Source organism: Klebsiella sp. LY (assembly GCF_004010915.1).
GTDB lineage: Bacteria > Pseudomonadota > Gammaproteobacteria > Enterobacterales > Enterobacteriaceae > Klebsiella > Klebsiella quasipneumoniae.
This window is the reverse complement of sequence record NZ_CP022444.1, coordinates 677,023-790,103: the sequence shown is the minus strand read 5'-3', so window position 1 is coordinate 790,103 and position 113,081 is coordinate 677,023. Positions and strand designations below refer to the sequence as shown.

The window sequence follows — 113,081 nt, the reverse complement described above, 5'->3', positions numbered from 1 at the left end:
CACCACGCGGGCGACGCCGGCTTCAAGCAGAGCCGCGACATCCGCCTCGGTCCGCACGCCGCCGCCGACCTGCACCGGGACGTCAACGCCGGCGACCAGTGATTTCAGCAGCGGGATCTGGCGCTTCGCCGGATCCTTCGCCCCGGTCAGGTCGACCAGGTGCAGGACTTCCGCTCCCTGAGCGGCATAGGACTGCAGGCGCGGCAGCGGATCGCTGCCATAGTCGCGCTGCTGGCCATAATCGCCCTGGTGGAGACGAACGACGGTGCCGTCGATTAAATCTAAAGCAGGAATAATCATCACATCTCCAGGAAGTTTTTCAGCAGCTGCGCCCCGGCGCTCCCGGAGCGCTCCGGATGGAACTGCACGCCAAAGAAGTTATCTTTCTGCACCGCGGCGGTGAACGCCTCGCCGTAATTGCACTGGGCGATGGTGTACGGGTTGACCGGCATGGCGTAGCTGTGCACGAAGTAGAAGTAAGCCCCTTCTTCAATGCCGCGGAACAGACGATCGCCCGCTTTGGCATACACCCGGTTCCAGCCCATGTGCGGCAGCGGAAGGCCGTGGTCGGTCATCTTCGGCACCTCTTCCTCGATAATGCCCAGCAGATCGACGCCGTTGTTCTCTTCACTGCGCTTGCCGAGCAGCTGCATACCCAGGCAAATCCCCAGCACCGGCTGGGTACAGGCTTTGATCAGGTCGATCAGTTCGCGGTCGCGCAGCTGGTCCATCGCCGCCTGGGCGGTGCCGACGCCGGGAAGAAACAGTTTATCGGCACGCAATACCACCTCCGGGTCGCGGCTGACCACCGGCTCATAGCCGTGGCGGCCAATCGCCGATTTCACCGAATTGAGGTTGGCGCACCCGGTATCAAGGATCACCACATTCATTACAGCACCCCTTTGGAAGACGGCAGGGCATCGCCCTGGACGCGGATCGCCTGGCGCAGCGTACGGCCAAAGGCTTTGAACAGGCTCTCCACGCGGTGGTGATCGTTCTTGCCCTTGGTTTTCAGGTGCAGCGTCACCGCCATGGTGTAAGAGAGCGAGCGGAAGAAGTGTTCCACCATCTCGGTGCTCAGATCGCCGACGCGCTGATAGGTGAAGTCCGCCTTATACTCCAGGTGCGGACGGCCGGAGATATCCAGCGCGCAGCGGGCGAGACACTCGTCCATCGGCAGCACGAAGCCGAAGCGGTTGATGCCGCGCTTGTCGCCAAGCGCCAGCTTCAGGGCTTCGCCGAGGGCCAGGCCGGTATCTTCCACCGTGTGGTGATCGTCGATGTACAGATCGCCGCCGACGTTGACCTCCATGCGGAAGCCGCCATGGGTGGCGATTTGGTCGAGCATATGGTCAAAAAAGCCGACGCCGGTGTGGATCTTGCTGCCGCCTTCGCGGTCCAGCCACACTTTCACATCCACCTGGGTCTCTTTGGTGATGCGCTCGACGTGGGCATAGCGGTCACGGCGGGTCAGTTGCTCGCAGATGGTCGGCCAGTTCAGCGTCTCGCGGTCATAGCGCAGACCGATAATCCCCATGTTATCCGCCAGCTCAAGGTCGGTGGCCCTGTCGCCAATCACATAGCTGTGGGCTTTATCCAGTACGCCCTCTTCCAGCCACGGCAGCACCAGCTGGGTTTTCGGCTTGCGGCAGGCGCAGTTGTCGCCCGGGAAGTGCGGACAAATCAGCACTTCTTCAAAGTTAACGCCCTGCGAGGCGAAGATCTGCATCATCAGGTTGTGCGGGCCATCAAACGCCTCCTGCGGCAGGCTGTCGGTGCCCAGACCATCCTGGTTGGTGATCATCACCAGCTTATAGCCTTCCTGCTGCAGCTTCAGCAGCGCCGGGATCACCTGCGGCTCAAACGCCAGCTTGTCGAAACGGTCCACCTGGAAATCCACCGGCGGTTCGGAAATCAGGGTGCCGTCACGGTCAATAAAGAGATACTTCTGGGTCATACATTCTCCGCAGTCAAGGCGTCAATCACGCGCTGGCTCTCGGCACGGGTACCGATAGTGATACGCAAACAGCCGCTCAATGAAGGTTGTTTATTCTGGTCACGTAAGATAATGCCCTGATCCCACAAAGATTTAAACACTGCACTGGAGGCGGTTATCCGCGCCAGGACGTAGTTGGTTTCGGAATCGAAGACCTGCTCCACGCAGGCAATGCCGCGCAGCTGTTCCACCAGGTAGCGGCGCTCGTCGAGGATCTGCGCCACGCGCTGACGCATCGCGGCGATCCCCTCCGGGCTCAGGGCCTGGGCGGCGATATCGGCCACCGGCGTGGAGAGCGGGTACGGGGCGATCACTTTCAGCAGCACGTTAATCACCTCGGCATTGGCGAGGGTGAAGCCGCAGCGCAGGCCGGCGAGGGCGAAGGCTTTGGACAGCGTGCGCAGCACCACCAGGTGCGGATAGTCGCTGAGCCAGCCGGCCAGCGTCGCCTGCGGGCAGAATTCAATATAGGCTTCGTCGGCCACCACGATAGCTTTGCCGCGGGTCATCTCCAGCAGGTCGCGCATCGACTGCGGGTCGATAATTTGCCCGGTCGGGTTGTTCGGGCTGCAGACGAAGACCACCTTCACCCCGTCCAGCTGCGCCTCGATGCCCGGCAGGTCGAGCTGCCAGTCGGCCAGCGTCGGCACGGTGCGGCACTCGACGCCGATGGTCTCGGCGCTGACGCTGTACATGCCGTAGGTCGGCGGGCAGTAGAGCACGGCGTCTTCGCCTGGCTCGCAGAAGGCGCGGATCAGCAGCTCAATGCCTTCGTCGGCGCCGCGGCTGACCAGCACCTGCTCCGGTTTAACCTCGGCGTAGCGGGCGTAGCTCTCAATCACCGCCTTCGGCTGCGGCTCCGGATAGCGGTTCAGCGTCTGCTCGGTCAGCTGGAAGGCCACGGCGGTGGGGAATTCGTTAGCGTTCAGCCAGACGTCGCCTTTCCCGCCCAGGCGGCGAGCGGATTGATACGGGGTCAGCGCGCGAACGTTGGCGCGGGCTAAATCTTCAATGCTCATGCTTGCTCCTTCAGGGCGGCAACGCGCAGCGTTACGGCGTTTTTGTGGGCGTCAAGGCGTTCGGCGGCGGCCAGGATCTCAATCGTTGAGGCGAGGGCGGCAAAGCCGTCGCGCGACAGCTCCTGCACGGTCATCCGTTTCTGGAAGTCGGCCAGGCCGAGGCTCGAACAGGTGGCGGTATAGCCATAGGTCGGCAGGACGTGGTTGGTGCCCGAGGCATAGTCGCCCGCGGATTCCGGCGACCAGTCGCCAAGGAAAACCGAGCCGGCGCTGGTGATGCTGTCCACCAGCTCACGGGCCTGGCGGGTCTGAATGATCAGGTGCTCCGGACCGTACTGGTTGGAGATGGCCACGCACTGCGCCAGGTCGCGGGCCACGATGATCCGGCTGGCGGAGAGCGCCACGCGGGCGGTTTCGGCGCGCGGCAGGGCGGCCAGCTGGCGCTCCACGGCCTCGGCGACGCGGTTGCCCATCCCGGCGTCCGGGGTCAGGAGGATCACCTGCGAGTCCGGGCCGTGTTCCGCCTGCGACAGCAGGTCGGAGGCGACAAAGTCCGGATTGGCGCCGCTGTCGGCGATCACCAGCACTTCCGACGGGCCGGCCGGCATGTCGATGGCCGCGCCGTCCAGACGCTGGCTGACCTGGCGTTTGGCCTCCGTGACGTAAGCGTTACCCGGGCCAAAGATTTTATCCACCTTCGGCACCGACTCGGTTCCGAGGGCGAGGGCGGCGATGGCCTGCGCGCCGCCGACGTTAAAGATGGTTTTCACGCCGCACAGCTGCGCGGCGTAGAGGATCTCATCGGCGATCGGCGGCGGCGAGCAGAGCACCACCTGCTGACAGCCGGCGATGCGCGCCGGCGTCGCCAGCATCAGCACCGTGGAGAACAGCGGCGCCGAGCCGCCCGGAATATACAGCCCGGCGGAGGCGATAGGGCGGGTCACTTGCTGGCAGCGCACCCCCGGCAGCGTTTCGACATCCACCGCCTGCAGCTTTTGCGCGTTGTGGAAGGTCTCGATGTTTTGCACCGCCACCGCCATCGCCTGCTTCAGCTCGTCGCTGAGGCGCTCGCCGGCGGCGGCGATCTCCGCCTCGCTCACCTGCAGCGCGGCGACGGTGGTTTTATCAAACTTCGCGCTGTATTCGCGCAGCGCCGCATCGCCGTTGGCTTTGACGTTATCGAGGATCTCCGCCACCGTTTTACTGATGCTGTCGGAGGCGGAAATCGCCGGGCGCGTTAAGAGTTGTCGCTGTTGGTCAGCGCTACAGCCGTTCCAGTCGATGATTGTGTTGAAGCTCATGATTGTTTTCCCCTGTGTGTCCCGTGACCGGCTGGCCGATTACTCCATCATTTTCTCAATCGGCAGCACCAGAATGGAGCTGGCGCCCAGCGCCTTCAGTTTTTCCATGGTCTCCCAGAACAGGGTTTCGCTGCTGACCATGTGCATCGCCACGCGCTGCTTGTCGCCTGCCAGCGGCAGAATGGTCGGACGCTCGGCGCCCGGCAGCAGGGCAACCACTTCCTCAAGGCGTTCGGTCGGGGCGTGCATCATGATGTATTTCGACTCGCGGGCCTGGATCACCCCCTGAATACGGGTCAGCAGGCGGTCAATCAGCTGCTGTTTGGCGTCGGCCATTTCGCCGTCGCGCTGGATCAGGCAGGCTTTGGAGCGGTAGATCACTTCCACTTCGCGCAGGCCGTTGGCTTCCAGGGTGGCGCCGGTGGAGACGAGGTCGCAAATGGCGTCGGCGAGGCCGGCGCGCGGCGCCACTTCCACGGAGCCGTTCAGCAGACAGGATTTAAAGGAGATACCTTTTTGATCGAGGTAGCGCTTCAGCAGGTGCGGGTAAGAGGTGGCGATACGTTTGCCGTCCAGCGCCGCCGGGCCGTTCCAGGCTTCATCCACCGGGGTCGCCAGCGACAGGCGGCAGCCGCCGAAGTCCAGACGACGCAGGGTGAAGTAGCGCGGGTCTTCGCCCTGGGCGCGGCGGCTGAGCAGCTCTTCTTCCAGCACGTTTTCGCCGATAATGCCGAGGTCGACAACACCGTCCATCACCAGGCCCGGGATATCGTCATCACGCACGCGCAGAATGTCGATTGGCATATTTTCCGCCAGCGCAATCAGACGCTGGGTGTGCAAATTGACTTTAATGCCGCAGCGGCTGAGTAATTCGCGTGAATCTTCGCTTAAACGGCCTGATTTCTGAATAGCTATGCGTAAACGGGTGTTGTCTAACATTGTTCTTTTCCTCTGAATACCTGTCTGAATCTGTCCGAATTTGGTCCAAAAAAAAGCCCCCGGAAGTGAATCTTCCGGGGGCTCTCTGCGCGTTCATGCACCACTGGAAGATCCAAATGTCTTCCAGCACACATCGCCTGAAAGACTAGTCAGGATGATGGTGATGATGGTGGTGTTTAAATTGAACGCGGTTCATAAAATTCTCTGTGAATGACTATGCATTTGATGTCCTTTAACCTAAACCACTTCCGCCGCAGAAAGCAAGGGCTTTTTTCTATCATTAATTCATTTCACATTGAGCGAAGAAATTGTCAGTTGCCGCTGGCTGGCGTAGCCTGTAATCAGCACAGCGAAAGAGTCAGGAGCCTGGGATGAAAAAGGTCGCGATAGTCGGTTTGGGATGGCTGGGGATGCCGCTGGCGCTGTCGTTGACGGCGCGAGGCTGGCAGGTCACCGGCAGTAAAACCACGCAGGATGGCGTGGAGGCGGCGCGGATGTGCGGGATCGACAGCTATCCGCTGCGCCTGGAGCCGCAGCTGGTCTGTGATACCGAGGACCTCGACGCGCTGATGAACGTCGATGCGCTGGTGATCACGCTGCCGGCCCGGCGGACCGGCGCGGGGGAAGGGTTTTATCTGCAGGCGGTGCAGGAGATCGTCGATACCGCGCTGGCGTACCATATTCCGCGGATCGTCTTCACCAGCTCCACCTCGGTGTATGGCAACGTCAACGGCACGGTGAAAGAGAACTCCCCGCGCCTGCCGGAGACCGCCAGCGGGCAGGTGCTCAAGGAGCTGGAAGACTGGCTGCACAACCTGCCGGGGACGTCGGTGGATATTCTGCGCCTGGCCGGGCTGGTGGGGCCGTCCCGTCATCCGGGACGTTTTTTCGCCGGCAAGTCGGCGCCGGATGGCCAGCATGTGGTCAATCTGGTGCATTTGCAGGATGTGGTGGCCGCCATCGAACTGCTGCTGCAGGCTCCGAAGGGCGGGCACATCTATAATCTATGTGCGCCCCGCCATCCGGCACGCGGCCTCTTTTATCCGCAGATGGCCCGCGAGCTGGGGCTGCCGCCGCCGGTGTTCAGTGACAGCCCGGACGGCGGCCAGGGCAAGATTGTGGATGGCAATCGAATCTGCAATGAGCTGGGATTTGAGTACCAGTACCCCGATCCGCTGGTGATGCCGATGGAGTGATTCGCCAGCGGTGATTCGCATACCGTAAGGGGGTAGCGATGAAACCACTGCTGGATGTCCTCGTGATCCTCGACGCACTGGAAAAAGAGGGGAGCTTTGCCGCGGCGTCGGCAAGGCTCTTTAAAACGCCCTCGGCGCTGAGCTACACCATTCACCGGCTGGAAAGCGATCTCAATATTCAGCTGCTCGACCGCAGCGGTCACCGCGCGCGCTTTACCCCCACCGGACAGATGCTGCTGGAGAAAGGACGGGAAGTGCTGCATATTGCCCGCGAACTGGAGATCCGGGCGGTTAAGCTGCAGCAGGGGTGGGAGCATACCCTCCGCCTGGCGGTGGACAGCACCTTTCCCGTGGCGCAACTCTCGCCGCTGATTGCCGCATTTTATCAACAGCAGCCGCTGACCCGGCTGCACTTCACGCTGAACCCCTCGCTGCTGGACTGGCGGCCGCTGACTGAAGGGCAGGCCGATCTCCTGCTGGGGGCGCTCGGCGAGCCGCCGCCGCTGAGCGGCTATGATTATCTTCCCCTTGGCGAGCTGGATCTGGAGCTGGTGGTCTCCCCGCAGCATCCTCTGGCGGAGCGTCGCGCCCCGTTGAGCTGGCGAACTCTGCGCCGTTACCGCGCGGTCGCCACCGGCGAGGGCGGGGCGCTGCTCGGCGATCAGGAGACCCTGACGGTATGTGACGTTACGGCGCAGCTGGCGCTGCTGCGCATGGGACTGGGGTGGGGCTGCCTGCCGCGTTACCAGGTGCAGGGGCTGCTGGAGAGCGGCGAACTGGTCAGCTTGACCGTGCGCGGGCAGTCGCCTCGTCAGCACGCGTGGATCGGCTGGAATGACGCTACCTGCGGTTTGGCTGGCAAATGGTGGCGGGAAACGCTATTAGCAAATAGTGCTATTTTTACAATTTATCATATGGAAACCGTATAGATATTAGCACGTTAAAAAATATGCTTACGCAATGAACTTCATAACATCTTGTCAACGCCGTTGAATTTGTTGCAAAATATGCGGCCTGAAAACCAGAGACTAGCCGACGCTTTTTTTTAAAGTGTCGGTTATTTTTTTGGTCGAAAGACACATCATTCAATACCAAGAGGCCGGGCTTCGTACCGGATAGATATTTACTAAAAACCGACAGTCGTTGTCGCTGAGGAATAGAAAGAAATGGGGCAATTTTTTGCTTACGCGCTGGCGTTCACCGTAAAAGGGGATAACTATGTCGCATAACGCTACTCCAAATACCTCTCGCGTGGAATTACGTAAAACACTTACGCTAGTTCCGGTTGTAATGATGGGCCTGGCCTATATGCAGCCGATGACGCTGTTCGATACGTTTGGTATCGTCTCTGGTATGACCGACGGTCACGTGCCGACGGCCTACGCCTTTGCGTTAATCGCTATCCTGTTTACTGCGCTGAGCTACGGCAAGCTGGTACGTCGTTACCCATCCGCCGGCTCGGCGTATACCTATGCACAGAAATCCATCAGCCCGACCGTTGGCTTTATGGTGGGTTGGTCCTCGCTGCTCGACTACCTGTTCGCGCCGATGATCAACATTCTGCTGGCGAAAATCTATTTTGAAGCGCTGGTGCCTTCGATTCCGTCGTGGGTGTTTGTTATCGCGCTGGTCGCCTTTATGACCGCCTTTAACTTGCGCAGCATTAAATCCGTGGCCAACTTCAACACCGTGATCGTGGTGCTGCAGGTGGTGCTGATTGCCGTCATTCTCGGCATGGTGATTTATGGCGTGTTTGAAGGCGAAGGCGCCGGTACGCTGGCCAGCAGCCGTCCGTTCTGGTCCGGTGACGCGCACGTGATCCCGATGATTACCGGGGCGACGATCCTGTGCTTCTCGTTTACCGGCTTCGACGGCATCAGCAACCTGTCTGAAGAGACCAAAGATGCAGAGCGCGTCATTCCGCGCGCGATCTTCCTGACCGCGCTGATCGGCGGCCTGATCTTCATCTTTGCCACCTACTTCCTGCAGCTGTACTTCCCGGATATCTCGCGCTTTAAAGATCCGGATGCGTCACAGCCGGAAATTATGCTCTACGTGGCAGGTAAAGCCTTCCAGGTGGGCGCGCTGATCTTCTCCACCATCACCGTACTGGCTTCCGGTATGGCGGCGCACGCTGGCGTGGCGCGTCTGATGTACGTGATGGGTCGTGACGGCGTATTCCCGAAAAGCTTCTTCGGCTACGTCCACCCGACCTGGCGCACCCCGGCGATGAACATCATCCTGGTCGGCGCTATTGCCCTGTTGGCGATTAACTTTGACCTGGTGATGGCGACGGCGCTGATTAACTTTGGTGCGCTGGTGGCGTTTACCTTCGTTAACCTGTCGGTAATTTCGCAGTTCTGGATCCGTGAGAAACGCAACAAGACGCTGAAAGACCACTTCCAGTATCTGTTCCTGCCGATGTGCGGCGCCCTGACCGTCGGCGCGCTGTGGGTCAACCTGGAAGAGAGCTCGATGATTCTGGGCCTGATCTGGGCCGGTATCGGTCTGGTCTATCTGGCCTGCGTGACCAAAAGCTTCCGCAACCCGGTGCCGCAGTACGAAGACGTGGCGTAAGGCGTAGCGTGATGTGAATGAGAAAAGCCGGAGGGAAACCTCCGGCTTTTTTTTCGTCTGTGCTAGTTCGATACCGGGACCTGTTTTTTTGCCCGGCGGCGCTGCGCTTGCCGGGTCTGGGGGATATAAGCTGACGGCAGGTCTTTGCAGGACGGGTCAGGCGCAGTGGCTACCCGGCGTAAATACTTATCCCTCCCGCACCATCACGTTCAGCAGCGTATCCAGCAGGCCGGGAAAACGGGCGTCCAGATCTTCCCGGCGCAGCGAAATCATATTCTCCCGTCCCTGAGGCCGCTGCCAGATCACACCGCTGTCGCGCAGGACGCGCCAGTGGTGGGTCATGGTGGACTTGGCCACCTCTTCCTGACGCAGCGCGTTGCAGCTCTGCTCGCTGCCGTCGGCCAGCGTGCGGATGATCTCCAGTCGCAGCGGGTTGCCGAGCGCGGAAAGGACATTTTCCAGGCGAATTTGTTCTCGTTCGGGGTGATTGGCGATCATAATAATCCTGTGTCGGCGGTGGCGCGGCGCAGCTCATATCGGCGGCCGGCGGCTACTATACCCAAACTCCTGATCTGATGCCACGCGCGCCGCCGCAACCTGACCAATCATAATAATAGTCAAAATAGTTCGAATATACTCGTACAATTGTACTATCATAGGCGGCAGTTAAATGAACTGCGGATCATTCCGACCGCAGACTGACAGTCAAAACGACTAAGGACGCATCATGCCCCGACCCATCCCCCTCGAACGTTATCGCAACATCGGTATCTCCGCGCATATCGATGCCGGTAAAACCACCACTACCGAGCGCATCCTGTTTTACACCGGGATGAGCCATAAGCTGGGTGAAGTACACGATGGCGCGGCAACCACCGACTGGATGGCCCAGGAGCAGGAGCGCGGGATCACCATTACCTCGGCGGCGGTGAGCTGCTTCTGGCCGGGTATGGACCGCAGCTTCGAGCCGCACCGGATCAATATCATCGACACCCCGGGGCACGTGGATTTCACCATTGAGGTGGAACGTTCCATGCGCGTGCTCGACGGCGCGGTGATGGTGTATGACTCCGTCGGCGGAGTGCAGCCCCAGTCGGAGACCGTCTGGCGCCAGGCGAATAAATACCATGTCCCCCGGCTGGCCTTTGTCAACAAGATGGACCGCCCCGGGGCGGATTTCTTCCGCGTGGTGCAGATGATGATCGACCGCCTGAAGGCCAACCCGGTGCCGATTGTCATCCCCATTGGCGCCGAAGAGCATTTTACCGGCGTCGTCGACCTGGTGAAAATGCGTGCCATCCTGTGGGATGACGCCACTCAGGGCATGACCTTCAGCTACGGGCCGGTCCCTGACGATCTGCTGGCGACTGCCCGCGAGTGGCGGGAGAAAATGGTCTCGGCGGCGGCGGAGGCCAGCGACGCGCTGATGGATAAATACCTCGAAACCGGCGAGCTGGACGAGGCGGAGATCGTCGCCGGTCTGCGCCAGCGCACGGTGAAGGGCGAAATCCAGGCGGTGCTCTGCGGGAGCGCCTTTAAAAACAAAGGCGTGCAGCGCATGCTCGACGCGGTGGTGGAGCTGATGCCGTCGCCGTTGGATATTCCGGCGATACAGGGCGTGGATGAGAAAGGCCAGCCGGCGGAACGCCATCCGAGCGACGATGAGCCGCTGTCGGCGCTGGCGTTCAAACTGATGACCGACCCCTACGTCGGCCAGCTGACCTTTATCCGCGTCTACTCCGGGACGCTGAAGAAAGGCGATGCGGTGTGGAACCCGGTGAAGGGCAAGAAAGAGCGCATCGGACGTATCGTGCTGATGCAGGCCAACGATCGCCACGAAGTTGACGAACTGCACGCCGGGGATATCGCGGCCTGCGTTGGACTGAAGGATGTCACTACCGGCGATACGCTGTGCGATCCGGATGCGATCATTACCCTCGAACGGATGGAGTTTCCGGAGCCGGTGATTTCGCTGGCGATTGAGCCGAAGACCAAAGCGGACCAGGAGAAAATGGGCATCGCGCTGCAGCGGCTGGCGGCGGAAGATCCGTCGTTCCGTCTGCATACCGATGAAGAGTCCGGCCAGACGATTATCTCCGGCATGGGCGAGCTGCATCTGGAGATCATTGTCGACCGGATGAAGCGCGAGTTTGGCGTCGAGGCCAACATTGGTCGTCCGCAGGTCACCTACCGCGAAACCCTGCGCCAGAAAGTGACGGACGTGGAAGGCAAGTTTGTGCGCCAGTCCGGCGGTAAAGGGCAGTACGGGCACGTCGTGCTGACCCTGGAGCCGCTGGAGCCGGGCAGCGGATTCGTCTTCGAGGACGCCACCAAAGGCGGGGTAGTGCCGCGCGAGTACATCCCTTCCGTGGAGAAAGGGCTGCGCGAAGCGATGGGCACCGGCGTGCTGGCGGGCTATCCGGTGGTTGACGTGAAAGCGACCCTGACCTTCGGGTCGTACCACGACGTGGACTCCTCGGAAATGGCGTTCCGCATGGCGGCGATCTTCGGCTTCCGGGAAGGGGCGCGCAAAGCGGACCCGGTGATCCTTGAGCCGGTGATGCACGTGGAGGTGGAGACGCCGGAAGAGTACGCCGGGAATATCATGGGCGATCTCTCTTCCCGTCGCGGGATGGTGCAGGGGATGGAAGAGCGCTTCGGCAGCCAGATCATCCGCGCCGATGTGCCGCTGGCGGAGATGTTTGGTTATTCCACCACGCTGCGCTCGATGTCTCAGGGACGAGCAACCTACAGCATGGAGTTCCACCACTACGCGGAAGCGCCGCGCAACGTAGCGGATGAAATCATCGCCAGCCGTGCGAAAAGTTAAGCCAGTCATCCCGGGTAGCGGCTAGCGCCTTACCCGGGCTACTCTGGTACCAGCGTCCAGGCCCGGTAAGGCGAAGCCGCCACCGGGCAAAAAGGTAAGCACGAACTGGGGAGGCAATGCCCGGCGGCGCTGCGCTTGCGCGGGCCTACGGTCAGGCGTCCTCCCCGGTCATCGTTTGTAGCCCGGGTAAGGCGTTAGCCGCAACCCGGGCATGTCCGCCAATCAGACAATATCCTGTGCGTACTGCCACAGCGCCTTCAGCTGCGCCAGCTTCTCTTTATCATCCGCATACTGCTGATACAGCATCTGCAGCTCATCGGCATAGGCCTGCAAAAACTCAGGCGTAAATACCTGACGACGGTGTTCTAACCAGCGCTGCTGCTCATGTTCATCGAGCGTGCCGGGGAAGTTGCGCGCCCGGTAGTTAAACAGCAGGCGTTCGATGCGCTTGTCGGCGAAGGTGATATCCAGCGCCGGCAGATTGCGCGGTTCGGTTTCCAGCACGATTTTCATCGCCGCGCGGTCGGCATCGCTAAAGAACCCATTGTAAAGCTGGGCATCGACGTTTTCGGACGGCACGAACGGCTCGGCTTCGGCATAGACCGCCACCACTTTCTCCCGCACCTGCGGATTCGCCCGCAGCAGCTGGGCATTCTCCAGACAGCGTTGAATGGAGATCCCCAGCCGGTCGGCATCCTGCGGGCGCAGGGTATTGGCCTGGGCCAGCACCGGACATTTGTTCAAATGCACCAGCTTAATCGGCGCCGCCGGAAGATCGCCAAGCTCGGCGCGCGGGGTGTAAAGCCGCTCGCGCAGGGCGTCGGCATCCAGTTCCAGCAGCGGCGCCATATCCCCCGCCAGATCGACCATGATCACCGCATTGCGGTTTTCCGGATGCCAGGCCAGGGGCGCCACCAGGCTGGTGTTGCCGCGCGCGGCGCCGAACATGCCGGAGACATGCACCAGCGGCTTCATCTGCGGCACGTCGATGAGCGTCGCCAGCTTGCGCTTATTGCGGTGGCTGTAGAGATAGTCAAACAGCCGCGGCTGCCGGTTTTTCACCAGCTTCGCCATGGCGATGGTGGCGTAAACGTCGGCCATCGCGTCATGGGCGTTCTGGTGTTCAATACCGTTGGCGACGGTCAGATGTTCAAGCCGGAAGCTCGGCAGACCCTCGTCATTCTCCGGCCAGACGATCCCTTCCGGACGCAGGGCATAGCAGGCGCGCATCACGTCGAGCAGATCCCAGCGCGAGTTATCGTGCTGCCAGCTCCAGGCATAAGGGTCATAGAAGTTGCGATAGAAGATATTCCGCGTCACTTCGTCGTCAAAGCGCACGTTGTTATAACCGACGATGCAGGTCTGCGGCACCGTGAACAGATCGTGGATGCGGCGGGCAAACGCGGCCTCGTTATCCCCTTTGGCCAGCGCTTCCTGCGGGGTGATCCCGGTGATCATCACCGCCTGCGGCTGCGGCAGATAATCGTCAGCGGGCTTGCAGTAAAACACCTCGGGCTCGCCGAGCACGTTTAACTCCGCGTCGGTGCGGATGGCGGCGAACTGCGCCGGCCGGTCAAGGGAAGGGCTGGTGCCGAAGGTTTCATAATCGTGGAATAAAAATCCGGGCTGGTTGACGCTATCTTGCATAGTCTGTTCATTATCCGTGGTGGCGTGCGACCGGTATGGTAAACGATTTGCCCGGTCATCAGAAGGGTAACGGCAAGCAACTTCCTCTGCTGTGTCATATTTTCTTGCAATTAAACCCTGATATGAAACGCGAAGTTCCGTAAAAAGGACGGCGGATCTGTAAATCTAGAGGATATGCCGTTGAAAGGCCGTTTGTTTATTGCTGTATCTTTGCTCGCTTCGAGCGTTTCCTGCGCATTTGCCGTCGACTTACCTGCTACGGTCGCGCCGCCTTCCATTCAGGCTGGCTCCTGGGTGCTGATGGATTACACCACCGGTCAGGTGCTGACCGCGGGTAACGAACATCAGCAGCGTAATCCTGCCAGCCTGACCAAACTGATGACCGGCTACGTGGTCGATCGTGCCATCGACAGCCATCGTATCACCTTTGACGATATCGTCACCGTGGGTAAAGACGCCTGGGCGAAGGGCAACCCGGTGTTCGACGGGTCATCCCTGATGTTCTTAAAGCCAGGGGACCGCGTCAGCGTCCGCGACCTCAGCCGTGGGCTGATTGTCGACTCCGGCAACGACGCCTGCGTCGCGCTGGCCGACTATGTCGCCGGCGGCCAGCCGCAGTTTGTCGCCCTGATGAATCAGTATGTCGAAAAACTGCATCTGCAGGACACCCATTTCGAAACCGTCCACGGCCTTGATGCCCCGGGCCAGCACAGTTCGGCCTATGACCTGGCGGTGCTGTCGCGGGCGATTATCCATGGCGAGCCTGACGTCTACCACATGTACAGCCAGAAAAGCCTGACGTGGAACGGCATTACTCAGCAAAACCGTAACGGTCTGCTGTGGGATAAAACCATGAACGTCGATGGCCTGAAAACCGGCCACACATCGGGCGCCGGGTTCAACCTGATCGCCTCGGCGGTGGATGGCCAGCGCCGGCTGATCGCCGTGGTGATGGGGGCCGACAGCCCGAAAGGCCGCGAGCAGCAGGCCGCTAAACTGCTGCACTGGGGGCAGCAGAACTTCGACACCGTGCAGGTGCTGCAGAAAGGGCAGAAGATCGGCACTGAGCGCATCTGGTACGGCGATAAAGAGCAGATTAAGCTCGGCACCGATCAAGATTTCTGGTTAGCGCTGCCGAAGGCGGAAGTATCGCGGATTAAGGCGAAATACGTGCTGGATAAAAAGGATCTGGAGGCGCCGATCGCCGCCAATCAGCGGGTCGGCGAGATTTCGCTGTATGACGGCGACAAGGTCGTGGGCCACTATCCGCTGGTCACCCTCGAAAGCATTAATAAAGGCGGGGTGTTCTCGCGAATGAGCGATTACCTGCACCACGAGCTGTAACCATGATAACCGCCTCTTTGCAGGCGGTTTTTTTTCGCCTGCCGCCCGGCAGACGCGGCGACAAAATCGCCGTTTTTTTCATCAGCCGCAATGGCGACTCTGTGAATTCGCGCACATACTGAGGGGGGGATCTCCTGCTAGATTAACTGTACATTTATACAGTAATATGTTCACGAAGGAGGCAAGATGAACTACAGCGTCACCACCCTCGGCAAGAAAACCATTGCCGGTTTCCATCTGGTCGGGCCCTGGGATCAAACCGTCAAGCAGGGGTTTGAGCAACTGATGATGTGGGTTGAGAACCATCAGGTGCCCGCCCGCGAGTGGCTTGCCGTCTACTACGATAACCCGGAGGACGTGCCAGCGGAAAAACTACGCTGCGCCACCGTGGTCGCCGTTGACGAGGATTACGTCATTCCCGCCAACAGCGAAGGGGTGATACTGGCGGCGATTGCCGGCGGGGATTACGCCTGCGCCCGCGCGCGAGTGGTGGATTACGATTTTGCTACCCCGTGGATGCAGTTTTTCGACAGTCTGCTGCAGAGCACAACGCATCGCGTGGCCCCCAGGCCCTGTTTTGAGATCTATCTTAACGACGGCAACCACGACGGCTACTGGGATATCGACATGTATGTCCCCGTTGAGCGCGTCGCGTCGTAGCGGTTTACCCCTGTTCCGGACAAGGATTTTTACATTCCCGGCATGCTCCGGGCGAAAAAGCAGTTACAATTGGCCTTTTCGTTTTGCCGGAGAGGGTTGTGCGCGCTGATAAATCACTCAAGCCATTTGAGATCCGCTTGTATCGCCATTATCGGGTGGTGCATGGTGTGCGGATTGCGCTGGCCTTTGTGCTCACCTTTTTGCTGGTGCGGCTGCTGAACGTGCCCGAGGGGACCTGGCCTCTCATCACCCTGGTGGTGGTGATGGGGCCGATCTCCTTCTGGGGCAACGTCGTGCCGCGGGCGTTTCAGCGCATCGGCGGCACGATCCTCGGCTCGGCGCTGGGGCTGGTGGCGCTGAAGCTTGAGCTTATCTCCCTGCCGCTGATGGTCCTCTGGTGCGCGGCGGCAATGTTCCTCTGCGGCTGGCTGGCGCTGGGCAAGAAACCCTATCAGGCGCTGCTGATCGGCATTACCCTGTCGGTGGTGGTCGGGGCGCCGCCCGGCGATATGCATACCGCGCTGTGGCGAAGCGGCGACGTGATCTTCGGCTCGCTGCTGGCAATGTTGTTTACCGGTATCTGGCCGCAGCGGGCGTTTATCCACTGGCGTATCCAGATGGCCAGCTACGTCACCAACTTCAACCGCCTCTACCAGGCCGGCTTCTCGCCAAATCTGGTGGATCGGCCGCGGCTGGAAAAACATCTTCAGCAGGCGCTCAACGACGTCGTCAAAATGCGCGGGCTGATCACTCCCGCCAGCAAAGAGACGCATATCCAGAAGGCGATCTTCGAGGCTATCCAGACCGTCAGCCGCAACCTCGTGTGCATGCTGGAGCTGCAGATCAACGCCTGGTGGGCAACCCGTCCGGGTCACTTCGTGATGCTCAATGCGCACACCCTACGCGAGACGCAGCAGATGACCCAGCAGACGCTGTTGGCCATCGCCCACGCGCTGTACGAAGGAAACCCTCAGCCTGTGCGCGCCAACAATGAAAAGCTGAATGAGATTGTCCTCGAACTGCGCCAGCTGATGAAAGAGCAGGGGGACGACAGCCTGGCGGAAACCCCGATCCATGGCTATGTTTGGCTCTCTATTGAACTGGCACGCCAGCTGGAGCTGCTGTCGCATCTGATCTGCCGCGCATTGCGCAAATAAGCACCAGATGCGCCGGGTAACTGCATGGGTTGTTTCGATTCAGCAGCGTTTAGGGTTATGATAAACGCAAAGGAAAAAACATTGTCATCAGCGACTGCTAGCAGTTATGTTAGCCCTATAACGCAGTCGCTTTACGAATCCGAATCTCAATTATTAGGGGTGTAAAAATGGAAACAACTAAGCCTTCTTTCCAGGACGTACTGGAGTTTGTTCGTCTGTACCGTCGTAAGAACAAACTGCAGCGTGAAATTCAGGACGTTGAGAAAAAGATCCGTGATAACCAGAAGCGCGTTCTGCTGCTGGACAACCTCAGCGACTACATCAAGCCGGGCATGAGCGTGGAAGCCATCCAGGGCATCATCGCCAGCATGAAGAGCGATTACGAAGACCGCGTTGATGACTACATCATCAAGAATGCCGAGCTGTCCAAAGAGCGTCGCGACATCTCCAAAAAACTGAAAGTGATGGGCGAAGCTAAAGTCGAAGGCTAATCCCTGCTGTCCGGCGGCGGTCAGCGTCGCCGGACTGTTCAGCACTACCATCTCCTCAACGCATATTTCTGCGAAAACTTTGTCCCGGCAACTGCCTCTCCTCACCGACTCTTTGCTATACTGCCCCGCGAAAACGTATTGATATCGGAAAGGTTTCTCTCATCCTGGCCGGGCATCTGACGCAGCGGCGTCAGGGCGATATCTCAACACCTCTCACCTCTCCGACGATCGATTCGCCAGAAGACAAACTCAGGTGCTGACCGGGCGCGACAGAACTCTTCCGCTGCTTTCGCCGACAGGAGTCAACCCCACGTGATTAAGTCATTCTTTGCTGCACTCTCGTTTATCAGCCGTCTGCCGGTCCCGGCGCGGTTATCCCAGGGCCTGGAGATCGAACAGTACCAGCGCAGTATCGTTACCTTCCCGCTGGTCGGTTTACTGCTCGGCGCCATCGCCGGCGCGGTGGTGTACCTCCTGCAGCCATGGTGCGGCGTCCCGCTGGCGGCGCTGTTCGGCGCGCTGGCGCTGGCGCTGCTCACCGGCGGATTTCATCTTGACGGGCTGGCCGATACCTGCGACGGCATCTTCTCCGCCCGCACCCGCGATCGGATGCTGGAGATCATGCGCGACAGCCGGCTGGGGACCCACGGCGGTCTGGCGCTGATTTTTGTGCTGGTGGCCAAGGTGCTGGTGGTCGGCGAACTGCTGCTGCGCGATGTCAACCCCATCGCGGCGCTGGCGGCGGCCTGCGCCGTCGGTCGCGGGATGGCGGTACTGCTGATGTATCGCCATCGCTATGCGCGGGAAAAAGGGTTGGGCAATCTGTTTATTGGCAAGATTAGCCTGCAGCAGACGCTAACGACGTTGGCGATAGCGATCGCGCTGGCCACCGCCCTGCTGGGGCTGCAGGGGCTGCGCGCCGCGCTGATCGCCCTGGTGCTGATCGGGGGCCTGGGGTGGGCGCTGAAGCGCACCCTCGGCGGGCAGACCGGGGATACCCTCGGAGCGGCGATCGAGCTGGGCGAATTATTCTTTTTACTGGCGCTACTGTAAGGCCTGGCATCCACGGTGAGGAACAGAATGGACACACTTTCGGCGTTACTGGCTGCCATTCCGCAGCCCGATGTGGCGGGCATGGCGCGCGCGCAGCAGCATATTGACGGCCTGTTAAAGCCGCCCGGCAGCCTTGGCCGTCTGGAGAGCCTGGCGGTGCAGCTGGCCGGTCTGCCGGGGCTGCAGGGGCAGCTGGCGCTGAGCGATAAAGCCATCGTGGTCATGTGCGCCGACCACGGCGTCTGGCATGAAGGCGTGACCCCTTCGCCGCAGGCGGTGACGGCCATTCATGCCGGCAATATGGTACGGGGCAACACCGGGGTTTGCGTGCTGGCGGCGCAGGCTGGGGTGAGAGTGGAGGTGGTGGATGTCGGCATCGACGCCGAGCCGCTGCCGGGCCTGATCAACCTCAAGGTGGCCCGCGGTAGCGGGAATATCGCCCGGACGGCGGCGATGAGCCGTCAGCAGGCGGAGACGGTGCTGCTTGCCAGCATGCGTTTCACCCGCCAGCTCGCCGCCGACGGAGTGAAAGTCTTTGGCGTGGGAGAGCTGGGTATGGCCAATACCACCCCGGCGGCAGCGACGATCAGCGTCCTGACCGGCAGCGACCCCGACGCGGTGGTGGGCTGCGGGGCCAATCTGCCGCTGGCGCAGCGGGGCCATAAGGTGGCGGTGGTGCGCCAGGCGATCGCTTATAACCAGCCGAACCCGGCGGACGGGCTGGACGTGCTGGCGAAGGTGGGCGGTTTTGATCTGGTGGGCATGAGCGGGGTGATCCTCGGGGCGGCTTCCTGCGGTCTGCCGGTGGTGCTGGATGGTTTCCTCTCCTACGCTTCGGCTCTGGCGGCCTGCCGCATGGCCCCGGCGGCGCATCCGTATCTTATCCCTTCGCACCTGTCGGCGGAGAAAGGGGCGCGGATCGCCCTCGACGCGCTGGGTCTGCGCCCGTATCTCGATATGGACATGCGCCTGGGTGAGGGCAGCGGCGCTGCGCTGGCCATGCACTTGCTGGATGCCGCCAGCGCGATGTACCACCAGATGGGGACCCTGGCGCAGAGCAACATTGTGCTGCCCGATAGCGCGCCAACGTCCTGATGATAAAGCGCATCGTTTCGACGATGCGCCGGGTTTACAGCGCCTGCTGCCAGACCGCCTGCGGTAGCAGGTAAACCTGCGCCGGGGCGCGCATACCGTCGCTGACAATATGGCCGATACCGCTGGCCATCACCGCCAGGGTGACGTCAAAGGCGTTCAGGCTGTCGCCGAAGCCGGCGGTCAGGTTGAGCATCGAGCCATTGGCCATCAGGTAGACGGTTTTGTCAGCCATGCGGTAGGCGTTGATATACGGCATCACCTCTTCCTGAGGATACTGGCGCAGGTATTCGCCGTCGATCTCTTCCGCCACGTGGCCGACGTTAAGGATAAACACTCCCGCTTTCGCCCGGTCCAGCGCCTGGCGATTAACCACGTTTTTACCGCCTGTCGCCGTGGCGACCACGTCCGCCGAGGCGATAGCCTCCTGGAGATCGACCACGTGCCAGCCGTCATAGGCCGCCTGCAGTCGACGGGCAGGATCGATCTCCGCCACCATCACCTGGCCGCCAAAAGCTTTTGCCGCCGCCGCGACGCCCTGGCCAACCAGGCCGTAGCCGATGACCAGCACTTTTTTCTCATGCAGGGTGAGATGAGTGGTCTGGAAGAAGGTATGCCAGGCGGTGAGTCCGACCATATGGCGGTTATGCAGCCCCTCTTTGACCGGCAGATCGTCCCAGTTAAAGATCGGATAGCCGGGCTGAATATCCCCCAGCCGATTGACGCCGGAGCCGGTGGCTTCCAGACCCGCCACGATGTTGCCGAACTCGCCGCGCTGGTGGAGGAGGGTGGTGATATCGGCTCCCATTTCGCACAGGTGAGTCGGCTGCCAGGCGATCGCTTTTTCCCATGACTGTTGCCAGTCGGCATCGCTCATATTGCGCCAGGCGCAGGCCTCGGCGCCACGCTCCACCAGCCAGGCCACCACGTCGTCCTGCACGGTGGTGGGGTTACAGGTGGTTAAAAAGACCTGAGCGCCCTTGTCGAGGATCCCCTGCACCAGCGGGATCATTTTCATGTCGAGGTGCATACAGCAGGCCAGGCGGACGCCGCTGAGGTCGGGCAGGGCGGCGACCTGGCGCAGGGTACGCGGCATATTCTGGCTGGCCCATGCCACTTCTTTCGCTAAAGAGATTTTATTATTCACTGGGTTATGACCTTCAGTTCGCAAAGGGGTATCCCCCTGACAGAAAAGGGATTCTATCAGTCCGGGCGAGAATTCACAGCCCTGTGCCGCCTGGAAATCGCCGCCCGTGCAATCCCCTGCGAAATACAGGGTTGTTAATGAAAGGTTAAAAAAAGAAAATAAAATATAAGTTATTCCTATGATCTGAGCGATAAAGCGATGTTGAGTGTCATTCCCGCGGGCCTGTTTTCACGGCTGCGGATTTTCCTTGGGCGGTTGAAGCCGCATGCGCTGCCGGTGGCTCGACGGCATATTGTGCTGGGCTCCATCGGCGCCGGCACCGGCCTGGCGGTGACCAGCATGTTCAGCCACTGGCTGCTGGGCGAAGTTAACCTGTGGTTTATTGCCCCCATGGGCGCCTCGGCGGTACTCCTGTTTGGCGTGCCGAGCAGTCCGCTGGCGCAGCCGTGGTCGATTGTCGGCGGCAATGTGCTGTCGGCGCTGATCGGCGTCACGGTGGGTATGCTGGTGCCCGACCCGGCGCTGGCCTGCGGGCTGGCGGCGGCGCTGGCCATCGCCGGAATGTATTTTCTGCGCTGCCTGCATCCTCCCGGCGGCGCGGTGGCCCTGACGGCGATCCTCGGCGGCGCCGGGGTGCACAGCGAAGGCTATCACTTTGTGCTGACGCCGGTGCTGCTCAACTCCCTGATGCTGGCGCTGCTGGCCATCGTGTTTAACAATCTGGTTGGCCGCCGCTACCCCCATCCGCTGGCGGCAGAGGAGGTCAAATCCCGGACGGTGCCGCTGGGCATTTCGGTTACCCGGGAAGATATTCACGCCGCGCTGCTGGAAGGACAGTTCCTCGATATTGACGAAGACGATGTCCAGGAACTGCTGGAAAATATCGAACAGCAGGCGCGCCAGCGCATCGCGGCGGCTGGCCGCCGCTGACAGCGCTCTCCCGGCCGCGGGTTAAAGATCGCCGGTAAGATACTGGGCGACCCCGCGGCCAAAGCTCCAGTCGCCTTTCTGGTTGCTGATAATCGACACCATCAGATCATCGCCGCTCAGGCCGCAGTGCTCCGCCAGCTCCTGCTGCAATATGGCGAAGAAGCGCTGCTTCTGCGCGTCGCTGCGCGGGCTGGTATAGACCCGCACCACCACCAGATCCCGCGTGCGGGTCAGTCCGAGGGCGGTATCTTCAATCACCATATGGTGGACTTTGTTTTCGTGAACAATCTGGTAGCGGTCGCGTTCCGGTACCTCGAAGGCGCGCAGCACGGCGCGATGAGCGGCATCCAGCAGGGTTCTGATCTCCTGTTCCGTACGGCCTTCTATCAGGTCAAATGTCAGTAATGGCATGCAGGTGTTCCTTATCGTTAGGCAATAATCGCGGTCTGATAAAGATGCTAGCCGATGCCGTCGCGGGCAAAAACCGCTATAGTTGAATACATTGTTTTTACTGGTGAACAATCAACATGAGCGAGAGTCGTCCGGAGAGTTACTGGGCCCATCTCTACTGGCTGACGGTGCTGGAAGAGCAGAAAAGCTATACCCGGGCCGCGGAAAAGCTGGGGATCAGCAAGTCGGCCATCAGCCAGAAAATCAGCGAGCTGGAGCGGGTGACCGGTAAAACACTGGTCCATCGCACCACCCGCAGCGTCAGCCTCAGCGACGACGGGCTGCGGCTGGTGGCGGAGCTCAATGAGCCGTTTGGCCAGCTGCGGGATATTTTCACCGGCGCTTGCGATGAGGGCGGGCCGTTGCGGGGGACGCTGCGCCTGACCGCGCCGGTGGCTTTTTCCCGTCAACAGCTGGTGCCGGCGATCGCGCCGTTTTTGCATCAGCATCCCCAGCTGCATCTGCAGCTGGAGGTGACCGACCGGCTGGTCTCTCTCGGCAGCGAAGGGTTCGACCTCGCCATCCGCCACTGTCGGCGCGAGGCGCTCCCGGACACCCACGTCGCCTGGCCGCTGTGCCACACCGCGACGCTGATCGTCGCGTCCGCCGACTATATCCTTCGCCATGGCCGCCCGGAGACGCCTGACGATCTGCGTCATCACCAGTGCCTGACCTATCCCCGTGGGCCCCAGCGCCCGCAGTGGACGTTTGCCTCCCGCCAGACGCCCGATGAACGGGTGACCATCAACGTGCAGGGGCCGTTCGCCACCAACAACAGCGAGTCGCTGCGCGATGCGGTGCTGGCGGGGTTGGGGGTGGCGCTGCTGCCGGATTTTAGCGCCCGGGAGGCCATCGGCCGCGGGCTGGTGCAGGAGCTGCTGCCGGCGTGGCAGCCGGTGGAGGTGTTCGCCGATCGGCTGTACGTCATCCGGCCCTATGCTCCGCGGGTGTCGCGCGCGGTGGAGACATTCAGCCGCTACCTGAAAGCGACCTTCAGCGAGCCGCGTCCAGCTCCCGCGCCAGCGCCTCGCTGAATCGGGGGAGCAGATGGCGCTCGCCGGGAAGCAACTGCGCCAGGGTGACGGTTTTGTCGGCGCGGTAGACCCGCCCGCTGCCGAGCTGCGCTTCGAAGGCGTTCGCCGCCTGATGCGCCGCGCTAAGGTCGGCGTCAATAAGGATCACCGCATGGGCCAGCACCACATGGCCGCCGCTCGCCGTCAGCGGCCGCCAGTACTGGGCGGTACCGACAATCTTACGCGCCGCCTCTCCCTCCCCGCAGGCGAGGTTATACCGGCCATCGCAAAAGGAACCGCTCACCGCCCGGGGGTGGCTGGCAACGCCGAAGCGCGCGAGGGTGCGCTGCAGCACAGCGCACAGCGAGTGATAGATGGGTTCGGCGGCTTCGCCGAGCGGCTGCTGCACCGGCCAGGCGAGGCTGAGGTTGATAATCCCCGGCCCCTGGGGCACCAGACCGCCCCCGGAGCGGCGGAGCCATACCGGCCAGCCCCGCGCGGCAAAATGCGCGCTGACCGCCGGCAGGTCCGCAAACTGACGATAGCTCCCCGGCACCACGAATCCCTGCGGCGCCTGCCAGAGCTGGGCGACGGCCTCGCCGGCGCAGGCTTTGGCAAACAGCGGCTGTTCTGCCAGGGTGGGGTCCTCGCAAAACTGCAGCGCCAGCGAGGCGGGGGTAAAGCGGCGTGGCCAGCAGTCGGCCAGAGGCAATAAAGACATGCATTCTCCTTACCGGAGGGCGCGGGTCGCGCCCTCCGCAGGCGGGTCAGTCGACGGTATGTTTTTTCATCAGCAGCGCGGTGAGTGCTGACAGCAGGCATCCCGCGGTCAGATAGAGGGCCACGCTGTGCCAGGCTCCCCCGGAGAAGGTGACCAGCGCCGCGGCGATAAACGGCGTAAAGCCGCCGCCGACTACGCTCGCTACCTGGTAGCCGACGCCGGCGCCGCTATAGCGATAGCTGGCGCCGAACAGCTCGGTAAACATCGGCTGCTGGACGCAGACCACCATATCATGAGCGATATTGGCCAGCATCAGGGCGAAGAACAGGATCCAGAAAACGGACTGACTCTCCAGCGCCATAAAAAACGGGAAACCGCTCAGCGTGCCGATTAGCGCCCCGGTAATGTAGATCCGCCGACGGCCAAAACGGTCCGCCAGCCAGGCGAAGCAGGGGATAGTCAGACAGCTGAGGCCGCCCACCAGCAGGCCGATGTTGAGAAACAGCTCACGCGGCAGGCCGAGGTTTTGCGTTGAGTAATTGAGGGCGAAGGCGGTAACGATATACATGGTCAGCAGTTCGCACAACCGCAGGGCAATAATCAGTAAAAACGCCCCGGGATGGCGAAGCAGGGCTTCCACCACCGGCAGCCGCTTTTTCACCTGCGGCGCGTTGGTCTGGCGCTGTTGGGCCTCAAACTCCTGCGATTCGGCCATACCGTTACGGATCCACAGCGCAATCAGGACCAGCGCCACGCTGAACAGGAAGGGTAAGCGCCAGCCCCAGCTGAGAAACTGCTCGTCGGTGGTCAGGCTGCTGATCAGCGATACCAGCCCGGTGGAGAGCAGCAGGCCGACGCCGTAGCCCACCTGCACGCCGCTGCTGTAAAAGGCTTTTTTTCCCTTCGGAGCGTTCTCCACCGAGAGCAGCGCCGCGCCGCCCCATTCGCCGCCGACGGCAAAGCCCTGAACCGCCCGCAGGAATACCAGCAGCACCGGCGCCCACCAGCCGATCTGGCTGAACGACGGGAGCAGGCCGATGCAGGCGGTGGCGATACCCATCATCCAGACGGTCATCATCAGCATCCGCTTGCGCCCGAGACAGTCGCCGAAGTGGCCAAAGATAATCCCGCCCAGCGGGCGAAAAAGAAACCCGACGCCGAAGGTGGCAAATGCGGCAAGGGTGCCCATCGCCGGGCTGATTTGCGGGAAAAATTCGCGGTTGAACACCAGCGCGGCGGTAATGCCATAGAGAAGAAAATCGTACCAGTCGACCACGGCGCCGGCAAAGCTGCCCCATGCCGCCCGCCGGGCCCGATGCAGCGAATCCGGCGCCTCGTCGGGCTGCACGCTTATTGTTGAATCCATACCCTGTCCTGTCAGTCACATATTCGTTGTTATTGGAATGAGACGCTTTTAGCATTGCGTCTGCTCTGAGACTACCGCGCGGCGGCCGTGGAGGAAAGTAGTTTGCCTGCTAAGCGGAGAACTGGTGCAAAAATAAGCGGCCGGAAAGGCGGGCGAAATCACACCCTTTACTAAACATTCTGGCAATTTGCCAGCCAGCTTATACTTTTAATTAAATCAACGGATAACAAAGAGGAGCACCTTTTAAGAATTGACGTAAATGGTTTACACTTAACATGTCTCCTTCTCTGGAATGGTGAGTTAAATGCGTCTACTTCTTGCAGTTTTATTTTGTTCTGTCATGTTGCCTTCTGCTTATGCTGAAAAACTGCCTGCGCCGACAGGAAAACCTGTACTGACCATTTCCGGGAAAATCGGAAATACGAATGTCGGTGACAAGGCGGTTTTTGATCTCGCGATGCTGGAAAAACTGGGTATGAAGACGGTGGAAACCACCACCCCCTGGTACACCGGGAAGGTCCGTTTTGATGGCATTCCCCTTAATAAACTCATGGATTTAGTCGGCGCTAAAGGCCAATCCGTCCGCGTGCTGGCGCTCAACGACTACACCACCCTTATCCCGATGGACGATTTTTATAAATTCCCGGTCATTATGGCGTTAAAAATGAACGGCGAATATATGCGCGTTCGGGATAAAGGCCCGTTATTTATCGTCTACCCTTACGACAGCAGTGCTGAATTACAGAACCAGATCTATTATTCCCGATCGGCCTGGCAAGTTTCTAAGATTATTATAGAGTAAGGGTTGGATCTTGAATCGAATACTCACGGCTATTATTTTGTCGTTGTTTATTGTTACTGGATATATTACTTATCTGGTGCATGAGCGACAAAGTGAGTTGCAAAAATTTACCCGTTATACGGACTCGTGGTCAATGTCGCAGATGGTATCGGAATATATGCGACTGGAGTCTCGTCTGGCGGGCATGGCGATTGGGGCCGAAGGGGCGGACCACGATGAGGTGCGCCTGCGCCTCGAGATCATGATGAGCCAGATCGAACTTCTGCAGCAGGGCGATCTGGGTCGCTTTATTAATAAAAGCGAACAGCGGAAGGCGGTGGTCGCCACGCTGATCCGCAATCTTCATTTGCTTGATAAACAAGTTGACACCATGACGCCGGCACAGGTTAAAGCGATCCTGCCGGTGTTAAGCGAGCTGGATGGTCCCCTGACCTCAATGGCGGCCGCCACGCTGACGCAAGATATTAATATCGTTAATATCACCCATGATAAAATTCAGCATCTCTATTATATCTACTCGGTGATCTCCATTTTGCTGATCGCCATGTGTATTACCCTCGGGCTGCTGATGCTGCGGCAGAATAATAATCTGCGGCGCGCCCACGTTCGTATGAAAACCCTGGCCAACGATCTGCAGGTCTCGAAAGAGAAGCTGCAGGTGCAGAACCGTCGTCTGCAGTACGACGCCTACCATGATTCGCTGACCGGTATGCCAAACCGTCTCTCTTTCTGGCAGCGTCTGCAGGAGATCGTCAATCAGGTGCGTCCCTATAACGGATGCGCCGTGGTGATGCTTTTTGACCTCGACAGCTTTAAGGATGTAAACGATACCCTCGGCCATGACGCCGGCGATAAGCTGCTGCAGGATCTGGCCAGCCGCCTCTCTTTTTTCCGTAAAACCTCTGAGACGCTGTATCGCCTCGGCGGCGATGAGTTCGCGATGCTCTCTTACGATCTCACCGAAGAGATGGCCCTCGAGCGGGCCAATGTTATCCGGGAGAAGATCAGCCAGCCCTATCAGATCTACGATGCGCAGATTAATATCGACGCCTGCATCGGGATCGTGATCTCTGATGGCGAAAGCCGGACCGATTATCTGTACAAGTGCGCCGACCTCGCGCTGTATGAGGCGAAAAAAGAGGGCAGCGGCCATGTACAAATCTTCCGGCCGGGGATGCTGCAGCGTCTGCAGGAGAATAAATCGTTTGAAGACGATCTGCTGCAGGCCCTGTCCCATGACGAATTCAAAGTCTACTACCAGCCGATCGCAGATACCGTCACGCGCGAAATCTACGGCTACGAAGCGCTGGTTCGCTGGTTCCATCCGGTGCGCGGCGCCGTGCCGCCGACGGTGTTTATCCCGGTGGCAGAGAAAATCGGCCTTATCAATGCCCTCGGCGAGTGGGTGCTGAAAACCGCCTGTGCCGAAGCGGCCAGCTGGGCGACGCCGCTCAAGGTCTCGGTCAACGTTTCGCCGATTCAGCTGATGAACACCTCGCTGACCGACACCATTATCAGCGTATTGCAGCAGACTGGCCTCGACCCGCGACGGTTGGATCTGGAGATCACCGAGTCGGACGTGTTCAATGAGAACACCCGTTCGCTGGAAATTCTCAGCCAGCTGCGCGAGCAGGGCATTCAAATCTCCATCGATGACTTCGGTACCGGCTATTCTTCGTTGTCACGTTTAAGCTACTTCCCGTTCGACAAAATCAAAATCGACCGCTCGTTTGTTATTAATATTCCGGAGCAAAAAGACGATCTGGATATCGTGCGCCTAATTATCAGCATGGGAAAGAGCCTGCATATGCGTATTGTGGCTGAAGGCGTGGAGACCGAAGAGCAGTTGGCCTCGCTACAGGCGCTGGGCTGCGACCTGGTGCAGGGCTATTTAATCGGCAAACCGAGTCCGCTGCGCTAATTTAAATGTAAACGGCTTAACATAATTATTGCGGGGCGATTTCAGGACACTGTAATCGCCTTTTTTATTTTATCAAAGCGTTAATCCCTGAGGGGTATAAAAAGGAGTAGAGGTAAAATTCACCAGCAAAATAATATCCTTCCCCTTTGAAAGAGGTATATGATATGCATCATATCGATTATTTCTGACCGTATCCTGTGCGACGGTAAAGTGAGGCACAATCATGCAGCGAATTATTATTCCCACCCATTACGTTCATACCCGCAGCACGCCGCTGTGGACAAAGGAGACCGCGCCGGCCTCTATCTGGCGCCGCCATCTGGACGCTGGCACCCGCCAGGGGGTCTATCCCCGGCTGTCGGTGATGCAGGGGGCAATCCGCTATCTCGGCTATGCCGATGAGAGCAGCCCCGAGCCGGTTGAAACCCTGACCATTGAAGCCGGCCAGTTTGGCGTTTTTCCGCCGGAAAAATGGCACTGCATTGAGGCCCTGTCGGAGGACACGGTATTTAATGTCGACTTCTATGTTGATCCGAATATTCTTATCGAGGGCTAAAAGCATGAACAGTGAAAATAAAGGTTATACCTTAGCGGTAGAGAATGGCCGCCTTCAGCGGAAACAAGAAAAAATATTCCTCAAACCGATGGTATTGTATATTCCGCAGCAGGCGGTGGAGGCCGTTAATGGGCTGCTGAGCGATCTGCCGGACGACAATTTAGAGGGGGAGTTTGTGCTGACGGTCACCAATAACAATAACGGCGTCTCGGTCGATAAAAGCTTTTCCTCGCTGGCGGCGCTGTGCGACCCGCTCGCCGCGGCCGATGCGGTGAAGGAGCTGATCAATATCGTCCGCGGCTATGAGTCCGACGAAGAGACTAACGTTTGCGGCTGGTAAGGCCGCTATCCCGCTGCCGGCTGGCCGCTGTCGCCCGAGGCCATTTTACCCACCAGCCACTCCCGCAGCGCGATAATATCCCCCCGCTGCGCTGCCGCCTCGGTGGTGACCAGGTAGTAGCTGGCGCCCGGTAACGCGCTGCTGAATGGCGCGGATAACACTCCGCGCTGCAGCAGATCCCGCGCCAGCAGTTCGCTGGCGATCACCGCCCCCTGGCCAGCCACCGCCGCCTGCAGGGCATGGGTTTCATCGCTAAATGTTAACCCCGCGTCAATATTCAGCGTCGGCGGTCCATAGCGGCGACGCCAGTTCTCCCAGCTCGGCGAATCCGCCGGTACGTGCCGGTTGGCGACGTGAAACAGTGTTACTTCCGCCAGATCGTCAGGCCGACTGAGGGCCAGCGTCGGGCTGGCGACCACGATAAAGCGATCCTCATGCAGCAGCGTACAGCACAGATCCGGCTCGGGCGTTTCGCGATAGCGAATCGCGGCGTCCACCGTGCCCAGATGCAGATCCACCCGTTCGACGCTGGTGTGCAGACGCAGGTCGATAGCAGGAAAGCGGGCGGTGAAGTCCGCCAGCCGTGGCACCAGCCAGTGGGTGAGAAAATTGGAGGTGGTGGTGACGGTTAAGGATGGCGGCTGGCGGGCCTGGGCAATCTGCACAACGGCCTGCTCCAGGGCGCTGAAGGCGCGCTGGGTGGCGGCGTAGAGGATCTCGCCGTCGGCGGTCAGGCTGACGCCCTGCGCGCTGCGCTCGCAGACCCGGCACTCCAGGACTGATTCCAGCAGTTTAATCTGATGGCTGACCGCCGTCGCGCTGACGCCGAGCGCCCCGGCGGCCAGTTTAAAACTACGCTGGCGGGCGACGGCGTGGAAGGCGCGCAGGGCGCCCAGCGGCGGCAGGCGGGGTGTTCTCATGGCTGAGTTTTTCTCATCTATGGCTGAAAACTATGCGTTTGTGTGTCCCTGTATAGTGGCGATAGGCTACGGGCATGTAAAGACGATGACATGAGTTATTTTCATGTCGTTTGCGGTGTCAGGAGCTGAATATGCACGTTTTACACCACCATGCCGCCGCGGACGCGGCGGGAACCATCGACCCGCGCGGCCGCGCCATCGCTCTCAGCGTGGTCTTCGCCGCCGGGGCCTTGCTGTTAATCATGGCCCCCGTTATCGGGGCGAGCGGCACGCTGGGTCTGCTGGCGCTCCTGAGCGCGGCCTTCGGCGCCGGATGGGGATTCGCGCGCGCGCAGCCCAGGCTCTATCGGGCGCCCCTGGCGGCAACGCGCTGGGCTTTCCTGCTGTCGGCGGCCGGCTGGCTGCTGGCGCTGGTGGCGTGGTATGGCGGCCAGGCCTGGCCGGCGCTGCTCCCCGGCGTGACGTTCGGCAGCGCGGGGGCGGCTGTCGCCTGGCGCGTTGCCGCGGGACGGGCGGCACTGTCGGGTAGCCGCGTCAGCGGCGCCACGGCGCTGAGCGTGGCTGTCGCCATCGCGGCGACGCTGCTGACCTGGCACACCGCCGGGGCAGGACGCGGCGGTGTGTGCTTTGCCTTCGCCGTGCTGCTGGACTGGGCGCTGCTCGGCGCGCTGATTGTGCGGATCCGCCAGCAGGAGAGTGCGGCGTAGCCGCTGGCGCTTGCTGGGCTTGAGCGAGCCGATCAAGCGAGACGGGATAAGTCGTCCGGCGGGGTGATAAATTTCTTCTACACTGTTACTGGCATCACATTCCTGCGCGGCTGGCATCTCAGCCGGCCGCCGTCGGCATTCAGCCCAGGCACGGGCCTGCAGGCTGGTTATCCTGAGAGAGGAGTCTGTAACATGGCATTTGTCACCACCCAAGACGGCGTCAATATTTACTTCAAAGACTGGGGTCCAAAGGAAGCTCAGCCGATTGTTTTCCATCACGGCTGGCCGTTAAGCGCCGACGACTGGGATAACCAGATGTTGTTTTTCCTTGCCGAAGGTTTTCGGGTCATCGCTATCGACCGCCGGGGCCATGGCCGCTCCGATCAGGTCAGCGAGGGGCATGATATGGACCATTATGCGGCAGACGTCTCGGCGGTAGTGGAGCATCTGGATCTGCACAATGCGGTCCATGTTGGACACTCTACCGGCGGTGGCCAGGTCGCCCGCTACGTGGCCCGCTACGGTCAGCCGCAGGGGCGGGTGGCGAAGGCGGTGCTCATCAGCGCCGTCCCGCCCCTGATGGTCAAGACCGAACAGAATCCTGGCGGCACGCCGATCGAGGTGTTTGACGGTTTCCGCAAAGCGCTGGCGGCTAACCGCGCCCAGTTCTATCTCGACGTCGCCTCTGGCCCGTTCTATGGCTTCAATCGTGACGGGGCGGAGGTGTCGCAGGGGACGATCCAGAACTGGTGGCGACAGGGGATGATCGGTAGCGCCAAAGCCCATTATGAAGGCATCAAGGCGTTTTCAGAAACCGACCAGACCGAAGATCTTAAGTCGATTACGCTGCCGGTGCTGGTTATGCAGGGGGATGACGATCAGGTCGTTCCCTATAAAAATGCCGCTATCCTGCAGGACCAGCTGCTGCCCAACAGCCAGCTGATCATTTATCCTGGCTTCCCGCACGGGATGCACACTTCTCACGCCGATACCATCAACGCCGACCTGCTGGCGTTTATCCGCGCCTGATCTTCCCTTTCGCCGGGCGGAAAGCCGTCAATGGCCTTCCGCCAGCGCCCTGGCCGCCAGTCGCCGGGGCGCGCCGGTTGACGAGCAGGGGAAATCTGCTTAACTCATGGGATACCTGACGACTATTTTTCCCCTGGCAGGATAAAACACCGGGTTTCCTGTCGGAAGCCCGGTGGAATTCTGCGCAAGAGACAAGAGAGAGACAATGAAATTAGCCGGACTTCATCCCGACGAGCAGCGTCGCCTGCAATCGCTTCGCTCTTCCGGGCTGTTGAATAGCGGAAAAGAAGAACGCTTTGATCGCCTGACCAGGCTTGCCCGTTCGCTGTATAACCTGCCGGTGGCCTCCATCAGCCTGGTAGGGGAAGATCTGCTGCACATCAAATCCTGTGCCGGTCTGGATGTGGACACGGTGCCGAGAGATATTTCATTTTGCGCCCATACCATTTTGCAAACCGACCCGCTTATCGTTAACGACATGCAGCAGGACGAGCGTTTTCACGACAATCCGCTGGTGATTCAGGCGCCGTTTATCCGCTTTTACGCCGGGTACCCGGTTCAGCTGCCGGATGGCGCGACGGTGGGGTCTTTTTGTCTGATGGACCATCAGCCGCGTTCGTTCTCCGCGCATGAAATACAGATCTTAAGCGATCTGGCGGCGATCGTGGAGGATGAGTTCAAGGTGCTGGATGCGGCAACCTCCGATGAGCTGACGGGACTGTTTAACCGCCGGGGATTCCTCACCCTCGCCGAGTATGCCCTGCTGACGGCCCAGCGCCGCCATGAGCCGGTGAGCCTGGCGTTTGTCGACCTCGATCGCTTTAAGCACATCAACGATACCTGGGGGCATGAAGAGGGCGATCGCGCGCTGATCGCCATCGCCGATTTGATGAAAAGCGCCTTCCGTGAATCCGATATCCTCGCCAGGCAGGGAGGCGATGAGTTTATTATTCTGTTCGCCAATACCAGCCGCCACGATGCCGCGGCGGCAATGGAGACGCTCAGCCACAACGTAGCGCGTTTCAATCAACAGGCGGCTCACCCCTGGCAGCTGGCGTTCTCCTGGGGCTGCGTCGAGTACGATCCCGCCAGCCATCCCAGTCTCAACGCGCTGGTGGCCACCGCCGACCGCCTGATGTATCAGGCGAAGCAGAAACAGGGGCGCGAACGCCGTTAATCCTTTGCCGCGGCGGCATTGAGCAGGTACTGCTGCGCCTGCTGCCGCTTCTGCGCATAGTCACCGAGTAGCGCCTGCTGCGATTTCCCAGCGTTGTCGTAAAACAGGCCGCCTTCGTCGGCGATAAAGCGATAATGCTGTTCCAGCTGGCCTATCACCCAGTCGATACGTTGCAGGGTGAGCAAGGTGCAGGACTGGCCATGCAGGTCGTCTTCAATATCCAGCACATGGGAGCGGAAGGCTTCCAGGGCGAACAAGCGGCGCAGCGCGGCAGGGTCAGCCAGCGCCGTCTCCCAGCGCGTCGTTATCTGCTGAAAATGAGCCTGCACCTGCGGGGCTGCCCGCCGGGCGCGAAGCCAGACCAGCTTGCGCCGGTAGCTTTCGACGGCCAGCCGCTTCATCTCGCGATACTGCGCCAGCTGCTGTTCGGCATCGGGCACCCGGGTCATCAGCCAGCTAAAAAAGAAGCGGGTCTCAAAGCGCTCGACAAAGTGAAACAGGGGATCGGCCAGACCGTTGCTGTTGAATTCTTTCAGCGGGTCGAAGGGATACATATAGCCAAAATCGAACAGCCACAGCTGCTCCTCCCGGTCCACCAACAGGTTCCCGCTACAGAGATCCCACTCCATCAGCCCCTGCTCCTCGCAGGCTTCCAGCGTGGTGAACAGCTGGGCGATCAGCGGCGGGGTCAGCTGGTGAATCGGCTCGCCATCGATCCAGGGGGAGAGCAGGATGCCGAGGCGATAGTCGGCATACAGCGTTGGGACGATGTGGGTGAAGCGCGGTGCGGTATTTGGGTCATCCTTCAGCCGTTGCAACGCCTGCCGGCGCTGTACCTCATTCAAAAACGACAACTGGCCGTTAAGGTTGGCAACGCCGGCGACGGCACGTCGTTTCTTTAAATTATACTCTTTACCGGCGATGCGCAGCCGGTAAACCTCGCCGGTCAGACCCGAACCGTATACCTGCACCACATAGGGGGAATCCGGACCCAGCGCGGCGAGGGTCTCCGGCGGCAGTGGACAGTGGTTGACGTCGCCGACGATAAGCGGCTGACCGCTGCGGTCAAACGCCTGCTGCTGCTGTTGTCTGAGGTTCATGGCGCCTCCTTATAAGACATGGGACAGAGTGATTCATTCACGCTATCTCACTCGCAAACGTCAGCAAAATCATCCTACCGCCGGGCGCTTTTTCAGGCTGAGCGGCGGCGCGTTCATGGAGGATACCTGGGGCGTAGGGCGGCGGCAGGTAAAGGCAAGCGTCTGAAACGCATACCTGTCGCCGTTGTCAATGAGGTGCTTGCCGGGCTGGATGCGATTCTGCGTTAAGGCCAGAGACGCAGAAAAGCAAAAAGCCTGCTCGAAAGCAGGCTTCTTAAATGTGGCTCCTCTGACTGGACTCGAACCAGTGACATACGGATTAACAGTCCGCCGTTCTACCGACTGAACTACAGAGGAATCGTGTGGAGTCGTATCTTAGCGGCGAAAAATCTTTTGTCAAACATCAATTCGTCCGTTCAGGTGCAACTGCCGCTTCCATCAACAATTTGTTGTCATTTCCGACAATTATTACGGAAAAATACTTTGCAGGATATCCATTTCTCGATCATCATTTGAAATGTTGTTTCAACATCTCTCACTAAGGTCTCTCTTGAACGTCACCTCCGCCGTACGCCAGGCCGTCGAACGGACATCCTGGTTTAAAAAACGTCAGCGTTATCGTGTGCTGTACTGGCGCGAAATCAGCCCCCTCGCTGTGCCCATTCTGCTGGAAAATGCCTGCGTATTGTTGATGGGGGTGTTGAGCACCTTCCTTGTCAGCTGGCTGGGAAAAGAGGCCATGGCCGGGGTGGGTCTGGCCGATAGCTTTAACATGGTGATCATGTCGTTCTTTGCCGCCATCGATCTGGGTACCACGGTGGTGGTGGCCTTTAGCCTCGGCAAGCGAGATCGGCGGCGAGCGAGAGCGGCCGCGCGCCAGTCGCTGGCCATTATGACCCTGTTTTCCATTGTGCTGGCGGGGGTGATCCACGCCTTTGGTCAGGAAATTATTAATTTTGTCGCCGGCGATGCCACCCCGCAGGTCAAGGACCTGGCGCTGACCTATCTCGAGCTGACGGTGCTGAGCTATCCGGCGGCGGCGATTGCGCTGATCGGCAGCGGGGCGCTGCGCGGGGCCGGTACCACTAAAATCCCGCTGTTGATCAATGGCGGGATGAACATCCTCAATATCCTAATCAGCAGCGTGCTCATCTATGGCCTTTTCTCATGGCCGGGGCTGGGCTTTGTCGGCGCCGGTCTCGGGCTGACCATTGCCCGCTATATTGGCGCCATCGCCACTATCTGGGTGCTGATGGTGGGCCTCAATCCCGCGTTACGGCTGTCGCTGAAAGGCTACTTCAAACCCTTTAACTTCTCCATTATCTGGGAGGTGATGGGGATCGGCATCCCGGCCAGTATCGAATCGGTTCTGTTCAATGGCGGTAAGCTGCTGACCCAGATGTTCGTCGCCGGGATGGGCACCAACGTTATCGCCGGCAACTTCATTGCTTTTTCGGTGGCGTCGCTGATTAACCTGCCGGGCAACGCCCTCGGCTCCGCCTCGACGATCATCACCGGCAAGCGGCTGGGGAAAGGGCAGATTGGTCAGGCGGAATTCCAGGCCTGGCATGTGTTCTGGCTGTCGACCATTATTCTGACGCTGATTGCCTGGGGCAGTGCCCCGTTCGCGGGCTTTATCGCCTCTTTCTATACCCATGAAGAGGATGTAAAAGAGGTGGTGAAGCAGCTGCTGTGGCTCAACGCCCTATTTATGCCGATCTGGTCGCTGTCGTGGACTTTACCCTGCGCCTTCAAAGGCGCCCGTGACGTACGCTATACCATGTGGGTGTCGATGCTCGGTATGTGGGGCTGTCGGGTGGTGGCGGGCTATACGCTGGGCATCGTGCTGGGGATGGGGGTGATCGGCGTCTGGTTAGGGATGGTGCTCGACTGGGCCGTGCGCGGCGCGCTGTTTTACTTCCGCATGGTGAGCGGTCGCTGGCTGTGGAAGTACCCGCGGGTTAAGGCCTCAACGCCGGAAACCTGATCCGTTTGCCGGATAAACGCCATTTTTTGCGCAAAGTGAGGAATAATTCGGCAAACGATTCATTTTATTAAAAACAGGCTTTACAGCGTCCGGCGTCATCGTTAATATTCGCCCCGTTCACACGATTCCTCTGTAGTTCAGTCGGTAGAACGGCGGACTGTTAATCCGTATGTCACTGGTTCGAGTCCAGTCAGAGGAGCCAAATTTTAGTTTCGGGACATCCCAGCGAGTCCGGAGACGTTAAAAAAAACAAGAACTTATCTTTACCCGGTTGACCTGAGAAGGTCTGCCGGGTTTCTTGATATCCATAGTTTTTGGGGCTTAATCGGGGGCCTCACAGTTCGTTGAGAAAATGGAGCCCCCACCTATGGCATTAACCGATACCGCTATCCGCAAGATCAAACCCACCGATAAATCCTTCAAGATTACCGACAGTTCAGGACTCTACCTGCTGATCAAACCCAACGGCTCAAAGCTCTGGTATATAAAGTACCGCATTGACGGGAAAGAAAAGAAGCTGGCCTTTGGCCCCTACCCGGACGTTTCTCTGTTTAAGGCACGTCAGCTACGCGATGCCGCCCGCGCCCGAGTGCGCGAAGGGGCCGATCCTGCTGCTGATAAGAAAATCGCACAACAGAAAAAGAAAAACGGGCATACCTTCCGCCAGATCGCCATGAACTGGCACGCCGATCATAGGCGCTGGTCTGCGCATTATGCCGCGACCATCCAGCGCAGGCTGGAAATGTATGTTTTCCCGGATATCGGGGACAGCCTTATTGATCAGATCACCACGGAGACTCTTTTATTCACATTGCGCAAGGTCGAGAGTAAAGGTTTTCTGGAGATCACCGCACGGCTGAAAAACTACGTGACGGAAATCATGCGCTATGCGGTGAAAAAGCAGTTAATCAAATCAAACCCGGCGCTGGATCTGGACGGCAAGTTCACGCCGCCGGAAACGCAGCATTACCCGGCCCTGCCCCTTGAGAAACTGCCTGAACTGTTATCCCGGACGGATAGCTATTCCGGCAGGCTGCTGACAAAGTATGCGCTTAAGCTGTCGTTGCTGTTCTTTGTGCGCTCCAGCGAACTGCGCTTTGCCGCTGAAGTGAAATCGACTGGCAGCAGAAGCTATGGATAATTCCGGAAGAACGGGAGCAGATCGAAAACGTGCGTTTCTCTCATCGCGGCACGAAAATGAAAACGCAGCACATCGTTCCGCTGTCCGATCAGGCTATTGCGATTTTAAAGCAAATTGAAGCGCTCTCTGGTCATCTGGCGTTTATCTTCCCCGGCGAATACGATCAGGATAAATGCATGAGCGACAACACCATCAACAAAGCACTGCGCGTGATGGGCTACGATACTAAAAAAGAAATCTGCGGCCACGGCTTCCGGGCGATGGCGTGCAGTGCGCTGAGTGAGTCGGGACTGTGGAGTAAAGACGCCATTGAAAAACAAATGAGTCATCAGGAAAGAAACAGCGTACGTGCAGCCTATAAAATCACTGGGTTTGTCTGGTGCATCGCGCAACGGTACGCAACAGGCTATTACGCCGGATCATTTTCGTCATGTGCTAGAAACAGCCCGCGCAAAAGATCCGGGGTTGGCGGCTGCGCTGGAACTGGCGCGACTAATGGGTTTACGTTCACAGGAAGCGGTACAAATCGCTCAGTCGCTGAAAACGTGGAAACAGGCCGTTGAACGCGGCGATACGCGCTTAACCGTGGTTTTCGGTACTAAAGGCGGACGGCCCCGTGAAACGGTGATTCTGGATGCTGACGCAGTCAAAAAAGCGCTGGATCATGCGCTGGCTATTGCAGAAAGCCGTAATGATCGGCTGATCGACAAGCCGGATCTGAAAAGCGCGATGGACTACTGGCACAACCAGGCGGTGCATATAGGGCTGACTGGCGCATATTCTCCGCATTCGCTGCGTTATGCGTGGGCGCAGGATGCTATTCGTCACTATCTGGCGCAGGGGTTTAGCAGGAAAGAGACGCTGGCAATGGTGGCGATGGATTTAGGGCATGGTGACGGGCGTGGGCGGTATGTGGCGCAGGTGTATGGACTTCGAGGTAAAGAGTGTTTCCACATCCATAAAAGTTAAGGAGTGTAGAAAAAGGCAAAAGAATTTAAATAACACGACTCGCAGGTTCAAATTTGCTCATCTGGCATAGTTAACCTGATTCCAATACTGGAAAAAGCAGATCCTCTATATCAGGATCTGCCTTCTGGTATGACTCACTAACGGATTCAGATCACTTCAGCCTATAGTTAACTATTTCTAATTACGGAAATTCACATATTAGAAGTTGCCACGCAAAACGATTATTTATGGCAAATTAGACACATGTTAACGAGGAGCCGGAAGCATTAGCACTTCAAGGTACTCTAAAGCAGTACGATCTCTTTGTTGAAAATACTCTGGAGCTTTCTGTGGCAACCATATTTCGTGAAAATGCCTACGAAAATCAGCATATAATTCAATTGGATATAATTTCGCATCTACCACACGACCATCAATATATTCGTGCTTATAGGTCGGGAAATCATTAGGTTCTATCCCTCTATTTTTCCTTAACCAAGCGCAAAACATACGTCCTTCTGATATATCGGGAATCATCCTATCGGGTAGGACATAACCAGCAATTTCAAGCGGTGCAATGAGACTCAATGTTATCTCATTTAACATCGAAAAATGAGTATGTGGAACTTTATGTCTGTTATGAGTATAACGTTGCAGGTGAGTAGGTGTTGCAAATTTAACCTGCCCCTGAGACCATTCATAAACCCATTGAGACACTTTTACTGCAAATTTAGGAGAAAGCCACTGAGCTAAATTAATAGCGAGTTGTGGGTGCACCCATGTGCCTTGTAACTTGGGATTTCCTCCGACTATAGAGTGGATTAACTGCGCCTCAGATAATCCCGTCTGATTTGTCATTTCTGTAATAAAATCAGAGGCAAGCTTGGTTGCTTTATAGCCAGAAAATGTTTTCCCCACTGATTGGCATAACGCCGTGGCGTTAATATAACCATCACTCATTCGTTGCGGGATAATTGCTCCCTCTTCAACTCTTGGTATTAACTCAAATTGCTCAGCCATGTTTTCTTCCTTAATAAAGGTAGTTACAGGAAGGTCATTAAAGAAACGAGATAAACGACCAACGAGTAGCAGCTAAAATACTTATCATCCAGAAACACTTTCCTCTTGCAATTCTCTAACGAGTTCCTCTCTTGAATTTCTTTCAATTAAATTTCTTTCCATCTTAAGTCGCTCTAACATGAAACTATTTGTCAATTCAAATGTATCGAAAATTGTATACCAATTTTTAACATAGCGTTTCATATTAGCATCTTCAGAAACCAAGCCCACATCACCTCGATTAGAGTAATTTGCTAATCGCGTCGGGATTTCAATATCTCGACTGGATATGGTCCTACCGATGAGTATCAATTCAAAATGTAAATTTTGACTTGAAAATTCAGGATGCCGTTTAATAATTGCTGCGTAATCTTCTAATTGCCTTAAATGCTTCACGTTTAGTGAAATACTTGGCTTTTTTATTTCAATAATAATACAGCGAAATATTTTATTCCCATTTGAATCAAGGGTTGGAATTCTTCGGGCTAAAAAGAGGTCGGTTTGTCGAGAAGCCCCCGGAATATCTTCTTCTGCATCAACATCATAAGAGTCAATCTCGTTAATTCCCCTTACGCTGTCACGTAGTGATTTAGCTATTTTAGTAAACGTATCTTCCTCTGCTCCTAAAGTCTCGTACCTTTCACCAAATAACCACGTATTATTCTCTATTATTTTCTGTAAATCAGGTGTTTCAAGTACATCTCTGTAATGCTCATTCATAATAAGCTTAAGTTTTTCAACAGCAAATCTTCTTTTTTGCAATTCTTCTATAGCACTTATAATATTATCCAGTCGTGTTCTTTTTAATTGTGCAGCAAATCGCGAAAGGTCATCACTATCTAAGTCAAGAACACTTTCCAAAATAGAGAATAAATCTTCATTTTTATTTGAGACAAGAATATTGTCCAATAACCTTATAAATATCTTTTTCTGTTTTGTAGTTAAATTAACCAAAATCTGAGGGTCAGCAATATATATATCACGAACGACTCTTTTAATATTATTCAACTTCCATTCTGCGTAATCTTTTTCATATTCCTTATAAGTTGGAAATACTCCTTCCTCTTCGAATTTCAAGATGGCTTTTTCGACAAGAATCCTAAGATAATCTTCATAAATCTCTTGAGAAAAATCGTGCGCATGCTTCAGTACATACTTCCAAGCCTTAGAATCCGAGTTACTTTTTGCAGATGAAAAAATATCATCGCCATGCATACTGAATGTATCAGCCCATGGAGATGAAATAAATACGCTTAAATAAAAATCTCTTTTTTTGTTAAACTTGCTGGTTTCTTTATGTACAATTTTACCATCACTATTAATTAAATAGATAAAAGATTTTTCTGTTGCAGGTTTATTAGCCCAACGAATAGCCCGAATATTAAACTCATGATTATCAAAATCAGTAACTGAAAATTTTATTTCATTTTCTGGTATTAAAATTTCTGAACCATTTAGTATTATTTTTTTTGTTCTGTCTAAAGCTAATTTACAGCAAAATTCATTCGAAAGAATAGATTTGATATTATCAATATCAGGTAAATTTGTATGGATCTGAGAAAGCTCAACGCACGTTCCATTATTTGTATTAAGTAGAAGGCCATGTTGTTCATTAGAAGGTATATCAATTTGAGCTTCATAATCTTTAATATTCTCATCTGTAATTTTTATACACGCATTCTTTTTCCCAAACTTAGTAAACCAGATGGCCTGATAACAAAGCTTATGAAATGAAAGTCGTCCTCGACCTTGAGAACCATGTTGATCAATACTCGTTTTTTTTAGAGAATCATTGAATCGATTGAAGTTACTATCTAAATTATGAAAATCAATACCATCTCCATCATCAAAGATAGTTATTGATTGCGCCGTACCAAAATCGTCGTAGGCGATATTAATTATGACATTATTGGCACCAGCATCAAGACCATTCCATACAAGTTCAATGATAGCTTGAACCGGTTCAATAGATCTGAAATGCTTCTTAATACCAGAGCTATTTATTTCAGTCGTTCCCTGAATGATTTTCTTCGCCATAAACAATCATCTCAAAAACAATTTGGTTAAGTGCCTATTCTATATGATATTTTATCAATATCAACGTTTACTCTTTGATTATGTGCGATCTTACATTTTTAACACTCCTGTCCAATTGCACATTGACCTCAGTGATCTTGCACTATGCTCCTATCGCATTCATAAAAGACAGTTAATCCTAAGTTGAATTAAGAATTCTATGACTTGGCGACCTCAAAACGTGATATCAATCACACATATAATCAATGATGACATTAGGGGCTTTTTTGAGGGCCTTATTTTAAAAATAAGAATTAAAAACCCTTAAATACAATTAGATACTTAACAAATCGCATCCAGTCAGAGGAGCCAAATTTAAGAAGCCTGCTTTCGAGCAGGCTTTTTGCTTTCCGCCGACCACGCGTCCCCGTGGACGAAGATCCACAGCCACCGCCGGGCCGTTCGTTTCGCTCACCCGAGCGCTGACGCTCCCCTGCGGGGAACGCCAGCGTTTTCCTCTCTCTTCCCCCGTTGCCGGTTAGCGGAACGGCGGTTCGTTGAAGGTGCGTAGCTTACGCGAGTGCATGTGATCCCCCTCGGCGCGCAGCAGATCGATGGCCCGGATGCCGATCTGCAGATGCTCAGAGATGGCCCCCTCATAGAAGCGGTTGGCCTGACCGGGGAGCTTGATCTCACCGTGCAGCGGTTTGTCCGAGACGCAGAGCAGCGTGCCGTAGGGGACGCGAAAGCGATAGCCCTGGGCGGCGATGGTCGCGCTCTCCATATCGATAGCCACCGCGCGGCTGAGATTAAAGCGCAGCGCGGAAGCGGAATAGCGCAGCTCCCAGTTACGGTCGTCGGTGGTGACCACCGTCCCGGTACGCAGCCGCTGCTTCACCTCCTCGCCCGGCATCCCGCTCACCTGCTTGGTGGCGTCGTACAGGGCGCGCTGCACTTCGGCAATGCTGGGGATGGGAATATCCGGCGGCAGCACCGCATCCAGTACATGGTCGTCGCGCAGATAGGCGTGGGCCAGCACATAGTCGCCGATGGCCTGGCTTTCGCGCAGGCCGCCGCAGTGGCCGATCATCAGCCAGACATCCGGGCGCAGCACCGCCAGGTGGTCGCAGATGGTTTTGGCATTGGCCGGGCCGACGCCAATGTTAATCAGGGTGATCCCTTTGCCGTCGTGGGTGATCAGATGCCAGGCCGGCATCTGGTGCTTCTTCCACGCCAGATCGGAAATGGCCTGCTCCGGCGCTTCGGTTTCGGCGGTGATCCAGATCCCGCCGGCGCAGGAGAGAGCGATATAGGGGCTGTCGGGATCGAGGATCTGGCTGCAGCCCCAGCTGACGAACTCATCCACGTAGCGGGTATAGTTGGTGAACAGCACGTAGGGCTGGAAGTGTTCCGCCGGCGTGCCGGTATAGTGCCGCAGACGCGCCAGCGAAAAATCGACGCGGCGGGCGTCAAAGTGCGACAGCGGATAGAACTCGGTAGGATGGAACAGGCCGTCTGCGGTCTCATCGCCAATCTGCGACAGCTCGGTGGTAGGGAAATAGCGCGTCAGACCGGCGCTCATCGAGCGGTCGAGTGTCAGGGTGGAACCATCTATCACGTAAGGATAGGGGATCTCATGCTGCGACAGCTCGACGCTGATATGCGCGCCATAGTCCTGATACAGCAGGGTCAGCTGTTCCAGCAAATAGTGGCGGAACAGTTTCGGATTCGTGATGGTGGTGGTATAGCACCCGGCATGGGTGAAACGTCCCCAGGCGCGCGTTTTGAGGGCTTTATGAGCGGCGCCGTCCCAGGAGACCGAGAGCTGCGGGTAGACAAAAAGACCTTCCGCGCGGGCTTCGGTATCGGGGAGCGTATTATGGTCGATATAGTCGCCGATGGCTTTGCGTAATGCCGTGACCGAGGCTTCATAGCGCGCTTCCAGCTCGGCAAGCGCTTGTTCCGGGGTCAGACTGGCGGCCTTGTTATTCATGATTCGCTCCTTGTTTCAGGTCTGCTGACATTCCCGATAGTATGTCACAGCGTGAAAAGGGCGAAGGGGAATTTATCTGTCAGATGCGAAGAGACCCCGATCATCTCTGGCAAAGGGGTCGGACCCGATTTATTTGCCGGCGTTTGCCCAGCGCTCACTGCTATAATGGGTTGCTTTGAGGATCTTCAACGTCTGTGTCGGGTTATTATTCAGACAATAACGCGCATCGGCCAGCGGAGTAAGTTTATCGCCTTCCTGCAGGTGAAGGCGACAGGCTTCAATTTCAGCAATCATCGCTAATGTACCGCTCTGAAGCACGACGCAGCAGGGGCTGGTCATTGAATTTTTTCTCACTTTTTTTACCCACCACTCCATCTATATCTTCCTGTCCTGATCACATCCCTGCCGATAATTCATGTTTCCTGAAGGCCTGACAATAAGATTATCCCCTTGGTTTATACAGTGTTTAAAAATAGGCGACCTAACGTTGATCTCAGCGGTAGGCTTTTTTTCGCTGAACATGAATGATCTGCCGGGTTTAATTTGCCGGAGCCGATGGCTATGCTGAGAAGCAGACAGTGAAAATAGCCTGTCAGGAATAGGGCAGCTGAGTTCGGCTATGCGAAAAATAATAGAGAGAGCGTCATGAAGCATGTTTTACGCCACTGGCGAACGTCAGGCGCCGTTATTGGCTCACTGTTAAAAAAAGGGATCGTTGCGGTGCTGGCGCTGCTGGTGGTGTTTCTCGCCGGACGGATCTATGAGTCCCAGCGCGGCCCCGCGCTGCATTCCTGGCATACCTGGCATGGCAACGAGATGACGGCCAAAGAGATCGACCAGGCGACCTTTGCCCAGTATCTGGCGCGGGAGAAAACGATTTTCGCCGATCTTCAGCGCGAGGTGACAGAGGCCTTGCCGGAAGAAGATAAAACCCCTGTCAACCGCTTTTATCGCCATAGCCGGGTCTGGCCGGGGCAGTTTACGCAGGACTGGAACCGCTCTTTTGTACTATTGCCGCAGGGCAAACCGCGCGGCAGCGTGGTGCTGCTCCATGGCCTGACCGATTCGCCCTACAGCGTGCGCTATCTGGCGCAACTCTGGCGGCAGCGGGGCTATGTGGCGGTGGCGCCGCGTTTGCCGGGCCATGGCACCGCGCCGGGGGCGTTAACCGCCGTTGACTGGGAGACCTGGCTGGCGGCAACGCGTCTGGCGGTGCGCGAAGCGACGCGCCTGGCCGGGGCGGACGTGCCGCTGCATCTGGTCGGCTACTCTAACGGCGGCGCGCTGGCGCTCAAGTATGCCCTCGATAGCCTGGAGGACAGCCATTTGCGCCAGCCGCAGCAGATGATCCTGCTGTCGCCGATGATCGGCGTGACGGCGTTTGCCCGTTTTGCCGGTCTCGCCGGGCTGCCGTCCATCTTCCCGGCGTTTGCCCGCGCGGCCTGGCTAAACGTGGCGCCTGAATTTAATCCGTTCAAGTACAACTCTTTTCCGGTAAAAGCGGCGAGACAGTCCTGGCTGTTAAGCCAGGCGCTGCAGCAGCAGATTATTCGTGCGTCCCGTCAGGGGGAGCTGAAAGCGCTGCCGCCAGTCCTCACCTTTCAGTCGGTGATGGATTCCACCGTCAGCACCCGGGCGGTGGTGGAGTCCCTGTATCGCTACCTGCCGGACAACGGCAGTGAGCTGGTGGTGTTCGACATAAACCAGGCGGCGGATCTCCGTGTCCTGTTCCGTCCCGCGCTCTATGCGGCGGTGAATACGCTGCTGCCGCCGGCGCCGAGGGCCTATACCACCACGGTGGTGACCAACGCGACGGCGCACACGCTGCAGACCGTCGCCCGCACTACGCTGGCGCAGGAACGGGAAGAGCATCGTTATCCTCTACACCTTGCCTGGCCGGCGGATATGTACTCCCTGTCGCATGTGGCGGTGCCGTTTCCCCTGAGCGACTCGCTGTATGGCCGCGAGCCGGACGAGAAGAACCGCTACGGCATTAGCCTGGGCACCATTTCACTGCGTGGAGAAACCGGAACGCTGAGCGTGGGGCTGGAGACGTTAATGCGCGTCACCTCTAATCCTTTCTTTCCGTGGATGCTGGCGCGCGTCGATGAGCATATCGCCTGCGGCGAACAGGCGGCGGTAGTGGCCTGCCTGAAGGCGCAGGCCAGCGCGCAGGCGTTAAAAGAGGCTCAGGTGCAGGACGGTGCGCAGCAGAATGCCGACGATCGCCGCGGGAACCACGAAGCGAAACAGGCGGACAAACCGTGAGCTGATGCCGAGGAAAATACCGATTCCGGGCAGATCGAAGGTCTGGATCAGCAGGCCTGCCGAGGCGTTGACCTGGCTGACGGTGACTTTGCCCTGCTGGATCAGCTCGGAAATGACGCCAAAGTAAGCGGTGCCTCCGGCGACGCACTTCACCAGCGCCGGCAGCACAAAGTTCTGCGGAATGTGCAGCCAGCCGAGCACCGGTTTCAGCAGCTGCTGCAGCAGGTCGATGGCGCCAGCGCCCTGCAGCAGTCCGACGATGGTTAACGACAGGATCAGCATCGGCACCGCGCCGAGCGCCAGGCGGATGGCGTCGGAGCCGGCGCTATTGATCACCGCCAGAATGCCCTGACTGTTCTGCTCGGCGTTGGGCAGCGTTTCCGCGCGAGGATTCTCGGCGACCGATAAGCGCCGTCCGGTGACGTGCCAGGCGACGGCCGCCGCGCACAGGCCGCCGACCACTGAGATAACGATCGAGGCCAGCCAGTGGAGGCCGAAAGGGGTGAGGGGATAGAAGACGTTGCCTTGCCCCATGGCGAAGACCATGGCCAGCGTGGCGGCCATTTGCCGGTCAGAAACGCCGCGTTTGTCCATAATCGACAGCGTGGCCAGCGGGGCGGCGAAGCTGACAAAGTTAATCTGGATCAGGGCGAAGGCGCTCATCCCGGTTAAGCCGAAGGGCTTCAGCAATGGCGCAACCCAGCGCACAATCACATCGAGGATGCCGCGGACCTCCAGATATTTCATGATAATCAGCATGATCACCATGATCGGCAACAGCGTATACAGCGCGACGTCAACGGACGATTTGCCCGCCGCCATAATGATGCTTATGACATCCATTTACGTTCTTTACCACTCGCAAAGCCATTCGTTCGCGTCATCATAATCCCGTGGGGAAGGAAATGATATGTCAGGATCGCCCGGGGGACCGGCGCCATAGGGCGCCGGGAGGAGAGAATTACTGGCCGATGTTGACCAGCGTGCGGCCATGAATATTGTTGCTGAGGAAATCTGCGGCATACGCTGGCGCCTGCTCCAGCGTGATTTCGGTGGCTGCCTGCTGGTAGTAGCCCTCCGGCAGCAGCTGGGCCAGACGCTGCCAGACCGCGTCGCGTTCTGCGGTGGGCACCATCACCGAATCCACCCCCTGCAGACGCACATTGCGCAGAATAAACGGCATTACGGTGGTCGGCAGATCGAAGCCCCCGGCCAGACCGCAGGCGGCGACGCAGCCGCGATATTGCGTTTGCGCCAGCACTTTAGCCAGCATCGTGCCGCCAACGGTATCCACCGCGCCCGCCCACAGCTGTTTCTCCAGCGGGCGGGTCTCTGCGAAGTCGCTGCGTGGCAGGATGGCGTCGGCGCCGAGCTGGCGAAGGTAATCGTGCGTCGACTCGCGGCCCGATACGGCTGTCACCCGGTAGCCGAGCGCTTTCAGCAGTACCACGGCGGTGCTGCCGACCCCGCCGCTGGCGCCGGTGACCAGGATATCACCGCTTTCCGGGGTGATGCCCGCACTGACGAGGGCATCGACGCACAGCATTGCGGTAAAGCCGGCGGTGCCGATGATCATCGCCTGGCGCGCGCTGAGTGCCTCCGGCAGGGCAACCAGCCAGTCGCCTTTGACACAGGCCTCGGTGGCCAGACCGCCCCAGTGGTTTTCGCCCACGCCCCAGCCGGTGAGGATCACGGCCTGGCCGGGAACAAAGCGCGGATCGCGGCTTTCACTTACCCTGCCGGCAAAATCAATCCCCGGCACCATCGGGAACTGGCGGATGATTTTGCCTTTGCCGGTGATCGCCAGGGCATCTTTATAGTTGAGACTCGACCAGTCGATGGCGACCCGCACGTCGCCTTCGGCAAGGGCGGGCAGGTCAATCGCTTTGACGGCGGCCACGGTGCGGTTGTCAATCTGGTCCAGAACTAATGCTTTCATGACTGAGTATTCCTCGTCTGAAGGGAGTTATCGGCGCTATCGCCGTCCTGTGCAGGTGTTATTGTCATCATATTGTGCGCAAAGAAATCCCAGTACTGGTTAAGGGGAGCGGCGGACTGGACCAGCCTGGCGCGCATCACCGCGCCTTCCCAGCCGATCCAGAACACCTGGGCCAGCGCCTCCGGTGAGGTGTCGCTGGCGATCGCCCCGGCAGCCTGCGCCTCGTGCAGGCAGCGGGCCACGCGCGCCTCCCATGCCGCCAGGATGGCCTGCAACCGCTGGGTAAATGCCTCGGGCAACAGCGGAGCTTCCTGCAGCAGGTTGCCTACCAGACAGCCGCGACGAAACTGGTATTTCTCCATTCCCTGACCGGCATCTCGCACGAAGGCCGCCATCCGTTCCAGCGGCGGCACGGCGTCGTCCAGCAGGAATTTATCTAATTTATGCGCAAAGTAGTCGCCATAGGCGGCAAGCACGGCGAGGCCAAAGGCCTCCTTGCTTTTGAAACAGTGGTAAAACGACCCCTTTGGCACGGCGATATTCTTGATTACCGCATCAATCCCCGCCGCGAGATAGCCCGTTTCGGTCAGCACCTCCAGGCCCGAGCGAATCAGCGCCTGGCGGGTGTCGACAAACTGCCGATCGGCCTTTGGCGGTCGGCCGCGGCGGGGCTTCAGGTTGGCGGAGATAGCGGGATTCATCATTTAGACCGTGTGGTTTAATTGTTTGTCAGAGTACCCCCAATCCTGGTATGGGGCAAGCAATGTATGGCAGCGAAGGGCGGGATTTCGAGGCATTCGGCTTATGAAGGCGACGCGGATTATCCATAATGGCTAATGCATGGATATCGGGCCGTTACGACAGAGAATATCAATCCGCTGAGGCTATTCCGCTGACCATATATCTCTCTGGTCGCCACGGAATGATAAGGATGAATGGTAGAGATTATATTGCCGGGCTGACGATGATTTGCAGACCATGGCGGATTGACAATGACGGCATGATAAAACACATTGTCCCCCCTGAACGGGCGCCGGTTGCCACCTCAGTTTAAATAAACACGCCGCCAGACAGGAAAGCCTGTCCTTTATTATCGGCGTCTGGATAAATAACCCGCCGCTGAAACCACACCTGCGAAAAAGGAATAACAGCCTGATGTACAGAATGAATATTGCCGTTAAAGGAGGGGAGGAATGTCGCTAATCGCTATTGTGCTGGTCTTTATCATGGCCATCGTGGTGACGGTGTTCATTTCCCATCTTCTGCCCGTTAAAGTGCCGCTGCCGTTGATCCAGATTGCGGCGGGCGCCGCGCTGGCCGCCGGTGGTTTTCAGGTCGATTTCGATCCGCACATCTTTTTGCTGTTGTTTATCCCGCCGCTGCTTTTCCTCGATGGCTGGCGGATCCCGAAAGACGCGTTTTTCCGCGATATGAAGCCGATTCTGTCGCTGGCGATAGGCCTGGTGATGGTGACTATCCTCGGTATTGGCCTGTTTATTCACTGGCTTATTCCGGCGATTACCGTGGCGGCGGGGTTCGCCCTGGCGGCGATTCTGTCACCCACCGATCCGGTGGCGGTATCGGCAATGACCGCCAGCTCGACGCTGCCTTCCCGGATGGCGCATATCCTCGAAGGGGAGTCGCTGTTAAACGATGCTTCGGGTCTCGTCGCTTTTAATTTTGCCATCGCCGCGGTGCTGACCGGCAGCTTCTCACCGGGAGAGGCGGTGATGAAGTTTTTCCTGATGGCGTTCGGGGGTATCATCAGTGGGCTCGTGGTGGTGTGGGTCACCGGCAAATGTAATAACTTTCTGGTGCGGCGCACTCGCGAGGAGCCGGCCATCCAGATCCTGATCAGCCTGCTTATCCCCTTCGCCGCCTACCTGCTGGCCGAGGCGTTCCATGTCTCCGGCATTCTTGCCGCCGTCGCCGCCGGCATTGCGATGCACTATGAGCAGCTGTCGGGGCCACGGCTTCCCGCGACGCGCATGAAAAGCAGCGCGGTGTGGTCCATGCTGCAGACTACCCTCAATGGGATGATCTTCCTGATGCTGGGCGAGCAGTTGCCCCGCATGCTCAGGACGTTGCCGGCGGTAGCCAGCCAGGCCGGCGTCCCTTCGCCCTGGTATCTGCTGCTGTACGCCGTGGCCATCACTCTCGCGCTCGGTCTGATGCGTTTCGCCTGGGTATGGCTGTCGATGACGCTGACCATTTTTCGCCGTAAACGCCGGGGCAAGGCCATCACCGTCCGTCCGCGATTCAGCATCCTCGCCGTCATGGCGCTGGCGGGGGTTAAAGGCTCCGTGACGCTCGCCGGTATTCTGACGCTGCCGGCGGTGCTGGCGGATGGTTCACCATTCCCGGGCCGCGAACTGCTGATCTTTCTCTCAATGGCGGTGATCCTGATGTCGCTGGTGGTGGCGGCTATCGGTCTGCCGTTCATGACCCGCTATCTTGCCGATGATTTACCCCATGACACCGACAAGGACGATATTGGCGCCGTCATGACCGAAGTGGCCATCAACCGGCTAAATGCGCTACTCGACGAGCCGGTGGAGGATCCCACTGAGCAGGCCCTGCGGGCGGATGCCGGCAATATGCTGCTGGAAACCTACCAGCGTCGGCTTCACTATAACGACAATGACGAAGGGCAGGACGTCGGGCTGGAGCTGGCGAAGCGCGCCAGGCTGGAGAAATATATGCAAAGAGAGGTCATTATCGCCCAGCGTCAGGAGCTGTTCCGGCTGCGTCGCGCTCACAACATTAGCGATATCACCTTTTATGAGGTGCTGCGGGAGATAGACCTGAAGGAAGAGAGTTTGCGCTAGGGGCGCCATTGCTGGAGGGGAGCCTTCGCCCTCCGGCCGCGCAGCTGGCGCGGAAAAGCAAAAAGCCTGCTCGAAAGCAGGCTTTTTTAAATTTGGCTCCTCTGACTGGACTCGAACCAGTGACATACGGATTAACAGTCCGCCGTTCTACCGACTGAACTACAGAGGAATCGTGTGAACGGGGCGCATATTAACGATGCCACCCGGCCTTGTCAAAGCCTGATTCAAAGAATTGCGTTCGACTGCTGACAATTTCAGCAACCTCCGCTCATGCGCTGTTTTTTTCAGCAGATTGCACCGTTGTAGTGCGAATGTACCCCTAATGGGGCATACCACAATCTGCTTACCGGGCAAATAAAAACCGGATTGCTATCACTATCCCTTATAACACCGCCTGTGGCGGGCAGCGGCAGCGGAAATGAAAAGCTGGCAAGCAAATTGCAAAACCAGTTTCATCATACTTCCAGCGTTGACGCTGGCGTTCCTTACAGGAGGCAAAATGAACTTAAGACGACTGAAATATTTTGTGAAAATCGTCGATATCGGCAGTCTGACCCAGGCCGCTGAAGTCTTGCACATCGCCCAACCGGCCCTCAGCCAGCAGGTCGCGACCCTGGAAGGTGAAATGGACCAGCAGCTGCTGATACGCACCAAGCGAGGGGTCACGCCAACGGAAGCCGGTAAAATCCTTTATACCCATGCGCGGACCATCCTGCGCCAGTGTGAGCAGGCGCAGCTGGCGGTCAATAACGTCGGCCAGACGCTGCGTGGCCAGGTCTCGATCGGCCTGGCGCCGGGCACAGCGGCCTCCGCCATTACCATGCCGTTGCTGCAGACGGTGCGTAATGAACTGCCCGAGGTGATGGTCTATCTGCAGGAAAGCAGCGGCACGGCGCTGAATGACAAGCTGCTGGCGGGCCAGCTGGATATGGCGGTGCTGTATGAGCGTTCACCGGTGGCCGGCATCGTCAGCCAGCCGCTGCTGAAAGAAGACCTCTACCTGGTCGGCACCCGCGACTGCCCGGGGCAGAGCGTGGACCTCACGGCGGTGGCGGAGATGAACCTGTTCCTGCCGCGAGATTACAGCGCGGTACGGGCGCGGGTCACTGAGGCGTTCACCCTGCGTCGTCTGTCGGCGAAAATTATCGGCGAGATCGAATCCATTACCACCCTGACCGCGGCCATCGCCAGCGGCATGGGGGCGACGGTCCTGCCGGAATCCGCTGCCCGCTCCCTGTGCGGCGCGGCAAACGGCTGGATGGCGCGGATTAGCACGCCGTCAATGAGCCTGTCGCTGTCGCTGAACATGTCGGCGCGCGGCGGTTTGTCGCCGCAGGCGCAGGCGGTGAAGGAGATCCTGCTGTCTCTGGTGAGCCGTCCGTCGCTGGAGAACCGCGAACTGCAGCTGGTTAGTTAGGCTATATTCTCTTAAGGAATAAGTTGCTGGTTTTTATTATTTGTTACCCGGGACAACAGACTTTAACAATAGCAGATACGTTAAGTCCATTGGCCCGGAGGAAAGGGTGAACTTCCAGCAACTGAAAATTATCCGTGAGGCGGCCCGTCAGGATTACAACCTGACGGAAGTCGCGAATATGCTCTATACCTCGCAGTCAGGCGTCAGCCGCCATATCCGGGAACTGGAAGAGGAGCTGGGGATTGAGATCTTTATCCGTCGCGGCAAACGCCTGTTAGGCATGACCGAGCCGGGTAAAGCGCTGTTATCCATTGCTGAGCGGATCCTCAATGAAGCCAGCAACGTCCGGCGGCTGGCGGATCTCTTCACTAACGATGCCTCCGGCGTCTTAACCATCGCCACCACCCATACTCAGGCGCGCTACAGCCTGCCCCCGGTGATTAAAGCTTTCCGCGAGCTGTTCTCCGACGTTCGCGTCGAGCTGGTGCAGGGCACCCCGCAGGAAATCGAAGCGCTGTTGCATAACGGCGGGGCGGATATCGGCATCGCCAGCGAGCGTCTGAGCAACGATCCTACGCTGGCGGCTTTCCCCTGGTTCCGCTGGCATCACAGCCTGCTGGTACCCAAAGACCATCCCCTGACCCAGGTGTCTCCTCTGACGCTGGAGGCGATTGCCCGCTGGCCGTTAATCACCTATCGCCAGGGGATCACCGGCCGTTCGCGGATCGATGAGGCTTTCAACCGCAAAGGGCTGATGCCGGATATTGTGCTGAGCGCCCAGGATTCCGATGTCATCAAGACCTACGTCGAGCTGGGGCTGGGCGTCGGGCTGGTCGCCGAGCAGTCCGGGGATGCCCGCGAAGCGGACACCTTTACGCGCCTCGATACCCGCCATCTGTTTGATGCCAATACCGTGTGGCTGGGACTGAAGCGGGGCCAGCTACAGCGTAATTACGTCTGGCGCTTTATCGAATTGTGCAATGCCGGACTGTCGCTGGATGAGATCAAGCGCCAGGCGATGGAGCCGGAAGAGGCCGCTATCGACTATCAGATTTAAGGAAATGCTGGCCAGCGGATCGGGGAGAGGAAATACCGCTATAATTCACACATGAGAGTCGCGACTGAGGAAGGGAAAATGACGATGCGGCGTGTGAAATTACTTTGTTCGGCGCTGATGCTGCTCGCCAGCCACAGCGCACTGGCCGTTAGCTATCCGCTGCCGCCGGAGGGGAGCCGTCTGGTGGGCAGCGCATTTACCATTGCCGTGCCGGAGAATAACACTCAACCACTGGAAAGTTTTGCCGCCCAGTACGGCCAGGGGTTGAGCAATATGCTGGAAGCTAACCCCGGCGTCGATGTCTATTTGCCGCACTCCGGATCGACGCTGACCATTCCGCAACAGCTGATCCTGCCTGACACCGTGCGGGAGGGGATCGTCATCAACGTCGCCGAGATGCGTCTCTATTATTACCCGCCGCTGGGCAATAGCGTGGAAGTCCTGCCAATCGGCATTGGTCAGGCGGGACGCGAAACGCCGCGTAACTGGGTGACGGCGGTAGAGCGCAAGCAGGAGGGACCCACCTGGGTACCGACCGCCAATACCCGCCGCGAGTATGCGAAAGAGGGCAAAACGCTGCCGGCGATGGTGCCCCCCGGGCCCGATAATCCGATGGGGCTGTATGCGATCTATATCGGCAGGCTGTACGCCATCCACGGCACCAATGCCAACTTTGGTATCGGGTTGCGCGTCAGCCAGGGATGCATCCGCCTGCGTAATGACGACATTAAATTCCTGTTTGATAACGTCCCGGTGGGAACGCGCGTCCAGCTCATCGATCAGCCGGTGAAGTACAGCGTGGAGCCGGACGGCAGCCACTGGCTGGAGGTGCACGAGCCGCTGTCGCGCAACCGCGCGGAGTTTGAATCCGACAGAAAAGTCCCGTTGCCGATGACCTCGGCGCTGCGCGAGTTTACTCAGGGGCCGGGAGTGAGTTCTTCGCAGGCCGAGCAAACCCTGCTGCGCCGCTCCGGCATGCCGGTGAATATCAGCGCCACAGCGGCGCAGGGAAGTTTGTAGCGGTGGAAAAAGTTAAGCCTTGATGCGGGATGGCGGCCCGGCGGGACCCGAAAAGCAAAAAGCCTGCTTAAAAGCAGGCTTTTTAAATTTGGCTCCTCTGACTGGACTCGAACCAGTGACATACGGATTAACAGTCCGCCGTTCTACCGACTGAACTACAGAGGAATCGTGTGAACGAGGCGCATACTACTGGCCCGGCATTTTTGTGTCAACACTAAAATTAACCTGCTGATTCAAATGGCTAAATTTAGCTCAACACGTTGTTTTAGTGAACAGTGCGCCGATCGTCTTCGTCCTGCAGGCCATTCTCCCGTCTGCGCGCCAGCGGATCCTGGCGGTAAAAATGGCAAAAACGCTGCCACAGGGCCGGGAAGCGGGGCGCGAACAGTTCAGGCGCGCTGAAAAAATATTCCGATAGGACGGCAAAGCACTCAGCGGGATCGGTGGCGGCATAGGCGTCAATGCTGGCTGCGCTTTCCCCCACCAGATCTATCTCATCCTGAATGTTGTTCATCGCCGCGTGGAGATCGTGCTCCCAGCCGGCGACTTCGCGCAGTGGGATCAGCGGCACCCCGCTGGCCCGATCGCCATTCCGCGTATCGAGCTTATGCGCTACCTCATGCACCACAAGGTTAAAGCCTGACGCATCAAAGGAGTCCTGAATATCCAGCCAGTTCAGCACCACGGGACCCTGCTGCCAGCTTTGCCCCGATTGCACCACCCGCTGGTTGTGGACCAGGCCAATATCATCTTCCCATTCATCATCCACGACAAACGGGGCAGGGTAGATCAGCACTTCATGAAAACCGTCCAGCCACTCTATCCCCAGCTCAAGCACCGGCAGGCAAAAGAGCATAGCTATCCGCGCCTGATGCAGCGGAGTCAGCTCCAGTCCCTGAAGCGCTACCAGACGTTTTTGCTGTAGGAAACGGGCAGCCATCTGCGTCAGCTTATGCTGCTCAGCGGGCGAAAGGTGGGCTAAAACCGGAATGGCAAGCGCTTGCTCCCAGGGCATCTCTGCGTTGCCGGACTCATCATCTGCTTTCCAGGGCCATTTAAACATCATATTGCTCGCAAAGTCGTCACTTGAACACGATTACCGAAACGGGAGCTATTAAAATGCCAAAGATCCTGGCATTATAGCAACCACAACAGCGGAGAGATGCCGGAGCGGCTGAACGGACCGGTCTCGAAAACCGGAGTAGGGGCAACTCTACCGGGGGTTCAAATCCCCCTCTCTCCGCCACTCTTCTTTCTCTGACCATTCCCCTTCAATAACACCGTTAGCTTCAGGTATAACGCCTGCGCTGGGGTATCGCCATCATCATCGTCCTGGTTTCAGCGTAAAGACGCGGTACTGTGCCTTGTCTTTTTGTGGTCTTACCGCCGCAATTTGCCCGAACGAGCTTAAACGCATCATAAAGAGGGAAGGTACGCCTGGAAAGCGGCAATGTCGAAAAGAGTGATCTCAACGGAGCGGGAACAAGAAAAAGCCCGCTGAGCGCGGGCTTAGATGGGGATCAGAACTGGTAAACCAGACCGAGGGCCACGATATCATCGGTCGAGATACCGTTGTTGCTGTAGAAGCGGTCGTCTTCGTCCAGCAGGTTGATTTTGTAATCCACATAGGTGGACATATTTTTATTGAAGTAGTAGGTCATGCCGATGTCGACATACTTGACCAGATCCTTGTCGCCGAAGCGAGAAGAGGAGTAGAGATCTTTACCCTTTGATTGCAGATAGGCCACAGACGGACGCAGCGGTAAATTATACTCATCGAACTGGTACTGGGCGACGACTTCAAAGTTCTGCGTCTTGTTGGCAATAGCGCCGTTGCCGTAGAAGGTCATGTTGCGGGTCTCCGCATACATGGCGGCCAGATAGATGTTGTTGGCGTCATATTTGGCGCCGACGGTCCAGGCGTCGGCTTTATCACCGTTGGCATAAATATGGCTGCTACGTGCTGCCGCCAGCTGGTTATGGGTACGGTCAGAAGATGAGTAGGCGGCCCCGAAGCTGATGCCCATATCGAGATCGTAGTAGCTGGAGATACCAAACCCGTCGCCATTTTCCCGCGCCAGTTTACGAGCACCACCGTTGTTAGTGCCTTCGCCAGAACCGGCGTTTTCATTATTACCCTGATACTGCAGGGCGAAATGCAGGCCGTCGACGAGGCCGAAGAAATCGCTGTTACGGTAGGTGGCCACCCCGTTGGTGCGGCCGGTCATGTAAACGTCGGTCTGGGTGTAGGTATCGCCGCCGAATTCTGGCAGCATATCAGTCCAGGATTCGATGTCGTACACCACGCCGTAATTACGGCCATAGTCCAGTGAGCCATAGTCAGCAAACTTCAGACCGGCGAAGGCCAGACGGGTCCAGGAATTCGCTCCTTCATTTTCGCTGGTATTGGCCTTGATATTGTATTCCCACTGACCGTAGCCGGTTAACTCGGAAGCGATCTGCGTTTCGCCTTTGATGCCAAAGCGTGCATAGGTCTGATCGCCGTCCTCTGAAGTGTCGTCTGAGAAATAGTGCAGGCCGGCGACTTTCCCGTAAAGGTCCAGTTTGTTGCCGTTGTTGTTATAGATTTCCGCGGCATTAACGGCATTGGCCATTAATAATGCCGGAACCATGAGAGCCAGTACTTTTCTTTTCATTATATATTCCCTTTTAATAATAATTTCTGTGAATTATGACAATCCCTCCGGAATGACTATCAGATACTAACGACCAGGTTCATTTTTATTTAAAATAAAATATGTAAATAAATAATGTAAGATATTGCAAAATATTTCCAAATGGTTCGTTATATTAAATTTAAATGAATCTTCTTTTATTATTATTTTATTATATAGCAATGGGTTATGTTGTTTTGTTGCGGGCTCGGTTAACCAAATGAAATTATTTGTATAAATTTACGGCGAGAGGGTTATTCAGCATTTAAATATAATTTATGAGTCAAACTCGCTGGGGAAGATAAGTACAATACGCGGCATGGTTGATGTCGTTAATGTTTAATCCTGTGGGTAAGTAATAAAGAACAAACCCTTGGGTATTTCCATTGGCAGCATAAGTGATAAGTAGGTGCAGAAGACAAGGATGAAACTGCTGCCTGTGGCGCAGGTTGGCGGTATAATGTGATGCGTGTCACGTTTTGGGTGACAGTAGTATGATTTGTCACGGAGAAGAATGAGATGGAAGAGCAGGCAAAACGCAGCCCGGGCGGCAAACTCGCGCTCTGGGCGTTGTATGCCTTTTGCGGATATTGTGTCTGGGTCATTGTGCGTTACTGGTGGGTGGTAGGGAGAATTCACAGCGTTCCCGGCGCCAGCGCGGAGGGCGACTTTGGCACAATGGCAGGGAAATGGCTTGGCGCCCTGTTGGGGATGCTGGTGCTCGCCGGCATTGGCGCGATCCTTGGTGCTGTCGTCTGGTATACACGGCCCGCCAGAAGCAGGCGGGATCATCGGTCGTAAAGTTGCTATGCTCGAGGCTGACCTTCAGATAAGGAACGCCTATGAACCTGGTAGACTGGCAGCAACGATTTGAGCACTGGATACTGACGCACCACGCCCAGGAGGATGCGGCGCACGATCTGTCCCATTTTCGTCGCGTCTGGGCCACCGCCACCCGGCTGGCCGCCGGGGAGGTGGAAGTCGACAGGCTGGTGCTTCTCACGGCCTGCTATTTTCATGACATTGTCAGTCTGCCTAAAAATCATCCGGAGCGAAGCCGCTCCTCGATGATGGCTGCCGAGAAAACCCTGGCGATTTTGCAGTCGTCGTTTACCGATTTTCCCGCAGACCGCTATGCGGCGGTCAGCCATGCTATTGAGGCGCACAGCTTTAGCGCGGCGATCCCGCCGCGCACGCTGGAGGCGAAAATCGTCCAGGACGCCGACCGTCTCGAGTCGCTTGGGGCGATTGGCCTGGCGCGGGTCTTCGCCGTCGCCGGCGCCCTGAACACCATTCTGTTTGATGCCGACGATCCTTTCGCCGACCGGCGAGCGCTGGATGACAGAAAATATGCCCTCGACCATTTCCAGTGCAAACTCCTGCGCCTGCCGGAAACCATGCAGACCGCCGCAGGAAGGGCTATGGCGCAGCATAATGCGCGCTTCCTCGTTGAGTTTATGGCCAAGATCAGCGCGGAGCTGAAGGGGGAGCCTATGACGCTGGATGAGGCGGTTTTACGCCGCTTTGCACCGCAGCCGTCAACCGACCAGTGATTTATGGTACTCTCTGCAAAAATCGTCCGCGCTGGTTGAGGATATGCCACAAAAGTTAATCAAGGAAAACAGGTCGTTGTCATTGACGGAGCAGGCCGGTGAAGAGGCTCAGGCGCTGCTGCGTCAGCTGATGACGATCTACGATGTGAAAACGCTGGTCGCCGAGCTGGTTAGTGTCGGGGAGCAGCACTGGAGCGCGGCGATCCTCAAGCGCGTGGCGGCCCTCGGCCGCGCGGCGGGGCGTTTGCGTCCGCAGGAGGTCGCTCATCTGGCGACGCTGCTGCCGTCGCTGCCGGCCCATCATCCACACTATGGGTTCCGCTTTGTCGATCTGTTTGCCGGTATCGGCGGGATCCGCAGCGGTTTTGAAGCCATCGGCGGGCAGTGCGTCTTTACCAGCGAGTGGAATAAGCATGCGGTGCGCACCTATAAGGCCAACTGGTATTGCGATCCGCAGCAACACCGTTTCAATGAAGATATCCGCGATATCACCCTCAGCCATCGCCCCGACGTTAGCGATGACGAGGCGGCGCAGCATATCCGCGAGACTATCCCGCAGCATGATGTGCTGCTGGCCGGCTTTCCCTGCCAGCCTTTCTCACTCGCCGGCGTATCGAAAAAAAATGCCATGGGTCGCGCCCACGGCTTTGCCTGCGAAACCCAGGGGACGCTGTTTTTTGATGTGGTGAGAATTATCGCCGCCCGTCAGCCGGCGATCTTTGTGCTGGAGAATGTTAAAAATCTCAAAAGTCACGATCAGGGACGCACCTTCCGCATCATCATGCAGACACTGGATGAGCTGGGGTATGAGGTCGCTGACGCCGGGCATAGCGGGCCGGACGATCCGAAAGTGATCGACGGGCGCCATTTCTTACCACAGCACCGGGAGCGCATCGTGCTGGTAGGCTTCCGTCGCGATCTGCACCTGCACGAAGGGTTTACGCTGCGCGATATCGCGGCGCTTTACCCGGCGGTTCGGCCAACATTTGGCGAGCTGCTGGAGCCGACGGTGGATGCCAAATTTATCCTCACGCCGGTACTGTGGAAATATCTTTATCGCTATGCGCGCAAGCATCAGGCGCGGGGCAATGGCTTTGGTTATGGCCTGGTGGACCCCGCGAATCCCCACAGCGTGGCCCGGACGCTTTCCGCCCGCTACTATAAAGATGGCGCCGAAATTCTCGTCGATCGCGGCTGGGACCGGCCGCTGGGCGAGACGCATTTTGACGATCCGCAGAATCAACAGCGGCGTCCTCGTCGGCTGACGCCGCGGGAGTGCGCCCGATTGATGGGCTTCGAATCGCCTCAGGGGGCGCGTTTCCGCATCCCGGTGTCGGATACCCAGGCCTATCGTCAGTTCGGCAACTCGGTGGTGGTTCCGGTCTTCGCCGCGGTGGCGAAGCTCCTGGCCCCGCGCATCGCTCAGGCGGTGGCGCGTCGCGAAGCGGATGATAACGATGGCGGATGTTCACGATAAAGCCACACGCAGTAAAAATATGCGGGCTATCGCCACGCGCGATACGGCGATCGAAAAGCGGATAGCGGCGCTGTTGACTCAGGCGGGATTCACCTTTATTGCCCAGGATCGCGAGCTGCCGGGGCGCCCTGATTTCGCTTTACCCGACTACCGTTGCGTCATCTTTACCCACGGCTGTTTCTGGCACCACCATGACTGTTACCTGTTTAAGGTGCCGGCCACCCGGACGGCGTTCTGGCTGGACAAGATCGCCGGCAACGTAGCGCGCGATGCCCGTGACCGGCAAAAGCTGGCCGCGCAGGGCTGGCGGGTGCTTATCGTCTGGGAGTGCGCCCTGCGCGGTCGCCTGAAGCTGAATGACGAGGCGCTCACCGAGCGTCTGGAAGAGTGGATCTGCGGCGCCGGACACGACGCGCAGATCGACACCCAGGGGATCCGCGAACTGGCGCTTATTTCGACGCCTTACAAGGGGTAGCTTCGCTGCGAACCGGGAAGAGATATTTGCCCAGCGTCACCAGCACGACGGCGAAAATAATCACCGCCAGCGCCAGCCACTCGATCAGTGACAGGCTTTCGCCACCGAATCCGGTGCCAAGGAGAACCGCTACCACCGGGTTGACATAGGCGTAGCTGGTGGCCACCGCCGGGGTGACATTGCGGATCAAAAACATGTAGGCGTTGATGGCAATCAGCGAGCCAAAGATAGCCAGGTAGGCTACGGCGGCGATCCCGGACCACGACGGAACGCGGGTTAAGGTTTCACCGCTCAGCCATGAGGCGGCCAGCAGGACGATCCCGGCGGCGAGCATCTCGATTGCCCCCGCCATCATGCCGGTCGGCAGCACGATCCGCGAGCCGTAAACCGAGCCGAAGGCCCAGCTCAGAGAGCCAATCAGAATCAGCAGTGCGCCCCAGGGGTTGCCGTTCAGGTTGCCCCCGCTGTTAAGCATCACAATACCCGCGAGGCCAATGGCAATCCCCAGCCACTCCAGCTTCCGAGTGGCGATGCCGAAAAAGCGGCTGAAGCACAGGGTGAACAGCGGAACGGTGGCGACCATCACCGCGGCGATCCCGGAGGGAACGTGCTGATGTTCGGCCAGGGTGACAAAGCCGTTGCCGACGGCCAGCAGCAAAACCCCGATCAGCGCGGCATTAAGCAACGGCCTGCGGGCCGGCAGTTTATGGCCGGTGGCCAACAGCCATCCCAGCAGCAGCACGCCAGCAGAGAGAAAGCGAATTCCGGCCATCATCAGCGGCGGCCAGCTGGCGACGCCGACGGCGATGGCGAAATAGGTAGAGCCCCAAATGATATACAGCGCAAACAGCGCCCCGATAAGCGGTAACAGCTGACGGGTAGACATACTTCCTCACGACGGTGCAAAGATAGAAAGGGGACATATAGTAAACGTGAAAACTATCCTGCTGGCGAGCGCTTAATTTGCGCCAGGTTGTTAAATTTATATTGACTAATTGTACCTTGGGCAGCGGCCGTTTTTTAACGCATACTCGAGGGAGACATTGATGAAAAGAGAAGGAAAATCATTTTGGCAGGAAGTAGTCTTTTAACATTACTCGATGATATCGCCACGCTGCTGGACGATATCTCCATGATGGGCAAGCTGGCGGCGAAAAAAACGGCGGGGGTGCTGGGCGACGATCTTTCCCTGAATGCCCAACAGGTGACCGGCGTGCGGGCAAATCGTGAGCTGCCCGTGGTCTGGGGCGTGGCGAAAGGGTCGTTCGTCAATAAAATCATCCTCGTGCCGCTGGCCCTGCTGATCAGCGCCTTTATTCCCTGGGCGATCACGCCGCTGCTGATGGTGGGTGGCGCGTTTCTCTGTTTTGAAGGGGTGGAGAAGGTGCTCCACAGTCTGGAAGCGCGTAAGCACAAGGAGGACCCAGCGCAACGGCAGCAGCGTCTTCAGGCGTTGGCGGATCGTGACCCGCAGGCCTTTGAGCGTGACAAAGTAAAAGGGGCGATTCGCACCGACTTTATTTTGTCCGCGGAAATTGTCGCCATCACCCTCGGCATTGTCGCGGAAGCGCCGCTGCTGAATCAGATCCTCATTCTCTCAGGGATCGCGATTCTGGTCACCGTCGGGGTCTATGGCCTGGTGGGGGTGATCGTCAAGCTGGATGACATGGGTTACTGGCTGGCGGAGAAACGCAGTACGCTGGCGCAGTGGCTGGGCAAAGGGTTATTGGCCGTGGCTCCCTGGCTGATGAAACTGCTCTCTGTCGTCGGGACGCTGGCCATGTTCCTCGTTGGCGGCGGGATTGTGGTCCACGGTATTGCGCCGCTGCACCATGCCATTGAGCACTGGAGCGCGGGCCTGGGCGGCATGTTGGCCGCCTTGCTGCCGATGGTGGTCAATCTGGTGCTGGGTTTTATCATCGGTGCGGTGGTCCTGGCCGGCGTCAAGGCGGTGAGCCGCCTGCGTGGCGCGGCGAAGTAGTCAGGTGCGGCGCAGCGTATTGGCGCCGCGTGGTCTACGCTAAAAGCGCGTCCGGTATCGACAGAAACCGCGTGCGCTGACGACGTCAGGTTTGCGCAACGTACTACGAGAGAAAGATGGATAAGCCACTGCGGTTGAAGTTGAAAAAGCGCTACTTCCTGACTCGCCCGGCACATGTGGTTAACGTTTGTTTTATCGTGGTGCTATTTTTCTCCACGCTGCTGATCTGGCGTGAAATCAACGTCCTGGAGGAGGCCTACGTGGCGAACCAGCGCAATAATCTGGCTAACGTCGCGCATGAAATGGATGGGCTGCTGCAGTTTAACATCGACAGGATGATGTTTTTTCGCCACGGTATGCAGTCCGCACTTGAACGCCCCCTCGACGTCGATGTGTTGCACGAGGCCAGCCAGCGCTATCTGAACCAGCGCCATCAGGAGATTTGGCGGGTGGCGCTCCCGAACCGCCGGACGCTGCCGGTGTTTGGCGTCTCGGAGAGCGTCGTCAGGGAGCACCCGCTGCTCTTGCCGGACGATCCGCTGGTGGTCAATGAACTGATGGCGACGCTGGAGCTGGGTTATCTGTTAAATCTGACGCAGCATGACCGCGATTTTGCCGAGCGGATGCAATATATCTCCCGCAGCGGCTTTTTCACCTCGACCCTGCCGCTGCGCGATGAATCGCAGGTGAAGACGCACTATTCGCGCGCTATCAGCGCCCTCTGGTTTACCCGGCAGACCCAGCGGAACAATCCGTACCGCGGCGTTATCTGGCAAACCTTTCCTGACGATGACCCGCAGCTGGAAGAGCAGGTGGTTACCGCCTCGATACCGCTGGATTTTGCCGGTTACTGGCGCGGCGTGCTGGCGATGGATTTCTCAGTCAGCGAAATAAAAGCATTTTTAATCAGCGCGATGAAGGGCGGGCAGGAGGGGGAATACCAGCTTTATGACAGCCATCTTAGCCTGCTGGCCTCCTCTGCGCCGGGGAATGTCCTGACGCTGCTGTCGCCGCGCGAGCAGGAGCTGCTCAGCCGCGCGTTTGCCCATGATAACCAGGGCGGCCTGCGTCTGCTGACGCGCTATATCAGTTGGGCCAAACTACGGAATTTTGACGGCGTGCTGCTGCGGATCCACACCCTGCGGGAAGGCGTACGCGGCAACTTTGGCACCATCACCATCGCCCTGACCCTGATGTGGATCCTCTTCACCTTGATGCTGCTGCTCTCCTGGCTGGTGATCCGCCGTATGGTCCGCAATATGAGCGTCCTCCAGACCTCTCTGGAGTGGCAGGCCTGGCACGATGCCTTAACCCGCCTGCTCAATCGCGGGGCGCTGTTTGAAAAGGCGATGGCGCTCGCCAGCGCCTGCCAGCGCAGCGGACTACCGCTGGCGGTGATCCAGCTCGATCTGGATCACTTTAAGAGCATTAACGATCGCTATGGTCATCAGGCGGGTGACAGGGTGCTGTCGATGGTGGCCAGTACCCTTGCCGGCACTGTGCGGGAAGGCGATTTGCTGGGCCGCGTGGGGGGAGAGGAGTTTTGTGTCGTGCTGCCGAATACCACGCTGCAGGAAGCGGCGGCGATAGCGGAGCGGCTACGCCTGCGTATTCATGGCCGGGAGGTCTTTTTGCATAACAACGTGACGCTGCGGGTCAGCGCGTCGTTAGGGGTAAGCGCCAGCGAAGAGCAGGGAGAGTATCACTTTGAAGCGCTGCAGTCGGTCGCCGATGGTCGACTGTATCTGGCCAAGCAGAATGGCCGCAACCAGGTCTGTTATCGCAGCGAAGCGTGAGTAAAACGTTTCGCTCGCGCCAGCGGATTTGAGATTTATCTTAAAGTAATGTCTGGCGATCGTACTATCAGATGAAACCGGTTTGCGGCTAAGCCTTCTCGCATCAGCCTTGCAGCCCTTTCTGCTGCGAAGCGCCGACTTTCTCAATATTTTGCGTCATGAATATCTCTTGTCATGCAAAATAATTGAGGATAATGTTTCAACGCATCGGATTTCCCGGTGTAACGAATTTTCAAGTGCTTCTTGCATTAGCAAGTTTGATCCCGACTCCTGCGAGTCGGGATTTTTTTCGCCCATCACTAGCGGTTGGCTTCACTGGCGCTGAAATCATGAATATCGAGTTCAAATGCCTCCGCCAGTTCGCGCCAGGTATGCGCCCCGCGGCCATCGATACTGGCGCGCTGAGGGTCATCGAGGATGCGGTGGACTTCGCTTTCGCTGATCTCATTAATCGCTGCCAGTAGAGCATCAACGTTCACATCAACGTCGTTCCCGGTCTGGTCTGTCAATCGGTTCTTCATCATTACCCCCCTCGCTGAGCGTCGCTCAAGCCTTTTTAAGTATAGTCGGTCTAAAAAAACGCCAGTCACCGGCCGCGACGCTGCGAGCGGCGTGGTTTTGTTCTACACTGGCTGAAAATAGAGAGGAGATGGATTATGCAGGTGAACGATCGTGTCACGGTGAAGACCGACGGTGGCCCACGTCGATCGGGCGTAGTGCTGGCAATTGAGTCGTTTAGCGAAGGGACGATGTATCTGGTTTCGCTGGAAGACTATCCCCTGGGGATCTGGTTTTTCAATGAAATAGGGCACCCGGATGGGATCTTCGTGGAAAAAGAAATCTCGTAAAACCGAACTGGCGGGACCACCGCCAGTTTGTTTCAGCGTAGATTCACCTGAATACCACTGGTAATGTTTTCGGTCAGCCGAACGATGTGGTAAATCACCTGCTTATTATGCGTCTGTATTTTCTTTTTAATATTACCTTTGTGCGATGATACCGTTTTCGCTTTGATGTTCATTTGCGTTGAAATTTGCGAAGTACCATGCCCGGCCATCCACATTTGCAGCATATTTGATTCTGTTTTGCTTAGCGACAACGTCGGTAAATTCAACTGCCCCAGGCTCGTGTTCTTGTATTTAAGATAATTAACCAGAATGACATCAAGGTCTTTTGGGGTGATCGATTTTGAACTGATTAGCAGATTCTTACGTACCCGCAGATAGCGGTCAAAATGGATGTTCGCCAGCGACATAAAAATCACAAACAGCGTCGCCGGATTTTGCGTGATGATCTGGCGAATAATGTTATTACTTTCATCATCATGCACAAAGCAATCTTCATTCAGAAACACCACCGCCGGGCAACATGACGCACAGTGCCTGTGCAGATCCTCAGCGCAGTTGACCTCAACGATTTCCTGTTTTTTAATTCCCCGACTGGTCAGATATCCCGTAAGTCCTAACCGGGTATAACTGCACAAATCCATAATCATCGTTGACATGACCCATCCTCAATCAACACGTAACGATATACACTTCGCACTGGCTGTGCGAAGCAGTCCTTGCGGGCGGTAATAATAGTAGGTTTAAGAAAGAACCCATTAGTTCCATTAAACTATTCCGCATCTCTGCATATAATTTGCCAGGAAAACTCTTAAAGTAAAGTCGAGAACCGGTAGTGTGAGCGAATTAAAAACAAAAAGTGCCCGTGGCTGCTATGGTTAGGCGCCAAAGATTCTTTTACTTTCAGAATTTCCTTATTTCATATGAAGGTCGCGATGCCTGGCCGTGTTTTACCCGGCTTCTCCGCCCGCTGCGGGGGTGGAAGGCTTAACGCTTTAATGCCACAATACTTTTTTATCAGCTTGTGGGATGAATGATGAAACAGTTAGTTTTTGCTGGCATGGTGGTGGCGCTGGCCGGATGCGTGCAGGTTGATCGTTACGAAGACGTTGTTAAAGCCCCCGCGCCGGCAGGCCTGGAAGGCTACTGGCAGACGAAAGGGCCGCAGAGTGAGATGATGAGTCCGGACGCCATCGCCAGCCTGATCGTCACCAAAGATGGGGACACCTTCGACTGCCGCCAGTGGCAGCGCGTGATCGCCCAGCCGGGGAAACTGATGAACCGCGATAGCGATATCTACAACGTGACCGCTTCCCTGGATATCTACCCGATCGAGCGCGAGGGCAACACCCTTTCCTACGATCGTATGACGTTGACCCGCGTTGAACGTCTCACCCCGGAGTGCGAGAAAGCGTGGGCTAAAGCGCGTGCCACCGCTCCAGTCAGCGCGCCGACCACCGCGCACTAAGATTCCGGCGGGCCACCGCTGGCCCGTCCGGCGTCAGATGACTACAGCACCGCCTCCAGCACCCACACGCTGACGCTTCCTCCGTTACAGGTAAAGGTGGCGCAGCCTTCGCCGTCGGTTTCGACAATCTCTTCCCGATTGCCCAGGAAATCCCGCCAGCGTTTGTTGCCATAATTCTCGCCCAGCGTCAGGGTCTTTTCTCCCTCATCACCATTGGACATCACCACCACGCAGCCGGGATCCTCGTCCGTGCCGCTGCGGCTGAAGGCAATGCAGTTGGGGTGATCGAACCAGAGAGTCTGCACGCCGTGGGCAAAACGCTGACGGGCGTCGATCAGCTCGTGGAGTTGTTCGATAACGGGCATTTCTATGGCGTAGGTTTGTCCGTCGCCGCCGGTATCCTCATAGGAGGCGCCGAAGAGATCGGCATAGAAGACCGAGGGTACGCCATTTTCACGCAACAGGATCAGCGCATAGGCCAGCGGTTTAAACCATGGCTCAACAGGCGCCTCGAGCGCCTGCAGCGGCTGGGTATCATGGTTGGTGACCAGGGTGACGGCATGGAAGGGGTCGGCTTCCACCAGCGTCCCGCTGAAAATCTGGCTCATGTCGTAATCGCGCCCCTGGCGGGACGCTTCATGAAATTTCATCTGCAGCGGGGCGTCAAACAGCATCGTCTTGCCCTCGACCAGATCGATATACTGCTGGAGCTTTTCCACTTCATGGGACCAGTATTCCGCAACAATAAACAGCGGCTGCGGGGCTACCTCCTGAACATGCTCGATCCACGCTTTGTAAAACCATGCGGGGATATGCTTCACAGCGTCAAGACGAAAACCGTCGCAACCGGTTTGCTCCATCACCCAGCGCGCCCAGTATTTGATCTCTTCGGTGACGGCGTGATTACGAAAATCGATATTGGCGCCCATCAGGTAGTCGAAGTTGCCAAGCTCGTCATCGACCTGTTCATTCCAGCCTTCGCCGGTGTAGTCGTTGACGATTTTAAATACACCGTCTTCCGTCGGATTCTCGATGTGGTCAATGCCGCTAAAGCACTTGTAGTCCCAGACAAACTGCGAATACTGTCCGGCGCGCACCGGGAAGGTATAGCGAGTCCATGCCTCGCACTCGATGATCGTCTCGTCAATTTGCGTGCGATCTTGCTCATCAACGCGCTGCACGCGCAGGGCCTCTTTTTCATCGGCGCCCATTTTATGGTTCACCACCACGTCCAGCAGCACGGCGATGTCGTGCTCCTTCAGGGCGTTGATCGCCGCCAGCAGCTGGGTCTTATCGCCATATTTGGTGGCGACAGAGCCCTTTTGATCAAACTCGCCGAGGTCGAAGAGATCGTAGGTGTCATAGCCGACGGAATAGCCGCCCGAGGCGCCTTTGTAGGCGGGGGGCAACCAGACCATATTGATGCCGATTTCGTTAAGACTGGGGGCCAGCGCTTCGACTTCACGCCACAGTTCGCCGCCGGCGGGGTAGTACCAGTGAAAACATTGCAACAAGGTGGGGTTTTTCATCTTCCATGCTCCAGACGTCAACAGGCTGACCTTTGCAGTATGGGAGATATCCCGCAAAACGGGTGAGGAAAGCCCTGAATTTCGCTATACCCTAAAGCGGATCATATATAATAAATTTGCATAAGATGTAGCGTAACGATGTTGGTGTCGGGCCGTTAAGCGCTTTACACTACAGGAAAATCCTAACCTTCGGGGTATCTATGAAATTAGCACTTCTGGGTCGTCAGGCGCTGATGGGCGCGATGGCCGTTGTTTTGATGGCTGGCGTTAGCGTGAAAACTTTTGCGGCGGAAAACCTGCTCAATCAGATTAAAGAGCGCGGCACCCTGCGCGTGGGCCTCGAAGGCACCTATCCTCCTTTTAGCTTCCAGGGCGATGACGGTAAGCTGACCGGCTTTGAAGTGGAGTTCGCCAACGAGCTGGCGAAACATCTGGGCGTGAAGGCTGACCTCAAACCGACCAAGTGGGACGGTATGCTGGCCTCGCTGGATTCCAAGCGCATTGACGTGGTGATTAACCAGGTCACTATCTCTGATGAACGTAAGAAAAAATACGATTTCTCCACCCCGTACACGATCTCCGGTGTGCAGGCGCTGGTGAAGAAAGGCAACGAAGGCGCGATTAAAACCGCAGCGGATCTGAAAGGCAAGAAAGTGGGCGTCGGGCTGGGCACAAACTATGAAGAGTGGCTGCGTCAGAACGTCCAGGGCGTGGATGTCCGCACCTATGATGACGATCCGACCAAATACCAGGATCTGCGCGTAGGCCGTATTGACGCCATTCTGGTTGACCGTCTGGCGGCGCTGGATCTGGTGAAGAAAACTAACAACACGCTGGCGGTAACCGGCGAAGCGTTCTCCCGTCAGGAAGCTGGCGTTGCACTACGCAAAGGCAACGATGACCTGCTGAAAGCGGTAGATGGCGCGATCGCGGATATGCAGAAAGATGGCAGCCTGAAGGCCCTGTCAGAGAAATGGTTTGGCGCTGACGTGACAAAATAAAGGCCAGCGGTGAAAAAAGGCGCTCCTGGAAGCGCCTTTTTTTATTTAGCGCGTAACTGTGTGCATAATGAAGCATAACTGAGTCAGGAGGGGCCATGTCACTGCAAAATTTAACCCGCTTTCCGCGTCTGGAATTGATCGGCGCGCCGACGCCGCTGGAGTATCTGCCGCGTCTGTCCGATCACCTCGGGCGCGAAATATTTATCAAACGTGATGATACGACGCCGTTGGCGATGGGGGGAAACAAACTGCGCAAGCTGGAGTTTCTCGCCGCCGATGCGCTGCGCGAAGGGGCGGATACTTTAATTACCGCCGGCGCGATCCAGTCTAACCATGTGCGCCAGACGGCGGCGGTCGCCGCCAAACTGGGCCTGCACTGCGTGGCGCTGCTGGAAAATCCCATCGGCACCCGTGCGGAGAACTATCTGAGCAATGGCAACCGCCTGCTGCTGGATCTGTTTAATACCCAGGTTGAGATGTGCGATGCCCTGACCGATCCCGCTGCGCAGCTCGACGAGCTGGCGACCCGTATCGAAGCGCAGGGGTACCGCCCGTATGTCATTCCGGTCGGCGGTTCAAACGCCCTTGGGGCGCTAGGCTATGTGGAAAGCGCGCTGGAAATCGCCCAGCAGTGCGAAGACGCGGTGGAGATTTCGTCGGTGGTGGTCGCCTCCGGGAGCGCCGGCACCCATGCCGGACTGGCGGTCGGCCTTGAACAGCTGATGCCGCAGGCGGAACTGATTGGGGTGACGGTGTCGCGCGCTGTTGCCGACCAGCTGCCGAAAGTGGTAGCGCTGCAGCAGGCCGTGGCCCACAGCCTTGAGCTGCAGGCGAAAGCCGACATCATCCTGTGGGACGATTACTTTGCCCCAGGCTACGGGACGCCAAATGAGGAAGGAATGGCCGCCGTGAAGCTGCTGGCGCAACTGGAAGGTATTTTGCTCGACCCGGTTTATACCGGCAAAGCGATGGCCGGACTTATCGATGGCATTACGCAGAAACGCTTTAAGGATGAAGGGCCGATTTTGTTCGTCCATACCGGCGGAGCGCCGGCGCTGTTTGCCTATCATCCTCACCTCTAATACAGAAACCACAGCATGCAAGAAAGTATTCAACTGGTCATCGATTCTGCGCCTTTTCTACTGAAAGGCGCCGTCTTTACGCTGCAGCTGAGCATTGGCGGGATGTTTTTCGGCCTGGTGCTGGGCTTTATCCTGGCGCTGATGCGCATGTCGACCCTCTGGCCGGTAAAATGGCTGGCGCGCATGTATATCTCCATTTTTCGCGGGACACCGCTTATCGCTCAGCTGTTTATGATCTACTACGGTTTGCCGCAGTTTGGCATTGAGCTTGACCCGATCCCGGCGGCGATGATCGGCTTATCGCTGAACACGGCGGCCTACGCGGCGGAAACCCTGCGCGCGGCCATCGCCTCGATTGACAAAGGGCAATGGGAAGCGGCGGCCAGTATCGGTATGACCCCCTGGCAGACGATGCGTCGGGCTATTTTACCCCAGGCGGCGCGGGTCGCTTTGCCGCCGCTCTCTAACAGTTTTATCAGCCTGGTAAAAGATACCTCGCTGGCGGCGACGATCCAGGTGCCGGAGCTGTTCCGTCAGGCGCAGCTTATCACCTCGCGTACGCTGGAGGTCTTCACCATGTATCTGGCCGCCTCTCTGATCTACTGGGTGATGGCGACGGTACTCTCCTCGCTGCAGAACTATTTTGAAAACCAGCTGAACCGCCAGGAGCGTGATCCGAAATGAGTGCGATTGAAGTAAAAAGCCTGGTGAAAAAATTCCATGGCCAGACGGTGCTCCACGGTATCGACCTCGAGGTGCAGGAAGGCGAAGTGGTGGCAATCATCGGCCCCAGCGGCTCGGGTAAAACCACCCTGCTGCGCAGCATTAATCTGCTGGAGCAACCGGAGAGCGGCACTATCCGCGTCGGCGATGTGACGATCGACGCTGGTCGCAGCCTCGGGCCGCAAAAAGGGCTTATCCGTCGGCTGCGCCAGCACGTTGGCTTTGTCTTCCAGAACTTCAACCTGTTTCCCCACCGGACGGTGCTGGAGAACATCATTGAAGGGCCGGTCATCGTAAAAGGTGAAGACAAGCAGGAGTCGATGGCGCGGGCGCGCGATCTGCTGGCGAAAGTGGGCCTCAGCGGCAAAGAGAACAGCTATCCGCGCCGCCTCTCTGGCGGGCAGCAGCAACGGGTCGCGATTGCCCGCGCGCTGGCCATGCGTCCGGACGTGATCCTGTTTGATGAACCGACCTCGGCTCTCGATCCCGAGCTGGTAGGGGAGGTGCTCAATACCATCCGCCAGCTGGCGCAGGAGAAACGTACCATGGTTATCGTGACCCATGAAATGAGCTTCGCTCGCGACGTTGCCGATCGGGCGATTTTTATGGATCAGGGACGCATCGTTGAACAAGGCGAGGCCAAAGCGCTGTTCGCCTCGCCTCAGCAGCCGCGAACCCGCCAGTTCCTCGAAAAATTCCTGATGCAATAGAGCAGGCGCAGGCGCGGCGGCTCGCTTTCGTGTGAGCCGCCGCAATGAGTCCAATTCCACGCTGGGGTAACACCCCATCGTCACGTCTTTGTGCTATTTACTCCCCTGGCCGTATACACCGCTTCCCATCCCCCCTTGTAGGGTGTAGAAAATGAAGGGAGGGGCCTTAGTTTCAGCGCAGCGAACTGGGAAAAGGCAAGTCTTCAGGCTAATAAATGCGACAGCTACGATATTTTATACATATAAATAAGATTTATGTGTTAGTTTTCTGTATTTATAATAATGATTATCAATCAGGAGTTATTTGCACAGCTATGAGGGACAATGATTTTTTCAGCTGGCGGCGGGATATGCTGCATCAATTTCAGTCCATGGCCGCCGCTCAGGAGGTTTATAATCTCCTGCAACGAGAAACAGAAACGCTGGAATATGATTTCTATACGCTTTGTGTGCGTCACCCGGTGCCTTTCACTCGCCCCCGCGTCACGTTTCAGTCGACCTATCCCCGCGCATGGATGTCTCATTACCAGGCAGAGAATTATTTCGCCATAGATCCCGTATTACGCCCGGAGAATTTTATGCGTGGCCATCTGCCGTGGGAAGATGGGCTGTTTCGCGATACGCAGGCGTTATGGGACGGCGCGCGCGACCATGGTCTGCAAAAAGGGGTGACACAGTGCCTGACGTTGCCGAATCATGCTCAGGGTTTTCTCTCCGTCTCCGCGAACAACCGTTTGCCGAACGCTTATGCTGAAGATGAGCTGGAGCTGCGCTTGCGAACGCTGACGGAGCTGAGCCTGCTGACGCTCTTGCGTCTTGAAGATGAGATGGTGATGCCGCCGGAGATGAAATTCAGCCGGCGCGAACTGGAGATCCTCAAATGGACCGCGGAAGGAAAGACCTCTGCGGAGGTGGCGATGATTCTCTCGATTTCGGAAAATACGGTCAATTTCCATCAGAAGAATATGCAACGGAAATTTAACGCGCCGAATAAAACGCAAATTGCCTGTTACGCTGTGGCGACAGGGTTAATCTGAAGGCGCCTGCCGTTCTGCGTGCCAGACGTGATACCGGCTGTCAGTCATACTTTCAGCCGGTACAGGATTACTGCCGATAAGCTTGTTTAATTTGCTTAACGGTGCTGGAGAATACGGCGGCCTGAGCCTCATCTTCCATCTGCGCGATCTGCTTTTCCATTTTAATAATCACGCGACCCGCATCTGCCTGGCCCATCGCCTGCAGCATCAGCGTCATCATCGCTTTCAGGCAGGAGACTTCCTGCGCCAGTTCCTGATTATTTTCTGCAGTGGAAAAATCTGGTGTGCTCATCGATATCCTCGTTTACTCGCTGCGCTATTGCGCTCTACTCAATGTGAAGGCCGCGCAGTATACCACAAGCGACAGAAAAAAAAGGAGTGCTTAATTTCTGTTCTCTCATCTGAGCTGTGAATGGTTTTATGCTTCAGATAAGACGTAATAGCCATCGTCAGGCCAATAATTGCCACTATCTATTTAGTACGTTAATAATTGTTACATATTTAGCCTCGTATTTATGCGCTACGTAATCTGTTGTGTTTTTTGTGCCTTCTGTATGGGGATTGTTAAAAAATAAGACTCGTGCAACCGACTGTTCGCAATGACTTTCCACTGAGTGTGCACAGACATTGCCATAAATGAGAGCCAAATCGAGGCGAGGGCATTTTTTTGCCTTTTAAAATAGCAATAAAACCCGGTAATATGTGGGAGATAAAGTATCAGTAGCGTTATCCCTCATTCTGGAGATTATTCCTTTGATCAACGTTCTTCTTGTTGATGACCACGAACTGGTGCGCGCAGGGATACGACGCATTCTGGAAGATATAAAAGGGATTAAAGTCGCTGGCGAAGCCTGCTGCGGCGAAGACGCCGTCAAGTGGTGCCGGGCTAATTCCGCCGATGTCGTCCTGATGGACATGAACATGCCCGGGATCGGGGGTCTGGAAGCGACGCGCAAAATTGCGCGCTCGGTAGCGGGCACGAAAGTGATCATGTTGACCGTGCATACTGAGAATCCCTTACCTGCCAAGGTCATGCAGGCGGGGGCGGCAGGCTATCTCAGTAAGGGCGCCGCGCCACAGGAAGTGGTGAATGCGATTCGCTGCGTCGCGTCAGGGCAACGTTATATTGCCTCTGATATTGCTCAGCAAATGGCGTTAAGTCAGATTGAACCGGAAAAAACAGAATCGCCGTTTGCCAGTTTGTCTGAACGCGAATTGCAGATTATGCTGATGATCACCAAAGGTCAGAAGGTGAATGAGATCTCAGAGCAGCTGAATCTGAGTCCTAAAACGGTTAACAGCTATCGCTATCGGATGTTCAGCAAATTGAACATTCATGGCGATGTCGAGCTGACCCACCTGGCAATTCGCCATGGCCTGTGTAATGCGGAGTCGTTAGCAAGCCAGTGAGTGATGTTTTTGACGCAAAAGCTTTCCTGAAAACGGTAACTAGCCAGCCCGGTGTGTATCGGATGTATGATGCTGGCGGAACCGTCATCTATGTTGGCAAAGCCAAAGATTTGAAAAAGCGGCTCAGCAGCTACTTCCGCAGCAACCTCGCGTCGCGTAAAACGGAAGCGCTGGTGGCGCTGATCGCGCAAATCGACGTGACCGTCACCCATACCGAGACGGAAGCGCTGCTGCTTGAGCACAACTATATCAAGCTGTACCAGCCGCGGTACAACGTGCTGTTGCGCGACGATAAGTCGTATCCTTTTATTTTCCTCAGTGGCGATACCCATCCGCGTCTGGCGATGCATCGTGGCGCCAAACATGCGAAGGGCGAGTATTTTGGTCCTTTTCCCAACGGCTATGCCGTGCGCGAGACCCTGGCGCTGCTGCAGAAGATCTTTCCCATCCGTCAGTGTGAAAACAGCGTCTACCGCAATCGCTCCCGTCCCTGTCTACAGTATCAGATTGGCCGCTGCCTCGGGCCGTGCGTGGCGGGGCTGGTCAGTGAAGACGAGTATGCACAGCAGGTGGAGTATGTGCGGCTGTTTCTTGCCGGCAAAGATGACCAGGTGCTGACTCAGCTCATCGCGCGGATGGAGAAGGCGAGCCAGAACCTTGAGTTTGAAGAGGCGGCGCGCATTCGCGACCAGATTCAGGCCGTCCGCCGCGTGACTGAGAAACAGTTTGTCTCTAACACCGGCGACGATCTTGACGTGATCGGGGTTGCCTTCGATGCCGGCATGGCTTGCGTCCATGTACTGTTTATCCGCCAGGGTAAAGTACTGGGCAGCCGCAGCTACTTCCCGAAAGTGCCTGGCGGCACCGAGCTGGGCGAGGTCGTCGAGACCTTTGTCGGCCAGTTCTATCTGCAGGGCAGCCAGATGCGCACGCTGCCGGGGGAAATTTTGCTCGACTTTAACCTCGGAGATAAGACGCTGCTGGCCGAGTCGCTGTCAGAACTGGCGGGGCGTCGAATCCATGTGCAGACCAAGCCGCGCGGCGACCGGGCGCGTTATCTTAAGCTGGCGCGCACCAATGCCGCGACGGCGTTAACCACCAAATTGTCTCAGCAATCGACCATTCATCAGCGTCTGCAGGCGCTGGCCTCCGTGCTGGAGCTGCCGGCGGTGAAGCGGATGGAGTGCTTTGATATCAGCCACACCATGGGCGAACAGACCGTCGCCTCCTGCGTGGTATTTGACAGCAATGGTCCGCTGCGCGCGGAGTACCGGCGATACAATATCGCCGGCATCACCCCGGGCGATGACTATGCGGCGATGAATCAGGTCCTGCGCCGTCGCTATGGCAAAGCGATTGATGACAACAAGATTCCGGATGTGATCCTGATAGACGGCGGCAAGGGGCAGCTGGCGCAGGCGAAAGCGGTGTTTGCGGAGCTGGACGTCCCCTGGGATAAACATCATCCGCTGCTGCTGGGCGTGGCGAAAGGTAGCGATCGTAAAGCCGGCCTGGAAACGTTATTCTTTGAGCCGGAAGGCGAGGGGTTTAGCCTGCCGCCGGATTCGCCGGCTCTGCACGTGATCCAGCATATCCGCGATGAATCGCATGATCATGCAATCTCCGGCCATCGCAAAAAACGGGCGAAAGTGAAGAACACCAGCTCGCTTGAGACTATCGAGGGGGTGGGGCCGAAGCGTCGCCAGATGCTGCTGAAGTACATGGGTGGACTGCAGGGGCTACAGCAGGCCAGCGTCGAAGAAATTGCCAAAGTACCGGGCATCTCTCACGCTCTGGCAGAAAAGATCTTCTACTCGTTGAAACATTAGGGGCTCTGTAGCAACATAGGGCTAATTTTTACTTACAACAGATAGTTACCCGTCACTATGCAATTTAATATCCCTACGTTGCTTACTCTGTTCCGCGTCATCCTGATCCCGTTCTTTGTGCTGGCGTTTTATCTGCCCTTTAGCTGGGCGCCGTTTGCCTGCGCGCTGATTTTCTTTGTTGCCGCTGTGACCGACTGGTTTGATGGTTTCCTCGCCCGTCGCTGGAACCAGAGTACCCGGTTCGGCGCCTTCCTCGATCCGGTGGCCGATAAAGTCATGGTGGCTATCGCCATGGTGCTGGTCGCTGAGCACTATCACACCTGGTGGGTCACGCTGCCGGCGGCGACGATGATTGCCCGGGAAATTATTATCTCCGCGCTGCGCGAGTGGATGGCGGAGTTGGGAAAACGCAGCAGCGTGGCGGTCTCGTGGATTGGCAAAGTAAAAACCACCGCGCAGATGACCGCCCTGGTGTGGATGCTGTGGCGTCCTTATCCGTGGGTGGAATGGGCAGGGATCGCGCTTTTCCTCGTGGCGGCGGTGCTGACGCTGTGGTCGATGCTGCAATATTTGAACGCGGCGCGCGGCGATTTGCTTGATCAGTGATCGTTTCGCCGTTATTTTCAGCAAACGATGCAAAGTTGCGAAAAATACCGTTGACTCACCGCGAGAGATAAGTAGAATGCAACGCATCGAACGGCGGCACAGTCTTCCAGACGATAACAAAATCAAGTGATTAGCAAAAAACTTGATGATGCGGGAATAGCTCAGTTGGTAGAGCACGACCTTGCCAAGGTCGGGGTCGCGAGTTCGAGTCTCGTTTCCCGCTCCAAATTAATAGCATCGGCATAGGCGGGTGCTTCAGTATCAAAGGCGCGTTAGCAAAGCGGTTATGTAGCGGATTGCAAATCCGTCTAGTCCGGTTCGACTCCGGAACGCGCCTCCACTTTATATCCCGAGCCCGGATGGTGGAATCGGTAGACACAAGGGATTTAAAATCCCTCGGCGTTCGCGCTGTGTGGGTTCAAGTCCCACTCCGGGTACCATTGGGATAAAAGCAGAATAATCAAAGCAATAAGCAGTGTCGTGAAACCACCTACGGGTGGTTTTTTTGTTTTTAAATCCCTCTTCATCACGACATGTCATCCTGTTTCTCTTGTCCATCTTGCGCTACACCCGAATTATTGTCACTGGCTAAGCCTGCGCCTGGAGATACGGGGTGCCGCTCTGAATCCGGGCAAGGAGAAGCTTGAAGTCAAGGTCTGTGACCGGCACAGACTTCTGGCGTAAAGGCTTACCGTCGCGAAGCAGGTCCGAGTCGCGGTGGATAATCGGCTTAACGGGTGGGGGATAAGGCGTTCGGGACGATCTCGCTCCCCCAGGCCAGCAGGGAGGAAGCGAGTGGGTACAAGACGAGACAGCGGACCGGCGTTGAAACCGTCTCTATAGTTCGAGGTTGAAAGAAAGTACTGTCGATATAAATACCATCTCATCCGTAAGCGAGGGGAATTTGCCGGTAAATTTTTCTTCAGACTCCGGGGTAAAACGATATAGCGAATAATTGTCCCCAGGAGCGATGCTCTCCAGTTGAATATGAGAGGGTTTCCGCAGTGAAAAAGCTAACAGATAGAAGTTCGTCGTATGCTGAGCAAGTTCGGCGACTAATGCCGGGGGCACCTTTACAAGATTGATCTCTTCTCTGCAGCAAATGACAAAAAGCTTGCCATCCGCGCTTATTAATATGTTCCTGAACCTCTTTACTGCCCGGACGTAATACGCCTAAACGGTTCGAGGGATCGCGATGGGTGAAAATCGTCCTTCAGGCAATCGATGACCATCGCGGGGCAGGAAAAAATCCAGTCAAAAGGCAGAGAGGTGTTTTCAGATTGAATTTTTTCAGTGTCCGCGATGTTAAACAATGGCTTCCTGGAGACACAATGTGCTTTACAGCCAACCGCTCTTGAGTCTCCGTCCCTGATACACAATGTGGCGGGAGACACATATTCTCGAATGCCATTCTGGATGTTGTTAATCCCTTGAACTCGTCACTGTTTATCAGCGATGCGTTAAGAAGTTGTGTTGATTCTGCAAGCGGCTTGTCAGAAGTTGCGTGAGGATCTCCAGGTCGACCCAGTAATATTTTATACGTTGACTTTATTAATCATATTTTTAGATATTTTTCCTGGTTGTCATCTGCCATTTTTTATCCATTTGAAGCCGTAGTGGTACCTTATTTAATTGCTGCTTATATATAACAACATCAATCATGCGGTCTTATGGCAAATTGATTCAAGATTGGCAATGCAGCAAAAAATAGCGACTGCAGGGAACGGCGTCGTTGAATATCCTCGGCAGAATCGGGTGGCTATCGATGTCTGGGCTGACAGCGGCAATATCGCGAATAGGATCGCCACGTAGTGGAGAACCACTCCATTGTCACCGGCAATCGCTCATTTGTCCCAGGACAAAACCATCTCTCCCTGCTACTATCGTCCGGACACTTCTCCCAGCCTGCCGGAGGCATCATGTTCACAGGGCTTTGCGCATTTCCGTTGACGCCGCTGCATCAGCAAAATATCGATGAAAAAGCGTTTATTCGTATTCTTGCTCGTCTTACCGATGCGGGAGTCGACTCCCTGGGCATCTTAGGCTCAACCGGCAGCTACGCTTATCTCAGTCGTGAGCAGCGCAAGCGGGTCGTGCAGGTGGCGAAGGCGCATGCCGGGTCGACCCCGATGATGGTCGGCGTCGGCGCCATCGCCACCAGCGAGGTGCTGCGGCTGGTGGAAGATGCCCAGCAGGCCGGGGCGGATGCATTGCTCCTGCCGATGATGTCCTATCAGCCGCTGTTTGCGGAGGAGATCTATGCTTTTTACGAGGAGGTCTGCCGGCATGCCTCGGTGCCGGTTTGCCTGTATGACAATCCCCGTACCACCCATGTGACGTTATCGGATGAGCTGCAGGGGCGCATTGCCGCCTTACCGGCCATCGCCTCGATTAAAATTCCCGGTCTGCCCGCGCCACAGGCCAGCGAACGGGTGGCGGCGCTGCGTCGTCATCTGCCTTGCGGCGTCACGCTTGGCGTGAGCGGTGACGTCCGGGCGACAGCGGGCTTGCAGGCCGGCTGTGAGGTCTGGTACTCGGTCTGCGGCGGACTCTTTCCCCGGATCTCACTGGCGCTGGTAAAAGCCATCCGTCACGGCGACGCGGAACAGGTGGCGGCGCTGAATAAGCAACTGGCGCCCCTCTGGCGGTGCTTTGACCGCTACGGCGGCAGCCTGCGGGTGATCGCCGCCGCTGCGGCCATCCTGGGATTGTGCGACCCTGACTCGCTTCCCCGCCCCTTGCTGCCGTTAGGGGAGGAGGCCTGTCGCGACGTGGCGGCGGCGCTACAAGGGCTGGCCTGATTGTGTCGGGTCGGCGCAGGCGCAATGGGCGCAGCCGGGTGGCTTTCTGCCGGCATTTCGGCTACTGTAGGCCCGATTTTTACCATGCGAGCCTGTGAATGAATACCGGACCCTTAAACGAAAACGAACTGGAATGGCTGGACGAGACGCTGGCGAAATACGCCACCGAGGGCGCTATTCTGGATGTCTCTGAACTGGATGGCCTGCTGACGGCGATCCTCTCGGCGCCCACCGCTATTGAACCCGCCCAGTGGCTGTTGGCGATCTGGGGTGGCGCAGATAATGTGCCACGCTGGGCCAACGACCGCGAGCGCGATCGCTTTGTCAATCTGACGCTGCAGCATATGAGCGATATCGCCGAACGGCTTGAGTCTTATCCCGATCAGTTCGAACCGCTGTTCGGCACCCGCGAAGCGGAAGGTCAGGAGCTAACCATCGTTGAAGAGTGGTGTTTTGGCTATCTGCGCGGCGTGGCGCTGAGCGACTGGTCGACGCTACCCGCTGAACTTCAGCCTGAGCTGGAGGCGATTGCGCTTCACGGTAGCGAAGAACAGTTTTCCGCGCTGGATAATCTGACGGCGGATGAATTTATCGCCAGTATCGAGCGTATCACCCCGGCGGCGCTGGCGCTTTACCAGTACTGGATGGCGAATCCGCAGCCGGAGGTGGTCCCGCAGCCGGTAAGAAATGAGACGAAAGTCGGACGTAACGATCCCTGCCCGTGCGGCAGCGGTAAAAAGTATAAGCAGTGTTGCTTAGCGAAATGAAAAAGGGGCCGGCTGGCCCCTTCTTTTATCCCACCGCCGGTAACAGCCCGGCGACGATGCAGAACTGGATCGCCACGATGCCGATCCCGCACAGCAGGACCAGCCACAGCGCCGGGGCGCCGCCGGCCACCCGCCAGGCGGCCTGCGGATGCAGTCGGCGACTCTTCATGACCAGCATGGCCGGTAACATCAGGGCCAGAACGGCCAACGCCACCCCGGCGTAGCCCAGGGCCATGACGAAGCCGCGGGGATAGAACAGGGCGAACGCCAGCGGCGGCAAAAAGGTGATCATCCCGCTCTGCAGACGCCCGCTGACGTTGTTTTTGCGCTGAAACATATCGGCCAGATAATCAAACAGCCCGAGCGAGACGCCGAGGAAGGAGGTCGCCAGCGCAAGGTCGGCAAACAGGTGTACTGCCAGCTCCACGTGCGGTGACGCTACCACTTCGCGGATCGCCTCCAGCAGACCGTTCAGACCGGCATGTTGCGCCAGCAGGGCGGTAAAGGCTGGGGCGTCAATACTGCCCAGCGTCGCCAGCTGCCAGAAAATATAGGCCACCAGCGGAATAAAACTGCCGATAATAAACACCCGACGCAGTTTACGGATATCGCCCCCCAGATAGCTGACGATGCTCGGCACGCTGCCGTGAAAGCCGAAGGAGGTAAAGATCACCGGAATGGCCGACAGCGCCAGGCCTTGCTCAACCGGCAGCGTGAGGAGATTCACCTGATGAATGTGCGGCATCAGCAGGGCCAGCATAATCACCAGGAAGACGATTTTGGCGCTAAACAGGAAGCGATTGAACAGGTCGACCAGCGCGGTGCCAATGCACACCACCGCCCCGCCGAGCAGGGTGAAGATCAGTACGCCTGCGGCCGGCGGCAGCTGCCAGTCCAGCCACTGGTTGAGGCTGGAAGCGAGTAATTCGCCGGCGCCACTGATGTAGGCCGCCGTGAGGGCGTATAACAGAAACAGCATGCACAACCCGGTGATCCACTGTCCGTAACGGCCCAGATAGCGCGCCGCCAGAGAACCGAGCCCCATATCGGCAGGGACATGCTGGTAGACTTCCAGCAGCAAAAGGGCGGTATAGCACATCAATGCCCACAGGGTGAAAAGTAAACCCAGCGTGACGGTAAACCCGACGCCTGCGGCGGCCAATGGCATTGCCAACATTCCTGCACCGATTGTGGTGCCGGCTACGATTAAAATACTGCCCAGAGTGCGGTTCTTCACGCTTTTCGCTATCCCTACAGCAAATCACAATAATTTATGCCGCGCAGAGTAGGGGATATTGCGTCTTTCGTCAAATCAGGGTTACAAGCAGTGTAATCAAAACTTTACGAATTCGAAAGGGCGAAAGCCTGCGCTGGCGCAAGGCGCGGGCCGCCGGTCTGGCCTAAGCTGACGTTTTTTTCCGGAGGGGTTATGTCTTCTATACATGGTCATGAAGTGCTGCAGATGATGCTGGCGTCGGGGGAGTGCTGGACGGCAGCTTCGCTGGAGGCGGCCATACACCGTCGCTTTGGCGCAGAGGCGCGCTTTCACACCTGTTCGGCGGAAAATCTGAGCGCTGCGGAGCTGGTGGCGTTTTTAGAGCAAAAAGGTAAATTTATTGCCAGAGCGACAGGGTTTACCACCGCAGAAAATAAGATTTGCCAGCATTAAAAATGCCGCGACGGAGAAGCGTCGCGGCGCGAGCAATTAATTCTGCGTATCGAGAGTGGCCAGCTCTTTGTCGATAAAGTACAGACCTTCACCGCTTTTCCCGGCGAGGGTCAGTTTGTCAATTACCGATTTAAATAATTTCTCTTCTTCATGCTGTTCGGCGACATACCACTGCAGGAAATTAAAGGTCGGGTAATCCTGACTGGTCATAGCCGCGTGCGCCAGTTCATTAATTTTTTGCGTGATCAGCTGCTCGTGCTCATAGGTCTGGCGGAACAGTTCATCCAGTGACGCATACTCGGCAAACGGGGAGGCGATGGCGTTGATGCGCGGCAGGCTGCCGGTGTCGGTCAGGTAGTCGAACAGGCGCTGCATATGGGTCATCTCTTCCTGGGCATGGCGGCGCAGGAAGGCCGCAGCCCCTTCAAAACTATGGTAACTGCACCAGGCGCTCATTTGCTGATAAAGAAGAGAAGAATAAAGTTCAAGATTCATCTGTTCATTCAGTTTGTCGATCATTTCCGTTTTCAGCATCGTCGCGCTCCTGGAATTAAAAAATAGATGTTATCGGCTGCCACTATAATTTGTTATTTAATTATTTGCAAAAAGTAAATTTAAAAAGGATTTATTTAAAATGCTAATGGGAATAACACGCATTGGCAATTTAATAATAAATGAGAATGGTTTTAATTTATTATTAGTTTTTTGCGGAGGCGAAACGACGCCCTCTGCGGGTTGCCTGGTGGGGAGCGCCATGCGGAGTGGTCCTGATGAGGGGCGACACGGTAACCTGAGCGGCAGAGGCGGTGAAAATGTGAAGCGCTGCGTAATTTTTAAAACAACTTTTCATAAAATTTGAAAGTTTGTTTTCCAGGTAGTAGAGTGCAGTCAACGCCAATGACATTCTGCGGGCAGGCCCGCACAGCATTCAGGAGAGTAAACCATGAAGATTGCACTGATGATGGAGAACAGCCAGGCGAACAAAAACGCCATCATCCTCAAGGAGCTTAACGCGGTTGCCGACGAAAAAGGATTTCCGGTCTTTAACGTCGGTATGAGCGATGAGAACGATCATCATCTGACCTATATTCACCTCGGGATCATGGCCAGCATCCTGCTGAATTCGAAGGCGGTCGACTTCGTGGTCACCGGCTGCGGTACCGGCCAGGGAGCGCTGATGTCGCTGAACATCCATCCTGGCGTGGTCTGCGGCTACTGTATCGACCCGGCGGACGCGTTCCTGTTTGCCCAGATCAACAACGGTAACGCGCTGTCGCTGCCGTTTGCCAAAGGTTTCGGCTGGGGCGCCGAGCTGAATGTGCGCTTTATCTTTGAAAAAGCCTTTACCGGTCGTAACGGCGAAGGCTATCCGCCGGAGCGCAAAGAACCGCAGGTGCGTAATGCCGGGATCCTCAACCAGGTCAAAGCGGCGGTAGTCAAAGAAAATTATCTCGACACCCTGCGCGCCATCGATCCGGAGCTGGTGAAAACTGCGGTCTCTGGCCCTCGCTTCCAGCAGTGCTTCTTCGAAAACTGCCAGGATAAAGCGATCGAAGCGTTCGTCCGTCAGATCGTCGGGTAATCGTTATCAGGGCCAGCGCCGCTGGCCCTTCCATCATTCAGGTTTTCTTCGCCGACACGCTGCTGCCTGCCGTTTTAGCCAGATGCAGGCTGTCGATCATCCCCACCAGACAGATCACCGCGATAAACACAAATGCCAGGCGAAAGCTGATCCCCGGCACGGCGGAAAGGTGCAGCCAGTCGCCGACCTGTTCCCCCAGGCGAATGCCGATCGCCCCAAGCGTGATCCCCAGCCCCACCGCCAGCTGCGACGCGGTACTGAACAGGGTATTGGCATCGCTCATCTGCGCGGCGGGGACATCGGCAAAGGCCAGCGTGCTCACGCCCGTGAACTGAACAGAGCGAAACACCCCGCCGAGATAAAGGATCAGCATGATCGCCCAGACCGGGGTTTGCGGCGTGAGCAGCGCGCATGCCAGCAGCGAACAGACGTTCAGCGCGCCGTTGATCAACAGCAGGCGACGAAAGCCCAGCCAGCGGATCAGCGGCGTGGTGGCGGGTTTAATGGTTAAATTGCCGACAAATACCGCCAGCACCAGCAGGCCGGAGTGAAAGGGATCCATACCGAACCCCACCTGGAACAGCAGGGGGAGCAGAAAGGGCACCGCGCTGATGGAGGCCCGGAACAGCGAGCCGCCGTACATCGTCACCCGGAACGTCGGCACCTGCAGGGCGTCGAGACGAACCATAGGCGCCGCCGCCCGGCGGAAATGACGAATGGAATATAACAGACAGCCGAAGCCCAGCGCCGCGAGGGCCAGCGTGGGCCAGATCTCCGGCTGGCGAGCGCCGAGCCGTTCCATCGCGGTGACCAGGCTAACCATCGCCACCGCGGTCGTGATAAATCCTGTCATATCGAAGGCGCGCCGCTCCGTTTCGCGGATATCAGGAATGATGCGCAGCGACAGGATAATCGCCGCAACGCCCAGCGGGACATTGATAAAGAAGATCCAGTGCCAGCTGGCGTAGCGGGTAATAAAGCCTCCCAAAGGCGGGCCGATAATGGGGGCCACCAGCGCAGGCCAGGTGAGGGTGGCGATGGCTTTAATCAGCAGGTGTTTCGGCGTGGTGCGCAGTACCGCCAGACGGCCGACGGGGACCATCAGCGCGCCGCCAATTCCCTGCAGGATACGCATGGCGACAAAGGTATGCACGTCGCTGGAGAGGCCGCAAAAGATCGAGGCAAGGGTAAAAATGGCCAGAGCGAGGGTGAAGATAGCCCGGGCGCCGAAGCGATCGGCGATCCAGCCGCTGGCCGGGATCAGCACCGCGAGGGTTATCAGATAGGCGCTGATGCCGATATTAAGCTCGACGGCGGTGACGCCAAAATCTCTCGCCATGTCGGGCAGGGCGGTAGCGATCACCGTCCCGTCGAGAAACTCCATAAAAAAGGCGCCAGCCACCAGCAGCGCCGGGGCTGAAAAGGCACGTTCGTTACCGGAAGAGATCGCGGTGTTCATGTTGTCGCTGCCATCAAGAGGATCCTCGGCAAAGCGGCAGCAGAGGCGCGGCCAGCCACTCGGGTGGTGAAAAAAACCTGCCGCGGCAGGTTTTATTATCGTTATCGATTTAGGGTACTATTACGCTCCTGAAAAAAGGAGTAATTAATGTCTCAACATCTTACCGAACACGACGAGCTGGTTTCCGATGTGGTTGCCTGCCAGCTGGTTATCAAGCAGATCCTCGACGTGATTGACGTCATCGCGCCGGTGGAAGTGCGTGAAAAAATGACCAGTCAGCTGAAAGCCATCGACTTCGCCAGTCACCCGGCTTCTGCCGACCCGGTGACGCTTCGCGCGGTGCAAAAAGCGATTGCCCTGATTGAGCTGAAGTTTACCCCGCAGGAAGAAACGCATTAATAACCGGCCCCGCGGATTACCGCCGGGGCCTTTTTCTTTAATGAGAAACCACGGTCTGCACTGGCGCAGGCTCAGCGGTTTTAAACAATTTGCTGTTGCCCCAGCACTCTTCGTAGCGATGGCCAACCAGATCCTCAACGATTGCCCGCACCTCCGGCGCAATATCACTGATTTTACCGCCAGCTTTAATCCGCGCGACTTCCTGCAGAACCACCAGATGGGCTTTACGGTCCAGTTTCATCTGCTTACTGAAGACGATGGCGGCCAGGGCTAAGGCGACGACACCGACGCAGAATACCACCGCGATGGCGGTCACGGCGCTTTCCGGTTGGCTGTGCGCTTTTGACTGGAAACCGTAAAAGCTCAGGATGGCTCCCATCGAAAACACCACAATCGAGCGCAGAATTTTCCCTGAGAAGGTCATGGCGCCGGCATAGATGCCTTCCCGGCGGCGTCCGGTGTAGATTTCGTCGACATCGGCGAGGAAGGTGTAAACGGTCCAGGGAATATAGTAAACCCCGCCGGTCCCCAGGCCGAACAGCACGGTAATACCGAACATCAGCACTGTCGCCAGGCCTGACGGCAGATGGAAGAACCACAGCGAGGTATACAGCAGGACTGCGAAAATCACGATCCCCAGCGCGAGGATATAGGGTTTGCTAAAGCCCTTTTTCACACACAGACCGATAAACAGCGCGGTGGAGATCAGCTGCAGAATCGAGTTCAGGCTGTTCAGCCCGGCCACCATTGCCGGATCGTGCTGCAGAACGAATATCACGAAATAGGTGAAGATGGAGGCAAACAGCCATTCCGCGCCAAACCCGCACAGGTACATACCGAGATGTTTGCGGAACACGCGCAGATAAAAGGTGGAACGCATGTCTTTCGCCAGCGACAGCAGGGTGCTCAGCAGCCCCTTTTTCGCGCTGGTATCCACGGCTTCCGCACGCTCGCGCTCCCAGCTGCACAGCCACAGGCAGGTAATCGCGACGATCAGGATCGCGCCATAGGTCAGCCCGGTGAGGAAGAAAGGGGTGGCGGAATCTTTGCCGTACAGCAGAATGAACTGTCCGGGAATAAACGCGGCGAGGAAGTTGGCCAGCTTGCCGAAGATGGCTTTATAGCCGGTGAGCTTTGAGCGTAGCGAGAAATCATCGGTCATCTCTGTCGCCAGCGTCTCATAGGGCACCATGATGGAGGTATAGATGATCTCAAACACCACATAGGTACACAGGTAGTACCAGAAACTCAGGCCCTCTACCCATAGCAGCGGGTAGAACAGCATCAGAGGAATGCCGATCAGCAAAAAGAAGCGCCGACGGCCAAAGCGCTTGCCTAACCGCGTTTTGCCAAAATTATCCGTCAGATAGCCCATCAGCGGGTTGCTGATGGCGTCGATGATGCTGGCGACGGAGAAGATAAATGAGGCCTCGATCAGCGTCAGGCCGCAAAAGGTCGTATAAAAATAGAGTAGCCATGCTCCGCTTATCGCCAGTGCGCCACTCCCTAACAGGTTACCGCCGCCGTAGGCTAACTGATGGCGTAACAAGATCGGTCTTCCCTGCAGCCCTTCAGAGGCTGAAGCCGTGTATCTAGCCATAAAAAATAAACCTCGTGTTTTATATTTTTGAAACAGTGTTTTTATATTTCTTTATGACTCAACAAAAAGTGACCGCGCTCACTAATCCCCCCTAAGGGGTAACGGTGACGAGGGAATGGGATCGAGTTAAAACTTTTTTATTCGTTTGAGGAATAAATAGCAGGGGAGAATAGCAAGAACGGATTAATAAACAGGGCGGGGCAGCGCGAACGCGCTCCCCCTGACCGGGCGAGAAAGGCCCGGCGCGTCTGATTAGTGGGGGTTCTGTGACGCTCCGACGAGGGTCATCAGACGGCGATCGGTCTGTTCCATACCTATCCCGGCTTTGTCGGCATTGCGAATTTCCTCGAGCACGCTTTGCAGCAGCAGCCCATCCTGCTGCTGCTCTTCCGCCAGGCGGGTCAGAAAACGCCAGGTGTTGTCATCGCTCTGCGCTTTGGCTTCCTCGGCGAGACCGCTCAGCATACTGCTCCGCTGGCGGTAATCGACCAGGGTTTGGGTAAAGAGATCTTCCAGCGAGGTACATTCGGGATTACAGGCGCGGTCGGGATTGACTATCGGCCAGTTGCCGGCTTTTTTCAGATAGTCAAATACGCGCATGGTGAGGGTGATGCTGCATTGCGCGCGGTTGCGCAGAAATGTCGCGGCGCCGTCGAAGCGATGCCGGGCACACCACTCGCTTAAGTTCAGGTAAACGTTAGAGGCGTGGAACTCAAGGTTCATCTGGGTGTTTAGCTTTTGTGCCATTCCTGGAACTGCCATAAAAATATCCTTATTAACCGGGAAGGGGTTACTGGTGCGCGTCAGCGGTTCCTGGAGCAAACAACAGGATAAAAGAGTGACGCGCTGCACTGTTGCAGAATAATAAAACTCTACACATTCCGTATGAGTCGGGTAATTTTTCCACTTGCCGACAATTTAAGAATACTCGCTGAGTGCGATTAAGAAAACTCTCAAGATGGATAATTTACGTTTTGTTACACCATTATTCCTGCATGACGACATGCAGTGGGATTGCGGCCCAGGCTGGGGAATGAGTGCGGTGTGTCAGGTATAAGTTATAGATATTTGACTACGAGATTCATCGTATAACTCAAAGCTATAAGTTATTTCAGAGGGCAATGTTTCGTTGTGATGATAATTATTTTTATTTTTTGTTGCAGGCTTTCCTATGCAGCGGGAATATCTTTTATCAATTCGGAATAAATTACGCAAAAGATCCGTTTTATCGCGATATAAAACGGCCGACGCTGGACTGGCGGCGCGCGTCTGTTGCACAACAGCGCCGGCGGGCAGTCGACCGCCGCTGCGACCCCCTTAGCCGCTGGTTATAACAGTGCCGTAACCCTCTGTTAAACACCCACTGACATCACAAGGATAAGCCTGCTGGTGGTATAGATGATCCTGCTATTCACTGGTTAAATTGTATGACAATTATGTCTTTTTTTATGTCTTTTTTTGCTAAATCTATGTACGCAATTACTGTAATTCCGCGATGTGATAATGCTCTCGTATGGAGAAATAATTTCCGGGTATTACTACTCTAACAACGGCAGTAGGGGATGCGATTTTTCTAATGCCTTGTTTTGATGCTGATAAAAAAGTTAATTCCGATTTTTCCCTACATGAAAGCGAATTAAAGCTGGAGTTTACCATGCACAAATTTACTAAAGCGCTGACGGCCATTGGTCTCGCAGCGGTTATGTCACAATCAGCTATGGCGGAAAACCTTAAATTGGGTTTTCTGGTGAAACAGCCGGAAGAGCCATGGTTCCAGACCGAGTGGAAATTTGCTGATAAAGCAGGAAAAGATTTAGGCTTTGATGTCATTAAAATAGCGGTACCGGATGGTGAGAAAACCCTCAACGCCATCGATAGCCTGGCGGCCAGCGGCGCGAAGGGCTTTGTCATCTGTACCCCCGATCCTAAACTCGGCTCGGCGATAGTCGCTAAAGCACGCGGCTATGACATGAAGGTGATTACCGTCGATGACCAGTTCGTCAACGCCAAAGGTAAACCGATGGAGAGCGTGCCGCTGGTGATGATGGCGGCCAGCGAAATTGGCGCCCGCCAGGGACAGGAGCTGTATAAAGAAATGCAGAAACGCGGCTGGGATGTCAAAGACACTGCGGTGATGGCCATCACCGCCGATGAGCTGGACACCGCCCGTCGTCGCACCACCGGCTCCATCGATGCCCTGAAGGCGGCCGGCTTCCCGGAAGCGCAAATCTACCGCGTTCCGACAAAATCTAACGATATCCCGGGGGCGTTTGACGCCGGTAACTCAATGCTGGTCCAGCACCCGCAGGTGAAACACTGGCTGATCGTTGGGATGAACGATAACACTGTGCTTGGCGGCGTGCGTGCCACAGAAGGGCAGGGCTTTAAAGCGCCGGATGTGATTGGTATTGGCATCAACGGCGTGGATGCTGTCAACGAACTGTCGAAGGCGCAGCCGACCGGCTTCTATGGCTCCCTGCTGCCAAGCCCGGACATCCATGGCTATAAAACCAGTGAAATGCTCTACAACTGGGTCACCAAGGGCGTTGAGCCGCCGAAGTTCACTGCGGTGACCGATGTGGTGCTGATTACCCGCGATAACTTCAAAGAAGAGCTGGCGAAAAAAGGGCTGTAACAGCCCGGTTGAACTGGCCCCCGCCGCGGCGGGGGCTGAGTGCAGAAGAGCGGAGTCGTTATGCAACAGTCTACCCCTTATCTCTCATTTCGCGGCATCACCATGACGTTCCCTGGCGTAAAGGCCTTGTCCGATATCAGTTTTGACTGCTACCCAGGACAGATCCACGCGCTGATGGGCGAAAATGGCGCAGGCAAATCGACGCTGTTGAAAATTCTCAGCGGTAACTACATCCCCACCGCTGGCCACCTGCAGATCGGCGGCCAGCAGATGGCGTTCACTAATACGATGGCGGCGCTCAACGCCGGCGTGGCGATTATCTATCAGGAGCTGCATCTGATCCCGGAGATGACCGTCGCGGAAAATATCTATCTTGGCCAGCTGCCGCACAAAGGCGGCATCGTCAACCGCTCGCTGCTCAACTATGAGGCCCGTCTGCAGCTGGAGCATCTGGGGCTGGATATCGACCCGGAGACGCCGCTGAAGTATCTCTCCATTGGCCAGTGGCAGATGGTGGAGATTGCCAAAGCGCTGGCGCGTAACGCCAAGATTATCGCCTTCGATGAACCGACCAGCTCGCTCTCCGCCCGGGAGATCGACAACCTGTTTCGCGTTATCCGCGAGCTACGGGAGGAGGGGCGGGTCATCATCTATGTCTCACACCGGATGGAAGAAATTTTTGCCCTCAGCGATGCCATCACCGTCTTTAAGGATGGTCGCTACGTCTGCACCTTTGACGATATGTCGAGCGTCAGCCACGACGCGCTGGTCCAGGCGATGGTCGGGCGCAATCTGGGTGATATTTACGGCTGGAAACCTCGTCCCTATGGCGAAGAGCGGCTGCGTCTGGAGGAGGTCAAAGCCCCGGGCGTGCGCACGCCGGTCAGCCTCTCGGTGCGCAGTGGCGAAATCGTCGGCCTGTTCGGGCTGGTGGGCGCCGGGCGCAGCGAACTGATGAAAGGTCTGTTCGGCGGGACGCGGATCACCGGCGGTCAGGTGTATATCGATGGCCAGCCCGTCGACATCCGCAAACCGGCCCAGGCCATCCAGGCCGGGATGATGCTGTGTCCGGAAGATCGTAAAGCGGAGGGGATTATTCCGGTTCACTCCGTGCGCGACAATATCAATATCAGCGCCCGGCGCAAGCATATCCACGCCGGCTGCCTGATCAACAACGCCTGGGAGGCGGACAACGCCGATCAGCATATCCAGTCGCTGAACATTAAAACGCCGGGCCCGGAACAGCTTATCATGAACCTGTCTGGCGGCAACCAGCAGAAAGCGATCCTTGGCCGCTGGCTGTCGGAAGAGATGAAGGTGATCCTGCTCGATGAGCCCACCCGCGGCATCGATGTCGGCGCCAAACATGAAATTTACAACGTGATATATGGCCTCGCCGCCGCCGGTGTCGCCGTGGTATTTGCCTCCAGCGACCTGCCGGAAGTGCTGGGCGTCGCCGACCGCATCGTGGTGATGCGTGAAGGGCAAGTCGCCGGCGAACTGCTGCATGAAGAAGCCAATGAACAGCAGGCGTTAAGCCTTGCGATGCCAAAAGTGAGTCAGGCTGTCGCCTGAGTAAGGAGTAAATGATGTCATCAGTGACTACGTCCGGCGCTACCCGCTCTGCCTTTAGCTTCGCCCGTATCTGGGATCAGTTTGGCATGCTGGTGGTGTTTGCGGTGCTGTTTATCGGCTGCGTAATTTTTGTGCCTAACTTTGCCTCATTCGTCAATATGAAGGGGCTGGGGCTGGCGATCTCGATGTCCGGGATGGTGGCCTGCGGCATGCTCTTCTGCCTGGCCTCCGGCGATTTCGACCTGTCGGTGGCGTCGGTTATCGCCTGTGCCGGGGTCACTACCGCGGTGGTGATTAACCTGAGCGAAAGCCTGTGGCTGGGGATTGCCGCCGGTCTGCTGCTGGGGGCAGTCAGTGGCCTGGTCAACGGCTTTGTCATTGCCCGTCTGAAGATAAACGCCCTGATCACCACGCTGGCCACTATGCAGATTGTCCGCGGCCTGGCCTACATTATCTCCGACGGTAAAGCGGTGGGGATCGAAGATGAGCGCTTCTTCACCCTCGGTTACGCCAACTGGTTTGGTCTGCCGGCGCCGATCTGGCTGACGGTCGCCTGCCTGGTGGTTTTCGGATTATTACTAAACAAAACCACCTTTGGCCGTAATACGCTGGCTATAGGCGGCAATGAAGAGGCGGCGCGTCTGGCCGGCGTTCCGGTGGTGCGCACCAAGATTATTATCTTTGTGCTCTCCGGTCTGGTGTCGGCCGCGGCGGGGATTATCCTGGCGTCGCGAATGACCAGCGGCCAGCCGATGACTTCGATTGGCTATGAGCTGATTGTTATTTCGGCCTGTGTGCTGGGCGGGGTGTCGCTGAAGGGCGGGATCGGCAAGATCTCCTACGTGGTGGCCGGGATCCTGATCCTCGGGACCGTGGAAAATGCGATGAACCTGCTTAACATCTCGCCATTCTCGCAATACGTCGTGCGCGGGGTCATCCTGCTGGCGGCGGTGATCTTTGACCGTTACAAACAAAAAGCCAAACGTGCGGCTTGATTTCAGGCATAACTTTTAAGTCTACAGAGTAATTGCCGCCAGCGCCCGTTTCGCTGGCGGTATCTATCAAAAATGGCGAGGTTGGTCACACTGTCTATACTTACATGGCTAACATATAATTAACAACCAGCTTCGGCTGGCCATGATAAGGAGGAAACAGGGTGGATAACCAGATATCTGTACCGCCTGCGCTAACCGGAAACTACGCTTTTTTCTTTGACCTCGACGGTACTCTTGCCGATATCCAGCCGCACCCCGATCAGGTGGTGATACCCGACATCACGCTGCAGGCGCTCAACGCGCTGGCCCGGCAGCAGGGCGGGGCGGTGGCATTGATTTCAGGGCGCTCAATGGCTGAACTTGACGCGCTGACCCATCCCTGGCGGCTACCGCTGGCCGGCGTTCACGGGGCCGAGCGCCGTGATATCAATGGCAAAACCTATATTGTCTCTCTGCCGTCGGCCCTGCGCGATGAAATCGCGGCTGAGCTGACCTCGGCGCTGCAGGCGCTCCCCGGGTGTGAGCTGGAGAGTAAAGAGATGGCCTTCGCGCTGCACTACCGTCAGGCCCCGCAGCAGCAGAGCGCGGTGCTGGAGCTGGCGCAGCGCATAGTTCAGCGCTACCCGCTGCTGGCGCTGCAGCTTGGCAAATGCGTGGTGGAGATTAAACCCCGCGGTGTCAACAAAGGGGAGGCGATCACTGCCTTCATGCAGGAAGCGCCGTTTGCCGGTCGCGAACCGGTTTTTGTTGGCGATGATTTGACCGACGAGGCGGGATTCAGCGTGGTGAATCAACTGCAGGGAATGTCGATAAAAGTTGGCGCCGGGGAAACTCAGGCGCACTGGCGGTTGGCGGATGCCGCCGCCGTAAGGACGTGGTTGCAACATCTGGCGTATGACGCGCAAACCGAAAGGAGGGATGACCATGAGTCGTTTAGTCGTAGTCTCTAACCGTATCGCCTTACCGGACGATAAAAAATCGAGCGCTGGCGGTCTGGCCGTCGGCATCCTGGGGGCACTGAAAGCGGCAGGGGGTCTGTGGTTTGGCTGGAGCGGCGAAATTGGCGATGACCAGCAGCCGCTGAAGCAGGTCTCCCGAGGAAATATTTCATGGGCATCGTTCAACCTTAACGAACGTGACCATGATGAATACTACAACCAGTTCTCTAACGCCGTGCTGTGGCCGGCCTTCCACTATCGTCTTGATCTGGTCAGCTTCCAGCGCGAAGCCTGGGAGGGATATCAGCGAGTTAACGCCATGCTGGCGGACAAGCTTCTACCGCTGATCGAGCCAGATGATACGTTGTGGATCCATGATTACCATCTGCTGCCCTTCGCCAGCGAACTGCGCAAGCGCGGGGTCAACAACCGCATCGGCTTCTTCTTGCATATTCCTTTCCCGACGCCGGAGATTTTTAACGCGCTACCGCCGCACGCTGAGCTGCTGGAGCAACTGTGCGACTACGATCTGTTGGGCTTCCAGACTGAAAGCGACAGAACCGCCTTTCTCGACAGCATAGCCATGCAGACCCGACTCTCCGACCTCGGAGACAAACGCTATCAGGCGTGGGGTAAAGCGTTTAGCACCGAGGTTTATCCGATAGGGATCGATCCGGACGAGATTACGCGCAATGCCAAAGGTCCGCTGCCGCCGAAGCTGGTCCAGCTGAAAAACGAGCTCAAAAACGTGAAGAATATCTTCTCGGTGGAGCGCCTTGACTACTCGAAAGGGTTGCCGGAGCGGTTCCTCGCCTATGAGACGCTGCTCGAAAAGTATCCTCAGCATCACGGTAAGATCCGTTATACCCAGATCGCGCCGACGTCCCGCGGCGATGTGCAGGCCTATCAGGATATCCGCCACCAGCTGGAAACCGCAGCCGGACGCATCAATGGCCAGTTCGGCCAGCTTGGCTGGACTCCGCTTTACTATCTGAACCAGCATTTTGATCGTAAGCTGCTGATGAAGGTCTTCCGCTACTCTGACGTTGGGCTGGTGACGCCGCTGCGCGATGGCATGAACCTGGTGGCGAAGGAATACGTGGCGGCGCAAGATCCGGATAACCCTGGCGTACTGGTCCTGTCGCAGTTTGCCGGCGCGGCGCAGGAGCTGAACAGCGCCCTGATCGTCAATCCCTACGATCGCGACGAGGTTGCCGCCGCGCTGGATCGCGCCCTAAGCATGCCGCTGGCGGAACGTATTGCCCGTCATTCCGCGATGCTGGATGTGATCAGAGAAAATGATATTCATAACTGGCAGGCGCGCTTTGTCGACGATCTGCAGCATATTTCGCCGCGCAGCGAGGAGAGCCGCCTGCGGGGGAAGATAGCCACGTTCCCTAAACTGGCCTAGTTCAGGAAAAGGGCTAACCGGCGTTAGCCCTTTTCAAGGGAAACCAGCAGGACATCGACGCCGCAGCTGCCGACGATATTTTTCGCCGAGCAGGTGGCGCGCGAAAAAAGGGAATGATTATGATTGCCGCAGATCACCAGATCGACCTGGTGTGACCGGCAGAAGTCCTTAATATGATGGCCCAGTTCGCCGCAGGCGATGGTCATTTTTTCTATCGGGTAGTCCGCGTGACGCGCCAGCTCGTTGAGAAAATCACGCGTCTCTTCCTGCATCACCTCGCGCAGGTTTTCCATCATCGGCGCGGCGAACTGGTTATACAGCTCCGGATCCGTGGCGAGGGTGATAAAGCTCACTTTCGCGTTCACGGGGCGGGCAATTGACACCGCTTTTTTAATTAATACCTGACTCTCCGGCGTTGGCGCGACGGCAACCAGCAGATGTGAATAAGGCATCTGGCCTCCTTGAGATACGCGGAATAACCCTTTCTTTCCTTCTTTACTCCTGTTTACCCGGCTACGCAAGGGCCGATCCCGGGATTTGCGACGCTCTTCGCCAGTCCGCGTTTTCCCGACAAGATCACATAAATGAACCTAATTTTTTATTTAAAAGAAATGCTGTTTTATAAATGAGTGAAGTTGAGACATCGTCTCTTTGTCATTTTGCCATCGGCGGTTCTTCCGTGGCAAAAACACAAAGGTAACGTCGTTTCACTGCTTTTAGTGTAGCCAGGTACCCACTCCCTTCCGGTGGCAAATCCGGAAAGATTGTCGGCGTTCTCTTAAAAAAAGACACAGGATCACGGCGATGAAAACACGAAAGATTGGACTGGCTAACTACCTGGCCTACGGCGCGGGCGATTTCCTCGGCGCCGGCACCACGGCGCTAACCGCCGCATGGCTGCTCTACTTTTACACCACCTTCTGCGGACTCTCCCCGATAGAAGCCACGCTTATATTCGCTTCCGCCCGCGTACTGGATGCGGTGGTGAGCCCGCTGATGGGCTTTCTCACCGATAACTTCGGCACCACCTGGCTCGGCAAGCGCTTCGGCCGCAGAAAATTCTTTATTCTGCTCGGCATCCCCTGCGTATTCAGCTACTCGGCGATGTGGGTCGGCGAGATGGGATTCTGGTACTACCTGGTCACCTATCTGCTGTTTGATATGGTCTACACCATGATTCTGGTGCCCTACGAGACGCTGGTGCCGGAGATGACCGATGACTTTAAACAGAAAACCAAATTCTCCGGCGCGCGCATCTCAATGGCGCAAATGTCGGCGATTTTAGCCTCCTTTCTGCCGGGGATCCTCCTTACCTGGCTCGGCAAAGACAATGCCAGCTCGTTCTTTTATGCCAGTCTGGTGTTCTCGGTCCTGTGCGCGGTGATGCTGACCTTCGTCTGGTGTTTCACCTGGGAGCGGCCGCGTGAGGCCTGGTCAGAGGCGGCGCTGCGGGCGGAAGCGGAAAAACAGAACCTCACTCTCGCCCAGAGCCTCAATCGCCTGGTGATTGAGCTGAGCTCTACGCTGCGGATAAAAATTTTCCGCCAGCACCTCGGCATGTATCTGGGGGGCTATATCGCCCAGGACGTCTTCAATGCCGTGTTTACCTATTACGTGGTCTTTGTTCTGATGCAGGAAGCTTCTGTCGCCTCGAATCTGCTGGGGACGATGGCGATTTTCCAGTTTATTGCCGTGATCGCCATGATCCCGCTGTGCATTCGCTTTGGCCCCGCGCCGTCGTACCGCATGGTGGTGGTCCTCTTTGGCCTGAGTTCGCTCTCCTATGCGCTGCTCTATTACGCCGGACTGAGCGACGTCTATTCATTATTGTTGCTCATCTCTGCTGTCGCCGGACTGGGACGCGGCGGGATTAACTACGTGCCGTGGAATACCTACACCTATATTGCCGACGTCGACGAAGCGATCACCGGCCAGCGCCGGGAGGGGATTTTTGCCGGCATCATGACCCTGACCCGCAAAGCCTCGCAGGCGGGGGCGGTGATGCTGGTGGGCATCATTATGCAACTGTCGGGGTTTGTCTCCGGGCAAAAAATACAGCCTGAAGGGGTCAGCCATACCATTCTGCTGATCCTCAGCGTCGGTACATTGGTGGTGTTAGCCTGCGGTTTCCTCGTTTCACTGCGCTTCAAACTCAATCTGCATACCCACAGCGTCCTGCGCAGCGAAACCCTCAGAATGCGCGAAAGCGGTCACGCCCGGCCGGAGCTGACCAGTGCGGAACACCGCGCGGTGGTCGAGATGCTGGCGGGGATGCCCTACGACTGCCTGTGGGGGAATAACAATATTGGCTATCTGAATCGTCATAAACCTGCTGCCCCGGCGCTCACCCAGGGCGGCGCTTTGAATTCGACATATACCCGAGGTTAACAACATGAAAGTTTGGCCGGTCAAACATAGCCCATTACTCTGTCAGCCTGAGCGTTTTATCGCCCGCAGCGAACTGCAGGCGCTGATCCGCAACGTGACGCAAAACCTGGTGAATATTAAGGATGAGAGCGGGCAATTTTTACTGCGCCTGGATGACGGGCGCGTTATTGATACCAAAGGCTGGGCCGGCTGGGAGTGGACCCACGGCGTAGGGCTGTACGGCATCTATCAGTATTATCAGCAAACCGGCGATATCGAGATGCGCGATATTATCGACCGCTGGTTTGCCGACCGCTTCACTGAGGGGGCAACGACCAAAAACGTCAACACCATGGCGCCGTTTCTGACCCTGGCTTATCGCTTTGAAGAGACCGGGTGTAAGGCGTATCTGCCGTGGCTGGAGAGCTGGGCGGAGTGGGCGATGTATGAGATGCCGCGTACCGAGCAGGGCGGTATGCAGCACATCACCCTGGCGGAAGAGAACCACCAGCAAATGTGGGATGACACGCTGATGATGACCGTGTTGCCGTTAGCCAAAATAGGCAAGCTGCTTCACCGTCCGCAGTATGTGGAGGAGGCGACCTATCAGTTCCTGCTTCATGTGCAAAACCTGATGGACCGGGAAACCGGGCTGTGGTTTCACGGCTGGAGCTATGACGGTCGGCATAACTTTGCCCGGGCGCGCTGGGCACGGGGCAACAGCTGGCTAACCATGGTGATCCCGGATTTTCTTGAGTTAGTGGATCTTCCGGAAGGGAATGCGGTACGGCGCTATCTGACCGAGGTGCTGAACGCGCAAATTGCCGCTTTAGCGAAATGCCAGGATGACAGCGGCCTGTGGCATACCCTGCTGGACGACCCGCACTCTTATCCTGAGGCTTCGGCGACCGCCGGCTTTGCCTACGGCATACTTAAAGCGGTGCGCAAGCGATATGTCGGGCAGCACTATGCCGGAGTGGCTGAAAAAGCGATTCGCGGAATTGTGCACAATATATCGCCGCAGGGGGAGCTGCTGCAGACTTCCTTTGGCACCGGCATGGGGTCAGACCTCGATTTCTATCGCCAGATCCCACTCACCTCGATGCCCTACGGCCAGGCGATGGCGATCCTCTGTCTGACCGAGTATCTGCGCAAGTATTTCTGAGCAAGAGAGCCCGCTGGCGCGGCGCCTGAAAAAACTAACCCGGCTTTCGCCGGGTTGGTTTTACATACGCTCGACGGTTTCGATACCGAGGGTATCAAGACCCAGCTTGAGGGTTTTCGCCGTCAGCAGCGCCAGCTTCAGGCGGCTGTTGCGGGTCGCTTCGCTCTCCGCGCTGAGGATCGGGCAGTGCTCGTAGAAACCGGAGAACAGGCCCGCCAGATCGTAGAGGTAGGCGCACATCACGTGCGGCGTCCCTTCGCGAGCGACCACGGAGAGGGTCTCTTCAAACTGCAGCAGGCGCGCGGCCAGCTGGGCTTCGCGATCTTCCGCAATTACCACCGGCGCGTCGGTGAGGGCGTTTTCATCAATGCCGGCTTTGCGGAACACGGAGAGCACGCGGGTATAGGCATACTGCATATACGGCGCGGTGTTGCCTTCGAACGCCAGCATATTATCCCAGTCGAAAACGTAGTCGGTGGTGCGGTTTTTCGACAGGTCGGCATATTTCACCGCGCCGATACCCACCACTTTCGCCAGATTTTCCAGCTCATCAGCGGACATCTCCGGGTTCTTCTCGGCCACCAGGCGACGCGCGCGCTCCAGCGCTTCGTCCAGCAGATCCGCCAGCTTCACGGTGCCGCCGGCGCGGGTTTTAAACGGCTTGCCATCTTTACCCAGCATCATGCCGAACATATGGTGCTCCAGCGGCACGGAGTCCGGCACATAGCCTGCCTTGCGCACGATGGTCCACGCCTGCATCAGGTGCTGGTGCTGACGGGAGTCGATGTAGTAGAGCACGCGGTCGGCGTGCAGCGTTTCATAGCGATACTTCGCACAGGCGATATCGGTGGTGGTATAGAGGTAGCCGCCATCCTTTTTCTGGATGATGACGCCCATCGGTTCGCCTTCCTTGTTTTTATACTCATCAAGGAACACCACGGTGGCGCCTTCGCTCTCAACGGCCAGCCCTTTGGCTTTCAGATCGGCGACGATCCCCGGCAGCATCGGGTTGTACAGGCTTTCGCCCATCACGTCATCGCGGGTCAGCGTCACATTCAGGCGATCGTAGGTGATCTGGTTCTGCGACATGGTGATGTCGACCAGCTTACGCCACATCTGCAGGAAGTACTCATCGCCGCCCTGCAGCTTAACCACGTAGCTGCGTGCGCGCTCGGCGAAGGCTTCGTCTTCGTCGTAGTGTTTTTTCGCTTCGCGATAGAAACCTTCGAGGTCGGCCAGGGCCATCTCACCGGCGTTTTCCTGCTGCTGTTTTTCCAGATACGCGATCAGCATGCCGAACTGGGTGCCCCAGTCGCCGACGTGGTTGGCGCGGATCACCTTATGGCCAAGAAACTCCAGGGTACGGACCGAGGCATCGCCAATGATGGTCGAACGCAGATGGCCGACGTGCATCTCTTTCGCCACGTTCGGCGCCGAGTAGTCGACGACGATGGTCTGTACCTGCGGCGTGGCGACGCCCAGGCGTTCGGACTGCAGCGCGCGGTTGACGTTGTCCGCCAGGAACGCGGGGTCAAGGAAAATATTGATAAAGCCCGGCCCGGCGATTTCAACCTTGCTGGCAATGCCGTTGAGGTCAAGATGAGACAGTACCTGCTCTGCAAGTTGTCGCGGCGCCATGCCCAGTTTTTTGGCGACAGCCATCACGCCGTTGGCCTGATAGTCACCGAACTGAACTTTTGCTGACTGGCGGACCTGAGGTTCGCAATCGGCAGGCGCGCCTGCCGCGATCAGGGCCTGGCTGACTTTTTCTGAGAGAAGAGCCTGAATATTCACCGGAATACCTTACGTGTAATGCGCCAGCCCCCGAGGGAGGCGGCGCCGGAATGTGGACAAATTAGGGCGGGAGTATACTGCATTTGTCCCCGTCCGTCAGCATCGCGCGCGGCCCGGCGGCGTGGGCAATCCATCGCCGGTCAGTCACGTATCGGCAGGGTGGCGGTTGGTCAGCGGCCGGAAACACGGTAGATTAGCCTTTTTATTATTGACGAACCTAATTGACGAGCAAACCCATGGCGAACTGGCAGCAGATTGAACAACTGGCCGATATTACAGCGGATCTCCCGCGATTTTCCGATGCGCTGCAGCGCTTCGCTGCGCGAGTGGGACTGGAGATCGGCGGACTCGACGCCGACCATATCTCCCTGCGCTGTCATCAGAACGCTACCGCGGAGCGCTGGCGCAGCGGTCTGGCGCAGTGCGGCACTCTGCTGTCGGAGAATATAATCAACGGCCGGCCTATCTGCCTGTTTAAACTGGCGGAGCCGGTCTGCGTGGCGCACTGGCGCTTCCATATCGTTGAGCTGCCGTGGCCGGGTGAAAAGCGCTATCCCCATGAAGGCTGGGAGCATATCGAAATTGTCCTGCCCGGCGATCCGGCTACCTTAAATGCCCGCGCACTGGCGCTGCTGGCCGATGACGGACTCAGCCAGCCGGGGATCGTTGTCAAAACCAGCTCGCCGAAAGGGGAACACGAGCGCCTGCCGAATCCCACCCTGGCGGTCACCGACGGCAGCGTGACGGTCAAATTTCATCCGTGGTCTATTGAACAAATCGTCGCCAGCGAGCAAGCCGATACGTAACAGTGTGAAGCTGCGCGGCGTCTGCCGCGTGAAATCATGACATGCTAAGAAAGTTGTCTGGATCAGGGAGTGAGGAATGGCGGTACTGGAAGTTTGTTGTTACAGCATGGCGTGCGCCCGGGAAGCTGAGCGCAGCGGCGCCGATCGTATTGAACTCTGCGCCGCGCCGCAGGAAGGGGGATTAACGCCCTCTTACGGGGTGCTGGTCTCGGTCCGCGAGGCGATTACTCTCCCGGTGCATCCGATTATCCGCCCGCGTGGCGGCGACTTCTGCTATACCGAAGAGGAGTTCGCCGCGATGCTTAGCGACATCCGCATGGTGCGGGAGCTCGGCTTTCCCGGGCTGGTGACCGGCGTACTGGATGTCGATGGTCAGGTCGATATCCCGCGGATGAAAAAAATAATGGCTGCGGCCGGGCCGCTGGCGGTGACCTTTCATCGCGCGTTCGATCTGTGCGCCGACCCGCGTCAGGCCTGGGAGACGCTGGGTGAGCTGGGGGTTAAACGTATCCTGACTTCCGGTCAGCAATCCTCGGCGGAGAAAGGTATTTCATTAATTACGGAACTTATTGCCGCAGGGGATACTCCAATCATTATGGCCGGTGCGGGAGTGCGCGCCGCGAACCTGCCGCTGTTTCTGCAGGCGGGGGTGAAAGAGGTTCATAGCTCTGCAGGCCAGTGGTTGCCATCGGAAATGCGCTTTCGTCATCCAGGCGTTTCGATGTCAGCCGATCCCGATGCGGACGAATACAGACGCTACGCCGTGAATGGCGCAGCGGTGGCGGAGATGAAAAAGATAATTTCCGCTAACAGAAGTTAAACGGTTTTTGCTGCACATCATGTCGCCCAATATGATGATTGCCCGTACCAGGCCCCTGCCCATTAAACAGGGGCCTTTTTTTATCTCGCTTTTTTTGCCAGCGACTGCTGGGTTTCCGGTTTAGTGGCAATGATCACAGCCCGTAATGGCGCCGGATAGCCTTCCACGGTTTTGCGCTGATCCCGCGGGTCGAGGAAATCGGCCAGCGATTCGCTGGTCATCCATTCTGTGCGCCGCTGCTCCTCCGTCGAGGTGACGCAGGCGTCGACGATGCGCACATCGATAAATCCGCACTTCTCCAGCCACATTTTCAGGGCCGCCGCCGAGGGGATAAAATAGACGTTGCGCATCTGCGCATAACGGTCGCCCGGAACCAGCACCGTATTTTCATCCCCTTCGACCACCAGCGTCTCCAGCACCAGCTCACCTCCCGGCGCCAGCTGATCTTTCAGCTGCCACAGATGATCCAGCGGCGAGCGGCGGTGGTAGAGCACGCCCATCGAGAACACGGTGTCGAAGGCCTCCAGCGCCGGCAACTGCTCGATGCCCAGCGGCAGAAGATGCGCCCGCTGGTCGTTGCCGAGGAGCTTACGTACCGCTTCAAACTGACACAGGAACAGCTGGGTGGGATCGATGCCGACCGCCAGATGCGCGCCGGCGCCGATCATCCGCCACATGTGATAGCCGCTGCCGCAGCCCACGTCGAGGATGGTTCGTCCGCTAAGATCGGACAGGTGCGGCAGGACGCGCTCCCATTTCCAGTCGGAGCGCCATTCGGTATCGATGTTGATGCCGTACAGCGAATAAGGCCCTTTGCGCCATGGCATCAGGTTTTTCAGCAGATTTTCTATCCGCAGCCGATGGCCTTCGCTGAGCGGCGTTTCGCTTTCGGCGGTGACGCTGTGCAGGAGGTCCAGACGCCAGGGCGTTAATTCCGGAAGAAACTCAACGGCGCGCTCCCATTCGCGAAACTTGCCATGCAGGGCCTCGCGCTGCCAGGCGGCTACCTGGGCAGGCAGCGTCTCCAGCCAGTGAGACAGCGGGCTTTTGGCGATCAGCTGATAGAAGTTACTGAAGTCGATCATGCCTGCTCCCCGGATTTTACTGCCACCAGCGAGCCAAAGTTAAAGCACTGGAACCACAGTTCGGCATGTTCGAACCCAGCCTGACGCAGGCGTTTTTTATGGGTTTCCACAGAGTCGGTCAGCATTACATTTTCCAGCATGCTGCGTTTTTGACTGATCTCCAGCTCGCTGTAGCCGTTCGCGCGCTTAAAGTCATGATGCATATTGAACAGCAGCTCGCCGACGTGGGCGTCTTCGAAGCTAAATTTCTCCGAGAGCACCAGCGCGCCGCCGGGATTCAGCCCCTGATAGACTTTATTGAGGATCGCCTGGCGATCGCCCGGCTCAAGGAACTGAATGGTAAAGTTCAGGATCACCAGCGAGGCGTTTTCAATGGCCACATCGCGGATATCCCCTTCAATCACCTCGACCGGCGTCGGTGCTTTATAGGCGTCAATATGGCGACGGCAGCGCTCCACCATCGCCGGGGAGTTATCGATGGCGATAATGCGGCAGCCCGGGTGGCTAATATTGCGGCGCACGGAAAGAGTGGCGGCGCCCAGCGAACAGCCAAGATCGTAAACCTGGGTGTGGGGCTGAACGAAGCGCTCGGCCAGCATGCCGATCATCGAGATGATATTGGAGTAGCCAGGCACAGAACGCTGGATCATATCGGGGAAGACTTCAGCAACCCGTTCATCAAAGGTCCAGTCGCCGAGGCTGGCAATCGGCGCGGAAAAAAGCGTATCGCGGTGAGACATAACGTTAAACCCGAAAAAACGAAAACGGCGTATTGTGCGCTAACGGAGGGAGAAAACCAACTCCCAGGGCATATACCAGAGATTGGCCAGCACCATCAGCAACAACGCGCACCAGGTGGCGCTCATGCCGGAGCGGCGCCAGTGGTAGACACGGTGATGAAAACCCCAGGAGTGCATCAGTCGTCCGAGGATCAATAAAATGCCGCAAACGTGCACCATCCAGGTCTGGGCGCCGTTCATCTCCATAAATAACAGCAAAATGAGGCCAATCGGCACATATTCCACGGCATTGCCGTGAACGCGGATGGCGACCTGCAGCTCGCTGAAGCCGCCGTCGCCATAGCCTACATGGTATTGGGTGCGCAAACGCACCACGTCAAATGAGAACTTCACTAACAATAACGCACCTAAAACGGCATACAGCGCGCTGACCATACGAAAACTCCCTTTAACTCTGGCAGATGGCTCCGGATATGATAGCAGGATATCAGAAAAGAGAAGATTGCTGCGGAATCGACGGCGCATTTCCTAGCGCCGGCAGGGCAGCGCGCAGATCGCCCCACAGGGTATCCACCAGCGCCGGCGCGTAAGCAATGTCGGGGGTATGGAGGAACAGCCACGGCGTCCCCGACTGATGCCATTTCGGCAGCGTCTGCAGCCAGACGCGAAACAGTTCCCGATTATGGACCATATCGTCGCCGCCAATAAAGCGCACCATTGGCTGCCGGGCGGTCATCACTGCATGCACCGGCACCTTCGGTTTCTTTTGTTGCGCGTCGATCATCGCCGGACTGGTGGCCGCGGCGCTGTGGACCGGGCGGCTGTCGAGGATCACGCGGTTGACGTTGCGCTGGTGCAGCCCGCGGTTGAGCTGCTGTTCCGCTTCCCCTTTGGCGAAGAACTCGGGGTGACGAACTTCGACGCCGTAGGTGAAATCCTTCGGCAGTGCGTCGAGAAAGTGCCATAGCGCGGGCAGATCGCGAGGACCAAAGGTCGCCGGCAGCTGCAGCCAGTACTGGCCGATGCGCGAGGCCAGCGGCGCCAGGCGGGTGAAGAATTCATTACTTAACTCGTCGCAATGGCGCAGGGCGGCCTGGTGCGAGATAGTCGCCGGGAATTTAAAGCAGAAGCGGAAGTCATCGTGGGTCTGCTCGTACCAGCGAGCGACAATCTCCGGCTTGGGCAGCGCATACAGGGTGGTGTTGCCCTCGACGCAATTGAAGTGGCGGGCGTACTCTTCAAGGCTGGTGATGCCAAGGCGCACCCATTTCGGGTGCGACCACTGGGGAAGCCCAATATAAATCATAACGCGGCGAGGATCTCCTCGGTGCTGCGCACGCGGCCGATGCGCGGGAAAATATGCGTCATGCTGCCCTGATGCTGCTCGGCGGAGGCGGCGCTGCAGGCATCTTCGGCGATGACCAGGTTAAAGCCCAGCTCCCAGGCGTTGCGGGCGGTGGATTCGACGCCGATGTTGGTGGATATGCCGCAGAGAATAATGGTGTCGATACCGCGGCGGCGCAGCTGAAGCTCAAGGTCGGTGCCATAGAACGCGCCCCACTGGCGTTTGGTCACTTCGATATCGCGCTCTTGTTTACCCAGCGCGGCCGGATAGGCCCACCAGTTCTCAGGCAGCGTATGCGCCCCGGCCTGAGCGTCGACAGGCTGTTTCAGCGCTTCGGCGAAATCGGCCGACCAGCCGACGCGGACCATGATCACCGGCGAACCCTGTTGCCGGCATTTGTCTGCCAGGCGAGCGGCGCGCGCCACCACCTCGTCAGCCCGATGTGGGCCGCCGGCGAAAGGCAGAATGCCTTCCTGCAGATCGATCACCACCAGCGCCGTGTTTTTCGCATTGAGTTCTAACATGGTATCCCCGTATCTTCATCTGTTGTCAGGCGGCTACAATACCTTTGCGGCTTCAGCAAAAGGGTAACAAATTTTGTTAATTTATGTGAGTGTGGACGTTAAGCGCGCAGCAAAGCAGCGTACATCGTGCGTCGGACTTATCGAACGACAGAATTTCCAGTATAATAGCCGCCTTTTTTCATTCAGTTGTGACATCAGCTAAAGCTGCGACCTCGTCGCCTGCAGGGCAGACGACAATCCGCCGACGGCTAAGTTAAGGGATATCTCATGCGTACAGAATATTGCGGACAGCTTCGACAGTCCCACGTTGGGCAGCAGGTGACTCTGTGTGGTTGGGTCAACCGCCGTCGCGATCTCGGTAGCCTCATTTTTATCGATATGCGCGACCGCGAAGGCATCGTTCAGGTGTTTTTCGATCCGGATCGTGCGGATGCGTTGAAGTTAGCCTCTGAACTGCGTAATGAGTTCTGCATTCAGGTCACTGGCACCGTTCGCGCGCGTGAAGAGAAAAACATCAACGCGGACATGGCCACCGGCGCTATCGAAGTGCTGGCTTCCGATCTGACGATCATTAACCGCTCAGAATCGCTGCCGCTGGACTCCAATCACGTCAACACCGAAGAAGCGCGTCTGAAATACCGCTACCTCGACCTGCGTCGTCCGGAAATGGCGCAGCGTCTGAAGACCCGCGCGAAAATCACCAGCTTTGTGCGCCGCTTTATGGATGACCATGGCTTCCTCGACATCGAAACCCCGATGCTGACTAAAGCTACCCCGGAAGGCGCCCGCGATTACCTCGTGCCTTCCCGCGTGCACAAAGGCAAATTCTACGCGCTGCCGCAGTCGCCGCAGCTGTTCAAACAGCTGCTGATGATGTCCGGCTTCGACCGCTACTATCAGATCGTCAAATGCTTCCGCGATGAAGACCTGCGTGCCGACCGTCAGCCTGAATTTACCCAGATCGACGTGGAAACCTCCTTTATGACCGCGCCGCAGGTGCGTGAGATCATGGAAGCGATGGTGCGTCAGCTGTGGCTGGAGATTAAAGGCGTCGATCTGGGCGACTTCCCGATCATGACCTTCGCCGAAGCCGAACGTCGCTACGGTTCCGATAAACCGGACCTGCGTAACCCGATGGAGCTGGTGGACGTCGCCGACCTGCTGAAATCAGTGGAGTTCGCGGTCTTTGCCGGCCCGGCCAACGATCCGAAAGGGCGCGTGGCGGCGCTGCGCGTGCCGGGCGGGGCTTCTCTGACCCGCAAGCTGATTGACGAATACGGCAACTTTGTCAAGATCTACGGCGCGAAGGGGCTGGCCTATATTAAAGTGACCGAACGTGCCAAAGGCATGGACGGGATCAACAGCCCGGTGGCCAAATTCCTGACCGCTGAAATCGTGGAAGCGATCCTCGACCGCACCGGCGCGCAGGACGGAGACATGATCTTCTTCGGCGCCGACAACAAGAAAGTGGTGGCCGACGCGCTGGGCGCGCTGCGTCTGAAGCTGGGCAAAGATCTGAGCCTGACTGACGAGAGCAAGTGGGCGCCGCTGTGGGTGATCGACTTCCCGATGTTCGAAGACGACGGCGAAGGCGGCCTGACGGCGATGCACCATCCGTTCACCTCGCCGAAAGATATGACGGCGGACGAGCTGAAAGCCGCGCCGGAAGAGGCCGTGGCCAACGCCTACGATATGGTGATTAACGGTTATGAAGTCGGCGGCGGTTCGGTGCGTATCCACCGCGGCGACATGCAGCAGACGGTATTTGGTATTCTGGGCATTAACGAGCAAGAGCAGCGTGAGAAATTCGGCTTCCTGCTCGATGCGCTGAAATACGGTACCCCGCCGCATGCGGGCCTGGCGTTCGGTCTTGACCGTCTGACCATGCTGCTGACCGGTACCGATAACATCCGCGACGTTATCGCTTTCCCGAAAACCACCGCGGCCGCCTGCCTGATGACCGAAGCGCCAAGCTTCGCCAATCCGGCGGCGCTGGGTGAACTGGGTATTCAGGTTGTGGAGAAAGAGGCAAAAGCGTCTCTGGAGAACAAGTAATATGTCATTTAAGCTGCCCGTTTCGGTGCTGGTGGTGATTTACGCCGAAGATACGAAACGGGTGCTGATGTTGCAGCGGCGCGACGATCCCGCGTTCTGGCAGTCGGTCACCGGCAGCCTGGAAGCAGGAGAGACCGCGCTGCAGGCTGCCGCGCGTGAAGTAAAGGAAGAGGTCGCCATTGACGTTGCCTGCGAGCAACTGACCTTAATCGACTGTCAGCGCACGGTGGAGTTTGAGATCTTTTCTCATTTGCGTCATCGCTATGCGCCGGGAGTGGAGCGAAATACGGAATTCTGGTTCTGTCTTGCGCTGCCTCATGAGCGGGAAATTACCTTTACCGAACATCTGGCCTACCGCTGGGTCAGCGCGACGGAAGCCGCTGCGCTGACCAAGTCGTGGAGCAACCGGCAGGCGATTGAAGAATTTGTAATTAACGCCGCCTGAAAGGGCGCGCTTTTTGGAGAGTTTTTTATGGCAGGTCATAGTAAATGGGCCAACACCAAACACCGCAAAGCGGCACAGGATGCCAAGCGCGGTAAAATCTTTACGAAAATCATTCGCGAACTGGTTACCGCAGCGCGTCTGGGCGGCGGCGATCCGGCGTCCAACCCGCGTCTGCGTGCGGCGGTGGATAAAGCGCTGTCTAACAACATGACCCGCGACACCCTGAACCGCGCCATCGCGCGCGGCGTCGGCGGCGATGAAGACGCGAACATGGAAACCATCATTTACGAAGGCTATGGCCCTGGCGGCACCGCGGTGATGGTGGAATGTCTGTCCGACAACCGTAACCGTACCGTTGCGGAAGTGCGTCACGCCTTCACTAAAACCGGTGGTAACCTCGGCACCGACGGTTCTGTCTCCTACCTGTTCAGCAAAAAAGGCGTCATTTCCTTCGAGAAAGGCGATGAAGACACTATCATGGAAGCGGCGCTGGAAGCTGGCGCTGAAGACGTGGTGACCTATGACGACGGCGCGATCGACGTCTACACCGCATGGGAAGAGATGGGCGCCGTGCGCGACGCGCTGGAAGCCGCTGGCCTGAAAGCCGACGCTGCTGAAGTCTCGATGATCCCGTCCACCAAAGCGGATATGGATGCCGAGACGGCGCCGAAGCTGCTGCGTCTGATCGATATGCTCGAAGACTGCGACGACGTGCAGGAAGTGTACCATAACGGCGAGATCTCCGACGAGGTCGCAGCCACCCTGTGATGCAGCCGCATCCACGGTTCACCGGAGGCGCGTGATGGCTATTATTCTCGGCATTGACCCGGGGTCGCGCGTTACCGGTTATGGCGTGATCCGTCAGGTCGGCCGGCAGCTGAGCTACCTTGGCAGCGGCTGTATCCGCACCAAAGTGGACGATCTGCCGTCGCGGCTGAAGCTGATCTACGCCGGGGTGACGGAGATCATCACCCAGTTCCAGCCCGACTTTTTCGCCATTGAGCAGGTCTTTATGGCCAAGAATGCCGACTCGGCGTTAAAGCTCGGGCAGGCGCGCGGGGTGGCGATCGTGGCGGCGACCAATCAGTCGCTACCGGTGTTTGAATACGCCGCCCGCCAGGTTAAGCAGACGGTTGTCGGCATTGGCAGCGCTGAAAAGAGTCAGGTCCAGCACATGGTGCGCACTTTGCTCAAGCTGCCTGCCAATCCGCAGGCGGATGCGGCGGATGCGCTGGCGATCGCCATCACCCATTGCCATGTCAGCCAGAATGCCGCTCAGATCAGCGAGACCCGGCTCAATCTGGCGCGAGGGCGCTTACGATAATCGCAAATCAGGCTGGATATCTATCCAGCCTTTTTTTATGATACCGCCAGATACTTAGACCATAACGCAGGAGCCCCACGTGATAGGCAGACTCAGAGGCATCATTCTCGAAAAACAACCCCCGCTGGTGTTGCTGGAAACGGCGGGCGTCGGCTATGAAGTGCACATGCCAATGACCTGCTTTTATGAGCTGCCGGAGGCCGGGCAGGAGGCGATTGTCTTCACCCACTTTGTGGTGCGTGAAGATGCCCAGCTGCTGTATGGGTTTAACAACAAACAGGAGCGTACCCTGTTTAAAGAGCTGATTAAAACCAACGGCGTAGGGCCAAAGCTGGCGCTGGCGATCCTCTCCGGCATGTCGGCGCAGCAGTTCGTCAACGCCGTTGAGCGGGAAGAGGTCGCCTCGCTGGTGAAGTTGCCGGGGATTGGTAAAAAAACCGCTGAACGCCTGATCGTCGAGATGAAAGACCGCTTCAAAGGGCTGCACGGCGATCTGTTCACCCCGGCGGCCGATCTGGTGTTAACCTCGCCGGCAGGCCCGACGGCGGACGATGCCGAGCAGGAAGCGGTTGCCGCGCTGGTCGCGCTGGGCTATAAACCGCAGGAGGCCAGCCGGATGGTCAGCAAGATCGCGCGTCCGGACGCCAACAGTGAAACGCTAATCCGCGAAGCGCTGCGCGCCGCGTTGTGAGGTAAGGGATGATTGAAGCAGACCGGCTGGTATCGGCAGACAGCAGCGGCTTCGAAGAGGCCGCTGACCGCGCCATCCGCCCAAAATTGCTGGCAGAGTATGTCGGCCAGCCGCAGGTGCGTTCGCAGATGGAGATCTTTATCCAGGCGGCGAAGCTGCGCGGCGACGCCCTCGATCACCTGCTGATTTTTGGCCCGCCAGGGTTGGGGAAAACCACCCTGGCCAATATCGTCGCCAATGAAATGGGGGTGAATCTGCGTACCACCTCCGGCCCGGTGCTGGAGAAAGCGGGCGATCTCGCCGCGATGCTCACCAACCTCGAACCGCACGATGTGCTGTTTATCGATGAGATCCATCGCCTCTCGCCGGTGGTGGAAGAGGTGCTCTATCCGGCAATGGAAGACTACCAGCTGGATATCATGATTGGCGAAGGTCCGGCGGCGCGCTCGATTAAAATCGACCTGCCGCCGTTTACCCTGATTGGCGCCACCACCCGGGCCGGTTCGTTGACCTCGCCGCTGCGCGACCGCTTTGGCATCGTGCAGCGTCTGGAGTTCTATCAGATCCCCGATCTGCAGCATATTGTCAGCCGCAGCGCCCGCCATATGGGGCTGGAGATGAGCGACGAGGGCGCGCTGGAAGTGGCCCGCCGTTCACGCGGCACGCCGCGTATTGCCAACCGTCTGCTGCGCCGGGTGCGTGACTTCGCGGAAGTGCGCCACGACGGCACCATCTCCGCCGACATTGCCGCCCAGGCGCTGGATATGCTCAATGTCGATGCGGAAGGGTTCGACTATATGGACCGCAAGCTGCTGCTGGCGGTGATAGATAAGTTCTTCGGCGGGCCGGTGGGGCTGGATAACCTCGCCGCCGCGATTGGCGAAGAGCGGGAAACCATTGAAGATGTGCTGGAGCCCTACTTAATTCAGCAGGGTTTTCTACAGCGTACGCCGCGGGGAAGAATGGCGACGGTGCGCGCCTGGAACCATTTCGGGATTACGCCGCCGGAAATGCCGTAGCGCGTTGTGGTTGAGCCGTTCATGGTGAAGCCCGGTCAGCAGCGCGACCGGGCTTTTTCACTTTTAGCTGGCGGCTTTTTTCGTCATGCTGAGAATAAACAGCACCGCAGCGCTCAGCACCACCGACGGCCCGGCCGGCGTGTCGTAGAAAGCCGAGAAGGTTAACCCGCCGGTGACGGCCAGCATGCCCACGCCCACCGCCACGGCGGCCATCTGCTCCGGCGTGCGGGCAAAACGGCGGGCGGTAGCGGCCGGGATAATCAGCAGAGAAGTGATGATCAGCGCCCCGACGAACTTCATCGCCACGCCGATAGTCAGGGCGGTAACCAGCATCAACAGCAGCTTGACCCGCTGCAGCTTCACGCCATCGACAAACGCCAGGTCCGGACTGATGGTCATCGCCAGCAGATTCCGCCACTGCCAGAGCAGAATGCCAATCACAATCACCACGCCAATAGCAATGGCGATCAGATCCTGCGGCGTGACCGCCAGCAGATCGCCGAACAGGTACGCCATCAAATCGACGCGGACGTTAGACATCAGACTGACCACCACCAGCCCAAGGGACAGCGCGCTGTGCGCCATGATGCCCAGCAGGGTATCAATCGCCAGATGCGGCCGTTTTTCCAGCCATACCAGCCCGCCGGCCAGCAGCAGGGTCACGGCGATCACCGCATAAAACGGATTGACGTTAAGCAGTAAACCGAAAGCGACGCCGAGTAGCGACGCATGCGCCAGCGTATCGCCGAAATAGGACATGCGGCGCCAGACCACAAAGGAGCCCAGCGGGCCGGCGGCGCAGGCCAGCATCATCCCGGCCAGCCAGCCAGGTAAGAGAAGTTCAATCATTAGCGGCTGTTTCCCCGACGCAATACAATTCGCCCCTGAAGATCGTGGCGGTGATTATGGTGATGGCGGTAGATCCCCAGTTGTTCCGCGCCGCGTGGGCCGAACATGGAGATGAACTCCGGATGCATCGAGACGACTTCCGGTGCGCCAGAGCAGCAGATATGCTGGTTCAGGCACAATACCTCGTCGGTTTTGGCCATCACCAGATGCAGGTCGTGGGAGACCATCAGCACCGCGCAGTCCAGCTCATGGCGCAGCTGGTCGATAAGATCGTAGAGCGCCACCTGGCCATTGACGTCGACGCCCTGGGTCGGTTCATCCAGCACCAGCAGCTGCGGACGATTGAGCAGGGCGCGGGCCAGCAGCACGCGCTGGGTTTCGCCGCCGGAAAGCTTTTGCATCGGCGCGTCGATCAGATGCCCGGCCTGCACGCGCTTCAGCGCCGGCAGAATGTCGTCTTTGCGGGTACCCGGACGTAAACGCAGGAAGCGGCTGACGGTCAGCGGCAGCGTGGCGTCCAGATGCAGTTTCTGCGGTACATAGCCGATCCGCAGGCGTTCTTCGCGCTTGATAACACCCTGTGTCGGTGCTACCAGCCCGAGAACCACCCGCACGAGCGTCGATTTACCGGCGCCGTTGGGCCCCAGCAGGGTTAATATTTTGCCTGGCGTGAGAGCCAGCGAGATGTCAGACAGCACGCGGCGTTGGCCAAAGGCCACCGAGACATTTTCCAGCGTTACAAGGTTTGTCATAATCATTTAGGGGTTGCACAAGCTAGTGAATGTTATAATATCACATCACACTCACTCGTTTCGATGACTAGACGCATTATGTTACATAAAAATACGCTTCTTTGCGCTGGACTTGGCGCTGTTTTTTTGTTCGCACAGGTACCGCAGGCCAGCGCCGCCGTGGTGACTTCCATGAAACCGCTGGGCTTTATCGCAGCAGCCATCGCCGATGGGGTCACCGACACCCAGGTGCTGCTGCCCGATGGTGCCTCTGAGCATGATTATTCCCTGCGTCCTTCCGATGTAAAACGCTTACAGAACGCAGACTTAGTGGTGTGGATCGGTCCGGAAATGGAAGCCTTTATGGATAAGTCGACGCAAAGCATTGCGGCGAAGAAAAAGGTGACCATCGCTGAGCTGGATGGGGTCAAACCGCTGCTGATCGCCGGCGCTGACGATGATGACGATCATCATGGTCATGACCATGGCGCAGCGGAAAAAAGTGACGGCGATCACCATCACGGTATCTACAATATGCATCTGTGGTTATCCCCAGAGATAGCGCGGCTTTCGGCGGTTGCAATCCACGATAAATTATTGGAACTTATGCCGCAGAGTCGAGCCAAACTCGACAGCAACCTGCAGCAGTTCGAGGCCGCGCTGGCGGCGACCGACAAGCAGGTTAGCAATGAGCTGGCACCGCTGAAAGGAAAGGGTTATTTCGTTTTTCATGACGCCTACGGTTACTTTGAAAAACACTACGGTTTAACCTCGCTGGGGCATTTTACCGTCAATCCTGAAATACAGCCTGGTGCGCAGCGTTTACACGAAATCAGAACACAACTGGTTGAGCAGAAAGCCACTTGCGTTTTTGCTGAGCCACAGTTCAGGCCAGCGGTTATCGAAGCTGTTGCCCGGGGCACGTCTGTGCGCATGGGGACCCTGGATCCACTGGGTAGCGGAATTAAGCTGGGTAAAGCGAGTTACCCGCAATTCCTCACCCAACTGGCGAATCAGTATTCGAGCTGCCTGAAAGGAGATTAACGAGGAAGTGAATACGTGCAACAGATAGCCCGCGCTGTCACTCAGGCATTTAACAATCTGCCACGACCTCATCGCGTTATGCTGGGGTCGCTTAGCGTTCTTACCTTAGCGGTCGCCGTCTGGCGACCCTACATTTACCACCCGGAATCCGCCCCCATCGTCAGAACCATTGAGCTGGAAAAAAGCGAGATCCGCTCCCTGCTGCCGGAAGCCTCCGAGCCGATCGATCAGGCCCCGCAGGAAGAAGAAGCCATTCCTCAGGATGAACTCGACGAAAAAGCCGATAGCGATGCCGGCGGGCACGAATACGTGGTGTCGACCGGCGATACCCTCAGCAGCATCCTGAATCAGTACGGTATCGATATGGGTGATATCGCCCAGCTCTCCTCCGCCGATAAAGAGCTGCGTAATCTGAAGATTGGCCAGCAGCTCTCCTGGACCCTGACCGCCGACGGCGATCTGCAGAGTCTGACCTGGGAGATGTCCCGCCGCGAAACTCGCACCTACACCCGCGTGGATAACGGCTTTAAAATGAGCAGCGAGCTGCAGAAAGGCGACTGGGTCAACAGCGTGCTGAAGGGCACCGTCGGCGCCAGCTTTGTCTCCAGCGCGCGCGATGCCGGGCTGACCAGCACGGAAATCAGCGCGGTGATCAAGGCCATGCAGTGGCAGATGGATTTCCGTAAGCTGAAGAAAGGCGATGAGTTCTCGGTATTGATGTCCCGCGAAATGCTTGACGGCAAACGCGAGCAAAGCCAGCTGCTCGGCGTGCGTCTGCGCTCCGACGGTAAGGACTACTTTGCCATCCGTGCCGAAGACGGTAAATTCTACGACCGCAACGGGACAGGGCTGGCGAAAGGCTTTATGCGTTTCCCGACGGCGCGTCAGTTCCGCGTCTCCTCTAATTTTAACCCGCGTCGTCTGAATCCGGTCACCGGGCGCGTCGCGCCGCACCGTGGCGTCGATTTTGCGATGCCGCAGGGAACGCCGGTGCTGGCAGTGGGCGATGGCGAAGTGGTGGTGGCCAAGCGCAGCGGCGCCGCCGGGTATTACGTGGCGATCCGCCACGGCCGTACCTATACCACTCGCTACATG

109 protein-coding genes, 8 tRNA genes, 6 pseudogenes and 1 other annotated feature (2 of these 124 only partly in view) are annotated in these 113,081 nt (G+C 57.3%); of the genes and pseudogenes, 75 read left to right on the top strand and 48 right to left on the bottom strand.

The window, feature by feature from the left end; genetic code table 11:
- The 7 genes from hisA to hisL form a co-directional block, all read right to left on the bottom strand.
- On the bottom strand, positions 1-300 hold the 5' portion of the coding sequence (hisA, locus tag CE636_RS06730; RefSeq protein ID WP_004200373.1) for a 1-(5-phosphoribosyl)-5-[(5-phosphoribosylamino)methylideneamino]imidazole-4-carboxamide isomerase. Its footprint begins 438 nt before the window's first position; 300 of the gene's 738 nt are visible here — the first part of the coding sequence; its start codon is at positions 298-300; the stop codon falls past the left edge of the window.
- Positions 300-890: an imidazole glycerol phosphate synthase subunit HisH gene (hisH, locus tag CE636_RS06725; protein WP_002912227.1), complete on the bottom strand. Its 591-nt coding sequence runs from the start codon at positions 888-890 to the stop codon at positions 300-302. The genes hisA and hisH overlap by 1 nt, the downstream gene beginning before the upstream one ends.
- Entirely contained in the window at positions 890-1,957 is a 1,068-nt protein-coding gene (hisB, locus tag CE636_RS06720) for a bifunctional histidinol-phosphatase/imidazoleglycerol-phosphate dehydratase HisB (protein ID WP_017899706.1), read from the bottom strand. The genes hisH and hisB overlap by 1 nt, the downstream gene beginning before the upstream one ends.
- Complete coding sequence (gene hisC, locus CE636_RS06715) at positions 1,954-3,015, bottom strand: histidinol-phosphate transaminase (RefSeq protein ID WP_017899705.1); 1,062 nt, start codon at positions 3,013-3,015, stop codon at positions 1,954-1,956. The genes hisB and hisC overlap by 4 nt, the downstream gene beginning before the upstream one ends.
- Complete coding sequence (gene hisD / locus CE636_RS06710) at positions 3,012-4,316, bottom strand: histidinol dehydrogenase (protein ID WP_017899704.1); 1,305 nt, start codon at positions 4,314-4,316, stop codon at positions 3,012-3,014. The genes hisC and hisD overlap by 4 nt, the downstream gene beginning before the upstream one ends.
- 39 nt (positions 4,317-4,355) lie before the next feature.
- On the bottom strand, positions 4,356-5,255 hold the full coding sequence (gene hisG / locus CE636_RS06705; protein ID WP_002912152.1) for an ATP phosphoribosyltransferase: 900 nt from the start codon (positions 5,253-5,255) through the stop codon (positions 4,356-4,358).
- A 47-nt stretch (positions 5,256-5,302) separates the two neighbouring features.
- Positions 5,303-5,425 (bottom strand) — a sequence feature (His leader region).
- Positions 5,401-5,451, bottom strand: a complete 51-nt coding sequence (gene hisL, locus CE636_RS06700; RefSeq protein ID WP_004899375.1) for a his operon leader peptide — start codon at positions 5,449-5,451, stop codon at positions 5,401-5,403. It overlaps the preceding feature by 25 nt.
- A gap of 175 nt (positions 5,452-5,626) precedes the next feature.
- Here hisL and CE636_RS06695 point away from each other — a divergent pair, with 175 nt between their 5' ends.
- From CE636_RS06695 to plaP, 4 genes are all read left to right on the top strand, one after another.
- Complete coding sequence (locus CE636_RS06695) at positions 5,627-6,451, top strand: SDR family oxidoreductase (RefSeq protein ID WP_004203585.1); 825 nt, start codon at positions 5,627-5,629, stop codon at positions 6,449-6,451.
- A 38-nt stretch (positions 6,452-6,489) separates the two neighbouring features.
- Positions 6,490-7,380, top strand: coding sequence for a LysR family transcriptional regulator (locus tag CE636_RS06690; protein ID WP_017899703.1), 891 nt, complete (start codon positions 6,490-6,492; stop codon positions 7,378-7,380).
- A 237-nt stretch (positions 7,381-7,617) separates the two neighbouring features.
- Positions 7,618-7,680 (top strand): membrane protein YoeI, encoded by a 63-nt coding sequence (gene yoeI / locus CE636_RS29645; RefSeq protein ID WP_096335043.1) that lies wholly within the window; start codon positions 7,618-7,620, stop codon positions 7,678-7,680.
- Entirely contained in the window at positions 7,670-9,028 is a 1,359-nt protein-coding gene (gene plaP / locus CE636_RS06680; protein WP_004148994.1) for a putrescine/proton symporter PlaP, read from the top strand. Before yoeI ends, plaP begins: the two co-directional genes overlap by 11 nt.
- Positions 9,029-9,214: 186 nt before the next feature.
- Here plaP and CE636_RS06675 read toward each other — a convergent pair whose 3' ends face one another.
- Positions 9,215-9,526 carry an ArsR/SmtB family transcription factor gene (locus CE636_RS06675; protein WP_017899702.1) on the bottom strand — a complete coding sequence of 104 codons (312 nt, stop codon included), beginning with the start codon at positions 9,524-9,526 and terminating at the stop codon, positions 9,215-9,217.
- 229 nt (positions 9,527-9,755) lie between these two features.
- On the opposite strand from CE636_RS06675, the gene fusA reads away from it, so the two are divergent.
- Positions 9,756-11,858, top strand: coding sequence for an elongation factor G (fusA, locus tag CE636_RS06670; protein WP_017899701.1), 2,103 nt, complete (start codon positions 9,756-9,758; stop codon positions 11,856-11,858).
- Positions 11,859-12,080: 222 nt separating this feature from the next.
- Here the strand turns inward: fusA and sbcB are convergent, their stop codons facing one another.
- Positions 12,081-13,505: an exodeoxyribonuclease I gene (sbcB, locus tag CE636_RS06665; protein WP_017899700.1), complete on the bottom strand. Its 1,425-nt coding sequence runs from the start codon at positions 13,503-13,505 to the stop codon at positions 12,081-12,083.
- 180 nt (positions 13,506-13,685) lie between these two features.
- Here sbcB and dacD point away from each other — a divergent pair, with 180 nt between their 5' ends.
- The 6 genes from dacD (at position 13,686) to cobT (ending at position 19,305) form a co-directional block, all read left to right on the top strand.
- Positions 13,686-14,849, top strand: a complete 1,164-nt coding sequence (gene dacD / locus CE636_RS06660; RefSeq protein ID WP_025999192.1) for a serine-type D-Ala-D-Ala carboxypeptidase DacD — start codon at positions 13,686-13,688, stop codon at positions 14,847-14,849.
- 186 nt (positions 14,850-15,035) lie between these two features.
- Positions 15,036-15,509 carry a DNA gyrase inhibitor SbmC gene (gene sbmC, locus CE636_RS06655; protein WP_017899697.1) on the top strand — a complete coding sequence of 158 codons (474 nt, stop codon included), beginning with the start codon at positions 15,036-15,038 and terminating at the stop codon, positions 15,507-15,509.
- Between the two features lie 98 nt (positions 15,510-15,607).
- Complete coding sequence (locus CE636_RS06650; protein WP_004203544.1) at positions 15,608-16,666, top strand: FUSC family protein; 1,059 nt, start codon at positions 15,608-15,610, stop codon at positions 16,664-16,666.
- A 167-nt stretch (positions 16,667-16,833) separates the two neighbouring features.
- Positions 16,834-17,157, top strand: a complete 324-nt coding sequence (locus CE636_RS06645; protein ID WP_002911883.1) for a DUF496 family protein — start codon at positions 16,834-16,836, stop codon at positions 17,155-17,157.
- Between the two features lie 312 nt (positions 17,158-17,469).
- On the top strand, positions 17,470-18,210 hold the full coding sequence (gene cobS / locus CE636_RS06640) for an adenosylcobinamide-GDP ribazoletransferase (protein WP_017899696.1): 741 nt from the start codon (positions 17,470-17,472) through the stop codon (positions 18,208-18,210).
- A 27-nt stretch (positions 18,211-18,237) separates the two neighbouring features.
- A complete protein-coding gene (cobT, locus tag CE636_RS06635; RefSeq protein ID WP_017899695.1) occupies positions 18,238-19,305 on the top strand; it encodes a nicotinate-nucleotide--dimethylbenzimidazole phosphoribosyltransferase in 1,068 nt (355 codons plus the stop codon).
- Positions 19,306-19,339: 34 nt separating this feature from the next.
- Here cobT and CE636_RS06630 read toward each other — a convergent pair whose 3' ends face one another.
- A complete protein-coding gene (locus tag CE636_RS06630) occupies positions 19,340-20,449 on the bottom strand; it encodes an adenosylhomocysteinase (protein ID WP_004203536.1) in 1,110 nt (369 codons plus the stop codon).
- A 198-nt stretch (positions 20,450-20,647) separates the two neighbouring features.
- Between CE636_RS06630 and CE636_RS06625 the strand changes: the two genes are divergently transcribed.
- Complete coding sequence (locus CE636_RS06625; protein WP_017899693.1) at positions 20,648-21,379, top strand: HPP family protein; 732 nt, start codon at positions 20,648-20,650, stop codon at positions 21,377-21,379.
- Between the two features lie 21 nt (positions 21,380-21,400).
- Here the strand turns inward: CE636_RS06625 and CE636_RS06620 are convergent, their stop codons facing one another.
- The gene (locus tag CE636_RS06620; RefSeq protein WP_017899692.1) at positions 21,401-21,790 is read right to left on the bottom strand and encodes a tautomerase family protein; all 390 of its coding nucleotides are present in this window, start codon (positions 21,788-21,790) and stop codon (positions 21,401-21,403) included.
- Between the two features lie 116 nt (positions 21,791-21,906).
- Between CE636_RS06620 and CE636_RS06615 the strand changes: the two genes are divergently transcribed.
- Positions 21,907-22,863, top strand: coding sequence for a LysR family transcriptional regulator (locus CE636_RS06615; protein ID WP_017899691.1), 957 nt, complete (start codon positions 21,907-21,909; stop codon positions 22,861-22,863).
- Here the strand turns inward: CE636_RS06615 and CE636_RS06610 are convergent.
- Positions 22,823-23,563, bottom strand: a complete 741-nt coding sequence (locus CE636_RS06610; RefSeq protein ID WP_017899690.1) for a lipoyl protein ligase domain-containing protein — start codon at positions 23,561-23,563, stop codon at positions 22,823-22,825. The two genes, CE636_RS06615 and CE636_RS06610, sit on opposite strands and share 41 nt — an antisense overlap.
- Before the next feature lie 46 nt (positions 23,564-23,609).
- On the bottom strand, positions 23,610-24,929 hold the full coding sequence (gene shiA / locus CE636_RS06605) for a shikimate transporter (protein ID WP_017899689.1): 1,320 nt from the start codon (positions 24,927-24,929) through the stop codon (positions 23,610-23,612).
- Between the two features lie 304 nt (positions 24,930-25,233).
- On the opposite strand from shiA, the gene CE636_RS06595 reads away from it, so the two are divergent.
- Both CE636_RS06595 and CE636_RS06590 read left to right on the top strand, forming a co-directional pair.
- The gene (locus CE636_RS06595; RefSeq protein WP_017899688.1) at positions 25,234-25,731 is read left to right on the top strand and encodes a molybdopterin-dependent oxidoreductase; all 498 of its coding nucleotides are present in this window, start codon (positions 25,234-25,236) and stop codon (positions 25,729-25,731) included.
- A gap of 10 nt (positions 25,732-25,741) precedes the next feature.
- Positions 25,742-27,652 (top strand): putative bifunctional diguanylate cyclase/phosphodiesterase, encoded by a 1,911-nt coding sequence (locus tag CE636_RS06590; RefSeq protein WP_017899687.1) that lies wholly within the window; start codon positions 25,742-25,744, stop codon positions 27,650-27,652.
- On the opposite strand, the pseudogene CE636_RS29640 reads toward CE636_RS06590, so the two are convergent.
- Positions 27,623-27,877: pseudogene (locus CE636_RS29640) on the bottom strand (hypothetical protein). The gene CE636_RS06590 and the pseudogene CE636_RS29640 sit on opposite strands and share 30 nt — an antisense overlap.
- Between CE636_RS29640 and CE636_RS06585 the strand changes: the two are divergent.
- Both CE636_RS06585 and CE636_RS06580 read left to right on the top strand, forming a co-directional pair.
- Positions 27,876-28,208 carry a DUF1971 domain-containing protein gene (locus CE636_RS06585; RefSeq protein WP_004203524.1) on the top strand — a complete coding sequence of 111 codons (333 nt, stop codon included), beginning with the start codon at positions 27,876-27,878 and terminating at the stop codon, positions 28,206-28,208. The pseudogene CE636_RS29640 and the gene CE636_RS06585 sit on opposite strands and share 2 nt — an antisense overlap.
- 4 nt (positions 28,209-28,212) lie before the next feature.
- Complete coding sequence (locus CE636_RS06580; protein ID WP_017899686.1) at positions 28,213-28,548, top strand: DUF1869 domain-containing protein; 336 nt, start codon at positions 28,213-28,215, stop codon at positions 28,546-28,548.
- A gap of 5 nt (positions 28,549-28,553) precedes the next feature.
- Here CE636_RS06580 and CE636_RS06575 read toward each other — a convergent pair whose 3' ends face one another.
- Positions 28,554-29,468 carry a LysR substrate-binding domain-containing protein gene (locus CE636_RS06575; protein ID WP_017899685.1) on the bottom strand — a complete coding sequence of 305 codons (915 nt, stop codon included), beginning with the start codon at positions 29,466-29,468 and terminating at the stop codon, positions 28,554-28,556.
- A gap of 131 nt (positions 29,469-29,599) precedes the next feature.
- Here CE636_RS06575 and CE636_RS06570 point away from each other — a divergent pair, with 131 nt between their 5' ends.
- The 3 genes from CE636_RS06570 (at position 29,600) to CE636_RS06560 (ending at position 32,381) form a co-directional block, all read left to right on the top strand.
- On the top strand, positions 29,600-30,175 hold the full coding sequence (locus CE636_RS06570) for a hypothetical protein (protein ID WP_017899684.1): 576 nt from the start codon (positions 29,600-29,602) through the stop codon (positions 30,173-30,175).
- Between the two features lie 192 nt (positions 30,176-30,367).
- Positions 30,368-31,204, top strand: a complete 837-nt coding sequence (locus CE636_RS06565; RefSeq protein WP_004203515.1) for an alpha/beta fold hydrolase — start codon at positions 30,368-30,370, stop codon at positions 31,202-31,204.
- 205 nt (positions 31,205-31,409) lie between these two features.
- Positions 31,410-32,381 (top strand): sensor domain-containing diguanylate cyclase, encoded by a 972-nt coding sequence (locus CE636_RS06560; RefSeq protein ID WP_004203513.1) that lies wholly within the window; start codon positions 31,410-31,412, stop codon positions 32,379-32,381.
- On the opposite strand, the gene CE636_RS06555 is transcribed toward CE636_RS06560, so the two are convergent.
- Positions 32,378-33,481 carry an AarF/UbiB family protein gene (locus CE636_RS06555; RefSeq protein ID WP_017899683.1) on the bottom strand — a complete coding sequence of 368 codons (1,104 nt, stop codon included), beginning with the start codon at positions 33,479-33,481 and terminating at the stop codon, positions 32,378-32,380. The genes CE636_RS06560 and CE636_RS06555 overlap by 4 nt on opposite strands.
- A gap of 141 nt (positions 33,482-33,622) precedes the next feature.
- Here CE636_RS06555 and CE636_RS29565 point away from each other — a divergent pair.
- Positions 33,623-33,709: pseudogene (locus tag CE636_RS29565) on the top strand (type II toxin-antitoxin system PemK/MazF family toxin); the annotation flags it as partial.
- Positions 33,710-33,762: 53 nt separating this feature from the next.
- Here CE636_RS29565 and CE636_RS06545 read toward each other — a convergent pair.
- Positions 33,763-33,838, bottom strand: a tRNA-Asn gene (locus tag CE636_RS06545).
- A 5-nt stretch (positions 33,839-33,843) separates the two neighbouring features.
- Here CE636_RS06545 and CE636_RS29635 point away from each other — a divergent pair.
- The 5 genes and pseudogenes from CE636_RS29635 to CE636_RS06525 all read left to right on the top strand — a co-directional run.
- Positions 33,844-34,023 carry a DUF5951 family protein gene (locus CE636_RS29635; RefSeq protein ID WP_219633510.1) on the top strand — a complete coding sequence of 60 codons (180 nt, stop codon included), beginning with the start codon at positions 33,844-33,846 and terminating at the stop codon, positions 34,021-34,023.
- A gap of 8 nt (positions 34,024-34,031) precedes the next feature.
- Positions 34,032-35,468 carry an EmmdR/YeeO family multidrug/toxin efflux MATE transporter gene (locus CE636_RS06540; protein WP_025999190.1) on the top strand — a complete coding sequence of 479 codons (1,437 nt, stop codon included), beginning with the start codon at positions 34,032-34,034 and terminating at the stop codon, positions 35,466-35,468.
- A gap of 126 nt (positions 35,469-35,594) precedes the next feature.
- Positions 35,595-35,670 (top strand) — tRNA-Asn (locus tag CE636_RS06535).
- Between the two features lie 165 nt (positions 35,671-35,835).
- Positions 35,836-36,968 (top strand): annotated as a pseudogene (locus CE636_RS06530) (tyrosine-type recombinase/integrase); the annotation flags it as partial.
- 1 nt (position 36,969) lies between these two features.
- Positions 36,970-37,578 (top strand): annotated as a pseudogene (locus CE636_RS06525) (integrase domain-containing protein); the annotation flags it as partial.
- A gap of 246 nt (positions 37,579-37,824) precedes the next feature.
- Here CE636_RS06525 and CE636_RS06520 read toward each other — a convergent pair.
- The 4 genes from CE636_RS06520 to pmrD form a co-directional block, all read right to left on the bottom strand.
- A complete protein-coding gene (locus tag CE636_RS06520) occupies positions 37,825-38,577 on the bottom strand; it encodes a KilA-N domain-containing protein (RefSeq protein WP_017900819.1) in 753 nt (250 codons plus the stop codon).
- Between the two features lie 84 nt (positions 38,578-38,661).
- Positions 38,662-40,653: an ATP-binding protein gene (locus CE636_RS06515; protein ID WP_017900818.1), complete on the bottom strand. Its 1,992-nt coding sequence runs from the start codon at positions 40,651-40,653 to the stop codon at positions 38,662-38,664.
- Between the two features lie 517 nt (positions 40,654-41,170).
- A complete protein-coding gene (locus CE636_RS06510; RefSeq protein WP_017900817.1) occupies positions 41,171-42,625 on the bottom strand; it encodes an AMP nucleosidase in 1,455 nt (484 codons plus the stop codon).
- A gap of 129 nt (positions 42,626-42,754) precedes the next feature.
- Positions 42,755-43,000: a signal transduction protein PmrD gene (gene pmrD / locus CE636_RS06505; RefSeq protein ID WP_004203504.1), complete on the bottom strand. Its 246-nt coding sequence runs from the start codon at positions 42,998-43,000 to the stop codon at positions 42,755-42,757.
- A gap of 270 nt (positions 43,001-43,270) precedes the next feature.
- Here pmrD and CE636_RS06500 point away from each other — a divergent pair, with 270 nt between their 5' ends.
- Positions 43,271-44,893 carry an alpha/beta hydrolase gene (locus CE636_RS06500; protein ID WP_017900816.1) on the top strand — a complete coding sequence of 541 codons (1,623 nt, stop codon included), beginning with the start codon at positions 43,271-43,273 and terminating at the stop codon, positions 44,891-44,893.
- Here CE636_RS06500 and CE636_RS06495 read toward each other — a convergent pair.
- The 3 genes and pseudogenes from CE636_RS06495 to CE636_RS06485 form a co-directional block, all read right to left on the bottom strand.
- Complete coding sequence (locus CE636_RS06495; protein WP_017900815.1) at positions 44,804-45,736, bottom strand: nucleoside recognition domain-containing protein; 933 nt, start codon at positions 45,734-45,736, stop codon at positions 44,804-44,806. The two genes, CE636_RS06500 and CE636_RS06495, sit on opposite strands and share 90 nt — an antisense overlap.
- Positions 45,737-45,854: 118 nt before the next feature.
- Positions 45,855-46,769 (bottom strand): MDR family oxidoreductase, encoded by a 915-nt coding sequence (locus CE636_RS06490; protein WP_223171745.1) that lies wholly within the window; start codon positions 46,767-46,769, stop codon positions 45,855-45,857.
- A pseudogene (locus CE636_RS06485) lies at positions 46,708-47,533 on the bottom strand (TetR/AcrR family transcriptional regulator). The gene CE636_RS06490 and the pseudogene CE636_RS06485 overlap by 62 nt, the downstream one beginning before the upstream one ends.
- A 128-nt stretch (positions 47,534-47,661) precedes the next feature.
- Between CE636_RS06485 and CE636_RS06480 the strand changes: the two are divergent.
- A complete protein-coding gene (locus CE636_RS06480) occupies positions 47,662-47,886 on the top strand; it encodes a hypothetical protein (protein WP_127837810.1) in 225 nt (74 codons plus the stop codon).
- A gap of 139 nt (positions 47,887-48,025) precedes the next feature.
- Positions 48,026-49,660 carry a Na+/H+ antiporter gene (locus tag CE636_RS06475; protein WP_017900812.1) on the top strand — a complete coding sequence of 545 codons (1,635 nt, stop codon included), beginning with the start codon at positions 48,026-48,028 and terminating at the stop codon, positions 49,658-49,660.
- 93 nt (positions 49,661-49,753) lie between these two features.
- On the opposite strand, the gene CE636_RS06470 is transcribed toward CE636_RS06475, so the two are convergent.
- Positions 49,754-49,829, bottom strand: a tRNA-Asn gene (locus CE636_RS06470).
- Positions 49,830-50,159: 330 nt separating this feature from the next.
- Between CE636_RS06470 and nac the strand changes: the two genes are divergently transcribed.
- The 3 genes from nac (at position 50,160) to ldtA (ending at position 53,154) form a co-directional block, all read left to right on the top strand.
- Positions 50,160-51,077: a nitrogen assimilation transcriptional regulator NAC gene (gene nac / locus CE636_RS06465; RefSeq protein WP_004203498.1), complete on the top strand. Its 918-nt coding sequence runs from the start codon at positions 50,160-50,162 to the stop codon at positions 51,075-51,077.
- Between the two features lie 106 nt (positions 51,078-51,183).
- Positions 51,184-52,134, top strand: coding sequence for an HTH-type transcriptional regulator Cbl (cbl, locus tag CE636_RS06460; RefSeq protein WP_004180456.1), 951 nt, complete (start codon positions 51,184-51,186; stop codon positions 52,132-52,134).
- Positions 52,135-52,212: 78 nt separating this feature from the next.
- The gene (ldtA, locus tag CE636_RS06455; RefSeq protein ID WP_017900811.1) at positions 52,213-53,154 is read left to right on the top strand and encodes a L,D-transpeptidase; all 942 of its coding nucleotides are present in this window, start codon (positions 52,213-52,215) and stop codon (positions 53,152-53,154) included.
- Positions 53,155-53,243: 89 nt separating this feature from the next.
- Here ldtA and CE636_RS06450 read toward each other — a convergent pair.
- A tRNA-Asn gene (locus tag CE636_RS06450) sits at positions 53,244-53,319 on the bottom strand.
- Between the two features lie 100 nt (positions 53,320-53,419).
- Positions 53,420-54,220 carry a DgsA anti-repressor MtfA gene (mtfA, locus tag CE636_RS06445; protein WP_074194586.1) on the bottom strand — a complete coding sequence of 267 codons (801 nt, stop codon included), beginning with the start codon at positions 54,218-54,220 and terminating at the stop codon, positions 53,420-53,422.
- 90 nt (positions 54,221-54,310) lie between these two features.
- Here mtfA and CE636_RS06440 point away from each other — a divergent pair.
- Positions 54,311-54,400: transfer RNA gene (locus tag CE636_RS06440), tRNA-Ser, on the top strand.
- A gap of 274 nt (positions 54,401-54,674) precedes the next feature.
- Here the strand turns inward: CE636_RS06440 and ompC are convergent.
- A complete protein-coding gene (gene ompC / locus CE636_RS06435; RefSeq protein WP_017900242.1) occupies positions 54,675-55,811 on the bottom strand; it encodes a porin OmpC in 1,137 nt (378 codons plus the stop codon).
- A gap of 537 nt (positions 55,812-56,348) precedes the next feature.
- Here ompC and drpB point away from each other — a divergent pair.
- The 4 genes from drpB to CE636_RS06410 all read left to right on the top strand — a co-directional run bounded on the left by drpB (position 56,349) and on the right by CE636_RS06410 (position 59,334).
- Positions 56,349-56,630 (top strand): cell division protein DrpB, encoded by a 282-nt coding sequence (gene drpB / locus CE636_RS06425; protein WP_017900241.1) that lies wholly within the window; start codon positions 56,349-56,351, stop codon positions 56,628-56,630.
- A gap of 41 nt (positions 56,631-56,671) precedes the next feature.
- The gene (locus tag CE636_RS06420; protein ID WP_017900240.1) at positions 56,672-57,382 is read left to right on the top strand and encodes a phosphohydrolase; all 711 of its coding nucleotides are present in this window, start codon (positions 56,672-56,674) and stop codon (positions 57,380-57,382) included.
- 76 nt (positions 57,383-57,458) lie between these two features.
- Positions 57,459-58,859, top strand: coding sequence for a DNA cytosine methyltransferase (locus CE636_RS06415; protein ID WP_025999241.1), 1,401 nt, complete (start codon positions 57,459-57,461; stop codon positions 58,857-58,859).
- A complete protein-coding gene (locus CE636_RS06410) occupies positions 58,840-59,334 on the top strand; it encodes a very short patch repair endonuclease (protein ID WP_004203485.1) in 495 nt (164 codons plus the stop codon). Before CE636_RS06415 ends, CE636_RS06410 begins: the two co-directional genes overlap by 20 nt.
- Here CE636_RS06410 and yedA read toward each other — a convergent pair.
- Positions 59,309-60,220, bottom strand: coding sequence for a drug/metabolite exporter YedA (gene yedA, locus CE636_RS06405; protein ID WP_004203484.1), 912 nt, complete (start codon positions 60,218-60,220; stop codon positions 59,309-59,311). The genes CE636_RS06410 and yedA overlap by 26 nt on opposite strands.
- A gap of 183 nt (positions 60,221-60,403) precedes the next feature.
- On the opposite strand from yedA, the gene CE636_RS06400 reads away from it, so the two are divergent.
- Together CE636_RS06400 and dgcQ are read left to right on the top strand one after the other, a co-directional pair.
- Positions 60,404-61,315, top strand: coding sequence for a DUF808 domain-containing protein (locus tag CE636_RS06400; protein ID WP_017900238.1), 912 nt, complete (start codon positions 60,404-60,406; stop codon positions 61,313-61,315).
- Positions 61,316-61,431: 116 nt separating this feature from the next.
- Positions 61,432-63,111: a cellulose biosynthesis regulator diguanylate cyclase DgcQ gene (gene dgcQ, locus CE636_RS06395; protein ID WP_017900237.1), complete on the top strand. Its 1,680-nt coding sequence runs from the start codon at positions 61,432-61,434 to the stop codon at positions 63,109-63,111.
- Between the two features lie 299 nt (positions 63,112-63,410).
- Here dgcQ and yodD read toward each other — a convergent pair whose 3' ends face one another.
- Positions 63,411-63,632 carry a YodD family peroxide/acid resistance protein gene (yodD, locus tag CE636_RS06390; RefSeq protein ID WP_004203478.1) on the bottom strand — a complete coding sequence of 74 codons (222 nt, stop codon included), beginning with the start codon at positions 63,630-63,632 and terminating at the stop codon, positions 63,411-63,413.
- Between the two features lie 135 nt (positions 63,633-63,767).
- Between yodD and dsrB the strand changes: the two genes are divergently transcribed.
- Positions 63,768-63,959, top strand: a complete 192-nt coding sequence (gene dsrB, locus CE636_RS06385) for a protein DsrB (protein ID WP_004203477.1) — start codon at positions 63,768-63,770, stop codon at positions 63,957-63,959.
- A gap of 32 nt (positions 63,960-63,991) precedes the next feature.
- Here dsrB and rcsA read toward each other — a convergent pair whose 3' ends face one another.
- Positions 63,992-64,615, bottom strand: a complete 624-nt coding sequence (rcsA, locus tag CE636_RS06380; RefSeq protein WP_004203475.1) for a transcriptional regulator RcsA — start codon at positions 64,613-64,615, stop codon at positions 63,992-63,994.
- 374 nt (positions 64,616-64,989) lie between these two features.
- Between rcsA and yedD the strand changes: the two genes are divergently transcribed.
- Positions 64,990-65,424: a lipoprotein YedD gene (gene yedD / locus CE636_RS06375; protein WP_072140493.1), complete on the top strand. Its 435-nt coding sequence runs from the start codon at positions 64,990-64,992 to the stop codon at positions 65,422-65,424.
- A gap of 41 nt (positions 65,425-65,465) precedes the next feature.
- Here yedD and amyA read toward each other — a convergent pair whose 3' ends face one another.
- Positions 65,466-66,953 (bottom strand): alpha-amylase, encoded by a 1,488-nt coding sequence (gene amyA, locus CE636_RS06370; protein ID WP_004203469.1) that lies wholly within the window; start codon positions 66,951-66,953, stop codon positions 65,466-65,468.
- 200 nt (positions 66,954-67,153) lie between these two features.
- Here amyA and tcyJ point away from each other — a divergent pair, with 200 nt between their 5' ends.
- The 5 genes from tcyJ (at position 67,154) to sdiA (ending at position 71,506) form a co-directional block, all read left to right on the top strand.
- A complete protein-coding gene (gene tcyJ, locus CE636_RS06365) occupies positions 67,154-67,954 on the top strand; it encodes a cystine ABC transporter substrate-binding protein (RefSeq protein WP_004203468.1) in 801 nt (266 codons plus the stop codon).
- Between the two features lie 95 nt (positions 67,955-68,049).
- Positions 68,050-69,036, top strand: coding sequence for a D-cysteine desulfhydrase (dcyD, locus tag CE636_RS06360; RefSeq protein WP_017900235.1), 987 nt, complete (start codon positions 68,050-68,052; stop codon positions 69,034-69,036).
- A gap of 15 nt (positions 69,037-69,051) precedes the next feature.
- Complete coding sequence (gene tcyL, locus CE636_RS06355) at positions 69,052-69,720, top strand: cystine ABC transporter permease (RefSeq protein ID WP_004203466.1); 669 nt, start codon at positions 69,052-69,054, stop codon at positions 69,718-69,720.
- Positions 69,717-70,469 (top strand): L-cystine ABC transporter ATP-binding protein TcyN, encoded by a 753-nt coding sequence (tcyN, locus tag CE636_RS06350; RefSeq protein WP_004203465.1) that lies wholly within the window; start codon positions 69,717-69,719, stop codon positions 70,467-70,469. Before tcyL ends, tcyN begins: the two co-directional genes overlap by 4 nt.
- Before the next feature lie 314 nt (positions 70,470-70,783).
- Entirely contained in the window at positions 70,784-71,506 is a 723-nt protein-coding gene (gene sdiA / locus CE636_RS06345) for a transcriptional regulator SdiA (RefSeq protein ID WP_017900234.1), read from the top strand.
- A 67-nt stretch (positions 71,507-71,573) separates the two neighbouring features.
- Here the strand turns inward: sdiA and CE636_RS06340 are convergent, their stop codons facing one another.
- On the bottom strand, positions 71,574-71,798 hold the full coding sequence (locus tag CE636_RS06340; protein ID WP_004203457.1) for a DUF2594 family protein: 225 nt from the start codon (positions 71,796-71,798) through the stop codon (positions 71,574-71,576).
- A gap of 461 nt (positions 71,799-72,259) precedes the next feature.
- On the opposite strand from CE636_RS06340, the gene uvrY reads away from it, so the two are divergent.
- The 8 genes from uvrY (at position 72,260) to CE636_RS06295 (ending at position 78,919) form a co-directional block, all read left to right on the top strand.
- Complete coding sequence (gene uvrY / locus CE636_RS06335; protein WP_002911539.1) at positions 72,260-72,916, top strand: UvrY/SirA/GacA family response regulator transcription factor; 657 nt, start codon at positions 72,260-72,262, stop codon at positions 72,914-72,916.
- Positions 72,913-74,745: an excinuclease ABC subunit UvrC gene (gene uvrC / locus CE636_RS06330; protein ID WP_017900233.1), complete on the top strand. Its 1,833-nt coding sequence runs from the start codon at positions 72,913-72,915 to the stop codon at positions 74,743-74,745. Before uvrY ends, uvrC begins: the two co-directional genes overlap by 4 nt.
- 57 nt (positions 74,746-74,802) lie before the next feature.
- Entirely contained in the window at positions 74,803-75,351 is a 549-nt protein-coding gene (gene pgsA, locus CE636_RS06325) for a CDP-diacylglycerol--glycerol-3-phosphate 3-phosphatidyltransferase (RefSeq protein ID WP_004141115.1), read from the top strand.
- 150 nt (positions 75,352-75,501) lie between these two features.
- Positions 75,502-75,577 (top strand) — tRNA-Gly (locus CE636_RS06320).
- A gap of 40 nt (positions 75,578-75,617) precedes the next feature.
- Positions 75,618-75,691: transfer RNA gene (locus CE636_RS06315), tRNA-Cys, on the top strand.
- A 13-nt stretch (positions 75,692-75,704) separates the two neighbouring features.
- Positions 75,705-75,791 (top strand) — tRNA-Leu (locus CE636_RS06310).
- Between the two features lie 1,479 nt (positions 75,792-77,270).
- Entirely contained in the window at positions 77,271-78,152 is an 882-nt protein-coding gene (locus CE636_RS06300; RefSeq protein ID WP_017900232.1) for a dihydrodipicolinate synthase family protein, read from the top strand.
- A 98-nt stretch (positions 78,153-78,250) separates the two neighbouring features.
- Positions 78,251-78,919: a YecA family protein gene (locus CE636_RS06295; RefSeq protein ID WP_004203454.1), complete on the top strand. Its 669-nt coding sequence runs from the start codon at positions 78,251-78,253 to the stop codon at positions 78,917-78,919.
- A 25-nt stretch (positions 78,920-78,944) separates the two neighbouring features.
- On the opposite strand, the gene tyrP is transcribed toward CE636_RS06295, so the two are convergent.
- Entirely contained in the window at positions 78,945-80,156 is a 1,212-nt protein-coding gene (gene tyrP / locus CE636_RS06290) for a tyrosine transporter TyrP (protein WP_004203453.1), read from the bottom strand.
- Positions 80,157-80,348: 192 nt separating this feature from the next.
- Between tyrP and CE636_RS06285 the strand changes: the two genes are divergently transcribed.
- Positions 80,349-80,588: a YecH family metal-binding protein gene (locus CE636_RS06285; protein WP_004203452.1), complete on the top strand. Its 240-nt coding sequence runs from the start codon at positions 80,349-80,351 to the stop codon at positions 80,586-80,588.
- 36 nt (positions 80,589-80,624) lie between these two features.
- Here CE636_RS06285 and ftnA read toward each other — a convergent pair whose 3' ends face one another.
- Positions 80,625-81,122 (bottom strand): non-heme ferritin, encoded by a 498-nt coding sequence (gene ftnA / locus CE636_RS06280; RefSeq protein ID WP_004203451.1) that lies wholly within the window; start codon positions 81,120-81,122, stop codon positions 80,625-80,627.
- A 57-nt stretch (positions 81,123-81,179) separates the two neighbouring features.
- Positions 81,180-81,344: a hypothetical protein gene (locus CE636_RS29390; RefSeq protein ID WP_032447041.1), complete on the bottom strand. Its 165-nt coding sequence runs from the start codon at positions 81,342-81,344 to the stop codon at positions 81,180-81,182.
- A 187-nt stretch (positions 81,345-81,531) separates the two neighbouring features.
- Here CE636_RS29390 and CE636_RS06275 point away from each other — a divergent pair, with 187 nt between their 5' ends.
- Positions 81,532-82,170 (top strand): RpiB/LacA/LacB family sugar-phosphate isomerase, encoded by a 639-nt coding sequence (locus CE636_RS06275; RefSeq protein ID WP_004203450.1) that lies wholly within the window; start codon positions 81,532-81,534, stop codon positions 82,168-82,170.
- Positions 82,171-82,207: 37 nt separating this feature from the next.
- Here CE636_RS06275 and CE636_RS06270 read toward each other — a convergent pair whose 3' ends face one another.
- Positions 82,208-83,629 carry an MFS transporter gene (locus CE636_RS06270; RefSeq protein WP_017900231.1) on the bottom strand — a complete coding sequence of 474 codons (1,422 nt, stop codon included), beginning with the start codon at positions 83,627-83,629 and terminating at the stop codon, positions 82,208-82,210.
- Between the two features lie 147 nt (positions 83,630-83,776).
- Here CE636_RS06270 and CE636_RS06265 point away from each other — a divergent pair, with 147 nt between their 5' ends.
- Positions 83,777-84,028 (top strand): DUF2766 family protein, encoded by a 252-nt coding sequence (locus tag CE636_RS06265; RefSeq protein WP_004203448.1) that lies wholly within the window; start codon positions 83,777-83,779, stop codon positions 84,026-84,028.
- A gap of 37 nt (positions 84,029-84,065) precedes the next feature.
- Here CE636_RS06265 and CE636_RS06260 read toward each other — a convergent pair whose 3' ends face one another.
- The gene (locus CE636_RS06260) at positions 84,066-85,577 is read right to left on the bottom strand and encodes an MFS transporter (RefSeq protein WP_004203444.1); all 1,512 of its coding nucleotides are present in this window, start codon (positions 85,575-85,577) and stop codon (positions 84,066-84,068) included.
- A gap of 65 nt (positions 85,578-85,642) precedes the next feature.
- On the opposite strand from CE636_RS06260, the pseudogene CE636_RS29630 reads away from it, so the two are divergent.
- Positions 85,643-85,720: pseudogene (locus CE636_RS29630) on the top strand (succinate dehydrogenase); the annotation flags it as partial.
- 160 nt (positions 85,721-85,880) lie between these two features.
- Here CE636_RS29630 and CE636_RS06250 read toward each other — a convergent pair.
- Positions 85,881-86,390, bottom strand: a complete 510-nt coding sequence (locus tag CE636_RS06250; protein WP_017900229.1) for a non-heme ferritin-like protein — start codon at positions 86,388-86,390, stop codon at positions 85,881-85,883.
- An 892-nt stretch (positions 86,391-87,282) separates the two neighbouring features.
- On the opposite strand from CE636_RS06250, the gene CE636_RS06240 reads away from it, so the two are divergent.
- From CE636_RS06240 to otsA, 5 genes are all read left to right on the top strand, one after another.
- Positions 87,283-88,263, top strand: coding sequence for an arabinose ABC transporter substrate-binding protein (locus CE636_RS06240; protein WP_025999239.1), 981 nt, complete (start codon positions 87,283-87,285; stop codon positions 88,261-88,263).
- Between the two features lie 60 nt (positions 88,264-88,323).
- Positions 88,324-89,838 carry an L-arabinose ABC transporter ATP-binding protein AraG gene (araG, locus tag CE636_RS06235; protein WP_004203440.1) on the top strand — a complete coding sequence of 505 codons (1,515 nt, stop codon included), beginning with the start codon at positions 88,324-88,326 and terminating at the stop codon, positions 89,836-89,838.
- A 14-nt stretch (positions 89,839-89,852) separates the two neighbouring features.
- Positions 89,853-90,833 (top strand): L-arabinose ABC transporter permease AraH, encoded by a 981-nt coding sequence (gene araH, locus CE636_RS06230; protein WP_004203438.1) that lies wholly within the window; start codon positions 89,853-89,855, stop codon positions 90,831-90,833.
- A 161-nt stretch (positions 90,834-90,994) separates the two neighbouring features.
- Positions 90,995-91,783, top strand: coding sequence for a trehalose-phosphatase (otsB, locus tag CE636_RS06225; protein WP_017900227.1), 789 nt, complete (start codon positions 90,995-90,997; stop codon positions 91,781-91,783).
- Positions 91,758-93,182, top strand: coding sequence for an alpha,alpha-trehalose-phosphate synthase (otsA, locus tag CE636_RS06220; RefSeq protein ID WP_004203435.1), 1,425 nt, complete (start codon positions 91,758-91,760; stop codon positions 93,180-93,182). Before otsB ends, otsA begins: the two co-directional genes overlap by 26 nt.
- Before the next feature lie 23 nt (positions 93,183-93,205).
- On the opposite strand, the gene uspC is transcribed toward otsA, so the two are convergent.
- The gene (uspC, locus tag CE636_RS06215) at positions 93,206-93,634 is read right to left on the bottom strand and encodes a universal stress protein UspC (RefSeq protein ID WP_004203433.1); all 429 of its coding nucleotides are present in this window, start codon (positions 93,632-93,634) and stop codon (positions 93,206-93,208) included.
- A gap of 352 nt (positions 93,635-93,986) precedes the next feature.
- Here uspC and CE636_RS06210 point away from each other — a divergent pair, with 352 nt between their 5' ends.
- The gene (locus tag CE636_RS06210; RefSeq protein WP_017900226.1) at positions 93,987-95,570 is read left to right on the top strand and encodes an MFS transporter; all 1,584 of its coding nucleotides are present in this window, start codon (positions 93,987-93,989) and stop codon (positions 95,568-95,570) included.
- A 4-nt stretch (positions 95,571-95,574) separates the two neighbouring features.
- Positions 95,575-96,714 (top strand): glycoside hydrolase family 88/105 protein, encoded by a 1,140-nt coding sequence (locus CE636_RS06205; RefSeq protein ID WP_017900225.1) that lies wholly within the window; start codon positions 95,575-95,577, stop codon positions 96,712-96,714.
- 60 nt (positions 96,715-96,774) lie between these two features.
- On the opposite strand, the gene argS is transcribed toward CE636_RS06205, so the two are convergent.
- Complete coding sequence (argS, locus tag CE636_RS06200; RefSeq protein WP_004203428.1) at positions 96,775-98,508, bottom strand: arginine--tRNA ligase; 1,734 nt, start codon at positions 98,506-98,508, stop codon at positions 96,775-96,777.
- A gap of 236 nt (positions 98,509-98,744) precedes the next feature.
- Here argS and CE636_RS06195 point away from each other — a divergent pair, with 236 nt between their 5' ends.
- Both CE636_RS06195 and cutC read left to right on the top strand, forming a co-directional pair.
- Positions 98,745-99,314 carry a VOC family protein gene (locus tag CE636_RS06195; protein ID WP_017900224.1) on the top strand — a complete coding sequence of 190 codons (570 nt, stop codon included), beginning with the start codon at positions 98,745-98,747 and terminating at the stop codon, positions 99,312-99,314.
- A gap of 76 nt (positions 99,315-99,390) precedes the next feature.
- The gene (cutC, locus tag CE636_RS06190) at positions 99,391-100,134 is read left to right on the top strand and encodes a copper homeostasis protein CutC (RefSeq protein ID WP_017900223.1); all 744 of its coding nucleotides are present in this window, start codon (positions 99,391-99,393) and stop codon (positions 100,132-100,134) included.
- A gap of 80 nt (positions 100,135-100,214) precedes the next feature.
- Here the strand turns inward: cutC and cmoB are convergent, their stop codons facing one another.
- The 5 genes from cmoB to CE636_RS06165 are packed head-to-tail and all read right to left on the bottom strand — an operon-like array spanning position 100,215 to position 103,828.
- Positions 100,215-101,219, bottom strand: a complete 1,005-nt coding sequence (gene cmoB / locus CE636_RS06185; protein ID WP_017900222.1) for a tRNA 5-methoxyuridine(34)/uridine 5-oxyacetic acid(34) synthase CmoB — start codon at positions 101,217-101,219, stop codon at positions 100,215-100,217.
- Positions 101,216-101,959 carry a carboxy-S-adenosyl-L-methionine synthase CmoA gene (cmoA, locus tag CE636_RS06180; RefSeq protein ID WP_004203422.1) on the bottom strand — a complete coding sequence of 248 codons (744 nt, stop codon included), beginning with the start codon at positions 101,957-101,959 and terminating at the stop codon, positions 101,216-101,218. The genes cmoB and cmoA overlap by 4 nt, the downstream gene beginning before the upstream one ends.
- Before the next feature lie 39 nt (positions 101,960-101,998).
- Entirely contained in the window at positions 101,999-102,394 is a 396-nt protein-coding gene (locus tag CE636_RS06175) for an MAPEG family protein (RefSeq protein ID WP_004203421.1), read from the bottom strand.
- Positions 102,395-102,446: 52 nt separating this feature from the next.
- Entirely contained in the window at positions 102,447-103,265 is an 819-nt protein-coding gene (locus CE636_RS06170; RefSeq protein ID WP_017900221.1) for a DUF72 domain-containing protein, read from the bottom strand.
- Positions 103,262-103,828 carry a hydrolase gene (locus CE636_RS06165; protein WP_017900220.1) on the bottom strand — a complete coding sequence of 189 codons (567 nt, stop codon included), beginning with the start codon at positions 103,826-103,828 and terminating at the stop codon, positions 103,262-103,264. The genes CE636_RS06170 and CE636_RS06165 overlap by 4 nt, the downstream gene beginning before the upstream one ends.
- Before the next feature lie 267 nt (positions 103,829-104,095).
- On the opposite strand from CE636_RS06165, the gene aspS reads away from it, so the two are divergent.
- From aspS to ruvB, 6 genes are all read left to right on the top strand, one after another.
- Complete coding sequence (gene aspS, locus CE636_RS06160; RefSeq protein ID WP_004203416.1) at positions 104,096-105,883, top strand: aspartate--tRNA ligase; 1,788 nt, start codon at positions 104,096-104,098, stop codon at positions 105,881-105,883.
- Position 105,884: 1 nt separating this feature from the next.
- Entirely contained in the window at positions 105,885-106,328 is a 444-nt protein-coding gene (gene nudB, locus CE636_RS06155) for a dihydroneopterin triphosphate diphosphatase (protein ID WP_002911477.1), read from the top strand.
- Positions 106,329-106,355: 27 nt separating this feature from the next.
- Entirely contained in the window at positions 106,356-107,096 is a 741-nt protein-coding gene (locus CE636_RS06150) for a YebC/PmpR family DNA-binding transcriptional regulator (RefSeq protein ID WP_002911459.1), read from the top strand.
- A 34-nt stretch (positions 107,097-107,130) separates the two neighbouring features.
- Positions 107,131-107,652, top strand: coding sequence for a crossover junction endodeoxyribonuclease RuvC (gene ruvC, locus CE636_RS06145; protein ID WP_004203412.1), 522 nt, complete (start codon positions 107,131-107,133; stop codon positions 107,650-107,652).
- 79 nt (positions 107,653-107,731) lie between these two features.
- Positions 107,732-108,343 carry a Holliday junction branch migration protein RuvA gene (gene ruvA / locus CE636_RS06140; RefSeq protein WP_002911454.1) on the top strand — a complete coding sequence of 204 codons (612 nt, stop codon included), beginning with the start codon at positions 107,732-107,734 and terminating at the stop codon, positions 108,341-108,343.
- 8 nt (positions 108,344-108,351) lie between these two features.
- On the top strand, positions 108,352-109,362 hold the full coding sequence (gene ruvB / locus CE636_RS06135) for a Holliday junction branch migration DNA helicase RuvB (protein ID WP_004148860.1): 1,011 nt from the start codon (positions 108,352-108,354) through the stop codon (positions 109,360-109,362).
- Positions 109,363-109,425: 63 nt separating this feature from the next.
- Here the strand turns inward: ruvB and znuB are convergent, their stop codons facing one another.
- A complete protein-coding gene (gene znuB / locus CE636_RS06130; protein ID WP_004203408.1) occupies positions 109,426-110,211 on the bottom strand; it encodes a zinc ABC transporter permease subunit ZnuB in 786 nt (261 codons plus the stop codon).
- Positions 110,211-110,930 carry a zinc ABC transporter ATP-binding protein ZnuC gene (gene znuC, locus CE636_RS06125; protein WP_229583919.1) on the bottom strand — a complete coding sequence of 240 codons (720 nt, stop codon included), beginning with the start codon at positions 110,928-110,930 and terminating at the stop codon, positions 110,211-110,213. The genes znuB and znuC overlap by 1 nt, the downstream gene beginning before the upstream one ends.
- A gap of 111 nt (positions 110,931-111,041) precedes the next feature.
- On the opposite strand from znuC, the gene znuA reads away from it, so the two are divergent.
- A complete protein-coding gene (gene znuA / locus CE636_RS06120) occupies positions 111,042-111,986 on the top strand; it encodes a zinc ABC transporter substrate-binding protein ZnuA (protein ID WP_017900218.1) in 945 nt (314 codons plus the stop codon).
- A gap of 15 nt (positions 111,987-112,001) precedes the next feature.
- On the top strand, positions 112,002-113,081 hold the 5' portion of the coding sequence (mepM, locus tag CE636_RS06115) for a murein DD-endopeptidase MepM (protein ID WP_004203403.1). It continues 240 nt past the right edge of the window; only the first 1,080 of its 1,320 coding nucleotides appear in the window; its start codon is at positions 112,002-112,004; its stop codon lies beyond the right edge, outside the window.

Bases quoted from the DNA above. Each gene is read 5' to 3' on its own strand.
- CE636_RS29390 (WP_032447041.1), bottom strand. From the start codon at position 81,344: ATGGCGCTCCCCACCAGGCAACCCGCAGAGGGCGTCGTTTCGCCTCCG.
- cmoA (WP_004203422.1), bottom strand. From the start codon at position 101,959: ATGTCTCACCGCGATACGCTTTTTTCCGCGCCGATTGCCAGCCTCGGC.
- tcyL (WP_004203466.1), top strand. From the start codon at position 69,052: ATGCAAGAAAGTATTCAACTGGTCATCGATTCTGCGCCTTTTCTACTG.
- CE636_RS06410 (WP_004203485.1), top strand. From the start codon at position 58,840: ATGGCGGATGTTCACGATAAAGCCACACGCAGTAAAAATATGCGGGCT.
- sdiA (WP_017900234.1), top strand. From the start codon at position 70,784: ATGAGGGACAATGATTTTTTCAGCTGGCGGCGGGATATGCTGCATCAA.
- CE636_RS06645 (WP_002911883.1), top strand. From the start codon at position 16,834: ATGGAAACAACTAAGCCTTCTTTCCAGGACGTACTGGAGTTTGTTCGT.
- dcyD (WP_017900235.1), top strand. From the start codon at position 68,050: ATGTCACTGCAAAATTTAACCCGCTTTCCGCGTCTGGAATTGATCGGC.
- drpB (WP_017900241.1), top strand. From the start codon at position 56,349: ATGGAAGAGCAGGCAAAACGCAGCCCGGGCGGCAAACTCGCGCTCTGG.
- CE636_RS06475 (WP_017900812.1), top strand. From the start codon at position 48,026: ATGTCGCTAATCGCTATTGTGCTGGTCTTTATCATGGCCATCGTGGTG.
- CE636_RS06510 (WP_017900817.1), bottom strand. From the start codon at position 42,625: ATGAATAACAAGGCCGCCAGTCTGACCCCGGAACAAGCGCTTGCCGAG.
- CE636_RS06265 (WP_004203448.1), top strand. From the start codon at position 83,777: ATGTCTCAACATCTTACCGAACACGACGAGCTGGTTTCCGATGTGGTT.
- hisG (WP_002912152.1), bottom strand. From the start codon at position 5,255: ATGTTAGACAACACCCGTTTACGCATAGCTATTCAGAAATCAGGCCGT.
- tcyJ (WP_004203468.1), top strand. From the start codon at position 67,154: ATGAAATTAGCACTTCTGGGTCGTCAGGCGCTGATGGGCGCGATGGCC.
- CE636_RS06250 (WP_017900229.1), bottom strand. From the start codon at position 86,390: ATGGCAGTTCCAGGAATGGCACAAAAGCTAAACACCCAGATGAACCTT.
- CE636_RS06520 (WP_017900819.1), bottom strand. From the start codon at position 38,577: ATGGCTGAGCAATTTGAGTTAATACCAAGAGTTGAAGAGGGAGCAATT.
- CE636_RS06560 (WP_004203513.1), top strand. From the start codon at position 31,410: ATGAAATTAGCCGGACTTCATCCCGACGAGCAGCGTCGCCTGCAATCG.
- CE636_RS06515 (WP_017900818.1), bottom strand. From the start codon at position 40,653: ATGGCGAAGAAAATCATTCAGGGAACGACTGAAATAAATAGCTCTGGT.
- aspS (WP_004203416.1), top strand. From the start codon at position 104,096: ATGCGTACAGAATATTGCGGACAGCTTCGACAGTCCCACGTTGGGCAG.
- araG (WP_004203440.1), top strand. From the start codon at position 88,324: ATGCAACAGTCTACCCCTTATCTCTCATTTCGCGGCATCACCATGACG.
- nudB (WP_002911477.1), top strand. From the start codon at position 105,885: ATGTCATTTAAGCTGCCCGTTTCGGTGCTGGTGGTGATTTACGCCGAA.
- CE636_RS06565 (WP_004203515.1), top strand. From the start codon at position 30,368: ATGGCATTTGTCACCACCCAAGACGGCGTCAATATTTACTTCAAAGAC.
- CE636_RS06620 (WP_017899692.1), bottom strand. From the start codon at position 21,790: ATGCCATTACTGACATTTGACCTGATAGAAGGCCGTACGGAACAGGAG.
- CE636_RS06165 (WP_017900220.1), bottom strand. From the start codon at position 103,828: ATGTTAGAACTCAATGCGAAAAACACGGCGCTGGTGGTGATCGATCTG.
- CE636_RS06625 (WP_017899693.1), top strand. From the start codon at position 20,648: ATGTTGAGTGTCATTCCCGCGGGCCTGTTTTCACGGCTGCGGATTTTC.
- sbcB (WP_017899700.1), bottom strand. From the start codon at position 13,505: ATGCAAGATAGCGTCAACCAGCCCGGATTTTTATTCCACGATTATGAA.
- CE636_RS06695 (WP_004203585.1), top strand. From the start codon at position 5,627: ATGAAAAAGGTCGCGATAGTCGGTTTGGGATGGCTGGGGATGCCGCTG.
- shiA (WP_017899689.1), bottom strand. From the start codon at position 24,929: ATGGATTCAACAATAAGCGTGCAGCCCGACGAGGCGCCGGATTCGCTG.
- CE636_RS06575 (WP_017899685.1), bottom strand. From the start codon at position 29,468: ATGAGAACACCCCGCCTGCCGCCGCTGGGCGCCCTGCGCGCCTTCCAC.
- CE636_RS06595 (WP_017899688.1), top strand. From the start codon at position 25,234: ATGCGTCTACTTCTTGCAGTTTTATTTTGTTCTGTCATGTTGCCTTCT.
- nac (WP_004203498.1), top strand. From the start codon at position 50,160: ATGAACTTAAGACGACTGAAATATTTTGTGAAAATCGTCGATATCGGC.
- ruvB (WP_004148860.1), top strand. From the start codon at position 108,352: ATGATTGAAGCAGACCGGCTGGTATCGGCAGACAGCAGCGGCTTCGAA.
- CE636_RS06570 (WP_017899684.1), top strand. From the start codon at position 29,600: ATGCACGTTTTACACCACCATGCCGCCGCGGACGCGGCGGGAACCATC.
- amyA (WP_004203469.1), bottom strand. From the start codon at position 66,953: ATGAAAAACCCCACCTTGTTGCAATGTTTTCACTGGTACTACCCCGCC.
- cobT (WP_017899695.1), top strand. From the start codon at position 18,238: ATGGACACACTTTCGGCGTTACTGGCTGCCATTCCGCAGCCCGATGTG.
- CE636_RS06580 (WP_017899686.1), top strand. From the start codon at position 28,213: ATGAACAGTGAAAATAAAGGTTATACCTTAGCGGTAGAGAATGGCCGC.
- CE636_RS06675 (WP_017899702.1), bottom strand. From the start codon at position 9,526: ATGATCGCCAATCACCCCGAACGAGAACAAATTCGCCTGGAAAATGTC.
- pmrD (WP_004203504.1), bottom strand. From the start codon at position 43,000: ATGGAGTGGTGGGTAAAAAAAGTGAGAAAAAATTCAATGACCAGCCCC.
- CE636_RS06270 (WP_017900231.1), bottom strand. From the start codon at position 83,629: ATGAACACCGCGATCTCTTCCGGTAACGAACGTGCCTTTTCAGCCCCG.
- hisB (WP_017899706.1), bottom strand. From the start codon at position 1,957: ATGACCCAGAAGTATCTCTTTATTGACCGTGACGGCACCCTGATTTCC.
- dsrB (WP_004203477.1), top strand. From the start codon at position 63,768: ATGCAGGTGAACGATCGTGTCACGGTGAAGACCGACGGTGGCCCACGT.
- CE636_RS06610 (WP_017899690.1), bottom strand. From the start codon at position 23,563: ATGTCTTTATTGCCTCTGGCCGACTGCTGGCCACGCCGCTTTACCCCC.
- mtfA (WP_074194586.1), bottom strand. From the start codon at position 54,220: ATGATGTTTAAATGGCCCTGGAAAGCAGATGATGAGTCCGGCAACGCA.
- CE636_RS06240 (WP_025999239.1), top strand. From the start codon at position 87,283: ATGCACAAATTTACTAAAGCGCTGACGGCCATTGGTCTCGCAGCGGTT.
- cutC (WP_017900223.1), top strand. From the start codon at position 99,391: ATGGCGGTACTGGAAGTTTGTTGTTACAGCATGGCGTGCGCCCGGGAA.
- araH (WP_004203438.1), top strand. From the start codon at position 89,853: ATGTCATCAGTGACTACGTCCGGCGCTACCCGCTCTGCCTTTAGCTTC.
- CE636_RS06585 (WP_004203524.1), top strand. From the start codon at position 27,876: ATGCAGCGAATTATTATTCCCACCCATTACGTTCATACCCGCAGCACG.
- hisD (WP_017899704.1), bottom strand. From the start codon at position 4,316: ATGAGCTTCAACACAATCATCGACTGGAACGGCTGTAGCGCTGACCAA.
- yedD (WP_072140493.1), top strand. From the start codon at position 64,990: ATGATGAAACAGTTAGTTTTTGCTGGCATGGTGGTGGCGCTGGCCGGA.
- CE636_RS06295 (WP_004203454.1), top strand. From the start codon at position 78,251: ATGAATACCGGACCCTTAAACGAAAACGAACTGGAATGGCTGGACGAG.
- CE636_RS06150 (WP_002911459.1), top strand. From the start codon at position 106,356: ATGGCAGGTCATAGTAAATGGGCCAACACCAAACACCGCAAAGCGGCA.
- pgsA (WP_004141115.1), top strand. From the start codon at position 74,803: ATGCAATTTAATATCCCTACGTTGCTTACTCTGTTCCGCGTCATCCTG.
- uspC (WP_004203433.1), bottom strand. From the start codon at position 93,634: ATGCCTTATTCACATCTGCTGGTTGCCGTCGCGCCAACGCCGGAGAGT.
- yedA (WP_004203484.1), bottom strand. From the start codon at position 60,220: ATGTCTACCCGTCAGCTGTTACCGCTTATCGGGGCGCTGTTTGCGCTG.
- dgcQ (WP_017900237.1), top strand. From the start codon at position 61,432: ATGGATAAGCCACTGCGGTTGAAGTTGAAAAAGCGCTACTTCCTGACT.
- znuA (WP_017900218.1), top strand. From the start codon at position 111,042: ATGTTACATAAAAATACGCTTCTTTGCGCTGGACTTGGCGCTGTTTTT.
- CE636_RS06300 (WP_017900232.1), top strand. From the start codon at position 77,271: ATGTTCACAGGGCTTTGCGCATTTCCGTTGACGCCGCTGCATCAGCAA.
- CE636_RS06420 (WP_017900240.1), top strand. From the start codon at position 56,672: ATGAACCTGGTAGACTGGCAGCAACGATTTGAGCACTGGATACTGACG.
- CE636_RS06285 (WP_004203452.1), top strand. From the start codon at position 80,349: ATGTCTTCTATACATGGTCATGAAGTGCTGCAGATGATGCTGGCGTCG.
- CE636_RS06195 (WP_017900224.1), top strand. From the start codon at position 98,745: ATGGCGAACTGGCAGCAGATTGAACAACTGGCCGATATTACAGCGGAT.
- otsA (WP_004203435.1), top strand. From the start codon at position 91,758: ATGAGTCGTTTAGTCGTAGTCTCTAACCGTATCGCCTTACCGGACGAT.
- yodD (WP_004203478.1), bottom strand. From the start codon at position 63,632: ATGAAGAACCGATTGACAGACCAGACCGGGAACGACGTTGATGTGAAC.
- tcyN (WP_004203465.1), top strand. From the start codon at position 69,717: ATGAGTGCGATTGAAGTAAAAAGCCTGGTGAAAAAATTCCATGGCCAG.
- CE636_RS06555 (WP_017899683.1), bottom strand. From the start codon at position 33,481: ATGAACCTCAGACAACAGCAGCAGCAGGCGTTTGACCGCAGCGGTCAG.
- rcsA (WP_004203475.1), bottom strand. From the start codon at position 64,615: ATGTCAACGATGATTATGGATTTGTGCAGTTATACCCGGTTAGGACTT.
- znuB (WP_004203408.1), bottom strand. From the start codon at position 110,211: ATGATTGAACTTCTCTTACCTGGCTGGCTGGCCGGGATGATGCTGGCC.
- CE636_RS06205 (WP_017900225.1), top strand. From the start codon at position 95,575: ATGAAAGTTTGGCCGGTCAAACATAGCCCATTACTCTGTCAGCCTGAG.
- plaP (WP_004148994.1), top strand. From the start codon at position 7,670: ATGTCGCATAACGCTACTCCAAATACCTCTCGCGTGGAATTACGTAAA.
- CE636_RS06340 (WP_004203457.1), bottom strand. From the start codon at position 71,798: ATGAGCACACCAGATTTTTCCACTGCAGAAAATAATCAGGAACTGGCG.
- ompC (WP_017900242.1), bottom strand. From the start codon at position 55,811: ATGAAAAGAAAAGTACTGGCTCTCATGGTTCCGGCATTATTAATGGCC.
- sbmC (WP_017899697.1), top strand. From the start codon at position 15,036: ATGAACTACAGCGTCACCACCCTCGGCAAGAAAACCATTGCCGGTTTC.
- cmoB (WP_017900222.1), bottom strand. From the start codon at position 101,219: ATGATCGACTTCAGTAACTTCTATCAGCTGATCGCCAAAAGCCCGCTG.
- hisC (WP_017899705.1), bottom strand. From the start codon at position 3,015: ATGAGCATTGAAGATTTAGCCCGCGCCAACGTTCGCGCGCTGACCCCG.
- CE636_RS06500 (WP_017900816.1), top strand. From the start codon at position 43,271: ATGAAGCATGTTTTACGCCACTGGCGAACGTCAGGCGCCGTTATTGGC.
- CE636_RS06690 (WP_017899703.1), top strand. From the start codon at position 6,490: ATGAAACCACTGCTGGATGTCCTCGTGATCCTCGACGCACTGGAAAAA.
- hisH (WP_002912227.1), bottom strand. From the start codon at position 890: ATGAATGTGGTGATCCTTGATACCGGGTGCGCCAACCTCAATTCGGTG.
- ldtA (WP_017900811.1), top strand. From the start codon at position 52,213: ATGACGATGCGGCGTGTGAAATTACTTTGTTCGGCGCTGATGCTGCTC.
- CE636_RS06495 (WP_017900815.1), bottom strand. From the start codon at position 45,736: ATGGATGTCATAAGCATCATTATGGCGGCGGGCAAATCGTCCGTTGAC.
- ftnA (WP_004203451.1), bottom strand. From the start codon at position 81,122: ATGCTGAAAACGGAAATGATCGACAAACTGAATGAACAGATGAATCTT.
- ruvC (WP_004203412.1), top strand. From the start codon at position 107,131: ATGGCTATTATTCTCGGCATTGACCCGGGGTCGCGCGTTACCGGTTAT.
- CE636_RS06275 (WP_004203450.1), top strand. From the start codon at position 81,532: ATGAAGATTGCACTGATGATGGAGAACAGCCAGGCGAACAAAAACGCC.
- CE636_RS06175 (WP_004203421.1), bottom strand. From the start codon at position 102,394: ATGGTCAGCGCGCTGTATGCCGTTTTAGGTGCGTTATTGTTAGTGAAG.
- CE636_RS06210 (WP_017900226.1), top strand. From the start codon at position 93,987: ATGAAAACACGAAAGATTGGACTGGCTAACTACCTGGCCTACGGCGCG.
- CE636_RS06615 (WP_017899691.1), top strand. From the start codon at position 21,907: ATGAGCGAGAGTCGTCCGGAGAGTTACTGGGCCCATCTCTACTGGCTG.
- fusA (WP_017899701.1), top strand. From the start codon at position 9,756: ATGCCCCGACCCATCCCCCTCGAACGTTATCGCAACATCGGTATCTCC.
- CE636_RS06480 (WP_127837810.1), top strand. From the start codon at position 47,662: ATGGCTAATGCATGGATATCGGGCCGTTACGACAGAGAATATCAATCC.
- CE636_RS06170 (WP_017900221.1), bottom strand. From the start codon at position 103,265: ATGATTTATATTGGGCTTCCCCAGTGGTCGCACCCGAAATGGGTGCGC.